Genomic DNA, 112,431 nt, shown 5'->3' with positions numbered 1-112,431 from the left:
TCGATATCGGTGCCGCGGATGGACTGCGCTCCCGAGAGCCACAGCAGGAGCGAGTAGAAGATCGACCAGGTGCCGAGCGTGGTGATGAAGGGCGGCAGCTTGATCTTGGTGATCAGCAGACCGTTGAACAGCCCCGCCGCAGCACCGCCGGCAAACCCGACGAGGATCGCGATCCCGCTCGGTACGCCCATGTAGACGGCGAGATTGCCCATGATCACGGACATCAGGACCATGATCGCGGCGACGCTGAGATCGATGCCCGCGGTGATGATGATCAGCGACTGCGCCGCGGCCAGCATCCCGATGATCGAGACCTGCTGAAGGATCAGGCTCAGGTTGAAGGCGGAGAAGAACTTGCCCCCGGCGATCAGCCCGAAGGCGATGAGGCTGATGATCAGCACGATCACGGGAACGAGGGTCGGGTTGTCGTGCAGCACGTGCTGCACCCTTTCGATCGGCGAATGCCGCCTGGCATCGAACTCGGCGACCCTCGAGTCGCTCCGGTCCAATGTCTGCTCGAAGTCCTGGCCCTTGCGGGCCGGTTCGCTTGTGTCTGACATGATATCCTCCCCCTGCCTCGCGGGGTGCGCAGGCAGATAGTCGCTTCAGAATCCGGAACCGGGAGTTGCGGGTGCGGCGGCGCGAGCGCGCCGCCGCCATTGAAATCCCGAAGGCGTCAGCCCCAGCACTTCTCCAGGCCCTCTGCGGAAGAGAGCGAGGGAAGGCCTTCGACCGGCTGGTCGGTGATGAGTTCGACCCCGGTGTTGAAGAAGTCGAGGCCTTCGGAGTTCTGCGGTTTTTCGCCGGTCTCCGCGAAGGTTTTGATCGCCTCGATGCCTTTGGAAGCCATCAGGAGCGGGAACTGCATCGACGTCGCGCCGATGATGCCGGCCTCCACGTCCTTCACGCCCGGGCAGCCGCCGTCGACGGAGACGATCAGCACACCCTCGTCCTTGCCGGCGGCCTTCAGCGCCTCGTAGGCGCCAGCCGCGGCGGGCTCGTTGATCGTGTAGACGACGTTGATCTCGGGATCGATCTGGAGAAGGTTCTCCATGGCGGTCCGGCCACCGTCGGGCGAGCCGTCGGTCACGTCGTTGCCGACGATGCGCGGGTCATCCTCGTCGCCGATGTCCTTTGGGTCCTTCACGTCGATGCCGAAGCCGGTCAGGAAGCCCTGGTCACGCTGGTAGTCCACCGAGACCTCCGAGGCGTTGAGATCCAGCAGGGCGATCTTGGCATTCGCGGCCTCGTCGCCGAGGGTCGCGGCCGCCCATTGGCCAATCAGCTCGCCAGCCTTGAAGTTGTCGGTGGCGAAGGTGGCGTCGGCGGCGTCTGCCGGCTCGAACTGGGTGTCGAGCGCGATGACCAGCGCACCGGCCTCGCGGGCCTGGGTGATGACAGGCACCAGGGCCCGGCTGTCGGTCGGCGTGATCAGGATGCCCTTGGCGCCGGCGGCGATGCAGGACTCAACGGCGGCGACCTGGGTCTCTACGTCGCCGTCATACTTGCCGGCGAAGGCGGAGAGCTCGATCCCGGCCTCCTCGGCGGCGGCGGTCGCGCCTTCCTTCATCTTCACGAAGAACGGGTTGGTGTCGGTCTTGGTGATGAGGCAGGCCGCTGTCTGGGCATAGGCGCCTCCGGCCATTGCGACCATCGCGAAGGCCGACGTGATCATAAGTTTTTTCATGGTTTCCTCCCTCGAAACTGACGTCGTGGTCTGGATCGGGCTCCTCCCTGATCCGGGCTCGCACCGGTCGGGCCGCTGCAAAGCTGATCCTAAAAAGGCCTGATTCTGAGGCGGCTGTCAATTAGTTTGTAAACTTTACTTACTAAGTATTGTTCGCTACCTTTCCAAGGGTAAGGGAGGGGCCTATGGTCGGCGCCATGGACGGAGCAGTATCCTCAGAGCGAAGTGCAGGGCGCGGCGCAGGCGTCAATCAAAGCGGGCTGCGCGACCATAACGAGCGCCTGATCCTGTCGTTGCTGCAGCGTCACGAAGCCTGCTCCGGCGCGGACCTGTCCAGGCGCACCGGCCTGTCCCGCCCGACGGTTTCGACCATCCTTAAGGGGCTCGAGGAAGATGGCCTCGTCCGGCGCGGCGCGCCTGTCCGCGGCAAGATCGGCAAGCCGTCCATCCCGATCGAGCTGGACCCGAATGGCGTGCTGTCCCTCGGCCTGAAGATCGGCAGACGGAGCGCCGATCTCGTTCTGATCGACTTCGTGGGAGAGGTGCGGCGCCAGCTCCACACGACTTACGACTACCCCTTGCCGGAGCCGGTCTTCCGGTTCCTGCAGGACGGGATCGAGACCCTTCTGGGCGATCTGACGGCGGATCTCCGGCACAGGGTCTGCGGCATCGGCATCGGCGCGCCTTTTGAACTCTGGAAATGGAACGACCTTGTCGAAGGTCCGACCGAGACCTTCCGGCAGTGGAAGGACGTGGATTTCGTCGCCATCGTCTCCCGGTTCACGGAATTGCCCGTCTATGTCGTGAACGACGCGACCGCGGCCTGCCATGCCGAGCATCTCTATGGCCGCGGCAAGGAGTTCCGCGACTACGCCTATTTCTTCATTGGTTCCTTCGTCGGCGGCGGCGTGGCGCTCAACGGCACCGTGTTCGAGGGCAACCAGGGCAACGCCGGCGCATTCGGCTCCATGCGCAGCACCGGTCCTCTCGGTGAAAGCAAACAGCTGATCGACGTCGCCTCCCTGCACCTGTTGGAGACCCGCCTGATCGAGGCCGGCCTCGATCCGAAGATCATGTGGCAGCTCCCGCAGGACTGGAGCGGTATCTCGCGCTACGTGAGCCCCTGGATCGGTGAAACCGCGCAGGAGCTTGCCAAGGCCTCGCTATCGATCTGTTCGGTGATCGACTTCGACGCCATCCTGATCGACGGGGCCTTCCCGAGCGATGTCCGCAAAGAACTCGTGCTCCGGGTGCGCCGCTACCTCGGAAACCAGGACAAGCGCGGCCTTATCGAACCGCGCATCGAGGCCGGAAGCGTCGGCGGCAACGCCCGCGGTATCGGCGCGGCCAGCAGCCCGATCTTTCGGCAATTCCTGCTGAACACAAACGCCGGCTTGTCTGCCGTTTGATCTGGTTCGGGCCGGGGTGGCGAGTCCCGGCAACGGGTGCCGTCCTCGGGTGAAGTGGCGCTTTCGGTGAATGTCGGGGTCCCCGCGAAAGTGGGGGCGATCCCGCAAACTTGGAAGCGTGTCCACGACCGGACGGATCGCAGCTTTACCTAAGGTCGATTTCAGCCGGCCCTGAGCATGGTTCGCACATGGCACGAAACATCCCGGCACCCCGGCCCGAGGCGAGATGCTGAGCGCCGTCACTTCGGACCTCATAGGTGCCGATAGGCCAGGCGGCTTCAGCTATTGGTGGCTGCGCGGCGGCCGCGATATCGAGGGAGCGACAAGCCGGACCCATAAATTGACGCCGGCCGACGCGGACAACGCCACCTCCGTCGAGGTCTCCTGTGCCGACGGCCATGGTAACGCGGAGAGCGTCACCAGCGCCGAAAGTGCGGCCGTGCGCGATGGCGGCGCTGTTCAGATCGGAACCGAAGAATGTGAGAGGCTTCGTGGCGTCTGCGGCACTGAATGCTTGGATGAAAATGACGGCGACGACGCCCTCGTCCGCTTCGGGGGAACGGAGATTCTCGTGCGGGACGTCACGGTCGAGACGCTCCAGGACGCCGACCTGTTCCAGCTCGGCTGGTGCCCAACCGCGCCCGGAGGGCAGACCGTTCCCCGGGCGCAAGGGCGCGCCAAGGGCCGTTTCGGGGTGAAGATGACCTGCCTGTCCAGCCTCGCTGCGGTCGCGGGCGTGCTTGTCGCTGCAGCAGATGTGCATTCCGCAGATCGTCAGTTGGTCAGCTGGACGCGGAGGCGATGGTTCGCCAGAGCATCGGATTCCCGGACATGCAATCAGAGCGCCTCGCTCTCGTCCGACGCCGGAGCGCCGCCGGCAAACACGGATCAAAGGCTGAGGATCCTGTATTTCTCCAGCAAACCGATGATCTCGTTCTTGGCGCGTTCCCTGTGCTCGCGATGGATCCGGCGCGCCTCCACCGCATCGCCGCCGCGAATGGCATTGAGAACGGCTCGGTGATCTTCGTTCGAACGAGAGGGCATCGCCCGCATGTGCAGGGTCGTCTGTCTCGCCCGGCGCACCTGGTCGGACATCATCGCGGCGATCGTGACGACCCGGGAGTTCTTTCCGAGGCGCACGAGTTCGCGGTGGAACATCTCGTCCGCCTTGGCCCAGGTTTCGAGGTCGTCCGCTTCGATGGATTCCTCCATCGCGGTGACGGCGGCATCGAGGCCCGAGAGGTCCGCGTCGCTGTAGCCGGCCGCCGCGGCATTTGCCGCCGCGAGGCTCTCCAGTTCGGTCAGAACCTCGTAGATCTCGCGCATGTCGTCCACGGAGACGGGCTGGATCCGCACGCCGCGGCGCGGCTGCAGTTCGAGCAGGCCCTGCGCCTCCAGCAGCACCGCGGCTTCACGCACGGGCGTTCGGGACATGCCCAGCATCTCGGCCAGTTCGGTCTCGAGGTGGTTCGATCCCCCGGCCAGGACGCCGGAGAAAATCAGGTCGCGCAGCTGCTCGACCGCCCTCTGGGTGTTGGACCCCTGTTTCTCGCGCGGTTCCGTCACGTCGTCTCCAGGTCGATCTTTCGCCGTTCCGCCGCCGAGCGGTAGACTGCCTCCTCGATCTCGATGACCGGCAGGTAGGCCTCGGCGGTGTTCTCGATAATGGTGCCGTCCAGAAGACCCGATACAACGTGCATCTGCAAGGCATGGACGCAATCGCCTCCAAATCCCTCCCAGGTATCGGGCGGAAGGATCTCCGTTTCCTCGACGGTGCCGAAGCGGCGGAGCCGTACCGATCCGTCCCCCGACAGCACCAGTGTTCCCTCGGTCCCTTCGAACAGGCCTTCGCCCATGGTCCGCCGCCGGTTCTCGGCGGAATGATCGAGGCACCGGTTGCCGTCGAACAGGGCCCGGACACCCGTCGCGTGGTCAAAGAGAACGTAGCCCGCGTCCTCTCCGGCGATGGCCGGGTTCACACGCCGCAGGTCGGCGTAGACAGACCGCGGTGCGCCCATGAGATAGCGGAAGGTGTCGATCCAGTGCACGGCGGTCTCGTGCACGAGGAAGCGCTCCATGGTGCGGAAATAGGGTTGGCGGTCCAGGTAGGCATCGGGGCCCCAGCCGTCGCCCGGGCGAAACCGGAACGTCGCCTGCTGCAGCATGCCGACCGCGCCGGCGTCGAGCGCCTGTTTGATCGCCCGATACCACGGCTGAAAGCGGAAGTTCTCGTGAATGACGATGCGGGTGCCTGCCGCAGCGGCGTCGCTGGTGATGCGTCGCGCCTCTTCGAGATCGGTGCCGAAGGGCTTCTGGCAGATCACCGTGGCGACACCGGCGGCGATCGCCGCGTCGATTGCGGCGGCCTGCGCTTCGGGCGGCAGGATGACATCCAGCACATCCGGCCGAACCTCTTGCAGCATCCGGGGCAGGTCATCATAGGCCGGAAGGCCGGTCGCCTGGGCTTTAGACAACGTCCGGTTGCAGGCCCCGACCAGCGCGACGCGCTCCATGCGCGCCCAGCTTTCGTACTGGAACCTGCTGAAGTACCCGGCGCCGACGCAGGCGACGCGAAGCTTTCCTGTCGTGGTCATTGCGTCTTGCCCGCGCACAGTTCCCGAACGACGGCGCGGCCCACCTCGTCGGTCGCGGCCTGACCGCCAAGGTCGCGCGTGCGGACAACTCCGGCAGCCAGCACCGCGTCGACCGCGTGCCGGAGCCGGGCGCCGTCGGCGACCAGGGCAGCATTGTCGTGCTTGCGGCCGAGCCATTCAAGCATCATCGCCGCCGAGAGGAACATCGCCATCGGGTTTGCCACGTTCTGCCCCGCGATATCGGGTGCGGAGCCGTGGCAGGGCTGGAAGACCGCATTGTGCAAGCCGATATCCGCGGAGGGAGCGAGGCCCAACCCGCCCATCAGGCCAGCGCCGAGGTCCGACAGGATGTCGCCGAACATGTTCTCCGTCACCAGCACGTCGAAATCCCAGGGTTTCTGCACCATCCAAAGGGCCGTTGCGTCGACATAGGCGTGATTGGCCTCAAGGTCCGGGTGCCGCGCGGCCTCCGCGTCGAAGATCTCGCGAAAGAAGGCGAAGGCGCGGAACACGTTTGCCTTGTCGACGCAGGTGACGCGCCCGGGGCCGCGGCCCTCGTCCTTGCGCTCCCGCGCCAGGGCGAAGGCGAACTCGAACAGCTTCTCGGAGACCTCGCGCGTGATCAGCAGCGTTTCCCTCGCCTCGGTCTCCGTCACCGTTCCCGCGCCCTGGGAATAAAAGAGCCCCTCGGTGCTTTCGCGGATCAGGACGAAATCGATCTCCCGTCCCTCGGGCAGGGTCAGCGGCGAAGCCTGACCGGCGGAGACCCGGACCGGACGGACCCCGGCAAACAGTTGCAGCTCCTTGCGCAGGTCGATCTGTGGCGAAATCTCGGTGCCATCCTTGTAGCGGACATCCGGCAGCCCCATCGCCGACAGGAGGATCGCGTCGGCGGCCCGCGCCTGCGACAGGGAGTCTGCAGGAAAGGCCTCGCCCGTGTCGCGATAAAGCGTCGCGCCCGCGGGCAGATCCTTGAACCGAAGGTCGTAGGCAGGGCTTTCCGCCGCCATCGCACGAAGGATCTCCAGTGTTGGGCGGGTGATCTCCGGTCCGATTCCGTCCCCCGCAAATACCGCGATATCAAATTCCGCTTGCGTCATTCCGTTTCCTCCCGCGGTCCGGTGGGTCCAATGGTCTCAGACCTCCGATGTTGACAATGCGAACTTTAACGCATACGCAAATGAGTGCAACAGTTTCCACATCGATTTGGGAGGAGCGATATGAAACGGAGCGCTGGACTGAGGATCTGCGCAGCTATTCTGGCACTCGGTGTCGGATCGGCCACGGCGCAGGACTACCCCTACCGGGACATCACGACGGCCGTGGTCTGGGGCGCCGGTGGCGGCACCGACACCATCAACCGCATGATCATGGCAGAGATGGAAAAGGAGCTTCCCGTCTCGATCAACGTCATCAACCAGACAGGTGGCGTCGCCGGCTCGAACGGCATGGTCTACGTGATGAACCAGCCCGATGACGGATACACGCTCGTCGGCCTCAGCGAGTCCAATGTCACCGCCGCCGTCCAGGGCGGATGGGACAAGAAGTTCGACTACTGGTATCCCTTCATCGTCGGCGGATCGCCGGACCTGATCTCGGTGCCGAAGGACTCGCCCTACAACACCATCGACGATCTCGTCGCCGCGGCGAAGGACGCCCCGGGCACCATCCCCGCCGCCGCTTCCGGCGCCGGCTCGATCCACCACCTGAACCTGCTCGCGCTCGAGAAGGGGGCCGACGTGACCTTCAAGTTCGTGCCCTACAAGGGCTCGGCGCCGGGTCAGGAAGCCGCGATGGCCGGCGAGGTCGCGCTCGTGGTCACCTCGCTCGCAGAGCAGGCGCCGCTGATCGCCGGTGGCGAGCTGAAGCCGCTTGCGACGCTGACCCCCGACGCGGCCGCGGTGGGTGATATCGCGATCCCGTCGGCCTTCGACAGCATCGGCGGGCTGGACCAGTACCTGCCGTTGAAGCAGGCGATCGGCTTTGCGGTGCACGCCTCCGCGTCCGACGACGTCAAGGCAAAGCTGGGCGCTGCCTTCGAGAAGGCGATGGCCGGCGATACCGTCGCCGAATGGGCCAAGACCAACTACTACGACATCGGCGGCCAGTATGGCGACGAGGCGACCGAGCTCTTCCGCAAGCTGGAGAGCAACTTCGCCTGGACGCTGTTCGACCTTGGCGCGACCGAGGTCGATCCGTCGACGCTCGGCATCGAGAAGCCGTAAGATCCCCTGACCTCAGGCGGGCCCGACCCTGGGCCCGCCAACCCATCACCTGGAGGGGGACATGGAAGACAAGACCGCCCTGCGGGCACGGGATTTCTGGACTTCGCTGGTTCTGATCGCCGTCTCCGCCTTTTTCCTCTGGCGCACCACCCACATCCCGTTCTTCGCGACACGCACGGCCGGGGTTTCGTCCGGCGACTGGTACAACTCGGCCGCGGTCGTGCCCTACGGGATATTCGGCCTGATGCTGCTGGTGTCGATCGGGTTGCTGACGATCTCGATCAGGGAGGGCGGCGCGGAACGCGCGCTGCGCGGCGCCGGGATCGGCTGGGAGCGCGACGAAGTCATCCGAATGGGATGCATCTCGGCCATTCTGTTCTTCTACATCTTCTCCCTGGTGCCGCGGGTCGATTTCATCATCGCCAGCGCACTTCTGATCACGACGCTGATCTTCGGTTTCCACGGCGGGCACACCGGCCGGATGAAGCTGAGCGCCGCCGTCTTCTCGGTGGCCGGCCTTTATGCGCTGATCGTGCATTTCCCGGAATCGCAATGGGCCAAGCCGCATGACGACGACTGGGTGACGCTGATCGTCTGGGTAGGGTTCACCGCCTGGACGTTGTGGCGGCACGGCTCGGAGCCGCAGGTCCGGGTCGCGCCCTACATCGCCGTGCTGGTGCCGCTGCTGCTTGTTCTCGCGATGGCCTTCGGCTTCCGGCAGAACGTGCCGAACCGCTCGGGGCTGATCTTCAGCCAGATCGAGTATCACTACTACGTCACCCTGAAACCCCTCTGGGCAAAGTGACATGGACTATTTCCTCACCCAAGTCGCAGGTTTCTGGTTCGAGCTGGTCTCGCTGGCCTCGGATCCGATCACCTATGTCTACCTCGTCTGCTCGGTCTTTCTCGGCATCGTATTCGGGGCGCTGCCGGGGCTGACCGCGACGCTCGCGGTCACCATCCTGACCGGCTTCTTCGGCAACAAGTTCCCGCTCGAGCAGTCGCTGATCGCGCTGATCGGCGCCTACGTCGGAGCGATCTACGGCGGGTCCTACCCGTCGATCCTTCTCAACATCCCGGGCACCGCCGCCAGTGCGGCCACCGCGATGGACGGCAACCCGCTGGCCAAGCAGGGGCGCGGCGGCGAGGCCCTGGGGATGACCACCACCGCGAGCTTCATCGGCACGCTGATCGGGACGGGCTTCCTGCTCGTCTTCGTCTGGCTGCTGCTGATGATCTCCAAGAACATCGCCAGCCCGGAAAAGGCCTTGCTGGCCCTCTTCGGTATCCTCCTTTCAGGCACCTTGATGAGCAAGGACCTGGTTCTCAAGGGCTGGATCAGCGGGTTGATCGGGCTGGCGATGGCCATGGTGGGGCTCGACCCGATCCTGTCGGAAACGCGCTACACCTTCGGCTGGTCCTACCTGATGTCGGGTTTCCAGGTGGTGCCGGTGCTGATGGGCGCCTTCGCGGTGCCGCAGATCATGGACGGCATGCGGGCCGACGGTTCGATCGGGCAGAAGGTGGACGTGGGGCGGATCGTGCCGCGCATCGGCACCGTCATGCGCCGTTTCCCGACCATCGCCCGTTCCGGCGTGATCGGCACCGGCATCGGCGCTCTGCCCGGCGTGGGCGAGGACGTGGCGGGCTGGGTGTCCTACGGCGTCGGCCGCACGGTCTGCAAGGACGGGGACAAGTTCGGTACCGGCTCGGTGAACGGGCTGCTGTCGGCCGAGGCGGCGAACAACGCGGCCATCGGCGGGGCGCTCATTCCGCTCCTCGTGCTCGGCATTCCGGGCTCGCCTCCTGCCGCCGCCCTGCTCGGCGCGCTCAAGATCAACAACGTGATCCCCGGGCCCACGATCGACCCGCAGCTGATCCTGCATGTCGTGGCGATCCTCGTCATGGCGTCCTTCACGATGGCGATCATGGGCCTGCTCACCGCGCGCGTCTTCATCATGGTGCTGCGCATTCCGCAGACCATCTTTCTGCCCGTAGTCATGGTGCTGACCACCATCGGCAGCTTCTCGGTCGGGGGCGGCATCAACGACCTCTACCTGATGCTTGCCGTCGGTTTCGTCGCCTTCGCGATGAACGCAATGCACTATCCCATCGCGCCGCTGGTGATCGGCGTGATCCTCGGGCCGCTCTTCGACGAGACCTTCCGGCGCTCGCTCCTGATCTCCGATGGCGACCTGAGCACGTTCTGGACGCGCCCGGGCGCGGCGATCCTTCTGGCTCTCAACGTCGCGCTCGTCGTCAGCCAGTTGCCAATCGTCAAGCGCCTGTTCACCGGACGCAAGAGGAGCCCCATCTGATGTTCGTCGTGACTGTCTCCATCGAGGTGAACGCCGGCCAGGTCGACGCCTTCCTGCCGCTCATGCTCCAGAACGCCCGGGCCTCGCTCTCGTCGGAGCCCGGATGCCGGCAGTTCGATGTCTACACCAATCCGGAGCGGCCGGAGGCTGTATTCCTCTTCGAGGTCTACGATTCCGCCGCGGCCTTCGACGCACATTTGTCGAGCGACCATTTCAAGCAGTTCGACCGGGTCACCGCCGAGATGATAGCCTCCAAACAGGTTGAGACCTTCACGGAGGTGCAAGGATGAGCGTTTGGGAAGTCCATGCGATCAAGTATGCCGACCGGAATGCGCGCATCCGGGGCGACAGCTTCATCTTCGACGACAACCATGACGCTCCCCATGCCATGGACTATTTCATGTGGGTGCTGCGGCGGGGCGAGGAGACCATCCTGGTCGATACCGGCTACGAGAGCGAGGAGGCCGCGGCGCGGGACCGCCCGATCCGGCTGGACCCGGTCGTCGCGCTCGCACCGCTCGGCATCTCGCCGGACGCTATCCGCAGGATCATCGTGACACATCTGCACTACGATCACGCGGGCGGGTTGCATCTCTTCCCCGATGCAACCCTGCACATGCAGGCCGCCGAAATGGCCTATGCCACCGGCCCCTGCATGTGCCACGACACCCTGCGCATGCCCTTCACCGCCGGACATGTCTGCGAAGCCATCCGGCGGCTCTACAGCGGCAAGGTGATCTTTCACGACGGCGATGCCGAGATCGCGGACGGCGTGACCGTGCACCGGATCGGCGGTCACAGCCGGGGTCTGCAGGCCGTGCGCGTGCGCACCGCCGCCGGATGGCTGGTGCTGGCCTCGGACGCCACGCATTTCTACGAGAACCTGTGGCTGCGCAAACCATTTCCGATCGTGGTCGATCTCGAGGACATGCTCGATGGCTTCACGCGGCTCGAAACGCTCGCCAGCCGCAAGGAACTGATCGTTCCCGGCCACGATCCGCTGGTGCGCAGCCTGTTTCCGGCAGAGGGGGCGGAACACGTCTTTCGCCTCGACCACGGCCCCACCAGGGAGAACCCGCTGTGAAGATCGGCGTTGTCGCAGACGATTTCACCGGGGCGTCCGACATCGGCCTGACCCTCGCCGAAGGCGGGTTCCGGGTGTCGCAGTTCATCGGTGTGCCCGACGTGCCGGCCGAGGCCGCTCTCGACGCGGGGGTGATCGCGCTCAAGTCGCGCACCGCGCCGGTCGCGGAGGCCGTGGCCCAGTCCGTCGCCGCCTGCGACTGGCTGCTGGCGCAAGGCGCGCAGCAGATCGTGCTCAAGGTCTGCTCGACCTTCGACAGCACCCCGCACGGCAACATCGGCCCCGTGCTCGAGGCGCTGGCGGAGCGGATCGGCGAGGACCAGGTGCTCGTCTGCCCGGCGTTCCCCGAAAACGGCCGCAGCGTCTACCAGGGGCACCTTTTCGTGGCGGACAGATTGCTCAGCGAGAGCGGCATGCAGAACCACCCGCTGACACCGATGACCGATCCCGACCTTCGCCGGGTGCTGGCGGCCCAGACAGGCTGGGACATTGCGCATGTCCCGGCATTGTCCGTCTGGCAAGGGGCGGCGGCGATCCAGGCGGCGATCCCCGAAGCGCGGGCAATGGTCATCGTGGATGCCGTGCGGGACGAAGACCTGCGTGTCATCGGGCAGGCGGCGCGGAACAGGCGGCTGCTCTGCGGCGGGTCGGGCATCGCGATCGGGCTGCCGTCGAACTTCGGCGCCCGCCCCGCTGCGCCGTCCTGGGAGCCGGTGGACGGCCCCGGCATCGTGCTGTCGGGCTCCTGCAGCATCGCCACCCGAGGGCAGGTGGAAACCTACGCGGCCCAGGCGCCGTCGCTGCAGATCGAGGCCGAGGCGGCCGTCGCGGGGGAAGTCGATATCGACGCGCTCGCGGATTGGGCGGTGGCACAGACCACGCCACCGCTGCTGTTCTCCTCGGCCGATCCGGACGAGGTGCGTGCCGCGCAGCGTGCGCTCGGGCAGGAGCGTGTCGCCGAGGCCATCGAAGCCGTCTTCGCCCGGCTGGCACAGGCGCTGGTGGCACGGGGGACGAGTCGGATCGTGGTGGCCGGCGGCGAGACCTCGGGCGCGGTGGTGGCTGCGCTCGGACCGCAAGTGCTGGAGATCGGGCCGCGGATCGCACCCGGCGTGCCGCTGATGCGGCTTCCCGGGCAACCGGCCCGGGCGCTGGCGCTCAAGTCGGGCAATTTCGGCGGCCCGGATTTCTTTTCCCGCGCGCTCGACCTCATGGCGGCCAGTTCATGACCGAGGCGACGCAACTGCGCGAGGACATCTGCCGGATCGCGAAATCGATCTTCGATCGCGGGCTGACGTCGGGGGCGTCGGGCAACATCTCGGCCCGGCTCTCGGACGGCACCGTGCTGGTCACGCCGACCGGCCATTCCATGGGGTTCCTGGACCCGGCCCGGATCAGCCACATCGCGCAGGACGGCCGGCTGCTGTCGGGCGACGCGCCCACCAAGGAGGTGCCGCTGCACGCGGCCTTCTACGACACCCGGGCCGGGACCGGCGCGGTGGTGCATCTGCATTCCACGCATTCGGTGGCCCTGTCGATGCTGCCTGACACCGACCCCGACAACGTCCTGCCCCCGCTGACCGCCTACGGCATCATGCGCCTCGGCAAGGTGCAACTCCTGCCGTTCTTCCTGCCCGGCGACCCGGCGATGGGCGATGCCGTACGCGGGCTCGCGGGGCGGCGATCAGCGGTGCTGCTGGCCAATCATGGCCCCGTCGTCGCGGGCAAGGATCTCTGGGCGGCGGCATACGCGATGGAGGAGTTGGAGGAGACGGCGAAGCTGGCGCTTCTGACCCGAGGCCTGCAGCCGAAGATGCTCAACCCGGAGCAGGTGCGCCAACTCGTCACGAAGTTCGACGTCGACTGGGACTGAGCGGACCCCGAATTCCATTTTCGAGTGCAGTACAGGCAAGAAGAAAGGCCGGGCGGTTCTCGCCACCCGGCCTTTCCACCTTGTCACCGCACTGTCAGACGGTCTCCGGCACGCGTTTTTCTTCCTTCGCATCCAGCCGTTCTAGTACGGCGGAGACGGCACGGTCTGCCGTGATGCCGAAATGCGCGAAGAGCTCGTCCTCGGGAGCCGAGGCGCCGAAGCTGCTCATGCCGATGAAGGCGCCATCTTCGCCGATGAAGCGTTCCCAGCCCAGGCTCGCAGCCGCCTCGATCGCCACCCGCACCGTGGCTCGGCCGATGATCTCGTCCCGGTAGCCCTTGTCCTGTGCCGCGAACAGCTCCCAGCAGGGGACGGAGACAACGGCGGTCGGGATGCCGCGGGCTTCGAGCGTCTTTCGTGCGTCGAGCGCGATCTGGACCTCGGAGCCGGTGGCGAAGAGCGTGGCCTGACGCGCGCCGCTGGCGGGCGCGATGACATAGGCCCCGCGAGCGGCGCGGTTCTCCGCCGTGCCGTCGCCGCGCACCGTCGGCACCGCCTGCCGCGTACAGATCACCGCGCTCGGGCCGTTGCGCCGTTCCAGCGCCAATTCCCAGCATTCGGCCAGTTCGACGCTGTCCGCCGGGCGGAACACGTTCAGGTTGGGCATGGCGCGCAGGCTGGCAAGATACTCCACCGGCTGGTGGGTCGGACCGTTCCGTCCGATGCCGATGGAATCGTGGCTGAAGCCGAAGATCACCGGCAGGCCCATCATCGCGGCCATGCGGATGGCATGGCGCTCGTAGTCGGAGAAGACAAGGAAGGTGATGCCGAAGGGCTGCACCCCGCGATGGGCGGCCATCCCGTTCATCATCGCGCCCATGGCGAATTCGCGGACGCCGTAGTGCAGATACCGCCCGGAGCGATCTTGGGCCGTGAACGGCGCCAGCCGCCGCTTGTGCTTGGTCGCCGCTTCCAGGTCCGGCGCGCCGCTCATGAGCTCGGGGATGGCGTCGCTGAGGACATCGAGGATCTCGCCGGAGCTCGCGACCGTCGGCTGGTTCGGGCGCTCGGCCGCGTACTGCGCCTTGCGGTGTATGAGCGGCGCGCGCCAGCCATCCGGCAGCTTGCTCGCGGTGAGGCGCTGGAACTCCGCCTTCACCTCGGCTTCCGAGGCGTCCAGCCGGTCCTGCCAGGCCAGCCGCTCGGCCCGTCCACGGGTGCCGCCTGCGCGCCAGGCGAGCAGGAGGTCGTCGGGAACGACATGCGGCTCATGGCTCCAGCCGAGCGCCTCGCGAGCGTCGATCGCGTCCTGCGGGACCAGCTTGCCGCCATGCGCGGCCCGGTCGCCGGCAATCCGCGGCACGCCCTTGCCGATCACCGTGTGGCAGGTCACGAAGGACGGCCGCGGGTCGGCCTTTGCCAGCAGGATCGCCGCGTCGATGGACGCGGGGTCGTGTCCGTCGCATTCCACCGTGTGCCAGCCGGCCACCCGGAAGCGGGCGGCCTGATCCTCGGTGATCGCCTGGCATGTCTCGCCGTCATCTGTGATGTGGTTGCTGTCGAACAGGAAGATCAGGTGCCCGAGCTTCAGGTGTCCGGCCAGTTCGATCACCTCCTGGCTGATGCCTTCCATCAGGCAGCCGTCGCCGGTCAGCGCATAGATGTAATGGTTGCAGAGGTCCGGCCCGAACCGGGCTCGCAGCTTTTCCTCCGCCACCGCCATGCCGACCGCATTGGCGATGCCCTGACCGAGCGGGCCGGTGGTGGTCTCGATCCCGGCCTCAGGGTCGTATTCCGGGTGCCCGGGGCAATGCGATCCGAGTTCGCGAAACCGCTTGATCTCCTCGATGGAGATCTTGTCGAATCCGGCCAGGTGGTTGGCCGCGTAGATCAGCATCGAGCCGTGCCCGTTCGACTGCACGAAGCGGTCGCGGTCGGGCCAGGTCGGGTCGGAGGCGTCGAACTTGAGGTGGCGGTTGTAGAGCGTGGTCACGATATCGGCGGCGCCGAGGGGCGTGCCGGGGTGGCCGTCGCCGATCTTGAGGAACGTGTCGATCGACAGGAACCGGATCGCATCGGCCATACGGGATAGATCAGCCATCGTGGTTCCTTTCAGAGCAGATCGTTGAGCATGCGCATTGTCGAGGTCGGGTGGCGGCGCTTGTAGCGGGCGGCCATGTCGTCCTTGTCTATGCGGGTGGAAAGCTCCTTGAGCTTGTTGGCGATCGCGGCGGCGTCGGTGAAGACGGGCGTCGCGTCGTGCTCCTTGCAGACGATGTCGAAGGCGATCCAGTCGTCGTAGCCGAGCCGCTCCAGCGTGTAGAAGAGTTCGACGAATTCCCAGGTGTGCCAGGTGCCCGGCAGAACGTCCCAGTCGCCGCGGGTGTCGTTGTCGTTGATATGGACGTAGAAGAGCCGGTTGCACTTGTGCAGCAACGCGGCCGTGGCGGCCGGGTTCTCGCCGGCGAGGAAGCAATGCCCGGCGTCCAGCGTCGCGCCGAGATTCCGCGCGCCGACGATGTCGGCAAAGGCGATCAGCTCGCCGGCACTGCCGATCTGGCAGCGCACGCGGGGTTCGTTGATCTTGTATTCGATGCAGACGTTGATGTCCCGGTTATGGGCGCAGATCTTCTCGAAACACTCGGCGGAGTAATCAAGCGCGGCGATCGGGTCGAGTTCGAACGGGTAGTCGAAGCCCTCGTTCAGCGGACAATTGTGCAGCCGCGAGGCCCCGAGTTCCGCGGCGAGATCCATCGCCCGCTTGGCGTCATCGACGGCAGCTTGCCGGTCGGCCGGGTCTTCTGCCGTCCACGCGCCACGCAACCAGCGGTCGTTGCGGACGGAGGCGAAGTTGATCGCGGACACCGCGAGGTTGTTGCGCTTCAGGGCTTCCTTGGTGGCCGGTATGTCCGCGGTGTCGGCCGGGTAGCGAAGTTCAACCGCACCGATGCCTTCCGCTGCACCTGCGCGATCCAGGTGGGTCGGCGTGTCCGCCGGGTCCTGATAGACGAGGAACCGGTTCTTCGTCTGTCCAAGAAAGAGCGTGATGATCGAGAGCTTGAGCATGGGGCTACCTCGTGTTCCCTGAAATCGTTCAGAATTCTCCGCTGACCACATTGCGTGGTGCGCCCGCCGCGTAGGCCTCGATGAGATCCACGAGCTGATCGGCGAGCGTTTGCTGCGCCTCGACGCTCGCCCAGGCGATATGCGGCGTGACGATGGTGTCGGGACGCCGCGCGAGCCGCATGAAGGCACTGTCCTTCGCCGGCGGTTCCGGCATGGTCACGTCGAGCCCCGCGCCGCCCACCAACCCCCGGTCGAGGGCGATTTCGAGATCTTCATCCCGAATGAGCGGTCCGCGGGCTGTGTTGATGATCAGCGGCCTGCGCCGCATCGCCTCGAACTCGACCAGGCCGAGGAGCCCCTCGGTCGCCGGGATCAGCGGGCAGTGCAGCGACAGCACGTCGGCCCCGGCCAGCACGTCATCCCAGGGCGTGTAGAGCGGCCCGAGCCCGTCGACACCCTTGTGCGCGGCGAACATGACCTGCATCCCGAAGGCCCGCGCCAAGGCGGCGACACCCTGGCCGAGCGCGCCTTCGCCGATGATCCCGATGGTCGAACCGGCAAGGTCCCTGATCGGGTGATCGTGGAAGCAGAATTGCCCCGCCTCCTGCCAACGCCCGGCGCGCACATCGTCTCGATAGGCCACCAGGTTTCGGCGCAACGCGAGAACGAGCGAGAAGACGTGCTCCGGAACGGTGATCCCGGCGTAGTCCCTGATGTTGACCACCGTGATCCCCAGCTCGGCGCAGGCGGCCTTGTCCACGCAATCGGTTCCGGTCGCCGCGACCGCGACCAGCCGCAATGCGGGCAGCTGATGAAGGTGTTGCCGGTCGAGCCTGACCTTGTTCGTGACCGCGATCTCGGCCCCGGCCAACCGCGAGACCACCTCGGCAGGCCGCGTTGCGGGGTGGTTCGTCCACTCGTGCGCGAAGTCCGGAGATCGCAGAACCACGTCCCTGGACAGAGTGTCCGCGTCGAGAAAGACGATCTTCTTGTCCGTCATTGCTCATTCCCTCCAAACGGGACGTCATTTGCGTATACTTTAACATATGCGCAACTGCACGCAATGCGACATCCCGCACCTGCTGCGCCCATGGGAGGGCGCTTACCGGCCGATCTCGATCCCGATCTTGCCCATGTGGGATTTTCTGAGGAACGCTTCCTGCGCTGCGCGCAATTCCAGAAGCGGGTACGTCTCCGCAAGGACGGGCCGGATTTCGCCCCGTTCGATGTAGCCCACGAGATCGGTGAAGACGCGGCTGTCCTGACGCGTGCTGCCGATCAGCATCAGGTCCTTGAGGTAGAGCGTGCGCAGGTCGAGCTCGACGATCGGACCGGCGATGGCGCCGGAGGTGACATAGCGGCCGTTGGGCCGAAGCGTGTCCAGCAGCGCCGGCCAGCGCGGCCCGCCCACGAGGTCGAGAACGACCTCGAAGGCGTCAAGGGGCAGGGTGGCGTCGCGGTCCAGCGTGGCGTCGGCGCCGAGCGCCGTCAGCGCCGCCGCCTTCGCCGGGCTGGTCAGGGCCGTGACATGCGCACCGCGCCTCTTCGCGAGTTGCACCGCCGCCGAACCGACCCCGCCGGAGGCGCCGGTGATCAGCACTCGCTCGGACCCGAGCGCGGCACGCTGGATCATCCCCTCGGCGTTCGAGAAGGCGCACGGGAAGGAGGCAAGCTCGAGATCCGATAGCGGGCTGTCGATCCGAACGGCATGTGTGTCGTCGATCGTGGTGAATTCCGCGAAACCGCCGTCGCGCTCCGAGCCGAAGGTCACGAGTGCATCCGGGGACTCCGCGCCACGGGGGTGGTGCATCGGCCGCACCAGCACCCGCTCACCGATCCGGGCGGAGTCCACGCCATCTCCGACCGCGACCACCTCGCCACAGCAATCGGCGCCCTGGATGCGCGGGAAACTCAGCGCACCGGACCAGGCGCCATCGGCGTCGGCGGCGGCGCCATAGCCCTCGGCCGCGGCCGAGCCGGTATCGCCGCGCACCGCCTTGGAATACCAGCCGGTACGGGTGTTCACGTCGGTATTGTTCACCGCCGAGGCGCCGACGCGGATCAGCACTTCGCCCGCCTCGGGGCGCGGCACCGGAACGTCTTCGCGCCATTCCAGCTTGTCGAGACCGCCATGGCCAGTCAGGACCATGGCCTTCATCGTGTCGGGAAGGGTCATACGGTGACCTCCTGTAGGTAGAATGATTCCTCTACTTGCGTAGGTAGAGGGATCGCTCTACTTCGTCAAACATGACCGAAACGATGACCAGGATCGCCGCCGGACTGGAGCGGGCCTTTGCCGAACGCGGCTTCGCCGAGCCGAGCGTCGAGGACCTGCGCGATGCCGCCGGTGTCAGCCTGCGCACGCTCTACAAGTACACGCCGTCCCGCGCGGACATGGTGCTGGCGGCGCTGGAGCACCGCCATACCCGCTACCTGACCCATCTGTTCGACGGCCTGCCGAACGCGCCGGATGCCGCGCTCGACGCGTTGCTCGACAGGATCGGGGCATGGATGGCGACCGAGACGGCCCATGGCTGCCTGTTTCACGGTGCGGTGGCTGCCGACCCCGGCAGCGCGCGGCTCCGGGACATGCTCGGGCGGCACAAGGCCGAGGTGGCTGGCCGCGCGGCCGAAGTCACCGGCCTGGCTGGGCGCGAGATCGAGCTTCTGGTGATCATGGAGGGGCTGACCCAGGCCTGGGCGCTGCACCGACACGAGGCCGTGCGCGGGGCCAAGGAGCTGGGCCGGGCTCTGCCGCGGCACTGAGACACTGACCCTCCCAAAGCGTGGGGAAGCCGCCTGCGGGTGGGCTTGCCTGTCCCCGCGCGTCACTCCACGAAGTCGACGAGGAAGCGCACGAAAAGGACCGTCAGGTTCTCGCGGCGGGAGCTGTCCGGCCAGACCGCGTAGTAGCCGAGCGGCTTCAGATGCCAGTCGGGGAAGAGCCGGACGAGCCGGCCCGATGCCTCGCCCCGTGCGGCGAGGTGTTCCGGCAATACCGTGGCCCCGAGGTTCTGCAGCGTTAAATGATAGAGCGCATCGACACTGTCGACCTCGAGCCGCGCCTGTCCCAGCACCTTCACCGTTTCGCCGTCGGGGCTGGTCAGCGTCGTGTAATCCGAACGGTGCTTGTACCGTAGCCAGTCCCAGTCCTCCATGTCCGAGGGATGCTTGGGGTGGGGACGGGTCCGGGCATAGTCCGCTCCAACCACCAGGGCCCGCGCGCATTCGCCCAGCTTGCGCGACATCATCGAACTGTCATCCAGCCAGCCCGCGCGGATGTTCACATCGAACCCGTCGCTCAGCAGATCCATCCGCTGGTCGGTGAAGGCGAGGGACAGGGCGACCTGCGGATGCCTGCGGGAAAACTCCGCGATGGCCGTCGACAGGGTGGACGAGGACAGGAAGGCCGGCATGGAAACCCGCAGCGCCCCGATCGGCTCCAGTGACAAGGCGTTCAACTCGTTCAGTCCGTTCTCGGCGCTACGCAACATCTCCGCCACGCGGGCATAGAACATGCGCCCTTCGTTGGTCAGCGAGATCCTTCGCGTCGTGCGGTAGAGCAGCGTGACGCCCAGATAGCCCTCGAGGTCCGAGACGGTTTCGCTGACGCGCGAAGGAGCAAGCCCCATCGCCTTGGCTGCGGCGCGAAAGGAGCCCTCGTCGACGACGCGGGCGAAGATGGCCATGTGCCGAAGGTAGTCGATCATTGTTCCGCCTTGCCGAACATTCACTTCTGCATTCAGGAAATAAACGGAACAATAGAGGGAGGGTAGATCTCTTTGGCAAGACAAGGAGCCACACGATGATCGCCACCACGACATTCTCCACAACGAACGCCAGCCGCTATCTCGGCACGCTGTGCAAGCACTTCGGCCACAAGGTCCCGGTGGAGTTCGACGCCTTGCAGGGCCGCATCGACCTTCCCTTCGGCCAGTGCAGGCTGAAGGCCGGCGACACCGCTCTGGACCTGACCGTGACCGCCGAGGACCGTCCGGCGCTGGATCGCCTCACCGAAGTGATCGGCAGCCACCTCGAACGGTTTGCCTTCCGCGAAAACCCGCAACTGGACTGGCAGATCCCGGCGGCCTGACCGCCCGATCCCGCCGACCCGACCCGATCCAACACGCACCTGCCGGGTGCGTGGCGGATGAACTCGTCCCTCCGACAGCATCACAAAGGAAACGACAATGACGTTGAAGACCCTCATCGCCTCGGCCGCCATCGCAACCCTCGCCACGGGTGCCCTCGCCACGGGTGCCCTCGCCGATGACACCGCCGCCGTGACCGCGTTTTACGACCTGCTCAGCAACCCCGGATCCGAGAGTCACGTTGCCGCCTTCGTCGACGCAACGGCCGAAAGCTGGACCAGCGTCGGCAACTACTCCGGCCAGGACAAGACCCGTGACGCCTTCCTCGGGCAGATGGGCGGCTTTGCCGAGCTGATCCCCGATCTGAACTGGGCCGTGCAGGACATTCATCAGGACGGCGAGTTCGTGACCGTGCGCAGCCGCGCCACCGGCACCCCCGTCGCCCCCTTCTTCGGCGTCGACGGCCAGGGCCGCAGCTTCGACATCATGACCATCGACATTCACGAGCTGGAGGACGGCCAGCTCGTCAAGTCGTGGCACGTCGAGGACTGGGCCGGCGCGCTCCAGCAGCTTTCGGGCAAGTGATCGTGGACGGGATTGGCCGGTGCCTGCGCGGTGCCGGCCGGCCCCGGGCCGGACCTTCCAGGGCGCCTGGAAACCGACGGTCTTCGGCCTTCGCAGCCCCCAATTCCAACACGCATGAGGACACCTTGAATGAACCGCAGAACCCTTTTGAAAACGTCGCTCGGCGCATCGCTGGCGATCATCCTTGGACAGCAAGCAGGAGCACAGGAAATGGACGAACAGACGCAAGCGAGCTTTGACACCGTGATGGCCTTCATGGGCGCGATGGGCTCGGGCGACATGGAAACCATGGGCACGCTGATGGCCGACGACATGGTCTGGCACAACGAGGGCGACGCGACCCTGCCGTGGATCGGCGGCGCCGAAGGCAAGGAGAACATCTTCAAGTTCCTCGGTGGCTTCTCCGAGAACGTCCAGACCACCGTCTGGGAAAACACCGACGCCTTCGCTTCGGGCGATACCGTCGCCGTCTTCGGAAAGATGAACGGGATCACCATTCAGTCCGGCAAGGAAATCGGCGCATTCACCTTTGCCCTGCGTGCCAAGGTCCGCGATGGCGAGGTCGTGCTGTGGCACTGGTTCGAGGACAGCTTCGCCGTGAGCCAGGCGTACCACGGCTGATCCGGACCCCGTCCGGAAGTGATGCCCGGGTGCGCGAGTTTGCGCCTCTGCACCCTCGCGGCAACCTGCACGCCTCCCAGCCATCGGGCCTGGGCGGCGATCAAGGCAGGCCCTGCCGTCAGGTGCCCGTGGGTGTCGCAACCCGATGGCAGCGAGGGGGCGTGATGATCTTCACGCCGCAACCGGCCGCGGAACTGGACGGATTCCATACCCTCGTGACGGCCTCCTGCGACCTCGTCACCGGGCGCGACGCAAGCACCAACTGACCCGCGCGAAGAGAAAGGAAACCGACATGACCATCGCAGTTACGGCCGTCTCCGGCCAACTGGGCGCAGAGATCGCCAGGACGCTCCTGGAGCGGGGCGAAGCCGTCATCGGGCTCGCACGAACGCCGGAAAAGGTCACCGGTCTCGGGATCGAGATCCGCCCGGGCGACTACGCCGACCGTGCCGGGCTTGAAGCCTCTCTGAAGGGCGTCGGTCGCCTGCTTCTGGTCTCCGGAAACGGCGATCCGGCAGCCCGCATCGACCAGCACCGCAACGTGATCGCGGCCGCGCGGGCAGCGGGCGCCGCGCGGATCGTCTATACCAGCGTGCAGGGTGCCGAGACGGGAATGGCGTTTTCCCCGGTCGTGGACAGCAACCGCAGGACCGAGGCCGACATCCGCGCCGGCGGCATGGACTGGGTGATCGGGCGCAACGGAATCTATATCGAGCCGGACGTCGATTACGTCGACCGCTACCGCGAGGCCGGCGAGATCGCCAACAGCGCGGGCGAGGGGCGCTGTGGCTACACCACGCGCGGTGAACTGGCCGCAGCCTATGCCCACATGCTGACCGAGCCGCAGCACGTCGGGCACACCTACAACCTGCGCGGTGCGCCGATCACGCAGGCGGAACTGGCCGGCTACATCAACCGCGCCTTCGGTACCGCTTTGACCTACCGGACCATGAGCGTCGAGGAGTACCGCGCAGACCGCGTGGCCGAACTCGGCGCGTTCATGGGAACGGTCATCGCCGGGATTTACGAAGGCATCCGCAATGGCGCCGTCGACAATCCCGGCCATTTCGAACAGGCAGCGGGTCGGGCGCACATCGGCTGGAGCGCTTTTTTCGACGGCCTGCAGCGGTAACCCCAGAGGCGACAAGGCAGGCCCGACCCGGAGAACGGAGCGAAACGGCAACCCGTTCACCGCCCGCCGCGATGCCCCGGATCCCGCAATTCCGAAAGCCGACAGAAAGGCGACAGACATGCGGTCACGACTTTTCCCCTACTGGTTCTGGGCGCTGCTGGCGCTCCCCGGCCTTGCCGTTCTGAACAGCCTGATCGGCGCGACGGACGCAGAGGCCGTTCACGCGGCGCTGCATCCCACCGGCGAGTTTGCCGCCCGTTTCCTGATCATCGCGATGATGGCCTCGCCGCTGGCGCTGATCTTCAAGGGGTGGCGCGGGCCGCGCTGGTTGCAGAAGAACCGTCGCCACCTGGGTGTCGCTGCCTTCTTCTACGCGCTGGCGCATACGGTGCTCTACCTGATCGATCTCGGCACCTTGCAGAAGGTCCTCGCCGATCTGCCGGAGTTCTACATCTGGACCGGGTGGATCGCCTTCCTGATCTTCGTTCCGCTGGCCGTCACCTCGTCGGACTACTTCGTCCGCAGGTTGGGGCGTAGCTGGAAGACCCTGCAGCGAACGACCTATGCGGCGGCGGTGCTGGCGCTGCTGCACTGGGCGACGCTGCACGACTGGGGCGGCCTGACCGGCGCTCTGGTGCATTTCGTTCCGCTGGGCCTGCTGGAAGCCTACCGCGTCTGGTACTGGTACCTGAGACCGCGCCCCGCACGGGCCGCGTGACGGTCAACGGCGGGGCGAACCCAGTGGCTCGAGGACGTGTGCGGGTGCAGCTCTGACGGGCCGCGCTCCCGCAAAGGTCAGGCCGCCACCGGGGCGGTCAGGGGCAGGGCGATCGTCAGGCTGGCGCCCTTGTGCGAGGGATTGATGCGCAGGGTGCCGCCGTGCTGCTCGGCGACAGACAGGGCGATTGCCAGTCCCAGCCCGCTGCCGTCCGACGGCTCCACCTGCGAGAAGCGGCTGAAGGCGAGCTCGGACATGTCCGGCGAAAGGCCGCGGCCGTCGTCCTTCACGGTCACCTCCGCCATCGCCCCGCGCAGCTCGGTTCCTACCGAGATGCGCGACAGATCACTGCCGCCGTGCTTCATCGCGTTGTCGACGAGGTTCTTGAGCGCCTCCGACATGAAGACGTGATCGCCGCGCACCGGCAGCGCGCTTTGGGCCAGATCGAGCTCGAAATCCTTTCCGGCGACAAGGACGGACGGGGCGAGATCGGCGCAGGTCTCTTCGACGAGCTGGTTGAGATCGAAGGGCACGAACCTGTCGTCGCCGCCGCCGTGCCGTAGCCGGTCGAGCGACAGGAGCTGTTCGGTCACGCGGGCGGCAGAGCGCGTGGCCGTGACCAGCTCGTCAAGCCGCCGGACCCGCTCCTCCTCGGTGGTGGCGTCGCGGGCGGCCTCGGCCATGGATTGCACCGCGGCTGCCGGGTTGCGCAGCTGGTGCGCGGCGTCCGAAATGAAAACCTGGTGGGCGGTGATGCTGGCCTCCACCTGCGCAAACAGCCGGTTGAGGGTCTCGACGATGCCACGCGTCTCCTCGGGGACGGCGCGCTTGATGATACTGAGATCGTTCGGGGAGCGCGCCTCGATGGCGTCTTCAAGGTCAATGAGGGGACGCAGCCCGCGCTCCACCCCGAACCAGACAACGAGGGCGAGCGTCGCCAGCAGCGCGAGCATCAGCACGGCGGCCCAGACCGCCAACTGGTTCGCGAAAGCCCGACGGTCGGCGATCCGCTGCCAGACGGTGACCGTGGCATCGCCCGTCAGGTTGTCGATCGTCCTGCGCTCGGTCATCCGAAGCACGCGCACCGGTTCCTGCCGGTAGTCGGACTCGAAGAACTGCGGGTGATAGGGGTCTTCGCTGCGCGTCCCGCCGGTGGGCGGGTAGGCGTAGCCGGTCACGTAGATGCCTCCGGGACCGGTCGCGTGGTAGAAGACCTCCCCGCCGCTCGCATCCCGGATCAGGTCGCGCGTCGAGGGGGACAGGGCGTCGCCTTCCGAGATCGCCACGTCGCGCGAGATCGCCAGCCCCGCGGCGAGCAGGGAGCGGTCGAACAGTTCCCAGGCCGTCTTCTGCGCCACGGTGAACCGCCAATACCCAAGGACGATCGCCATCAGGACGAGCGGCGTCAGGATCAGCACGAACAACCGCGTCCGAAGGGAGAAGGTGCGCGGCATCAGCTCTCGACTTCGAGCATGTAGCCGAGGCCCCGGGCGGCCTTGATCGTGACGCCATGCTCCGACAGCCGGCGGCGCAGGCGGGACACGTGGGGTTCGATCGCCTTGTCGTCGACATCGGCGCCGATCCCGTAGACGTGATCGGTCAGCATCGACCGGGAGACGAGACGGCCGCGGCGCTCCAGAAGGCATTCGAAGGTCGCCAGTTCCTTCCGCGGGATGTCGAGCACCTCGCCGCTGGCGGTGACCTGCCGCGTGGTGCGGTTGAATTCGAGCCCGCCGATCCGTTCGCGCGCGCCGTAGTCGATATTCTTGCGGCGCGACAAGGCCCGGATCCGGGCTTCAAGCTCATCCATGTCGAAGGGCTTCACAAGGTAGTCGTCCGCGCCGAGGTCGAGGCCCTCCACGCGGTCGCTCGTCTCGCTGCGCGCGGTCAGAAGGATCACCGGGACGCCGTCGCCCCGTGCCCGCAGCCCGCTCAGGACCTCGAGCCCGCTCATGCCGGGCAGGTTGATGTCCAGCACAACCAGATCCGCGCCCTCCTGCGACAGGTAGACGTCTCCCTCCTGGCCGTCGTGCAGCACGTCCACCGAGTGCCCGCGGTCGCGGAGCCGGTAGGCGATGGCGCTGGCCAATGCCTCGTTGTCTTCGACGAGCGCGATGCGCATGTCTCCTCCCGCAAGCTTCACGCAAGCTTGATCCCTGATCTTGGCCAGATCGAACGGGGAATCAATTCCCGAAATCGCAAATGGGCCCGGGAACGGAGGAGCGTTTCCGTGGTATTTGGTCAAGTGGGAGGAAACCAATGACCCAACTCAGTTTTACCCGCCGAGTCGTTGTCGGTATTGTCGCGGCTGCCGCCATGGCCGCTCCGGCCGCCGCCGAGGTGGACTTTTCCGGCAAGACGATCGAATGGGTGATCCCGTTCTCCGAGACCGGTGGTTCGGCCAAGTGGGCCAACTTCTTCGCGCCGCTGCTGTCCGAGGAGCTGCCCGGCAACCCGACCGTCGTCGTGAAGTTCATGCCGGGTGCGGGCTCGACCAAGGGCGCGAACTGGTTCCAGCAGCAGCAGCACAAGGACGGCACGTTGCTCTTCGGCTCGTCCGGCTCGACGCAGTTCCCCTATCTGCTCGGCGACCCGCGCGTGCGCTATGAATACGGCGACTGGATCCCGGTCATGGCGACCGGCACCGGCGGCGTGGCCTATCTGAACGCCGAGGACGGCGCCAAGTTCGACGGCTCGGCCAACGGCCTCAAGGACACGGACTTCATCTTCGGCTCGCAGGGCGCCACCGGCCTCGACCTGGTTCCGCTACTGGCCTGGCAGATGCTCGGCATGAACGTCGAGCCGGTCTTCGGCATCAAGGGCCGCGGTGACGGACGCCTGATGTTCGAGCGCGGCGAGGCGACGATCGACTACCAGACCTCCTCGGGCTACCTCGGCGGGTCCGCCGACCTGGTCGCCGCCGGCTCCGCCGTGCCGATGATGTCCTGGGGCGCGCTCGACGACAACGGCGTCATCGTGCGCGACCCGACCTTCCCCGACATGCCGAGCTTCAAGGAAGTCTGCGAGGCGACCGAAGGGTGCGAAACCTCCGGCGTGGCCTGGGACGCCTGGAAAGCCTTCTTCATCTCGGGCTACCCGTCGCAGAAGATCGCCTTCCTGCCGCAGGGGACTCCGCAGGACGTGGTGGACACATACGTCGCGGCCTTCGAGGCCGTCCGCAGCCGCCCCGACTTCGCCGAGCTCTCGGCCAACGAGGTCGGCAAGTACCCGATGTTCGTCGGCGCGGGCGCGGCCAACGCGACCAAGGAAGCCACCACGGTCAGCCCTGAGGCGCGGGAACAGGTCGTCAGCTGGCTGAAAGACGCTTACGGCGTTTCGCTGGAGTAACCTCCCGGCCCACGCACTCCCTCTTCGGGGGAGTGCGTCCTTCCCCAAGATAATTCAAACAATCGAAAGCGGCTCCAATGGAGATTCTCGCAACGGCCCTGCCTGCGCTTGGCGAAGCGTGGGGGCTGATCCTGCAACCCATCGTCCTGGGCTATCTCGCGCTCGGCGTCGTCATGGGGCTTGCCGTCGGCGTCTTTCCCGGCCTCGGCGGAATCGCCGGCCTCTCGCTCCTGCTCCCCTTCATGTTCGGCATGGATCCGATCCTCGGCCTGGCGCTGATGATCGGCATGGTGGCGGTCGTTCCGACCTCCGACACCTTCGCCTCGGTGCTCATGGGCATCCCCGGCTCCTCCGCCTCCCAGGCGACCGTGCTGGACGGCTTTCCCATGGCGAAGAAGGGGGAAGCGTCGCGCGCCCTCTCCGCCGCCTTTTCGGCCTCGCTCTTCGGCGGCCTCGTCGGTGCGACCTTCCTGACCCTCTTCATCCTCGTCGCGCGCCCGCTGGTGCTCGCCTTCGGCCTGCCCGAGATGCTGATGATGACGATCCTCGGTCTCTCTATGGTGGCCGTGCTCGCTGGCCGTTTTGCGCTCAAGGGCCTGGCCGCGGCCGGGCTCGGCCTGATGATCGGCACCATCGGTATCGCCGACGCCGGCGGTTCGCTGCGCATGACCACCTATGACATTCCCTACCTGACGGACGGGCTGCAGCTGGTGATCGTGGGCCTCGGGGTCTTCGCGGTGCCGGAGATCGTCTCGCTGCTGCGCCAGGACCGTTCCATCGCCCAAGGCGCGAGCCTCGGCGCCGGCTGGATGGACGGGGTGCGCGACTGGTTCGCCAACATCTTCCTCTCCATCCGCTGCTCGATCATCGGCGTGATCGTGGGCGTGATCCCCGGTCTCGGCGGTTCGGTCGTGGACTGGATCGCCTATGGCCACACCGTCCAGACCACCAAGGACAAGACCAACTTCGGCAAGGGCGAAGTGCGTGGCGTGATCGGTCCGGAGAGCTCGAACAACGCCAAGGAGGGCGGCGGGCTCGTGCCGACGCTGCTGTTCGGCATTCCCGGCTCCGGCTCCATGGCGATCTTCATCGGTGCGGTGGCCCTGCTTGGGTCGGGCGACATCGAAGTCGGCCCCGGCATGCTCAAGGACAACCTCGACATCACCTATTCGATCGTCTGGCTGCTGGCGCTCGCCAACGTGCTGGGCACGGTGCTCTGCATCGCGGCCTCCGGCGGCATCGCCAGGCTGACGACGATCCGCTTCACCTATCTCGCGCCGTTCCTGTTCATGCTGATCAGCTTCGCGGCCTTCCAGTCCGGGCAGAACTTCGAAGATCTGCTGGCGCTGTTCGCCATCGGCCTCATCGGCATCTTCCTGCGCCGCTTCGACTGGTCGCGCCCGGCCTTCCTGATCGGTTTCGTGCTGTCGAACCCGGTGGAGAAGTTCACCAATCAGGCGTTCCAGATCGCCTCCTTCCGCTTCCGCAAGAGCTTCGAGGAAGGGATCGACTACATCTTCTCGCCAATCGTGATCGTGCTGATCATCATCACCGTCGTCTCCGTGGTGCTCGGCCTGCGGCAGGCCAAGCTGATCATGGCCGAGGGCGATGTGCAGTCCGGCGGCAAGCGTGCGCCGCTGATCTTCCTGCTGGTGATCATGGGGTACCTGACCGTCGCTCTGATCAACGCCTCGCTGATCCCGAACTACAACATGACGGACAAGATCGTGCCGCTCGTCGTGGGCGGGCTGTCCATGGCCTGCTGCCTCGTCCTGCTGGTGCAGATGATCCGCCGTCCCGAGGGCGACGCCATCTTCGCCGACAAGGAGGTCGCCGGAGAAGACGCCGATGCGCCCTACGGTCTGTGGCAGACGCTGGCCTGGTTCGCCGGGCTGATCGCCGCAACCGCGCTGGTCGGGTTCATCCTCGCCCTGCTTGGCTTCCTGATCGCCTTCCTGCGGGTGCGGGCAGGGGCAAGCTGGCCGAAGACCCTCGTTCTCACCGCCTGTGGCATCGCCTTCATGTGCTTCATGGCGGGCATGCTGAACCGTGACTTTCCGCCGGGACTGCTGCAGTCGCTGGTGGACCTGCCGTGGCCGCTGACATGACCCAGAGAGGCATTCCCTTCATCTTCATGCGTGGCGGCACGTCGCGCGGGCCCTACTTCCGGCGCGAGGACCTGCCGGAGGATCGCGAGACGCTGGCGGACGTCCTGGTCGCCGCCGTCGGGTCCGGGCACCCGCTCAACATCGACGGGATCGGCGGCGGGGCCGCCGTGACCACCAAGGTCGCGATGCTATCGCGCTCCGACGACACCTGGGCGGACGTGGACTATTTCTTCGCGCAGGTCTCGGTCGAGGACCGGCTGGTCGACTTCAAGCCGACCTGCGGCAACATTCTCTCCGGCGTCGGCCCGGCGGCGATCGAGATGGGGCTGGTCGAGCCGCAGGGCGACGTGACCGAGATCCGCATCCGAGCCGTGAACACCGGGGCGCAGGTGCTGGCGCGGGTCCGCACACCGGGCGGGCAGCTCACCTACGCGGGCGATGCGGCCATCGCCGGCGTTCCGGGAACCGCGGCGCCGGTCGAGCTCTCCTTCATGGGGGTCGTCGGCTCCTCCACCGGGGCCTTCCTGCCCACCGGAAACCTGCGCGACGAGATCGACGGCATCGAGGTCACTTGCATGGATGTCGCCATGCCGGTCGTCATCGCCCGGGCCGGGGATTTCGGCCTTACCGGCCATGAAAGCGCGACGGAGCTGGACGAAAACCGTCCGTTCTTCGAGCGCATGGAGGCGATCCGCCGCGTGGCTGGCGAGAAGATGGGGATGGGCGACGTTTCCCAGTCGGTCACGCCCAAGTTCGCCATCCTCGCGCCTGCCAGGCAGGGCGGCACCATCGCCGCGCGCTACTTCATGCCCCGCAACACCCACCCGACCATGGCCGTGACCGGCGCCCAGTGCATCGCCTCCTGCGCCCTGACGCCTGGGTCGGTGGCCGACGGATTGCTGGAACGGCCGGCACACGGGCCGGCCGAGGTCGTGCTCGAACATCCCTCCGGCACGATCGACGTGCTGGTGGATTTCTCCCTCGACGGCGGCTTCACCCTGAACGCCGCGGGTCTGGTGCGCACGGCGCGCAAGCTGGCGGATGGCCAAATCTACGTTCCCGGTTCTGTCTGGGAAGACACGGAGTTCGACGCATGAAAATCCGGAACATCCTCGTTGCCTTCAACGGCTCGGCAAGTGCCGAGTCGGCACTCCGGTACGCCGCATCGCTCGCACGCGGCGGCGGCATCCGGGTTACCGCGCTGCTGGCGCATTCCGAGCACGAGACGGTCGACAGCCACGCAGCCTGGGTGCCCGCGCGGGCGCGCCAGATCATTGCCGAGGCCAATGCCGAGATCATCAATGCCGTGCGCTCGAAGTTCGATGCCCTCAAGGCCGAACTCGAACTGGGCGACAGGCTCCGCTTTGTCGAGGCGTCCGGGCGGGTCGACATGGTGATCGCCGAAACGGCCCGCGGCTTCGACATACTGATCCTCGGCCGCCCGAAGCCGGGCGATGCCGACTCGCATGTGACCCTGCATCCCGACCGCATCGCGCTGATGAGCGGGCGGCCCATTGTCGTGGTGCCGCAAGGCTACGATCGCGAGGCCAGCCATGCCGAGGCAGCCATCGCCTGGGACGGCAGCCGCGCTGCCGGGCGGGCGCTCTACGACAGCCTGCAACTGCTCGAGGACGAAGGGCGCGTGACCCTGCTGACCGTGGAAGGCACCCGGCTTCCGCGACCGGTGGAGGAGGTGCTCGACCACCTTGCCCTGCACGAGGTCGAAGCGCGGCACGAGGAACTCGCACTGCATCATGGCGTCGGCAGAACCCTTCTGGCGTTCACGCGGGAGCGCAATCCGGGCTTCCTGGTGATGGGCGCCTACGAGCATTCCAAGTTCCGGGAGGACTTCTTGGGCGGGGTCACCGCGCGCGTGCTGAACGAGATCGACATCCCCGTTCTGCTGTCCCATTGATGGCGCGGCAATCGAGGGTCTCCTTGAAATGCCGTGCTCTCCAATCCTTTGACATTTCGGGGAATGTTACACCGATGAAGGTCCATATTCTCGACGACTGGTTCGACACGCTGAGAGGGTTGCCGTGTTTCTCGCGTCTGGCCGCGCATGACGTGACAGTCTGGACCGATCACGTGGAAGACCCGGTCATTCTCGCGCAGCGGCTGGCGGAGGCGGAGGCGCTGGTGCTGTTCCGGGAACGCACGAAGATCACCCGAGACCTGCTCGAACGCCTGCCGAACCTCAAGCTGATCAGCCAGCGAAGCGTCTACCCCCATGTCGATGTCCCGGCCTGCACGGACACGGGCGTGCTGCTGTGCTCGAACATGCACGCCGGCACGCCCTCCTATGCTGCGGCCGAGCTTACCTGGGCGCTGGTTCTCGCCGCCATGCGGCAGTTGCCGGCGCAGATGGCGTCGCTCAAGGCCGGGCATTGGCAGATGGGTGTCGGGCGGACGTTGCGCGGGCGCAGGATCGGGCTCTACGGATATGGCCGCATCGCCCAAACGGTCGCGGACTATGCCCGTGCCTTCGGCATGGAGGTCGTCTGGTGGGGTTCGGAGGCGGGGCGCGAGAGGGCTCGCGCCGCCGGCGAGACCGTTGCGGAGAGCCGCGCCGAGTTCTTCTCGACCAGCGACGTCGTTTCGATCCATGTCCGCCTGAAGCCCGAGACGCGGGGCATCGTCACCTCCGGCGATCTCGCGGCGATGCGCCCCGACGCGGTCTTCGTCAACACCTCGCGTGCCGGGCTGGTCGAGCCGGGCGCGCTTCTGGCGGCGCTCGACGCCGGCCGCCCCGGAACGGCGGCTGTCGACGTCTTCGATACGGAACCCCTCACGGATCCCTCCGATCCGTTGCTCTCTCATCCCCGGCTGATCGCGACGCCGCACATCGGTTTCGTCACGGAGGATGAGTTCGACCTTCAGTTCGCGGACATCTTCGACCAGATCAACGCCTATGCGGCGGGCGAGCCCATCCACATGATCAACGCCGAGGTCTGGGCGGGGAGCGCGGACTGACCCACTCAGGTGGACGGACGCACCGCCGCCTTGAGCGCCGCGACAACCGGCGAGTCCTTCTGCCCGATGCGGGAAAGCAGGCCGATCGGACGCAGGATCGTCGGCGCGGGCATCGGTCGGACAACGATGCCCACCGAGAAGCCGGGCGTCACGGCGGAGCCGGGAACCAGCGCGATCCCGCTGCCGCCGCTCACCAGCTCCAGCGCCGTTGTCGACCGGTGCACCTCGTAGGTCCAGGCATGTGGCAGTCTCGCCCGCGCCATGGCGTCGTCGATCAGCAGGCGGTTGCCGGTGCCGCGACTGGGAAGGATCAGCGCCTCGGCGTCGAGATCTGCCCAGTCGATGCGCTCCCGACCCGCCAGCGGATGCCCGGAGGGCAGGGCAAGGACCATCGGGTCGTCGAACAGCGGCTCGAACTCCGTCCCGCTCTCCGACACCGGCACGGAGCAGATCCCGAAATCCGCATCGCCGTGCGATACGGCCTCGGCGACGGCATTGGCTGTCAGGTCGAGAAACCGGATGCGCGCCCGGTATCCTTCGCCGCGGAAATGACGGATCGCCGCCGGCAGCAGCGCGGTCACCACCGTCGGAATGACGGCGACGGTGACCACCGCGTTGCGCTGGTGGGCGAAGGCCACGCTTTCGTCGCGCATCGCCCGGGTGGTCTCCTGCGCATCCTCCAGGATCGCCTCGGCGCGGGCCCGGAGCCTCTTTGCCGCAAGCGTCGGCTTGACCGCGCGCGTCGTCCGCTCGAACAGCTCGGAATCGAGCGCGATTTCAAGCTTCTGGACCCTGCGCGTGATCGCCGATTGCGACAGGCTCAACGAGCTGGCGGCGGTGTGGAAGGAGCCGGTCTTCATCACCGCGAGAAAGGCTTCGAGATCGCTGAAATCGAAATTAATGCGCATATCGCATCAATCTCAGGAAAAGCGGCATTGGTCAAATCAAACCCGCGCCGATATCCCGGAGCCAGCAAGGGAAGAGCCATGACAAGCCAATTCGACATTGCGGTGATCGGCGGCGGCAACGCGGCGCTCTGTGCGGCCATGACGGCGGCGGAAGCGGGCGCGCGCGTGCTGATCCTGGAGACCGCCCCCAAGTCTTACCGGGGAGGGAATTCCCGGCACACCCGGAACTTTCGCTGCATGCATGGCGGCCCGCTGGGCCCGCTGGTCGACAGCTACGGCGAGGAGGAATACTTCGCCGATCTGCTCAAGGTCACCAGCGGCAAGACCGACGAGGGCCTCGCCCGGCTGGCGATCCGCACCAGCGAGGAATGCCTGCCCTGGATGGAGGCACATGGCGTGCGTTTCCAGCCGTCCCTGTCCGGCACGCTCTCGCTGGCGCGGACGAACGCGTTTTTCATGGGCGGGGGAAAGAGCCTGGTAAACGCCTATTACCGCACCGCCGAGAGCCTCGGGGTGGAGGTGCTCTACGAGGCTGCCGTCACGCACCTGGAGCTGGAGGGCGACCGCATCGCCTGGGTGGACTACACGCATGAAGGCGCCACGCACCGGATAGAACCGAAGGCGGTCATCGTGGCCTCGGGCGGTTTCCAGGCCGATACCGAGTGGCTTACGCGTGCCTGGGGCCCGGCGGCGGAGAATTTCCTGATCCGGGGCACGCCCTACAACCGCGGCGTCGTGCTGGCCGACCTGCTGGAGCAGGGCGTCTCGCAGGTGGGCGACCCGACCCAGTGCCATGCCGTCGCCATCGACGGTCGCGCGCCGAAGTTCGACGGCGGCATCGTCACCCGGCTCGACTGCGTGCCCTTCTCCATCGTCGTCAACAAGGACGCGGAACGTTTCTACGACGAGGGCGAGGATGTCTGGCCGAAGCGCTACGCGATCTGGGGCCGGCTCGTGGCCGCGCAGCCCGACCAGGTGGGCTACGTCATCATCGACGCCAAGTCGCTGGAGCTGTTCATGCCCTCGGTCTTCCCCCCGATCAAGGCAGACACGCTGGAGGAGCTGGCCGACAAGATGGGCCTGCCGCCGGCGAAACTGCGCGCCACCGTCGAGGCGTTCAACGCCGCCTGCGGCGATACCTCGGCCTTCCACCCGACGGAACTCGACGGCGTGGCGACAACCGGGCTCGAGCCGCCCAAGACCAACTGGGCCCGGCCGATCACCGAGCCGCCGTTCTACGGCTACTCGCTGCGCACCGGGGTCACGTTCACCTATCTCGGGCTCAAGGTCGACGAGACCGCGCAATGCAGCACCGAGAGCGGGCCGATCCGCAACCTCTGGGCCGCGGGCGAGACCATGGCAGGCTCGATCCTTGGGCAGGGCTATCTCGCCGGATTCGGCATGACCATCGGAACCGTCTTCGGACGCATTGCAGGACGGGAGGCCGCCGCCTATGCCGCTTGATCTTCTCCAGGAAGCCCGCCGTCAGGCCGAGATCTGCAATGCCTGCCGCTATTGCGAGGGCTATTGCTCGGTCTTCCCGGCGCTGCACCAGAAACGCGTCTTCACCGACGGCGACATCACCCAGCTCGCCAACCTCTGCCACAACTGCCGTGGCTGCTATTACGCGTGCCAGTACACCGCGCCGCACGAGTTCGACCTGAACCTTCCCAAGGCGCTTGCGGAAGTGCGGCGTGACAGCTGGGAACGTTTCGCCTGGCCCGCGCCGGCGGCCCGGGCGTTCCATACTCACGGCACCATGATCGCCGCGGCGAGCGTCCTCGGCTTCGCGCTCCTGTTCCTCGCGATCCGCGCCATCGGCTCGGCGGGCGGCGAGGGCTTCTACGCTGCGCTGTCCCACAATGCGATGGTGGCGATCTTCGCCCCTGCCTTCCTCTTCCCGCTGGCGAGCCTCGCCGTTGGGCTGCGCCGCTATTGGCGGAGCGTCGGCGGCGCGCGCATTCGGTGGGCGCACCTCGTGGGCGCCTTCGGTATGGTGGCGAAGATGAAGGACCTCGCCGCCGGACACGGCGACGGCTGCAACTTCGAGGAGGAAGACCGCTTCTCCCATGCCCGCCGCTATGCGCACCAGCTCGTGATGTACGGCTTCCTGCTGTGTTTTGCCGCGACCAGTGCCGGCACCGTGATGCATTATGGCTTCGGGCTGCACGCGCCCTACGGGCTGTTCTCGCTTCCCAAGCTGCTCGGCGTGCCGGGCGGGGTGATGCTTGCGGCCGGAACCGGCTGGATCGCATGGCTCAAGCTTTCGGCCGACCGGGAGGTGGGCGACGCGACCGCCTGGGGCGGAGAGATGGGCTTCGTCCTGTTGCTCGGCTTCGTCGCCGTCAGCGGTCTCGCGCTCTATGCTCTGGGAGGGACGGGCGCGATGCCCTTGATGCTGGCGCTGCACCTCGGCGCGGTGCTGAGCTTCTTCCTGCTGACGCCCTACACCAAGATGGCGCACGGCTTCTACCGGCTCGCGGCTCTGGTGCGGGATGCGCAGCGCAAGCAGGAGACCGCCCCGGGCACCGGGAACGAGGCCACGGCGTGACGAGGGCAGGGGCGCATCGCGCCGCTGTACCGGGCCGGGCAAGACCGGTCGGCAGATCATGACCGCAGCCCCCCGATACCGGAGCCCGCGGCTCTGGACCTTCGCGATCGCCGCGGGTGGCGTGCTGGCCTTCTACCTGGTCGGCCTGCCGCTGCCGTTTCTGCTCGGCCCGATGTTCGCCTGCCTCGGCGCAGCGCTGATCGGTGCAAGGCTCGAAGGGCCCGGAGCGCTAGGCGCGCTGTTCCGGACCGTTCTCGGCGTCGCGGCGGGCGCGGCGTTCACGCCCGATATCATCGGCCAGGTGCCGGACATGCTGCGTTCGCTCGCGCTGGTTCCTGTCTTCGTCGGCCTGATCGCGCTGACCGCCTATCCGCTGCTGCACAACGTTTTCGGCTATGACCACGTGACGAGCTACTACGGCGCGATGCCCGGCGGGTTGCAGGACATGGTCGTCTACGGCGAGGAGGCCGGGGCGGACATGCGCGTCCTCTCGCTTATCCACGCCACGCGCGTGCTGCTGCTCGTCAGCCTCGCGCCCTTTGCGCTCGCGCATATCTGGGGGGTGGATCTCACCGCCAGTCCCGGCGCGCCGGCCCGTGACATCCCGATCCACGAGATCGCCCTGATGATCGCAGCGGCGATTGGCGGATGGCAGATCGCGAAGCGCGTCGGCCTGTTCGGCGCCTCGATCATCGGTCCCCTGATCGCCACCGCCTGCCTGTCCCTTGCCGGGCTCATCACCCATCGTCCGCCGGCCGAGATGGTCTGGGCGGCGCAATTCTTCATCGGCGTCGGCGTCGGCGCGCGCTATGCGGGCGTGACCTTCGGGGAGTTGCGCCGCACCGTGCTCGCGGGCGCCACCAACGGCCTGCTGCTGGCCGCCGTCAGCAGCGTCTTCATCGCCGGTGTCGTCATGCTGGGCATCGCTCCGGGGCTCGACGCCTTCCTGGCCTTCCTTCCCGGCGGACAGGGCGAGATGGTGGTGCTTTCGATCGTCGCGGGGGCCGACCTGACCTACGTGGTGCTCCACCACGTCTTCCGGCTCGTCCTCGTCATCACGCTCGCGCCGCTGGCGATCCGGTGGATCCGGCGCCGATGACGCGGCAAACGGCGCTCGCTGCCGTTCGCTCGTCCAGCCGCTTCGCTCAGAGGCGGATGACGTATTCCTTGGTGGTCGTCTCAATCACTTCCCAGGTGCCGGAAAAGCCCGGACGAAGGACGAAGCTGTCGCCCGCGCGGACCTCGAACGCCTCGCCGCCGTCTTCGGCGATGATCGAATGCCCGTCGAGGATGCGGCAATACTCCCACTCGTCGTACCGGATCTTCCACTTGCCCGGGGTGGAGCGCCAGGTCCCGCAGTAGAGCCCGTCACGTTCCTCGAGATTCCACGTGGTGAACTGGGGAGATCCCGCGATGAGCCTGTCGGCCGGGGGATGATCGGCCTCGGCCGGTCCGTCAGTGGTGATGCGGAGAAAGGTTTCTGACACGGTGGCACCCAATCCTGATCTGCGATTGAGATGTCATATACCGACTTGGCGCGGCTTGGCAGGGGCGCAAGTTGTCGGGGCCGCGGGTTTTCGACGTAATGCCGGGGTCAGCCCCCTGCTTCGGGCGTAGGCTGCCCACGATAGGTCGATGGGCTGACGCCCAGGTGTCGCTTGAACATGCGGCTGAAGAAATACGGGTCCGTATAGCCGAGTTCCGCCGCCACGGCCTTTACCGTCAATCCCATGCCCAGCCGGTTCGCGGCGAACTCCATGCGTTTCAACTCGCGAAACTTCTGCGGCGTCTGGCCGATCCGCTCGCGGAAGGCCCGCCGGAAATAGTCGGGGTTGTAGGGCACCGTCCGGAGCGCTTCCTCGACTCCGGCGCCGAGGGGATCGGCCGAGAGCCTGGAGGCGACGAGCATGATCTGCATGGAGAGGTGATCGGCGCTCTCGGGAACGGACCGCTCCACCAGCCATTCCTGGAACGCCTCCTCGAGGTAGGCGAGGAGCAGCACCATGAACTGATGGTGCTGCGCCAGGGTCGTTCGGTCCGTGGGCGCGCTTTCCCGGAAATACCGGATCATGGGTTCCAGCACCTCCCAGTTCGGCATGCGGACAACCTGCTTCAACGCCATCTGCCGGATGAGGTCGCCGCGGCGAAAGAATTCCAGCGAGAAATGCTGCGCGATCCCCACGATCGGCGTGTCCCCCGCATTGGAGCCGCGAAACCGCGTGTGGGCGGGGATCAGCATGCCGTCCCCGGGGGTGAGAATGACCGGTTCCGGCGCATGTCCGACCTGGTAGCTGATCTGGCCCGACAGGCAGATGATCAGGTCGTGCACGGGGTTCAGCTTGTCGATCCGCCATCCCACGTCGTGCTGCATCTTGATGGTGGAGCGCGCCAGTCGGAGCGACAAGGAGCCAACGGGAATGTGGCTGAGTGGTGAATGTTCGGTTTTGTCCATCCTTTTCTAAGATTACCACCATTCACGCGCTGCTTCCAGCGCCGTAACCTCTCACACAAGATGCGAATTCGTGTTCGAAAGCGGATTTCGCAAGTAAACGGGAGGAAAAGATGGAGGTCCGGCCTTGGGTTGGAGCCCATCGCACGTTCGAAATGGACGATTCAGACCAGCATATACCTGTCAGCATCGCCTTCATCGGCGGGGGATCCCTCAACTGGGCCGCCGAGCTGATGGCTGACCTCGCCCGTGACACGCGCCTTCGGGCGAATGTCCGGCTGTTCGACATCGATCACGCGGCCGCACGCCGAAACGCCGAGATCGGGGCCCGCTTCGCCGGCGTCTCCCGGGGAGCGCCTGCCTCCTACACTGCCAGCGCCAGTCTGGCGGAGGCGCTGGACGGCGCCGATGTGGTCGTGATCTCGATCCTGCCGGGCAGTTTCGACGACATGGCCCAGGACATCGCGATCCCGGCCGCGTTCGGCATCCCGCAGGCGGTGGGCGACACGGTTGGCCCCGGCGGCTTCGTCCGCGCGCTGCGGGCGATCCCGATGCTCGCCGAGATCGCCCGCGCGATCCGCGACCATGCCCCACGCGCCCATGTCTGCAACCTGACCAATCCCATGAGCGTCCTGACCGGCACCCTGCACGCGGTCTTCCCGGGCATCCGTGCCTGGGGCGAGTGCCACGAGGTCACGAAGATCCGGCGGCAGGTTGCGCAGATCGCCAACGACCGCGCGGGCGAGGCGCATTATGGACATCGGGACGTTCAGGTGAACGTGCTCGGGATCAACCACTTCACGTTCGTCAACCGCATCTCTCTCGCGGGCCGTGACATGATGCCGGCCTACCTGGAGTTCGTCCGGGCGCATATGCAGGAAGGCTGGGTCCAGACCGAGCCGGGCAAGGATGAAGAGCACGCACGGTATTTCGGAACGAAGAACCTCGTGGCCTTCGACCTCTTTCGGCGCTTTGGCATCCCGGCCGCCGCCGGCGACCGGCACCTTGCCGAATTCCTGCCGGTGTCCGACTACCTGAACGCCCCCGAACGCTGGGGATTTGCCCTGACGCCGGTCGCCTACCGGGTGCGGGACAGGGAAGCAAAGCTGCAACGGGCGGAGGCCCTGCGCACCGGCGAGCGCGCACCGCGGGCCAGCCGGTCCGACGAGGCGCTGGTCGACCAGATCGTGGCGCTGATGGGGGGCGAGGCTCATGTCAGCAACGTCAACCTGCCCAACATCGGCCAGATGCCCGACCTGCCCGAGGGGTCCATCGTGGAGACCAATGCCGTCTTCACGCAGGGCGGCGTCGCGCCGGTCTGCGCGGGCCGCCTGCCGGCGGCGCTCGGCACACTGGTGCGGGACCACGCGCTGCGGCAGGCCGCCTTGCTCCGGGCGGTGCTCGATGCGGACAGCGCGGCGCTCTTCCCGCTGTTCCGCAGCGATCCGCTTGTCGCGCCGATGCCGGAGCAGGCCGCGCGCGAGATGTTCGCGCAGATGCTCGCGGCGACATCCCATGTTCTTCCCGATGACCTGAAAGGAGCGGCCTGATGGGTGGTGACAGCAAGTATCTCGGGCTATGGTACGTGGCCCCCTACGTGATCGGGCTGCTGCTCTTCACCGCGTTTCCCTTCGTGGCCTCGTTCTTCCTGAGCTTCACCGATTACGACCTGCTGTCGCGCCCGGAATGGGTCGGCACGAAGAACTACGAGAAGCTCTTCACCCGCGACCGCACCTTTGACAAGTCGCTGAAGGTCACCCTGATCTACGTCTTCACCACGGTGCCGCTGAAGCTGACCTTCGCGCTCTTCATCGCGGTGGTGCTGAACTACCGCCTCAAGGCGATCAACCTGTTCCGGACGGCCTATTACGTGCCCTCCATCCTCGGCGGCTCCATCGCGATCGCCGTGCTCTGGCGCTACATCTTCGCCGATACCGGGCTGGTCAACATGGTCATCACGGGGCTCGGCGGGGAGCCGGTCAACTGGTTCGGGGAGCCGTCCAACGCGCTCTTCACCATCACGCTCTTGCGCTGCTGGCAGTTCGGCTCGGCGATGGTGATCTTTCTCGCCGCGCTGCAATCGGTCGACAAGTCGCTCTACGAGGCGGCGGCCATCGACGGCGCGGGCCCCTGGCGCATCTTCCGCCACGTGACGCTGCCGCTGATCACGCCGGTGATCTTCTTCAACCTGATCATGCAGACCGTTCAGGCGTTCCAGGAGTTCAACGGTCCCTACATCATCACCCAGGGCGGTCCGCTCAAATCGACCTACCTGCTGCCGCTCTACATCTATGACGAGGCGTTCAAGAGCTTCGACATGGGCTACGCGTCGGCCATCGCCTGGGTGCTCTTTGCCATCATCATGGTGCTGACCCTGATCGCCTTCTGGTCGTCGAAGAAGTGGGTCTACTACGCCGGCGACAAGAGGAGCTGACCCCATGGCCAACATTTCCGAAGTCAACGTCCGGGCTGCCGCAATCCCGCCCACCGAGATCGAGGTCAAGCTGCGCCGCCAGCGCCGGATCTCCTCGACCCTGCGCTACAGCCTGCTGACCATCGTCGGGCTGATCATGATCTACCCGCTGATCTGGATGATCGGCGCCTCGTTCAAGACCAACGCGGAGATGTTCTCGTCCGCCGGGTTCTGGCCGAAGGAGCCGACACTGCAGGGCTATATCGACGGTTGGAAGACCTCCACGCCCTACACCTTCGGGCATTTCTTCCTCAACTCCCTCTGGATCGTCATCCCCAAGGTGATCGGCACGGCGATCTCCTGCACCCTCGTGGCCTATGGCTTCGCGCGCTTCGAGTTCCCGGGCAAGAAGATCCTGTTTGCCACCGTGATCGCGACGCTGCTGCTGCCGAACGTGGTCACCCGCATCCCGCAGTACCTGCTGTTCAGGGAACTCGGCTGGCTCGACAGCTTCCTGCCGCTCTGGGTGCCTTCGGCCTTCGCGGGCGACGCCTTCTTCGTCTTCATGGTGATCCAGTTCCTGCGCGCCATCCCGCGTGACATGGAAGAGGCCGCGCGGGTCGACGGGGCGACGACGATCCAGACGCTGCTCTACATCGTGGTGCCGATGCTGGCCCCGGCGATCATCTCGGTCTGCCTGTTCCAGTTCATGTGGACCATGAACGACTTCCTCGGGCCGCTGATCTACATCTCCTCGGTCGAGCATTACCCGGTGAGCCTGGCGCTCAAGCTCTCCATCGACACGACCGAGGCCTTCAACTGGAACCAGATCCTCGCGATGTCGGTGCTCACCCTCACGCCCTCGCTGATCGTGTTCTTCATGGCCCAGAAATATTTCATCGAGGGCATCTCGTCGGGAGGAGTCAAAGGCTGATGGCTGAACTGCAACTCAAATCGGTCGTGAAAACCTATGGCAACGGCTTCAAGGCGGTGCACGGGATCGACCTCGACGTTCACGAAGGCGAGTTCATGGTGCTCGTCGGCCCGTCGGGCTGCGCCAAGTCGACCACGCTTCGGATGATCGCCGGGCTGGAGACGATCACCGGCGGCGAGGTCCGCATCGGCAACCGCGTGGTCAACGATCTCGTTCCCGGCAAGCGCGGCATCGCGATGGTGTTCCAGAACTACGCGCTCTACCCGCACATGAAGGTGCGGCGGAACCTTGGCTTCGGTTTGCAATTGCGCGGGACGCCGAAGGACCAGATCAACGCGGCGACCAACGAGGTGTCCGGCGTGCTCGAGATCGAGGAGCTGCTCGACCGGCTGCCCAAGCAGCTTTCGGGCGGGCAGGCGCAGCGGGTGGCGCTCGGGCGGGCCCTTATCAAGCAGCCGGAGGTCTTTCTCTTCGACGAGCCGCTGTCGAACCTCGACGCCAAGCTGCGCGCCTCGATGCGGGTGCGGATCACCGACCTGCACAAGCGCCTGCGCGAGGAGGGGCGCCCCGCCACGGTCGTCTACGTCACACACGACCAGGTCGAGGCGATGACGATGGGCGACCGGATCTGCGTGATGAAGGACGGTTACATCATGCAGGTGGCCGATCCGGAGACGCTCTACGAGCGCCCCGCCAACGCCTTCGTCGCGGGCTTCATCGGCATGCCGGAGATGAACCTCTTTCCGGCCGTGCTGACCCGCGACGGCGACCTGCCGCAGCTGACGGCGGGCGGGCAGACCATCGCCATAGCCGAGGGGCTCGCCCACCGGATCCAGACCGGGAACGGCCCGGTGACCTTCGGCATCCGGCCGCAGCAGTTGCATGTGGTCGCGCCGGGCAGCGAGGGCGCTTTCACCGCCACGATCAGCCATGTCGAGTTCATGGGGCACGAGGTGAACCTGCACGCCAGGCTTGGCGACGCGCAGCTCGTCGCCGTCGTGCCTTCGGACCGTTTCGAGAAGCGTTTTGCGCGTGGCGAGAGCGTCGGCCTGCGGCCGGCCGGGTCCCATGTGCACCTGTTCGATGCCGATACCGGCGAGAACGTCTCGCTCGCCACCGCAGCACACTGAGTTCAAGGGAGGAAAACATGAAACTCAGCCTACTGAGCCTCGCGCTCGCCACGACAGCTCTCGCGACCAATGCCAGCGCAGCCGATCTTCGGATGAGCTGGTGGGGCGGCGACAGCCGCCACCTCGCCACGCAGGAAGCCCTGAAGGTCTGTGGCGAGAAGCATGGCCACACCATCAGCCCCGAGTTCACCGGCTGGTCCGGGCATTTCGAGAAGCTGACCACCCAGATCGCGGGCGGCACCGAGGCCGACATCATGCAGGTGAACTGGCCGTGGCTGTCGATCTATTCGGCGAATGGCGACGGGCTGGCCGATCTGAAGGAACTCTCCGGCATCATCGACCTGTCGAACTGGGACGAGGCCCAGATCGAGGCCGGTTCGATGGCCGGCAAGCTGAACGGCCTGCCCGTGTCGACCACCGGGCGCCTGTTCGTGTTCAACAAGACAACCTGGGAAAAGGCCGGGCTGGAGCTTCCGAAAACGTGGGAAGACCTGATCGCCGCCGGGCCGGTGTTCCAGGAGAAGCTCGGTGAGGATTACTACCCGTTCGAGGCCGCCGCGCTCGACGCCTCGCTCATCATGACGCTCTACGGCACCCAGAAGACCGGCAAGCCGCTGATCGATCCGGCGACCAACGAGATCGCCTGGACCAAGGAGGAGCTGACCGAGGCGATCGAGTTCTACCAGAAGCTGGTCGACAACCACGTCATCATCCCGTGGAAGCAGGTCGCCGCTGCCGGCAACGTGCCGCTGCAGGAGAACCCGAACTGGGCCGCCGGCAAGATCGCGGGCACTTACCAGTGGGATTCCACCTACTTCAAGATCTCCGATCCGCTCCAGGAGGGTCAGGAACTGGTCTACACCGACCTGCTGAGCCAGGACGGCGAGAAGACCCCGGGCATCTACCGCAAGGCCTCGATGGTGTTCTCCATCTCGAAGAACTCCGCGAACAAGGAAGCCGCGGCGCAGATCGTCAACTGCCTGCTGAACGAGCCCGAGGGCGTTTCGGCACTCGGGTCCACCCGCGGCGTGCCGGCCTCCACGACCGCCCGCCAGCAACTGATCGACGCCGGCGACATCGAGCCGATGCAGATCGAGGCGCAGGACCGGGTCATCAACGCCAAGGGGCCGGGCATCCACCCGATGATGGAGCACCCGGACGTGCGCTCGGCGCTGCAGGACAACCTGGAGCTCTTCGCCTATGGCGAAATCGACGCCGCGACCGCGGCCGACGAGATGATCTACGCGATCGAGGAAGCCCTCGAAGACGTCAGATCCTGACCTGACCACCACTCCGGAAGCCGGGCCCCCGTGGCCCGGCAGCCCACCACCTGAAACGGATACCCCCATGGCCGGCCTTCGCGTTCTTGCGACCACCGCGAGAACCCTTTCCCTCCTTTTGGCGCCCGACGGCGCGCGGTTCGCGCTGTCGGAGCCGATCTCCTGGACGCTCCGGGACGCGGAAGGCCGGCGCGTGGCGGCCGGTGAGGCGCGGGCGGCCGCGCTCTTCCTCGACGGGCTAACCCCGGACACGGGTTACAGGCTCGAGACCGACATCGGCACGCTGGAGTTTCGGACGCAGCCCTGTGCCGGGTTGGTCGAGGCGGCGGATTTCGGCATCGACTCGATGCACCCGGACAACACTGAAGCCTTTGCCCGAGCCATCGACGCGGTGCCCCCGAGCGGCACGCTCCGGCTCGGGCGCGGCCGCCATGTTACCGGTCCGTTGTTCCTGAAGCCGCGGATGACGCTGCATCTCGACGAGGGCGCCGAACTCGCCGCCCGATCCGACCGGGAAGGCTGGCCAATCCTGCCCGAACGTACCGCGGACGACCGCGTTCTGGGCACCTGGGAAGGCCTGCCGGAACCCTGTTACGCGGCGCTGCTCACGGCGATCGACTGCGATGGCCTTGCGATCACCGGGCGCGGCGTGATCGACGGCGGCGGAGATCGCGGCGACTGGTGGCACTGGCCGAAGGAGCGCCGCAACGGCGCCCGGCGGCCGCGCACGCTCCATCTCGTCCATGGGGCCGATATCAGCGTCACCGGCGTCACCTTCCGCAATTCGCCGTCCTGGACGGTGCATCCCTACCGGTGCCGCCGGTTGCATGTTTCCTCCGTGAGGATCGAGAACCCGCCCGACAGCCCGAACACCGACGGGCTGAACCCGGAGAGCTGCGAGGCGGTCGAGATCGCGGGCGTGGATTTCTCCGTCGGCGACGATTGCATTGCCATCAAGGCGGGCAAGCGCGGCCCCGGACAGACCGACCACCTGGCGCCCACGCGCGACGTCCGGATCTCGCATTGCCGGATGCAGCGCGGGCACGGAGCGGTCGTCCTCGGCTCGGAAATGTCGGGTGGCATCCACGGCGTCACGATCTCGGATTGCGAGTTCCACGCCACCGACCGCGGACTGCGGCTCAAGACGCGGCGGGGCAGGGGCGGCACCGTCGAGCGGGTGTCCATGCGCAATGTCGAGATGTGGGACGTGCCGACGCCGCTGGCAGTCAACGCTTTCTATTTCTGCGATCCCGACGGCAAGGACGACTGGGTCCAGAACCGCGCCCCGGCGCCGGTGGACGAGACCACGCCGAGGTTGCGCGGGATCAGCCTGACGAACGTTCGCGCGCATCGCGTCTCGCTTGCCGCGGCGGCCGTGCTCGGCCTGCCCGAAGCGCCGGTCGAGGGGATCGCTATTGCGGGCTTCGAGGTCTCCTACGATCCCGATGCGCGCGCCGCGGAACCACTGATGGCACTCGGCGTCGAGCCGGTGCGCCATGCCGGCGTGATTGCCCGGAACGCCGAGGTCACCGGCACCGTGACCTGTTTCACAGAGGACGAGGACATGACCCCATGCTGATGGAGTTTTTCGACACCTATGTCCGGGCCTACCACCCCTACAAGAACGGGGCATGGTGCTATGAGGATGGCTGCATCTATCGCGGACTCGAATGCCTTCACCGGGCCACCGGCGATCCGCTCTGGAGCGATCACCTCGCCCGCCTTGTCGACGCGCGGATGGAGGGCGGGCCCGTCCTCTCGGGCTACGATCCCAACGAGTACAACATCGACAACGTGCTGCCCGGGCGTGCGCTGCTCTACTTGCACGAGATTACCGGCAAGCCGGTCTATCTCGACGCGGCCGCCCTGCTGGCCCGCCAGCTCTCCACCCATCCGCGCACGCGTTCAGGCGTCTACTGGCACAAGCTCCGCTACCCGTGGCAGGTCTGGCTCGACGGGCTTTACATGGGTGCGCCTTTCCAGGTCGGCTATGGCCTGCGGACCGGCGACGAGGCCCTGGTCGCCGACGCGCTGGCCCAGGTCGGCACGGCGCTCGACATGACACATGTGCCCGAGACCGGGCTCTATGCCCACGCGGTCGACGAGGCGCGCAAGCAACCCTGGGCCGACCCGGAGACGGGCCATTCCCGCGCCCACTGGGCCCGTGCGCTCGGCTGGCTCGCCATGGCGCTTGTCGACATCGCCGAGCTTGTGGGGCCTCAGCGGTTTGCGCCGCTCTGTGGCCGCACCGTCAGCCTGCTCGAGCGGATCGACGCGCTGCGTCAGCCGGACGGCCTCTGGCTTCAGGTCATCGACCGCCCGGACCTTGCCGGGAACTACGAGGAGAGCTCGGCCTCGGCGATGTTCATCTACGCCCTGCTTCGGGCCAAGGCGCTCGGGCTCTGGAACGGCGCGCCGAATGGGCTGCTAGAGCGGCTCACGGCACAGGCGCTGCGCCCGACCCCGTCAGGCGGCGTGGAGTTCGCCGAGATCTGCGAGGTCGCCGGACTGGGCAGGTTCGGGGACCGGTTCCGGGACGGCTCCGCCGAGTACTACCTCTCCGAGCGGCGGGTGGCCGACGATGCCAAGGGGGTCGGACCGCTGATGATGGCTGTCGCGGCCGATCTCGAGCTGGTGCAGAGCCGGCCGGCGATGCGCGCCAGCCGTTGAGCCGCTTCCCGGACTGGCCGCCAGACGCCGCCCCGATCCCCCGGACGGCCTTGTCGCGCGGAGTGGTGCTGTCCGGCGCTGGCCTCAAGGGGCTCGCCCTTGCCTATCCTTGGGTTCCGGAGGTGCGGGACGGGGATACGTCGCCTGACGACTACATCGTCGACAGCGAAGCGCCCGCGGACCCGCCACGCCGCTTCCGGACCCTGCAGGCCGCAGTCGACCAGGCGATCCGGGATGGTGCGGGAGCGCGGGACGATGGGCGACGGGTGATCCGGATCGCGCCCGGTTTCTACCGGGGGCCCGTGTTCCTGCCGGCGGAAGCACCGCCGCTGTCTTTGCTGGGGGCCGGGTCAGAGAAGGTGACGCTGGCCGCCCGGATCGACGCGCAAATGCCGGGCCGGGAATACGAGGAGCGGTTCGACGCGGATTTCGCCGCCGCGCCGCCGCCGGTGCGTGCCCAATTCGCCCGTATCGCGGCGCGCGAACGGATCACCACAGGCAATACGGCGGTCCTGCGGATCGAACGTAGCGACACCTGCGTCGCGGGCCTGACGATCCGCAACGATTATGCCTGCGACCGCAGGGAGGCCGCGCCGCCTGGCGCGGTCCCCGATGTCAACGGCCGCTACGCGCATGGCCAGCACCAGGCCGTTGCCTGCCATGTCGCCGGTGCGGATCGGGTCCAACTGCTGGATCTGCATCTCGAGAGCTTCCAGGACACCCTCTACCTGCAGAGCCCTGTGGCGGGCATCGGGCGCAGCTACCTGTCCGGCTGCCGGATTTCCGGCGATGTGGACTTCATCTTCGGCGGGGCTACCGCCTTCTTCGACCGATGCGAGGTCGTCACGCGTGGCAGCCGCGGCGCCAGAAGCTGGGCGCTGGCGCCGAGCACCAACCTCTGGATGCCCCACGGGTTTGTCTTCGACCGCTGCCGTTTCTCGCATGACGGTTCCGAAGCGGGGCGAGACGGGACAAGTTTCCTCGGCAGGCAGTGGTTCGAGGGCGTGCGCGCCACGCCCTATTGCGTGCCGAACGGGGCGCAATACCGCTGTGTCCTTGGCGATGCGGATAACCTCGATGCGCATGTTGGGCAGATCAGCCGACGGTGCCTCGAAGCGGTCGGCAAATGCATCGTCCTGAACTCGCAGATTGGCGCCCACATCTCGAGGGCACCGCCCTGGGACGCGTGGTCCGCCGGCGACTGGTCGCCTCGATACCGTCCGGTCCAGGCATCGGGCAGAGAGTTTCTGCGCTACCTCGATGCCTGGCTCGCGGAGATGAAGCGGGACTACGCCTGCGTCTGCGCGCATCCGGCTTGGCTCCGGGTCGAAAACTGCACGACCTGCCAAGATCGCGTAAGGTCCTAAGACTGCTAGGGAAACCGGCTCTTTCGCAGGCGCGCCGCCGCCTTGTCGGTGATCAGCCATGGCGCAAGACGCGCGTCCAGCAGGGCAAACGCCGCCGTCCAGAAAGCGGATCATCAGGCAGGCGGCGCCCAGCATCGGGAGCGGATGTGATCTCCGGCTCGCCATGCCACGCCAGCGGGAAAGCCGCGCCAGCGGGAAAGCCGCGCCAGGTGGAGAGCCGCGCCAGGTGGAGAGCGGAAGGCAGTCGCTCCGGGAACCAGTTCGGCCAGCGTCATGTCGTCGAGAATGCCGGAGATCAGGGCGTCCGCATGCACCGCCGCGGCTCGTGCGGCGGTGCAGCCTTGAGAAGGAAACCTGCCGTGCATCGCCGCGCTCCATGACGGTTTCCGCAGTGTCCAGTTCGAACACATGGACGAGATCTTGCAGGAGATCGGCGCGGGATCAGATCTTGTCGAGGCCGAGTTGGGCCTTGAGGCCCCCAATAAATGTCGCGTCGTCGAGCGCCTTGCGGTTGTCCAGCAGCTCCACGGCGTCGGCACCGGCACGATACCGCAGCGTGTCGCTGCCGTCGGTGACGGCGTTCCAGATCACCTCGGCCACGACGATCGGTTCGGAGCCGGCCTGAGCGCCGGCCCAGGCGCCGAAAAGGGCCTGCACGACGGGCTGGTATTCGGCCATGCTCTCGTCGTTGACCATGTCGAAGGAGCGGCCGCCGAAATCGGTGTTGATCATGCCGGGTTCGACGATCTTGACCTTGATGCCCGCGGCTTCCAGTTCGAAGTGCAGAGCTTCGGAGATGCCTTCGACGGCGAACTTGGTGCCGTGGTAGAGCGTGCCGAGAGGGAACGTCATCTGGCCTCCGATGGAGGAGACGTTGACGATGGTGCCGAAGCCCTGCCTGCGCATGTGGGGCAGAACGGCCTTGGTGGTCTCCAGCAGGCCGATCACGTTGGTGTTGAACTGGCGGCGGATGCGATCCATCGGAAAGGCTTCCAGCGGGCCATAGGCGCCGTAGCCGGCGTTGTTGAGCAGCGTGTCGATCTGGCCGAAGCGCTCGATGCCGGCCGCCACGGCGGCCTCTATCGAGGCCGGGTCGGTCACGTCGAGTCGGGTGACGAGGACGTCCTCGAGCCGGTTCAGCTCCTCTTCGGCTTCGGGCGTGCGCATGGTGGCGACGACGTTCCAGCCGCGGGAGGCGAAGAGCTTCGCGGTTTCCCTGCCGATGCCGGAGGAGGCGCCGGTGATGAGGATGGTCTGGGTCATGGTCTGTGGTCCTTCACGTCTGTCGCTTCGTTGAAATCAACATAGGTCCGCGCGACTTTCGGCACATTGACCGATGGTGCCATTGTTATGGGGCATTGCGCCAATCTGGCTGGCGTTCAGGATCGAACGAGCGATGCCGATGGCCTCCTAGCGGCCACCGGGCCACTTCGGCACGCTGCCGGATCCCGCCAGAGGTCAGTTCGACAATTGCTTGCGCATGTCGGCCGGGGTCTGGCCCGTCCAGCTCTGAAAGGCGCGGTAGAATGAGCCGGGATCCCGGAAGCCGAGGAGATAGGAGATCTCCACCACGCTCAGGTCCCGCTGCTTCAGGTAGTGGAGCGACAGGTCGGAGCGGGTCTCGTCCAGCACGTTCTGAAACGTTCGACCTTCTTCCTTCAGCTTGCGCTGCAAGGTGCGTTTGGACAGGTGCAGCCGTTTGCAGATGTCGTCGATCGTGTTGTGACCGCTCGGCAAGGCCTCCAGCAGCGCATTGCGCACCCGTTCGGTCATTTCGACACTGGCATTGCGGTTGAGCATCTTCTTGCGAAGCTTGTCCTCGAACCCGGCCCACATCTCCTCGTTCCGGGTGATGAGCGGCAGGGTTGCATCGTGGAGCGAGAAGGTCAGGTGGAAGTGGTCGGAGGGTGTCGGCGTCACCCCCAGCATCGGCACCAGGGGTGCCCAGTCGTGGGGTTCGCCAATCATGCCGACTTCGAGCGGCACGATCTGTTCGCCGGTGAATATCCGGCAACATTCGACGAAATAGGCGGCCTCGAACCGTGCGCAGGCCGCCGGCATGGCCACGGTCGGATCGACCGACGTGTATGTGACGACCAGGGCATCCTCCTGCCGCTGTACGTCGAGGTGGATCGGTCCCATCAGCGGCTTGAAGAGCGCCAGGCGCGCCAGCCCCAGCTCGATGTTGGGAGAGCAGGAGAAGGCGAAGATCGGCGGCACGAAGGGGCCGCGGGCAAAGGCCTGGCCAAGGCGCAGGGCAATATCCTCCCGACCATATTCGGCCGCAACGGCCTCCCAGAGCGCGAACCAGTCCCGGGCTGACACGCCGCGTGTTTCCGCCGCGAGATGGTCCTCCGGAAGCCCCGCGCGACGCAGAACCCGCTCCGGCGAGATCTTGAGGAGTTGCGTCACCTGACGGATCGAGTCCGCAATGAGGTATCTCTCGCGTGTTCTCATCTGGGGGCCCTCGTCCGTTCGCTCTCCACTTCAATCGGTCGCGGCGGCGGGCAGATCCAGTGGCCGGCGGGCGTTTGGCGCCATTCGACATGATTTTGGCGCGATTGGCCATATCCGTGGGCGGGTCAGGCCCTCTTGACAGGAGACGCGTTGGCCAGTGGCCGATCGCAGGGCGTGGCATCGTCGAGGAGCCGCATCGGTCTTTACCAGGGCAACGCCGGTGGCCTGAGCTTGCGAAAGCCGCCCGGTCGGGTTTCATGTGGACGAGACGCTATTGCTGGACCGTGCTTGTGCCGAATTCGACCATCGATCTCAGACTGCTGAACTACTTCCTGCGCACGGCGGAGTTGAGGAACATCTCCAAGGCCGCCGAAGCGCTGAACGTGGCCCAGCCCACGTTGTCCAAGGCGATCCAGCAGCTCGAGCACCAGCTCCAGGCCCGGGTCTTTCTGCGCACGGCGCATGGCGTCGAGGTGACGCCAATCGGTGAGCGCCTGCTGCGCCATGCGAAGCTCGTCTCGGCGCAGGTGTCCGACGCCGTCGAGGAGGTCGAGGCGATGCGCGACGGCTCGGCCGGCCAGGTGCGCGTCGGCGCGGGCCCTTCCTGGGTGCGCCGGAAACTGCCGGAAGCCGTCGCGGTCGCCCTCGCGGAACGGCCGGGCCTGCAGGTTTCGGTGTCAGGCGGTTTCGACGAAAGGCTGCTTCAGGGGCTCGAGGACGGGGCTCTGGATTTCGTCGTCGCCGAGAAGCCGCTTTCCGGCGGCGGGCAGATCTACGACTACGACCCGCTGACGGACGACGCGCTGATCGTCATCGGTCGCCCGCAACACCCGCTGGCAGGGCGCAAGGGCATTCCGCCGGAGGAGGCTCTGGCAGCGGACTGGGCGCTGCCGCCGCAACACACGCTGGCACGGCGCAAGCTGGACGGGCGGGTCATCAGTCTTGGCGAGGCCCCGCCCACGCCGCTGATCACCTCCAATTCGCAGACCTTCCTGCTGACCTTTGCGCATTTTCACGACGTACTTCTCTACACCACGCGGTCCGTACTGCAGATCCCGGAAGCCTGCGAGCTTGTCGAGGTCGATGTGCCCGAACTCGCCTCCTCACGCGCGGCCGGACTGATCTACCGCCGTCCGAAGCTGTTGACGCCGGCTGCAGCTTTCGTGGCGGAGACCCTGAAGGCTGTCTGTGCTGCCGAGCCGGTCAACTGAGGCATAGCCAATGGCTATGGAGTTCCAAAGTATTATCATTTCACGAATGGCTTCGGCCATGACAGTCTGAGATCACGTTCAAGGCGCGGAGGAGCGCCACACCGGCACTCTGTGGGAGGAAATCCATGATCAAGACACACCTTCTGGGTGAACGGCTTCGTTTTGCCGGCCTGCTGGCCGGGACGGCAATGGCGGCGGCGCTTGCGGCCCCGGCCCTGGCCGAAGAAGCTCCCATCACCATTGTCATCAACCAGTCGCCCTGGTTCCCCGGCTTCCAGGCCGTGGTGGAGCTATACGAGGAGACGACGGGAAACGCGGTCGAGCTTGACGTAAACCCCTTTGCCGGCTCGCTCGAGAAACAGCGCACCGCCGTGCGGACCGACGAGAGCCCCTTCGACCTGCTGATCATGAATGCCGGCTTCTACGTGGAGTTCTACAAGGGCGGCTTCATGCAGCCGCTGCAGGAAATCGATCCCGCGTTCGAGCTGTCCGAAGACATCTACGATTTCGACGAATCCGTCTGCTATGACGCGACCGCCGGAACCGTCACCTGCGAAGGCGATGGCAAGCTGATGGCCGTTCCGGTCAACCCCAACATCCTGATCCTGCACTACCGCGCCGATCTCTACGAGGAGAAGGGGCTGGAGGTGCCGAAGACCTGGGACGAGCTGTTTGCCAATGCCCAGATGTTCAACGACCCGCCGAAGATGTACGGCATCTCGCAGCGCGGTCATCGCGGGGCGTTCGACGTCACCTATGACGTCTTTCCCTATATCTGGAGCCATGGCGGGGGGATCTTCGCCGATCAGAAGGCCGGCGACTACACCATCACGATCAACAGCCCCGAGACGCTCGCGGGTATGGAGACCTATCTGAAGCTCGCCAACGAGGTCGGCCATCCCTCGACCGCCGGCCAGACCCAGACCAACGTGATTCAGAACATGGCCACCGGCAAGGCGGTGCACATCCAGTCGGTGCTGGCGCCGGGGCTCTTCGACGATCCGAACCAGTCCGCGGTGGTGAACAAGGTCAACTATGCCGCGACGCCCGCCTCCAAGGACTTTCCCGGCGCGACCCCGCTCGGCCATTGGCTCGCGGGCGTTCCCAGGAACGTGCCCGACGACCGAAAGGCGGCTGCGCTGGCCTTCCTGACCTGGTTCCAGACCGAGGAAGCACAGGAGGCCTATGCCCGCGCCGGTTCCGCCCCGGTCAGCCGCGCCGTGCTCGAAGGGCCGATGTCGGAGACGCAGGAATTCCGCTGGATGAAGGCGATGGCCGACGCCATCCCGACCGCCCGCGCGACCTTCCTGATCCCGGAGGCTTCCCAGGTCCTCGCCGTCACCGAACTGCGCTTCAACGAAGCCATCGGCGGCCAGATGGAATTGAAGGACGCGCTCAACACCGCGGCAAAGGAAATCGCCAGGATCATGGCCGACGCAGGCTATGATGCACCGATGCTCGAAGAGCTGAAGTGATCCTCCCCCGACCGCCTCGCGCGCCTTGCGCGGGGCGGTCACCCAGCCGCAGGAACCCTTCCCATGAAATCGGATACCTTCTGGCGTTATGCCACCCTGGCACCCGCCGTGATCCTCTTCGTCCTGCTGACGATACTGCCGCTGTTCAACCTGCTCGCTCTCAGCTTCCACGATGTCGAATGGCTGAACCGGGAGGCCGTCTGGGAATGGGTGGGGGGCCGCAACTACGCGAAACTGCCCGAGGATACGCTCTTCAACGCCGGCATCCTGAACACCATCATCTTCGCCGTGCTCGCGGTGGCCTTCCAGATGGTGCTCGGCTTCTGGCTGGCGCTGATGACCACCCGTGTCACCCGCCTGCGCGTTTTCTACCGAGCCGTCTTCATCCTGCCGATCCTTGTGCCGGGCATCATCATCGGCGCGATCTGGAAGCTGATGTATTCCTATGATTTCGGCGTCATCAACCAGGCTGTGGTGCTCTTCGGCGGCAATCCGGTCGATTGGCTCGGAAACCCCAGGCTCGCGCTGATGAGCGTCATCATCGTCGATGTCTGGCACTGGACGCCGTTCTGCTTCCTGCTGATGCTCGCCTCGCTCGAGAGCCTGCCGCAGGACATTTTCGAGGCCGCGGAGATCGACGGCGCCTCCAAGGGGCAGGTGCTGCGCTACATCATCCTGCCGCTGATGATGCCCGCGATCATCGTGACGTTCATCTTCCGCATGATCCTCGCCTTCAAGGTCTTCGACGAGATCTACCTGCTGACAGGCGGCGGACCGGGCACCTCGACCGAGGTGATCTCCTTCACCATCTACCGGCGTTTCTTCACCGAGGACCAGTCCGGCTACGGCTCCGCCATGTCGCTCGCCACCATCGCGGTGATCGCCACGATGATCATCCTCGCCTCGCGCTTTGCCACGAAGAAAGGACCGGACGCATGATCGAACATTCCCGCACCGGCCCCGTCCTGCGCCATGCCGTGCTGATCGGTTTCGCGCTGATCGTGCTCTTCCCCTTCGTCTGGATCGTCATGGCGAGCTTCAAGACGCAGATCGCGCTGCTCATGGGGCAGTGGCGCTTTGCCCCGACGCTCTTCAGCTACGACTCCGTGATCAACGGCAAGACCTCGGACTTCGTCACCAATTTCAAGAACTCCAGCATCATCGCGATCGCCTCGACCACCATCGTGCTCTCCGTCGCCACGCTCGCGGCCTTCTCGCTCTATCGGTTGCAATGGGCGGACTGGGTGCTGCGGGTGCTGCTCGCCTGGTCGGTGATCTTTCACATGGTGCCGCCGATCACGCTCGCGGGGGCATGGTACACGATGTTCCGCTCCGTCGGGCTCGACAACACCTATGCCGGTATCATCCTCGCCCATACGACCATCAACCTGCCGATGGCTCTGTGGATGATGGGGGTCTTCATCCGCGACGTGCCCAAGGAACTGGTCGAGGCTGCCCAGATCGATGGCGCGCGGACGCCCAAGGTGCTGCGCTACGTGGTCATTCCCATCGTCCGCCCCGGCCTCGCCGCCACCGGCATCCTCTGCTTCATCTTTTCTTGGAACGAGTTCCCCGTGGCCCTCACGCTGAGCCAGCGCGCCACTGCCACCGTACCGCTCGGCATCGGCAAATACGCCCAGGAAAACACCATCGCCTATACCGAGATGGCCGCCGCCTCGACCCTCTCGATCATCCCCGCCTTTATCCTCCTGATCGTCGCCCAACGCTTCATCGTCCGCGGGCTGACCTCGGGTGCGGTCAAGTAGGAGCCGTTCATGCGTACCGTCTTTCTCCTGTTCGACAGCCTCAACCGTCACATGCTCTCGCCCTATGGCGGTAGCGCACTCCCGACGCCGAATTTCGAGCGGCTGGCCGCCCGCAGCGCGACCTTCGAAAAGCACTACGTCGGTTCCATGCCCTGCATGCCGGCGCGGCGGGACATCCTGACCGGACGGCTCGGTTTCCTGCATCGGAGCTGGGGGCCGGTGGAGCCCTTCGACACCTGTTTCACCGAGGAACTGCTGGAGCAGAAAGGCACCTACAGCCACCTGGCCACCGACCATTTCCACTACTGGGAAGACGGCGGAGCGACCTATCACACCCGGTACGACAGCTGCGACCTGATCCGTGGGCAGGAGGGTGATGGCTGGGTGGGCGTGGCCAATCCGGACTGGGCGGGGCTGCGGGCCGCCTTCCACGAAAAGCAGTATTCGGAGCGCCCACGCTCCTATGCGCGCATGAACATGATGAACCGCACGCGTATCCGCGCGGAGGAGGATTTCCCCTCGCACAGGACAGTGCAGGCCGGGCTTGAATTCATCGAACGCAACAAGGGGGGCGACAACTGGTTCCTGCAGATCGAGTGCTTCGATCCGCACGAGCCGTTCCAGGCGCCCGACCGTTTCAAGGAGCCATTCCGCACCGGCTGGAACGGACCCGTCCGCGACTGGCCGCCCTACGACCGGTTGGGCGCGACGGACCCGGAAGAGGCCGCGGAGCTGCGGGCGAACTACGTCGCGAGCCTCGCGCATTGCGACGCCCTGCTCGGGCAGGTGCTCGACGCCTTCGACGCCGACGACCTCTGGGCCGACACGGCGCTGGTCGTCACCACCGATCACGGCTTCCTTCTGGGCGAGCATGACTGGTGGGCAAAGAACCGGATGAACCTCTACGAGGAACTCGCGCATATCCCGCTCTTCCTGCACGACCCGCGCAATCCGCGCCCCGGCGCGCGCATCGACGCGCTGACCCAGACGCCGGATCTCTGCCGCACCTTCATGGACCTGTTCGACGCGGAGCCGGCGGCGCAGATGCAAGGCCTGTCGCTACTCCCGATGCTCAGCGGCGCGCCGGGCCACGAGGCCGTGCTCTTCGGCTTCTACGGCGGCGCAGCCAACGTGACGGACGGGCGCTACACCTATTTCCGCTACCCGGAGGACCTGCGGACACAGGAACTCTACCAGTACACGCTGATGCCCACCCACATCTTCGATTTCTTTGCCGATGCGGAACTGGAGCAGGCCGAGCTGTCGCCGCCGCTGTCGTTTACCCGCAACATGCCCGTCCTTCGCGTGCCGGTGCATGAAAGCGCGGTGATGCATGGCGCCTACGGGCCGGGCAGCATGCAGGAGACGCGGACGGTTCTTTATGATCTCGCCACCGATCCGGACCAGGCGACGCCGCTCGCCGATCCGGAGGCGGAACGGCGGTTGAGCGGGTTGCTTGCCGGGTTGATGGCCGAAGTCGACGCCCCGCCCGAAGCCTTCCGGCGGCTGCGGCTGGCGCGCCCGGAGCACGCGGCATGATCCCGGGTCCTGCGCCCAATGTACGCGCGCGCCTGGCCGAGCTGACCGGGGACCGCCGGCAACTCGCCGCCGTGCGCCGCATGACGCTCGATGACGGCCCGGCGCGCGGACAGCGCGTGCTGGCCTTCTCAACCGGCGGCGGGCTGGATTTCTGGGTGCTGGCAGACCGGACGATGGATATCGGCCCGCTCTGGTTCCACGGGATGCCGGTGGCCTGGCAGCACCCTGCGGGAACTCTCGCGCCGCAGTTCCACGACTCGCGCCGCGATGGCGGAACCGGCGTCGAACGCGCCCTGACCGGCTTCCTGCTGACCGGCGGTCTGGACAACGTCCGCCAGCCGCGGGACGGGATGCCGCTGCATGGCACCCTGCCGCTGACGCCGGCCCGCGTCACCTGTCATGGCGAGGACTGGAACGCCCCCTCGCCGCTGCTCTTTGCCGAAGGCGAGGCGGTCACCGCGCATCTGAGCGGGCCGTCTTTTTCGCTCACCCGCAGGATCGAGGCGCCGATCGGTGGAACGTCCCTGCGTCTGACCGATTGCGTGGAGAACATCGGCCCGGAACCCGCGGCCTTCCGCATCCTCTACCATACCAATTTCGGCTTCCCTGCCGTCGGCGCCGGCACGAAACTCACGCTGGACGGGGAGGACGTGCTGTTGCACGAGCCCCCGTGCGAAGGGCGCCACGCAGGGCTGGCTCCGGCGCGGAGCTTTCCCGCGCGACACGACCGGTTTCGCGCCACGCTCGAACGCCCGGCTGCCGGCCAGTGGTCCGGCCTCACGATCTCCGTCGAAGGTGACAGCACAGCGCTGCCTTTTGTCCAGTTCTGGTCCGACCCTCGTCCTCGCCGCAACATCGTCGCCATCGAGCCGGTGAATTGCGACCGCAACCCCGATGGGACAAGCGCCCCCGGCATGACGCTCGAACCGGGCGAGAGCTGGACCTCCACCCTCAGCTACGGCTTCGCGTCGCCAGACGCGGGCAGAAAAGGAGCCACACATGGCAACGGTTGAACTGAAAGGCGTTTCCAAGCGGTTTGGCGCAGTCGAGGTCATCCATTCGGTCGACCTGTCGATCCGCGAAGGCGAGTTCCTGGTGCTCGTCGGCCCCTCGGGCTGTGGCAAGTCAACCTTGCTGCGGATGATTTCCGGCCTGGAGACGATCTCTTCCGGGGACCTCTTCATCGGCGGGAAGCGGGTGAACGACGTGCCCGCGCGGGATCGCGGCATCTCGATGGTGTTCCAGTCCTACGCGCTCTACCCGCACATGACCTCCGCGCAGAACATGAGCTTTGCCCTGAAGCTCGCCGGAAAGAGCCCGGATGAGCAGGCCGAGCGCATCAAGCCGGCCGCGGGCGTGCTGGGGCTGGGCGATTATCTGGACCGGTTCCCGCGGGAACTCTCGGGCGGTCAGCGGCAGCGGGTCGCCATGGGACGGGCCATCGTGCGCGAGCCGGAAGTGTTCCTGTTCGACGAACCGCTCTCCAATCTCGACGCCAAGCTGCGCGTGCGCATGAGGGCCGAGCTGAAGGAACTGCACCAGAAGCTCAAGACCACCACGGTCTACGTCACCCACGACCAGATCGAGGCGATGACGCTGGCCGACCGGATCGTCGTTCTGCGCGACGGCGTGATCGAGCAGGTCGGCGCGCCGCTGGAGCTCTACGACAACCCGGCGAACCGGTTTGTCGGCTCCTTCCTCGGCTCCCCGGCGATGAATTTCTTCGAGCTGTCCATTCCGGACGGAACGCCCGACCGGGCGAGGTTCGCGGATGGCGACTCGTTGCAGCTCCCGCGGGAGCTCGGGGGAAGATCGTCGGTGACGGTCGGGGTTCGGCCGGAATCTCTGGAGCTGGTCTCGGAGGCCGGCGACGGGACGATCTCGGCGGAGGTTGCGGTGATCGAGCCGACCGGGTCGGAGACGGAGCTGTTCCTCCGCAAGGGCAAGGACCAGATCATCGCCAGTTTCCGCGACCGGATCGATGTCCGCCCGGGCGAGATCGTCCACCTCGAGGCAAACCCGGCGAAGTACCACCTCTTCGACACCACGACAGAACTCGCAATCTGACCGGGGCAAATGACCACTGCGGAGCGCGGGGTGGGGGATTGGAAGAGTGCCCGTCTCGCATCGAAGTGCCGCCTGCCGAAGGCAGCACATCGTTGAGCTACTCCCTCGTCCTTGGGCGGATGGTGCGAAGGATTGGTCTGTCCTTTCCGGTCGGCCGAGATCTGGGTGGGGTAGCCAACGGCGGGCGGCCGTCCGCCATAGCAGCGCCACACCCGTTCAGTTCTGCTGTGAGTAGCAACAAGGTCCGGTGTCTCTCGGCAGTTGGCATTCCGCAGAACGCTGCGGCTTGCCGGGACGCAGAGAGGTCGTGGGTCATGTTTGCGCGTTGATCTGGCGGTGCTGGTCTTCGGCGAGGCGCTTGCGCAAGGCGGCGTGGTCCGGAACCGCAACCCCGGTGAAGATCTCGAAGGCATCCACGCCCTGGTAGTAGTAGAGTTCGTAGCCAGAGAGGAACGCGGCGCCGGCCGCTTCGGCCTGTGCCTTGAACGGCGTATCGACCGGCGTGTAGACGGCGTCGAACGCCCATCGCGCGGCAGGAAAAGCACCTTCGGGAACGGGCGTGCCGCCATAGCCGACCATTCCGAGCGGCGTCGAGTTGACGACGCCATCGACCCCCGCAAGGTCTGCGAGCGCCCCGGCCCGCGCCACAGCTTCGCCGCCCGAATTGACGTTCCGGGCCAGCGTTTCCGCCTTCTGCCGGTCAGTTTCGATCAGGATGATCTCGCGTGCACCGAGCCGCTTGAGCGCGAAGGCGATCGCCTTGCCGACGCCGCCAGCCCCGAACATCGCGACCCTTCCCGGCTCTGCCGTGTCGAAGCTGTTACGCCAGGCGCTCATGAATCCGGTGAAATCGGTGTTCTGGCCCTTGGCACCCTCCTGCGTGAAGAGGACGGTGTTGACCGAGCCGATGCGCGCGATGTCCGGATCCTCGATGCTCACCTTGGCTACGACGCGCTCCTTGTAGGGCAGGGTGACGTTGATGCCATCGAGCCCGTTCCGGCGGAGGTGATCGAACACCTCGTCGAACTCCATCCCCATCTCCTTCGGGATGAACAGGTCGTAGCTGACGTCCAGCCCCGTCATCTCTCCGCAGTGGCGGTGGAGGGCGGGCGCGCGCGAGGCCTTGATGTTGTCGCCGATCAGTCCGAGGCGGATGCGTTTCATGATCTCTGGTCCGGCTAGCCCTGGTATCCGAGTTGTCGCGGCAGGAAGAGCACCACTTCCGGCACCAGGATGAGGATCAGCAGGGCAACGATCAGCAACAGGAGGAAGGGAATGACCTCGCGAATGATCTCGCCCAGCGGGATGTGGGTGACCGCGTTGATCACGAACAGAAGGATGCCGTAGGGCGGCGTGATCAGGCCAATCATGCAGTTGACGACCGCCACCACGCCGAAGTGCACAAGGTCGATCCCGAGCTCCCGGCAGGTGGGCAGAAACAGCGGGATGATGACAAGGATGATCGTGGTGGCGTCGAGGACGCAGCCGAGGAGCAGGATCAGGATGTTGACGCCGATGAGGAACACGATCGGCGAAACGTCGAGATCCAGCAGCGCACCGGCCATCATGTTGGGGATGTTTTCCGAGGCGACGATAAAGTTCAGGATCAGCGCGCCGCCGATCACCAGGCCGACCGCGGCCGAGGAGCGGGCGCTTTCGACAAGGATCCGGTAGAAGGCCTTGAGCGACAGGGCGCGGTAGAAGAAGGCCGCCAGCAGGAGAGCATAGAAGGCCGCGACGGCCGCGGCTTCCGTCGGCGTGGTGACGCCGCCATAGATCCCGTAGAGCAAGATCGCAGGCATAAGCAGCGCCGGGAAGGCGTTGACCGTGAGTGCGGGCAGATCCTTCAGCGGAACGGGGTCCTCCATTCCGAACTGCCGCCGGCTGGCGATGAAGTAGTTCATCCCCATGAGCACCACGCCCATCAGCAGACCGGGAAGGATGCCGCCGAGGAACAGGTAGCCGATCGACGTGTTGGAAACGAGCGCGTAGAGCACCATCGGGATGGACGGCGGGATGATCGGACCGATCGTCGCGGAGGCCGCGGTGATCGCGGCGGCGTAGCCGCGCGTGTAGTGGCCGGACTTGGTCATCATATCGATGATGATCTTTCCGATGCCCGCGGCGTCGGCCACCGCGGATCCGGACATGCCGGAGAAGATCAGCGAGGCGACGACGTTCACATGCCCGAGCCCGCCCCGGAAGCGCCCCACGAGGCCGATGCAGAACCGCAGCAGGCGGTCGCTGATCGTGCCCGCGTTCATGATGTTGGCGGCAACGATGAAGAGCGGCACCGCGAGCAGGATGAAGCTCTGGTAGAGGCCGTCCATCAGCTGTTTGCCGGCGATCCCGATGCTCTGGCCCGAGGCGAACAGGTAGACGATGGACGCCACGAGGATCGAGTAGGCAACGGGCGTTCCGATCCCCGCGAGGAAGAAGAGCGTGAGAATGCAGGCGGCGAATTCGAAGCTCATTTGGGATCCGCCGTCTGGAATTCTTCGTCGGTTTCCTCAGCAATCTCGGCGTAGTGATGCAGGTCCGCCTCGGCGCCGTTTCGGTACGCGTTGATCGCGCGCCAGCCATACCGAAGCGCCACGATCACGAGGAAGGCGATGTAGATCGAGTAGATGCCGCGCATCTTCAGGTCAGGGCCGAAGAGCTGGTCGAGCGTGGCCGTGCTCTTCAGTCTCAGGATTGCGAAGCGGCTCCACGTCGGCTCGATCGACGCGAGCAACGCCACGCAGACGGCCACGCCCGAGATGATGGCGAACCACTTCCGCACATTCGGCGCGACGTGGGTGTAGAGGATATCGAAGGTCACGTGATCCCGCTGGCGAACGATGAAGGCATTGCCCCAGAACACGATCCAGACCCACATCAGCAGGCAGAATTCCAGCGTCCAGCCATACCGGTCCGGAGCGAGGAAGGGCACGGCTTCACCGATCCACGAGAGGCGTGCGGTGTAACGGATGGTGATCTGGATGATGAAAGTGGCGAACATAGCGGCCATCAGGATGGCCGCCACGAATTCGGTCGCACGGGAGAACCAACGGGTTATGGTGCCCATGTCTCTCTCCTCCCGTGCAGATGTCTGGCGTCAGTTGCCGAGCGCGTTGATCTTGTCCAGAACGCCTTCCGGCCAGGTCGCGGCATAATCGCTCTCGAGGTACATCTTCTGCACCTGCTCGCGGAAAGCGGCTACGTCGGGCTCGTAGACTTCAAGGCCCTGCTCTTCGAGGAAGGCGACGAGTTCCTCTTCCTTCTTGAGCTGGTTCTCGCGGCCGAAATCGGCGGCTGCGTCAGCGGCGGCCTGCACCTTTTCCTGCTGCTCGGGCGTCATGGCGTCCCAGGCGGCCTTGGAGAGCGCGATGTAGTTGAGGTCGACAAGGTGCGACGTCAGCACGATCTGCTTGGTCACCTCATAGAACTTCGCGTCGACGACCGTCGGCAGCGGGTTGTCCTGGCCATCGACCGAGCCGGTCGAGAGCGCGGTATAGACCTCGGTGAACGCCATCGGTGTCGGGTTGGCGCCGAGCGCCTTGCCGAGGAATTGCCAGGCGTCCGTACCGGGCATCCGCAGGTTCACACCGGCGAGATCGGCCGGGGTCATGACGGTCCGCTCTTCCTTGGGCTGCCGCAGGTTTACCTGCCGGCGGCCGAGGTACATCACGGACAGCAGCTTGACGCCCAACTCGTCCTCGACCTTCTTCTTGAACGGGTCCATCAGCGGATCGTTGAACACGGCGACCTGGTGCGCGGCGTCCTGGTGCACGTACCCGGCGGTGAAGATGGAAAACTCCGGGAAGAACGTCGCCAGTTCCTGCGCCGAGGTGATCGACATCTCGAGATCGCCGGACGCGATCGCCTCGAGCTCGGTTCCCTGGGCATAGAGGGTTCCGTTCCAATGCGGTTCGAACTCGGCGAAGTCGGCGACCATCGGGCCGAACTTCTCGAGCATGGCGACCGAGCGCTGGTCGGTCTCCGACTGGACCGCCGAAAGGCGCAGCTTGACCTTGTCCTGGGCAAGAGCTCCGGTTCCGAACGACGTTGCGACGGCGACGGCAGCAGCAGTCGCCAGGAATCCGCGGCGTGCAAGTTTCATGGGCATTGTTCTCCTCCAAATCCTCCCTGGGCCCCTCGTTGAGAGGTGACACATCGTCAACCCTTGCACATGCGCCGAAAAAATCAACCGACTCATCCCGCATTTGTGAGAAATTCATCGAATTGCGAACTGATGGAGGATAATCGATTTTGATGCGCGGGCGTGGCGGGGGCGCAGAGTTCTTCGCGGGAAGCTGCTTCGCGGCGGTCAAAGACGCATAAGCGAGAGTGCGTGTTCGACGCCGCCGCTGATGTGAGCCCTGAGCATTTTCTGGGCTGCTGCGGCGTCGTGCGCCAGGGCGGCGTCGAGCAGCCCCCGATGCTCGCTCGCCGCGACTTCTCCTCGGTAGCTGAGGAACTGCATCTGGTAGCGGAGGTACTTGTCGAAGACCGTTCCGTGCAGGGCACGCAGCTCTGCCGACCCGCAGGCTGCGATCAGGGACTGGTGGAATTCCCAGTCATAGCGCTTCCAGGCCTCGATGACGGAGGCATCCCCCTCCGCACGGCGTTTTTCCATGCGCTCCAGCTTGTGATATGCCGATATGACACCGGCTTCCCAGTTGGTGTCGCCCGCTGCGAGGGATTGCTCGAGGGCATGATTTTCCAGAAGGATCCGCAGATCGGCGATCTCGCGCAGCCCGGCTTCCGACATCGGCGCCACGAAGAAGCCCCGCTGCTCGCGGGCTTCCACGAAGCCCTCGGAGGCCAGGCGATTAAGCACCTCGCGCAGGGTCGAGACCGAGGTGCCATAGCGGCTCCGCAGGTCCGTGGTCTTCAGTTTCTCGCCGGGCTCCAGGCGACCGAACACGATATCGCTTCGGATTTCGCCGTAGAGGGACTGGCCGGATGCGCGTTGCTGTTCCATGGGGGCGGGTCGATTGTCCTTTGTGCGCAGGTTGACGGCTTTGCAGCGGTGCCACAACCCAAAAGGAGACCGAAGCCTTGATCGAAATCGATTTTTGCCGCAGTAGTTGACGTAACAGGCAAAGGTGGAAGCGCAAGCATGAATTCCGAGGTTTCCCGGTCGGGCTCCAAACCGACACGCGCCAGCAACGTCTCGACCGCGCTGAAGCGGGCGATTCTCGAGGGGCGCCTGGAGCCGGGAGAGAAGGTGAACCTCGACCGGCTGCGCTCGGAACATGGCGTTTCGCTCTCACCCATGCGCGAGGCGATCTCCCGCCTTGTCGCCGACTGGCTCGTGGTTTTCGAGGACCAGCGCGGATACCGCATCGCCCCGATCTCGGCCGAGAACCTCGCGGAGGTGACGCGGATGCGCGCGGACATGGAGGCGCTCGCACTGGGCCGGGCCATCGCTGTCGCGGATCTGGAATGGGAAAGCCGGGTCATGGCCGACCAGCACCGCCTGTCCCGCGCATCGGATGACGACAGCGCGCAGGCCGCCATGCGTCTGCATTCCACGCTGATCGAGGGCTGCGGCATGCCGATGTTGCAGGAGGTCAGCGCGCGGCTCGCCGATCTGCATCGCCGCTACGGCGCGATCCTCGGTCATGTGCCGGCTGACGCCGAACGGGAGGCCCTTGGAGCGGTTGCGACCTCGGCGGTTGCGCGCGATGCCGAGCTGGCGCCCGCAATGTTGCGCCGGCACATCGAGCGGCACGGCGCCGCTCTGGCTGCGCGGCTGCCTGCGACGTCGAAGAGGCAAGGTGCGGAGGGGGGCCGCACGAGGGGAGAGGACTGACGAAACGAATGAGCACGTTGAAAGGCAGTTTCCCGCGGATCGAGGGGCTTGCGCCATGAGCGGCGGCGTCCGGATAGCGGTGATCGGCGCCGGGCTGATCGGGCATCGGCATATTGCTGCGGTTCGCCATGCGAAGGGGGTGGAGCTTGCGGGCTTCGTCGAGCCGGATGAGGCGACCCGGTCGCGGGGCGAGGCAACGGGCGCGCCGGGGTTCGAGACGTTGGGGGGGCTGCTTGCATCCGGTGGAGCGGACGGTGTGATCGTGGCCGTGCCCAACCAGCTCCACGAGGTCGTCGCCTCGGAATGCGTCGATGCCGGGCTTCCGGTGCTGGTCGAGAAGCCGCTCACGGACGATATCGCGTCCGGCGAAAGGCTTCTGCGCAAGGCGCGCGTGGCAGGCATTCCGGTCCTGACCGGGCATCATCGGCGGCACAATCCCCTGATCCGCAAGGCGCTGGAGATCGTGCAAGGCGGCGAGCTCGGTGAGCTGTCGACGGTGCAGGCACAGACCTGGTTTCTGAAGCCGGATCGGTACTTCGATGTCGGCTGGCGTCGGAAGAAGGGGGCGGGGCCGGTCTATCTGAACCTGATCCACGATATAGACCTGCTGCAGGCCTTTTGCGGTCCGGTTGCAACCGTCCACGCGATGGAGTCGAACGCCGTTCGCGGCTATGAGGTCGAGGAGACCGCCGTCATCCTGCTGCGCTTCGCGAGTGGACTGCTTGGCACGGTCAACGTGTCGGATGCCGCGGCCGCGCCTTGGAGCTGGGAACTGACTGCGCGGGAGAACGCCCATTACCCGGCGACGGCCGAGAATTGCTATTGGCTCGGCGGAACGCGCGGCTCGCTCGCGCTCCCGAACCTCGCCGTCTGGCGGCATCAGGACGACAACGGATGGTGGGGGCCGATCGGCTTCACCAAGCCGATCTTCTCGTTCGAGGATCCGCTCGTGCTCCAGGTGGAGCAGTTCGCGGCCGTAATCCGCGGCGACGAGGCGCCGCTGGTCAGCGGTGAGGACGGGCTTTCCGCTTTGCGGGTCATCGAAGCGGTCAAGCTCTCGGCGGCAAGCGGCCAGAGCGTCGACGTGGCACGCCCCCATAGCTGACGGCCATCTGGGGGCCGTTCGGGGAGGGGCGCGTCGTCGCTCTCCTGTGGCTATCCGGCTCGGCGCTAGGTCGCGGGCGGTTTGAGCGCGGCGATCTTGTTGCGATAGAGCGAGATACCTTCCTCGATGCGTTCGAGGTTCGCCTCGAGCGCCCAGAACCGTTCGCGGATGTCATAGGTTACGGCACGGGAATGGGTGCTCGCGAAGGTGCCGAGCCGCTGGTGATAGAGCTTGGTGATCTTCGGGTGTCCCATTGGTTCGGTGAGCGCGGCCAGCGCCAGGAACACGCTCAACTCCTCGGCCAACGCCGGATGCGCGGCGCCGTGGTCCTGTAGCCACCTGTAGAGGTCGGGGTGGAAGTTGTTGAACACGCCACAAAACCCACCGCCGCCGGCCTGCATCGCAGGCCAGGCGATCGCGGCATTGGCGTTGTTGATCCGAAGCGGCGTTCCCTTCGTGAGCGACACACGGCGTTTGATCACGTCGAGATCGCAGGAGACGTCCTTGAGAATGCCGAAACGTCCGGTATCGGCGCAATACTTGATCTCGTCGTCGGTGAGCAGGCGGCGGTAGGGGGCGGGGCATTCGTAGAGGCCGAGGGTCAGATCGCCCGGCAGGTGGCCGAGCAGCGCGTCGAGGTGGCTGCGCAGCGCGGCGGCGTCCTCGTCCTGTGCCGCGAGCCGGTTGGTCACAAGCACCAGCCCGTCGATGCCGGTGGCAGCGATCGCCGACAGCTCCTCCTTCTGGCCGTCAAGGTCCCCGGCGATGTGGCCGGAGGCAATCACCGGAACGCGGCCATCGACCAGCTCGACGGTAAAACGCGCCAGCTCCACCCGCTCCTCGAGCGACAGGAAATACATTTCCGAGGACTGGCAGACAGCGAAGAGCGCCTCCGAACCATGCGCGAGATACCATTCGACGAGCGCGGCGTATCCGTCCCAGTCGATCCGGTCGTCATCCGTCATCGGGGTGATCATGACCGGAACGATTCCATCAAGAGTGGCAGTCATTCCCGCTGTGTCCTTCCTGAAAATGCCGCAGCATGGCCCTCCGACCGGCAGGTGGGACTCATGTGCGATGGAAGGCGATCATATCCGGCTTTCGGTGACTTTGAACAAGGGCGTTCGAACTTTTGACCGTCCGGGTCGATCCGGGTAGCGGTGACCATGCCATGGGAGCGCCGGGACCATGTCTTCGTTTCGGGAGATCAGGCAGCCAGTTGCCGGCCTGCGGCTGGAGGAGGGGCTGGCGCACGAGGGTCACGCGATTGCCTTGCGCGGGTCAGGTGGGGTCCCGCCGGGACGCGACGAGGCTCATCTCCAGTCGCAGGAACTCGATCAGCGCGTCGGCAAAGATCGAGCGCGGTTCGTCGGCGTTGAGCGCGGCGTAGGCCCGGTAGGCCGTCGGCTCCGCGACGGGGCGGATCTCGATACCGGGGTGGCGTGACGGTCCTGCGAGTGACAGCTCGTCCAGCAGAGCAACGCCCAACCCTTGCGCAACCAGCGTGGCGATCATCTGGCCGGTGCGCGCCATCACCGTGTATTCGACGTCGAGGCCATTCTGACGGAACGGCTCGTAGAGGATGCGGCCATAGGGGTCCTCGGGGTCGACGCCGAGCAGCGGCTCCGACACCATCGACTGCAGCGACACGACGCGCTGCTCGGCCAGCCGGTGCCCCTTGGGAACGATCGCCATGAGCCGGCCACTGTAGAGCGGCTGCATGAGCAGGCCCGGGTGGTCGAGCTTGTAGCTCAGCGCCGCCACCTCGCCGCGGCGCAGGAGCAGGTAGTCGATCGCCTCCTCGATCTTGATGGTGTTGAGGCTCAGCCGAAGGTCCGGGAAGCGTCGCCGCAGCCGGCCGACCGCCGCCGGAAAGGCGTGATGCGCGATCGAGGGGACGGCCGCGAAGGCAGCGACACGCCCGGCTCCGGCCTTCAGCGATTCAATGGAGTATTGCAGGTTCTCGACCGAATGGAACACCGCCGAGACCTGCGCGAAGATATCCCGCGCCTCGTCGGTCGGCACGTAGCGGCCGTGGGTCCGCGAGAATAGGCGGAGGCCGAGCTGGCTTTCTGTGTGTTTCATGATCCGGCTGATGCCGGGGGCCGACACGCCGAGAAGTTCGGCCGCACCCTTCACCGTTCCCGCCACGGTGATCGCACGGATCACTTCGATCTGCCTGAGTGTGAGCATGGGCCCTCGCTTCGATAAAATTAACATCATGTTTGCCGAAGCGCAAATATCGGTATTCGGTATTCCGTTCTGCCGCCCTTAACCTCGTGTCGGGAGCAGGCACGGCGTGCTGCGCGCCGAGGGAGGATGACGTGTACGGCTTTTCCGGAGATGTGCTGATCGAGGACGAGTTCCTGCGCGACGGGCTGCAGAACGAGAAACGCGTCTTCTCGATCGAGGAAAAGCTGCGGTTCCTTGCCATGCTGGAGGCCGCGGGCGTGCGGCGGATCCAGGTCGGCTCCTTCGTGCACCCCAAGTGGGTGCCGCAGATGGCCGACACCGACGAACTGTTCGGGCGGATCGTGCCGAAGCCGGGCGTCGTCTACACCGCGCTGGTGCTCAACAAGGCGGGGCTGGATCGGGCGCTGGCGGTGGGGGTGCGGCACCTTTCGATCTCCGTCTCCGCCTCCGAGACCCATTCGCGGAAGAACACCAACCGCGGGGTCGACGAAGCGCGCGCGGCGATCGTCCCGACGATCGAGAAGGCGCTGGCCGAAGGCGTCGCGGTCCGCGCGGGCATCCAGTCGGCACTCGGCTGCGGCTTCGAGGGCAGGGTTGACCCGGCCCGGGTGCTCGAAATCGCCTGCGATTTCGCGGCGCTCGGCGTACAGGAGATCAATATCGCGGACACTGCGGGCCTCGCCAACCCGCGGCAGGTGTTCGGACTTTGCACCCGCCTGCAGGACGAGATCGGCCCGGATATCCGGCTGTCGCTGCACCTGCACGACACCCGCGGCCTCGGCATCGCCAACATGGTGGCCGGACTGCAGGCGGGGGTGCGGATTTTCGATGCTGCGCTCGGCGGGCTGGGCGGTTGCCCCTTCATCCCCAAGGCGACCGGCAACATCGCAACCGAGGACGCCGCCTTTGCCTGCGAACAGATGGGACTTGCGACCGGGATCGACTGGACGGCGCTGTGCGCGCCGGTGGCGAAGGCGGAGGCGCTGCTCGAGCGCGCCCTGCCGGCCCGCATCAGCCACGTGCCGCCGCCGCCCTGGGAGCGGACGGAAAAGGAAATGTCATGAGCCACGAATATTCCCTCTCCTACCTGACGGTGCCCGGCGTGACCCCGCCGGAGCAGACCTACATCGCCGCGAGGGCAGGCTACGATTGCGTGAGTTACCGCCTCTTCCATCTCGGCGTGGCCGGCGAACCGGACATCGACCCGACCTCGCCGCAGATCCTGCGCGAGACGAAACGGGCGCTGGCGGAGACGGGGCTCCGGTGCTTCGACATCGAGCTGATGAAGATCGTGCGCGGGCTCGACCCGAAGCAGTTCCTGCCGGCCTTCGAGGCGGGCGGCGAGCTTGGCGCACGCCACGTGATCTGTTCGGCCTGGACCGACGTGCGCAACGACCAGCGCTACATCGTCGATACCTTCGCGGAGATCTGCGACCTCGCCGCGCCCTTCGGCCTGACGGTCAACCTCGAATTCCCGGCCTTCTCCCGGCTGACGACGCTGGAGGAGGTGGTCGAGATCCTCGAGCGGACCGGGCGGCGCAACCAGGGCGTGCTGGTCGACACGCTCTACATGCATTTCAACAAGGCGCCGCTGCTCGCCCTCGAGCGGGTGCCGTCGGAATGGATCAACTTCCTGCACATCTGCGATGCCGAGGACCTCGCCTTCACCAAGGAGGAGATGATCCACATCGCCCGCGACGCCCGGCTCTACCCGGGCGAGGGGGCCATCGACTTCTGGTCGGTCAACTACCTCTTCCCCGACCTGCCGCTCTCCATCGAGTTGCCGCATGCGGCGCGGATGGCGGAATTCGGCCCCGAACAACACGCCCGCAACTGCCTCGAGGCGGCGCATGCCGTCTTCGAGGCCGGGCAGCGGCGCAGCAAGCGTCAGCCGGCCTGAGGCCGTCACACAGGACACCAGGAGGAAACGACATGGCACGAGACATCACCCCCGAGGAAATCGCGACGGTCGACGCGATGCTGGCCCGCGCCCGAAAGGCGATGGAGGAGATGAAGGACTACGACCAGGAGCAGGTGGACCGGCTCGCCCGGGCGCTCGGCTGGAACTGCGGCAACGAGACGACCTTCGTGCGCATCGCCCAGATGGGGGTGGACGAGAGCGGCATCGGAGACCGCGCCGGGCGGGCCGGCAAGCGCTTCAAGGTGCTCGGCGTGCTGCGCGACGCGCTTCGGCAGAAATCGGTCGGGGTGATCGAGGAGGACCCGGAGAAGGGCCTGACCAAGATCGCCAAGCCCGCCGGCGTCATCGCCTCGCTGATCCCGACGACCAACCCCGAGCTCACGCCGCCGGTGACCGGGATCTTAGCGATAAAGTGCAAGGACGCGGTGATCTTCTCGCCGCACCCGCGCGCCAAGGCGACCACCTTCGAGATGGTGCGGGTGATGCGCGAGACGCTGAAGAAGCTTGGCGCGCCCGCGGACATGTTCCAATGCGTCGAGAAGCCCTCGATCCCGATGACGCAATATCTGATGGAGCAGTGCGACCTGACGTTGGCCACCGGCGGCAAGCCGATGGTCAGGGCCGCCTACAGCTCCGGCAAGCCCGCCTACGGCGTCGGCGCGGGCAACTCGACCATGGTGATTGACGAGACCGCCGACATCGCCGAGGCGGCGATGAACTCGCGGATCTCCAAGACCTCGGATTTCGGCTCCGGCTGCTCGGCCGACGGCAACCTGCTGATCGCCGACCAGGTCTACGACCAGATGCGCGACGCGCTGGTGGCCGAGGGCGGCTACCTCTGCGACGCGGGGGAAAAGGCGCTGCTCGAGAAGGCGCTCTGGGACGACGAAGGCCGGCGGACGATCAACACCGTTGCCGTCTCCGCCCAGACCATCGCCGCGATCGCCGGCTTCGAGATCCCGCAAGACCGCAAGTTCATCATGGTCGAGCAGGACGAGATCGGCCCGGAGCACCGGTTCTCCTCCGAGAAGCTCTGCGTGGTCATGGCGCTCTACCGGTTCAGGGACTTCGACGAGGCGCTCGCCAAGGTGCGGGCGATCTTCGACGTCGGCGGCAAGGGCCATTCCTGCGGCATCTATTCCTTCGACGAGGATCGCATCCTGCGCCATGCCGCCAACGCGCCGGTCTCCCGCGTGATGGTTCGCCAGCCGCAGTCCAAGGCCAATGCCGGCAGCTTCGAAAACGGTATGCCGATGACCTCGTCGCTCGGCTGCGGCATCTGGGGCGGCAACATCACCAACGAGAACGTGTCGCTCAAGCACTACATGAACGTCACATGGGTGGCGCGTCCGATCCCGATGGATCGCCCTTCGGACGAGGAACTCTTCGGCGAGTTCTACAACACGGAGGTCATGTGATGGCGAAGGACAACATCGCCCCCGGCAAGGACCTGATGTCCAACCAGATCGTGCGCTACCTCGAGCGGCGCGGCGTCGAGCATATCTTCGGCCTCTGCGGGCACACCAACATCGCGGTGCTCTCGTCGCTGGCCAATTCGAAGATCCGCTTCATCAACGTCCGCCACGAGCAGATCGCGGCCCACGCCGCCGACGGCTACGCGCGGGTGACGGGCAAGGCCTCGGTGCTGCTCTCGCACCTCTCGCCCGGCCTGACGAATGCCGCGACCGGCGTGGCCAACGCCGCGCTCGACTGCATCCCGATGGTGGTGATCGCAGGCGACATCCCGAGCTACTACTACGGCAAGCACCCCCACCAGGAGGTGAACCTGCATGCCGATGCCAGCCAGTACGAGATCTACCGGCCGTTCGTGAAGCGGGCGTGGCGGGTCGATACGCCGGAATTGCTGCCTGAGATCCTCGAAAAGGCGTTCCTGCTGGCCGAGAGCGGTCAGCCCGGCCCGGTGCTGGTGAACGTGCCGATGGACATCTTTTCAGCCGAGATCGACGTGGCGCTCTGGGACAGGCTGAACGGAAACACCAAGGCGCTTGCCAAGCCGTCGATCGACGACGAGACCGCGCGCGAGATCGTCGCCCGGCTGGCCGCCGCCACGTCGCCGCTGCTCTACGTCGGCGGAGGCGTGGCCCTCGCGCGGGCCTACGGCGAGCTGCGGGACTTTGTCGACCACATGCAGATCCCGGTGGCCCATTCGCTCATGGGCAAGGGCGTCCTGCCGGACGATCACCCGCTGGTTCTCGGCATGACAGGTTTCTGGGGCATGAAGTTCACCAACGCGCAGACGCTGGCCGCTGACTGGATCCTTGGCCTCGGCACCCGCTTCAAGGAGGCCGACTGCTCGTCGTGGTATCCCGAGTACACCTTCAACATAGGCGAGGACGGCTCGAAGCTCATCCACATCGACATCGAGCCGCAGGAGATCGGCCGCAACTACCCGACCGAGATCGGCGTGGTGGCGGATCTGAAAGCCGCGCTCAAGGTCCTGAACCGGGTGGCGCGCGAGATGCTGCCCGAAGGCCGCAAGGTACCGGGGCTGGCGGAGCGGATCGCAGCAGAGCGTACGGCTTTCGCCGAGACGAACGCCGAGATGCAACGCTCCGACGCTTTCCCGATGATGCCGGAGCGCATCCTGGCCGACCTGCGGGCGGCGATGCCGCGCGACGCGATCCTCACCTCGGATGTGGGCTGGAACAAGAACGGCGTCGCGCAGCAGTTCGACATCTACGAGCCCGGCACGATCCTGATCCCCGGCGGCTTCGCCACCATGGGCTTCGGCCCGCCGGCGGCCATCGGCGCCAAGATCGCGGCGCCCGAGCGGGTGGTGATCAGCCTCGTCGGCGACGGCGGCTTCGGGCAGAATCCGGCGATGCTGGCCACGGCGGCGGCGGAAAACGCGCCGGTTGTCTGGATCATCATGAACAACAATGCCTACGGCACCATCGCCGGGCTGCAGAAGGCGAACTACGGCCTCACCCACGGCACGACCTTCCCACGGGCTGCGGAACCCGAGGAGCAGACGCCGGACTATGCGATGATCGCCCGGGCCTACGGCTGCGACGGCGTGCGCGTGACCTCGGCGGCGGGCTTCAGGCCGGCCTTGGAGGCGGCGATCGCCAGCGGCCGGCCAACGGTGATCGACGTCGCGATGATCAACAACCCGACACCCACGTCTGGCCACTGGAACATCCTCGACATCTACTCACCGGACGGCAATGCTGGCCACGTGTCGACCGATTGACACATGACGGGCGGCGCGGGTGTCCGCCGCCGCCCGCGCTCTGAAAGGGAGAAGCGATGAAGACCTCCATTGCCACCGTTTCGATTGCCGGCGACCTGCGCGACAAGCTGACTGCCATCGCGGGGGCCGGTTTCGACGGCATCGAGATTTTCGAGCAGGATTTCATCGCCTACAGCGGCTCGCCCACCGAGATCGGCGAGATGGTCCGCGACCACGGGTTGAAGATCGACCTGTTCCAGCCGGTGCGCGATTTCGAGGGCCTGCCTGAGCCGCTTCGCGCCAAGGCCTTCGACCGGATCGAGCGCCGTTTCGACTTGATGGAAGAGCTGGGCACCGACCTGCTGCTGGTCAGCTCCACCACCCATTCCGAAAGCCTGGGCGGTGTCGACCGCTTCGCGGCGGATTTTGGCGAGCTTGGCGAGCGTGCCGCGGCGCGCGGCATGCGGATCGGCTACGAGGCGCGCTCCTGGGGGCGTTTCGTCTCCGACTACCGCGATGCCTGGGAGGTGGTGCGCCGGGCGGACCATCCCGCGGTCGGGCTGATCCTCGATTCCTTCCACACGCTGGCCAAGAAGGTCGATCCGGGCGGCATCCGCGCGATCCCGGGCGACCGCATCTTCCACGTCCAGCTCTCCGACGCACCGATGATCGCGATGGACCTGGAATATATGTCCCGGCACTTCCGCGTGATGCCGGGCGAGGGCGATCTGCCGTTGCTCGATTTCCTCCGCGCCGTCTCCGTGACCGGCTACGACGGACCGTTCAGCCTCGAGATCCTCAACGACCAGCTACGCGGCAGCAGTGCCCGGATCGCGGCGCTCGACGGACACCGCTCGCTGATCTACCTCGCCGACCAGCTGAAGCGCGCCGAGCCGGCGAGGCAGATCACGCTGCCGGACATGCCGCCGAAAGGGCGGGTCAATGGCGTCGAGTTCGTCGAGTTTTCCGCCAGCGACGCGGAGGCCGAGACGCTGGGGCAGATGCTGCACACCCTCGGCTTCGAGCGCGTCGCCCGGCATATCGCGAAATCCGTGTCGCTCTGGCGGCAGGGCAGCATCAACATCGTGATCAACACCGAGCAGGAGGGCTTTGCCCATTCCTCCTATGTCATGCATGGCACCAGCGTCTGTGATATCGGCCTTATGGTCGAGGACGCCGGCGCCACGGTAGAGCGTGCCCGCGCCCTTGGCGCAAACCTCTTCGCCCAGCCGCTCGGCGCCGGGGAACTGGATATTCCGGCGGTGCGCGGCGTCGGCGGCTCGGTCCTGCATTTCCTCGACACGTCCTCGGAACTCGGCCGTGTCTGGGAGGCGGAATTCAAGCCGGTGGACGCGGATGTCGCCGCCAGCCCGACCGGATTGACCCGTATCGACCACGTGGCGCAGGTGATGAAGCACGAGGAAATGCTGACCTGGGCGCTGTTCTACACCTCGATCTTCGAGATCGAGAAGGCGCCCGAGGTGGACGTGGCCGACCCGGGCGGGATCGTGCATTCGCGGGCGCTGCAAAGCGCCGACGGGGCGATCCGCATCACACTGAACGGGGTAGACACCCACCGCACCTTCGCCGGACGGTTCGTGTCCGACAGCTTCGGATCCTCGGTGCAGCACCTTGCCTTCGCGACCTCGGACATCTTCGCGACCGCCGAAAAGCTTGCCGCGAACGGCTTCGAGAGCCTGCCGATTCCGACCAACTACTATGGAGAGATCGAGTCGCGGTTCGGGCTGACGAGCGATTTCGTGGCTGCGCTCAGGGCCGCCAACATCCTCTACGACGAGGACGGCGCTGGCGGGTCGTATTTCCAACTCTACTCGCGCCCTTACGGCGACGGGTTCTTCTTCGAGATCATCGAGCGACGAGGCGGCTATGACGGCTACGGCGCGCCGAACGCGCCCTATCGCACAGCGGCGCTGAAGCGGCTTTCCAGGCCAGCGGGTATGCCCCGCCGCTAGGCAGCTGCGAAAGGGCGGCCACTCCGTCGGCCGGTCAACGATCCCAATGCGGCCGGCCTGGATCATCATGAACGTCGCAGACATTGTTGATGTAAGTGGTGAGGGGGGGCGGAGTCGAACCACCGGCACGAGGATTTTCAATCCATCTTAGGCCGGGATGCGGGAGGCGTTTCGCCTGCTGGTGATCACCCTTGAGTTAGGACTGTCGTTTATGTTGCGACAACGTAAACGCGCGCATTGTGGCCGTTTGCACACTACACAGGGGGACGCTGGCACATTCGCTATCCCGCAAATTGTCCGCGGCCTTTCCAGTCGGTTTCGAGGCAAGCTCCTGGTGTTTAACGGGAGTTCTGGCAACTGAGGGGACGACGTCCTCAATCGGTGCCGATGGACAACCCGGGTGCATACTTCTTCCAAAGCGTGCATCCGTCGTAGCCGCGGCAAGGTACAAATTGGCTGGTGAACAGCCGTTCGTTTCAATCGCGTCCAACGCCTTCTTCGCCATGCGGAGATGCCATTGTCCTTTGGGTGAGTTCCGATCGTATGACGGTTCATTGGTCACTTCGATCGCGCTGTGTCATGGCCAGGCCGCATATGACAACTCACCCTTCTCCCGGCGTGCCTTTGCTGTGCGGCGGAACCGGGCGGGGCTCTCGCCTCGGTGTCGGGTGAAGAACCGGGTGAAATAGGCGGGATCCGAGAAACCAAGCCGAAATGCGATCTGGCCGACTGGCATGCCGGTATTGGTCAGAAGTTCCGATGCCTCCCGGATCAGAAGCAGATGCAAGTAGGATTGCGGCGAATGCCCGGTAGCTCGACGCACCGCCGTCCCCAAGCGGTCTCGGCTTACTCCCAGTGCCTGCGCATAGTCGCCAACCGCCATATGTTCGCGCAGCCTCTGGCCGGCCAGCAGGACGAACCGCTCCGCGAGGCCCTGCGGTGCCCGCCCATGCGCGGCAAGATCGGCCCGCGCCAATCGCCATAGCTGAACCAGCAACAGCGACAGGTAGTGCCCGGCGGCCACATACGCCGCGGGTTCGGCCTCGGCGCGTTCCATCTCCAATCCCTGGATCAGGGTATCGATCTGCCCTCCGGCAGCGTAGGGAAATGACTGATCCTGCCCAAGCGTCCGGCGGATTTGCTCGCCAAGCGGTGTCGTCGGAAGCGCCGCGGCGAGCGCGAGGGCAGGCATCGCAACGATACTCGCCCGCGTGCCGCCTTCGGCGACCAGTTCCCGGTCCGCTGCCTCAGGGCGCAATATGAGGCGCGGGCCGTCGAAGGTGCCACGATCCCCTCCGGCCGTGTCTCGCAGGTGAACCTGCCCGGCGGCGATCCGTAGCAGGTAAGCCGAGCCTTCCGGCAGGGACAGTCCTACACGGGTCAGCGGGCTCCGTATGTGATGTATGCGCGCTGTCGACTGTCGAGACGATGCGCCTGTCAGGGATTGGGGCATGTCCGATTTCCACGCGACAGAAGAGAGGTCCGGCACAGCATAGGTGCAATTCTTGGCCGCATGAGTGCATTTCTGCAAGTCTCGCTTCAGTCTACGCTATTACAGCGGTCGGCTTCGCGGGGAGGAAAGCGGGGACGGCGCGAAAGAACAGGCCCGCGGGATGGGCCGCAAGGGAGGACACCATGACCGATATTTCGCGGCGCGTGACGCTGCGCGCCATTGCCATTTGTTCGACGGCTGCGGCCGCCCTTCTGGCTGGCCCCTCGGGAGCTCAGGACGACAAGGTCACGATCGGCTATGCAGTGGCCCGGACCGGGCCAAACGCGACCGGCGCGGGCATCACTACGATCCCGAATTACGAGCTTTGGGTGAAGACCGTCAACGAAGCCGGTGGTCTGGCGATGCCCGACGGATCGAGAAAGATGATCGAGGTCGTCGAATACGACAATCGCTCCTCCAACGAGGATCTTGTGCGTGCCATCGAACGGTTGGCGAGCCAGGACGAGGTTGACCTTATCCTGCCACCCTGGGGCACAGGCTCTAACCTCGCGGTCGCCCCGCTCTTCGCACGGTTCGGCTATCCGCAGCTTGCGGTGACGGCCGTGACCGACAAGGCGCCCGAGTTCGTGAAACGCTGGGACAGGAGTTTCTGGCTCCTTGGCGGTGGGCACGACTATGCCAAGGGCCTTGTCGATGTCCTTGCCGCGGCGCGGGACGCTGGAACGATCAATGACAAGATCGCGGCTGTCTCGGTCGCGGACGGTTTCGGGATCGACCTGATCAACGGGGCGCGGCCAGCCTTCGAGGAAGCCGGGTTCGAGCTCGTCTACGACGAGAGCTACCCGCTCGGCACTTCGGACTTCGCCGCGATCCTGAGCGAGGCGCAGGCCTCGGGTGCCGACAGTTTCGTTGCCTTTTCCTACCCGCCGGGCAGCTTCGGCATGACCAAGACGGCGCAGTCGATGGGCTACAACCCAAAAGTATTCTACATCTCCGTAGGTGGGGCCTTCCCGATCTATCCCGGCATCGCCGACGGAAAGGCCGAAGGCGTGATGGCAATTGGTGGCGTCGACGCCGACAGCCTTGCGGTTCAGGACTATTTCGCGCGCCATACCGAGATTGTCGGCAACCCGCCCGACAGCTGGGCCAGCGCGATCACCTATGCGTCACTTCAGATACTCGAACAGGCTGTCGCGCGCGTTGGCCTGGATCACGAGGCGCTCGCCGCGGAAATCTCGACCGGCAGTTTCGACACGGTCGTCGGCGAGGTCAAGCTAGAGGACAACCAGTTGCGCGACCTGTGGTGGGTTGGCCAGTGGCAGGGTGGCTCTTTCCGCGCAATCAACCCGGCCGATCGGGCAGGGGCCTCCGAACCGATGATCCCGAAACCCGACTGGTAGGACCGGCGATCCATTCCGATGCGGGCCGGAGCCGGCCCGCATCATGTTCCGGCGACAGGAAAAAACACTTGTGACGATACTTATTCTCGGCCTGGTGCTGGGCGGCACCTATGCGCTCCTGGCCCTGGGCCTGACCCTTCAGTACGGCATCAGCCGGATCATGAATCTTGCCTATGGCGAGTTGACCTTGGCGGCTGCTTTCGTCCTCGTCGCGCTGTTCCGTGCAACCGGCCTGTCGCCCATCGCCGCGATCGTGATGATCGCTCCGGCGGGTTACGTGGTGGGCTGGTTTCTTTACGCAGTAATGATGCGCCCGCTCGTCGCGCGCTCTGGCGCAGGCGGGAGGCTGGAAGTCGATTCTATCCTCGCCACTTTCGGCCTCCTGTTCCTGATCCAGGGTGTCCTGCTCGTAGCCTTCGGCTCGAACTTCACATCGATCTCCTACCTCGACCGCGGCGTGTCTGTCTTCGGCGTGCCGGTCGCCCTCAATCGCCTCATCGCCTTCGCAATCTGCGTGACCGCGGGTGGCGCGCTTGTAGTCGCGCTGGCGCGAACACGCTGGGGGCTTACCCTGCGTGCGGTCGCGCAGACGCCAGGCTCTGCTCCGCTCGTCGGCATCGACGTGAACCGGGTGGCCCGGCAGGGCTTTGCGCTGGGCACCGCGCTGGCCGCAACGGGTGGCGCCACCATCGCCATGTACCAGACCTTCTCCGCCAATGACGGCGTCATCTTCACAATGAAGGCGCTGGTGATCGTCATCATGGGCGGTGTTGGCAATGTCGCGGGTGCGCTTGCGGCCGGTTTCGCGCTTGGCCTCGTGGAGACGTTCGTCGCCACCGCGATAGATCCCGGACTGACACTCGCCGCGACATTCGCGATCTTCCTCGCTGTTCTTCTGTGGCGGCCGCAGGGTCTGTTCGGGAGGGGGTGAGATGAAGCTGATCTTGCCCGTTCTCGCCCTCGCGCTGCTCGCTGCTGCTCCGTTCGCCCTGTCCGACTACGGGTTGGGTTTGCTGATCGGCGCTGTGACCTACACCACTTTGGCCAGCAGCTGGGCGCTGTTTTCCGGGCATACGGGCTACATTTCGCTCGCAACCGTCGCCTTTTACGGAACCGGGGCCTACACGGTTGCAGTGCTGAATGAGGCGTTGCCCTATCCGCTCGTTCTGCTCGCCGCAGCGCTGGTCGGCGCCACGATGGCACTGGTTGTCGGGCTTTCGACGCTTCGCCTCGCGGGGGTCTACTTTGTGATCTTCACCTTCGGGCTGGCCGAACTCGTCCGCCAGCTTATCACCTGGTACGAGGTCAACGTCACCGGCACGCTCGGGCGCTATATCTTCCTCGATGTGACCGCGCGTGGGATCTACTGGCAGATGCTGGCGCTCGGTGCCGTAACCATCGGCCTGACGGCGCTCATCCACCGTTCCCGGCTCGGCCTCGCGCTTCGCGTGATCGGCGATGACGAGGTGGTGGCGGCGCATTCCGGCATCCCCCTCGCGCGCACGAAGCTTGTAGCTTTCGTGCTCTCGGCCACGATCCTGACGCTTGCAGGCGCAATCGCGAGTCCGCGTTGGGTCTATGTGGAGCCCGCGATCGTCTTCAATCCAACGGTGAGTTTCCTGACCGTCATTATGGCGCTCCTGGGCGGGGCCAACCGGCTCTGGGGACCGGCGCTTGGCGCGGTGCCGCTGTTCCTGGCTTTCGAATGGCTGTCGGTGAAGCTTCCCGACACCTACCCGATCTTCCTTGGCTTTCTGTTCATCGGCGTTGTCTTCGCGCTGCCAGATGGCGTGCTGGCCGGGATCGAGCGGCTGCGCCAGCGCAGAGAGGGAGCAGGATGACGTTGCTTTCCATCGACAATGTTACCAAGCGTTTCGGTGGCTTGACCGCTGTGGACGCGGTCTCTTTTGACATCGCCGAAGGCGAGATCATGGGGCTGCTCGGCCCGAACGGCTCGGGAAAGACGACGCTGGTGAATCTGGTCTCAGGCGACCTTTCTGCAGATGGCGGAAGGATTACGCTTGCCGGCACGACCCTGACCGGCCGGAGGCCGGATCAGATAGCCCGCGTCGGCGTGGCACGCACCTTCCAGCTGGTGCGAATCCTGCCCTCGCTGACGCTGACCGAGAACGTGATGGTCCCCGCCGTCTTCGGCGCCAAGTCCCATTGGGGAGCGGCAGCGCACGAGGTCGCGCAGGCCGCTCTGGAACAGGTTGGCCTCGCCAGGCGTGCCTCCTCTAACGCCGGAGAACTGACCTATATCGACCAGAAGCGGTTGGAACTCGCCCGCGCGCTCGCCGCCGAGCCGAAGCTGCTCTTGCTGGACGAATGGCTCGCCGGGCTGAACCCGACCGAACTTGGCGAAGGGGTTGCTCTGATCCGCTCGCTTGCCGATAGCGGGATAACGATCCTGATGGTCGAACATATCATGGAGGCGGTGCGCGCGCTCTGCCCGCGGGTGGCGGTCATGAATTCCGGCAGGCTCATCGCCGATGAGGCGACGGAAGTTGCGCTGACCGACCCGCATGTCATCGCGGCCTATCTCGGGGAGGGCGAAGATGCTTGAGGTCGAGGCCCTGACCGTCGCCTTCGGCAAGCACGTCGCGCTCGATGGCGTTTCGATCCGGGTGGAACCCGGCGAGATGGTCGCCATCCTCGGCGCCAACGGGGCGGGCAAATCCTCGCTCCTCGGCGCCGTCGGCGGTCGGGTGCGGCCGTCTGCGGGGGCGATCAGGTACCGAGGTGCCGACCTTCTCGCCCTGCCGCAACATGCGCTTGTAGAGGAAGGTATCGCGCTTGTGCCCGAGGGGCGGGGCATCTTCCCCGGCCTGAGCGTGGCGGAGAACCTCGCGCTCGGTGCCCGACCGTCACGCGCGCGTGACAAGGCGGCCGCCACCCGCGAGCAGATCTTCGCACTCTTCCCCAAGCTTGCCGAGCGGCTCGGACAGGTCGCCGGCACGATGTCTGGCGGCGAACAGCAGATGGTAGCCATCGGCCGAGCCCTCATGTCGGCACCCGACCTGCTGCTTCTCGACGAGCCATCGCTCGGACTCGCGCCTATCGTGGTCCAGGAGGTCTTCGCCGCGTTGGCGCGGATCCGGGAAACCGGCCTCACCATCGTGATCGTCGAGCAGAATGCCCGCGCGACCCTCGCGCTTGCCGACCGCGCCTACCTGATCGAAGCCGGGCGGATCACCGGCTCCGGCCCCGCTGAGACCCTTCGAACCGACCCTGCAGTCGTGCGCGCCTTCCTCGGCGGCACGGCGGAGCCTGAAGAAAGGACCCGTCCCGTGGAAAGCCTGAACCTCTATATCAACGGACAACACCAGCCAGCCGAAGGGGATCGGCGGTTCACCCGGAGCAACCCTGTCAGTGGTGAAACCGTGACCGAAGCCGCTGCAGCGAGTCTGGCCGATGCGGAGCGGGCGGTGGACGCCGCCGCGCGCGCCTTTCCAGCCTGGGCGGCAACCGGGCCAGGGGATCGCAGGGCCCTGTTGCTTGCCGCTGCGGAGAACCTCAAGGCGCGCGCCGACGACATCGTGGCCGCGATGAAAGACGAGGTTGGTGCGACCGAAGGCTGGGCGCGGTTCAACGTGATGCTCGCCGCCGACATGTTGGTCGAGGCCGCGAGCCTGACGACCCGGATCACCGGCGAGATTCTTCCCTCGAACCGCCCCGGTTCCACGGCCTTCGCGATCCGGCAACCTGCGGGCGTGGTGTTGGCAATGGCGCCCTGGAACGCGCCGGTGATCCTTGGCGTTCGCGCCATCGCCACGCCGCTGGCCTGCGGCAATACGGTTGTAATGAAATCCTCCGAACTTTGCCCGCGCGTGCATGCGCTGGTGGTCCAGTCCGTGGCGGAGGCCGGCTTTCCCGAGGGTGTGCTCAACGCCATTTCCAACGACCCAAACGATGCGCCGGAGATCGTCGAGGCGCTGATCGCCAATCCGGCGGTGCGGCGAGTCAACTTCACCGGCTCGACGCGTGTTGGCAAGGTGATCGGGGAATTGGCCGGGCGTCATCTGAAGCCGGCGCTATTGGAGCTCGGTGGCAAAGCGCCGATGATTGTTCTCGAAGATGCCGATATCAAGGCCGCGGTCGCCGCCGCGGGTTTCGGCGCCTACATGAACCAGGGCCAGATCTGCATGTCGACCGAACGGATCATCGCGGTGGGCGCCGCCGGCGACGCATTTGTCGAGGCCTTTCAGGCCAAAGTGGCAGACCTGACCGCCGGCGATCCGCGCGAGGGCGACCAGCCGCTTGGCTCGCTTGTGTCAGCCGGGGCCGCGAACCGGGTGCGCGGCCTCATCCAGGACGCCGTGGACAAGGGGGCCACGCTGATCGCGGGCGGCGGCGACGGCACGATCCTGAATGCCGCCGCGCTCGACAACGTGACACCCGAGATGCGCATATATTCCGAGGAAAGCTTCGGCCCGGTTGTCGCGATCATCCGCGCCGCCTCGGTGGACGAAGCCGTTCGGATCGCCAATGAAAGCGAGTTCGGCCTGTCCTCGGCTGTCTTTGGCCGTGACATCATGCGGGCGCTCGAGGTGGCACGGCGGATCGAAAGCGGCATTTGCCATGTCAACGGCCCGACCGTCCATGACGAGGCGCAAATGCCCTTCGGCGGGGTCAAGGCTTCAGGCTATGGCCGGTTCGGCGGCACCTGGGGGATCGCCGAGTTCACCGAATTGCGGTGGATTACGCTGCAGGATGGCGAACTCCATTACCCGATTTGACCGGCGGTTACTCGTAAGGGCAATTTCGGAAACGCCAACCAGGCGGGCTCAAGGCGAAAGGCCGCCGATTGAACGGTATGGCGTAAATGAGCTGCTTCAGGCCGGCCACGCTGGCCTGCCCCCATCGGTGGTCCGGTTTCAGTCATAGTGCATGATGGGCTGCAGCTGCCCTGAACGTTGGACCACCCGAAGCTGGAAATTCCGGCGCTTGCAGCCGGCGAAGTCGTGGCCAGCGTGGACGCTTGGAATGCGAACTCGGCCTCGACGCACGTCGTGTCTCGTCGAAGGCCACGATCATCGTGTAGCGGCTGACTTCAACCCGCTGAAAAGCGCGAACGCCGGCAATTCCGCCGAGCTTCGTGAATCCAAAACTACATAGAACGCGTTGGCTGAGGTTGCGCTCGGAGTGGCGACATCAATTCCAAGGAGAAATCAGGGTTCATTCGGCGAGATCCGATGTTGAAGTTTTCCGAACCGTCGCCAACAGCGCTTCAACCACGCGACCGGCCCCGAGCAAACCCCTTTGAATTGACCGCGCCGCTTTGGGGCATCACCAGACCCGCCATTCATCTAAGATGCAGCATTCCGTTGGCAGCTTTGCGATAGTTTTAAGATTGTCGGCAACGGGCTCTGTTGCACAAATCGGCTGATGTCCGTGGCTCCCCCTTCTTCGAACAGACATATCCCACCGCCTCCGTGATCGAGTTGCCAGGCGCGGTGTAGCCGTTCGGGATGACGGCATGGGCGCTGCGGTCAGCGATGAAATGGTGGCATTTGTGGGTATCGCAGGCGCAATCTGCCGTAACGGCCGATCTACCGGTCGTTCGGGATCTCGCCGAGCGGGTCTGGTAACACCGGTGCGTCGCCGATGTGGCTCCCGGTGATCTCCACCGTCCGAACCTCCAGCGTTTCCTCTTCGATCCCAAGGTGGATCCTGCGCCAGACGCGTCGTTTGGGGCCACCATGCTTGCGGGCGTGCCGCGCGCCTTCGCCCTCGACCTTGATGGCGGTGCTGTCAATCAGCAGGGGCATCGTCCACTTGCCGGTCTTCACCGACCTCCACCGCCTACTCTCGCCGCCAAACGTTACGGGTCAGTTGCACGAGTGCGGCAGGGAGATCAACGCCACGAGGGTCCGTGTCCGGAGGTGCCGGGTCGCGCCCACGTTCACCGCCGACCTTCGCATATGCTTGCTGCCACGGGACCGATCAAACACCTCCGGAATGAACTGTTTCGTAGTAGATCTTTTCCAGTTCCGCCTTGTGCTTGGTTTCCTCGTTCGCGAGGAAGACGAATGCATCCTTCAGCGGACCGGCAGGGGTGCTTTGGGCCAGTTCGGTGTACTGGTCCATCGCGGCGCTTTCGCGCATGAGTGCATATTGCAGGACCGCCTGGTCATCGGGATTGGGTCCAAGATCCGGCGTGTGCACGCAATCGGAGAACTTGCCATCGGCCACCGGGCGGGCGATCTCCGCCGCCATGATGGCGTCAACTTCCGGGTTCTTCGACAGGTTGGTGAACAGCTCCACATGCTCCAACTCTTCCTCGGCCAGTTCTTCGACCAGCCAGCGGATGTCCTTGGAAACGTTCGGGATCAACTCGGTATAGAAGCGATGTGCGACCTTCTCGAATTCCGTCGCCGTTTCGAATATCTCTCGAACTGTCGCCTTTCCAGTCAGTTTCGCCTTGTTCGTCTCGCTCATTGTGCAACCTCCCGTGCTGCGAGTTTCTCCATCACCGTCCGCGCCACCCGGTGACCGTCGGCAACGGCACTGATGACATCCGGGCCCTTGACCGCATCGCCTGCAGCGAAGAGCCACGGCTCCGAGGTCCGGAATGCTGTGTCGATCTTGATCCGTCCACGGTTCCACTCCAGCGCCTCGGTCAACGCTGCGCCGAGCAGCGACGTGTCCGCCGCCTGACCGATCGCCTCGATCACCATGCTGCCCGCGTGGACGCGCTCGTCGCTCTGGTCGTAGGCGGGGGCGAAGCGGCCCTCGGCGTCGAAGATCGACTTGACCCGCCAGGTGCGCAGCCCGGTGACCTTGCCCTCGGCATCGCGCATCACTTCCTGTGGCCCGCGGGCGTCGAAGATCTTCACACCCTCCTCGCGGCTTTCCACGACCTCCTCGGGGTCGGCGAGGAAATGGTCGATGTCTTCGAGGGCGGTCAGGGTGATGCCGACCTTGCCGAATTCCGCCTTCTGCAGCCGCGCCATCGAGCGGGCGATGTCCATCGCCACGTTGCCGCCGCCGATCACCACGATCTGCTCGGCCAGCGGCACTTTCTCGCCGTCGGTGATCCGCCGCAGCAGGTCCACCGCCTTTTCGACGCCGGCACCCTCGGTTCCGGGCACGCGGGTCGAGCGGCCCATGTGCAGGCCGATGGTGAGGACGACGGCGTCGTGGTCGCGGCGAAGCTCGTCCATCGTCACGTCGCGCCCGACACGGCAATTGGTGCGGATCTCCACGCCCATCGCCTCGATCACGCCGATGTCGCGGTCGAGCGCGTCGTATGGCAGACGGTATTCGGGGATGCCGTAACGCATCATCCCGCCGGCGTGCGCGAGCGCCTCGTAGACCACCACGCCGTGGCCGGCGCGGGCCAGGTCGAAGGCCGCCGTCAGCCCGGCTGGACCGGCGCCGATGATCGCGACCTTGCGGCCGGTCGGCTCTGCCGGTTGGCCGATCAGCTCGATGCGCCGGTCGAACGGCACCTCGTCGATGATGTGGCGCTTGAGCCAGCGGATGGCGATCGGGTCGCCCTCGTGCAGCGCGGCGCAGGACCCTTCGCATTTGTGGGTGCAGACGCGGCCGCAGACCTCCGAGAACGGGTTGGTCTCGTAGAGCAGCTGCAGCCCGCGGTCGTAGTCCTGGTCCCGCACTGCAGCGATGTAGTCGGGGATCGACATGTGAGCCGGGCAAGTTGCGACGCAGAGGCCGCATTCGACGCAGCGATCCGCCTCGAGGATCGCCTCGGCGCGGCTGTAGCCCGCGACGATCTCGTCGAAATTGCCGATGCGCGCTTCGGGCTCCATCTCTTCCATGTGAATCCGCTCGATGCCCGAGAGCACCCGCTTGCCCTCGCGCTCGTAGCCTTCCTCGTCGTCTTTCCATGGCTCCTCGAGGCCCGGCACGAAGCGGAAGGCGTCGGGGTCGGTGTCCACCCAGGTGTACTCGTTGGACATGGTGAGCGAGCCGGTCATGCAGACGTCGACGCAGAGCGCGCACCAGCAGCAGCGGCCGTAGTCGATCTGTGGCTTCAACCCGGAGTTGCCCTTCTCGGGGTCGTATCCGGCGACCGCCACCATGTCGATCGCGCCGTTCTGGCAGATCGCCTCGCAGGTGCCGCAACCGATGCAGGTGTCGAGATCGTTCTGGTGGAAGCCGCGGTAGCGTTCCGCGGCGGGGCGGCCGATTGGCTGCTTGATGGTGACCGGATCGTCGAAGACATGCTTCCACACGGTGAAGGGGGTGAGAACCTCGCGCAGGCCCATGGCTTACCTCTCGATCTCGGGGGGATAGGTGTGCAGCGACACCATCAGTGCCGCAACGTCTGAGATGTTCGTGCCCGGAATCAGGTGTTCCAGCAGCGCCATCGCGTGGGTGTAGCTCGGCCCGCGCACGTTGATCCGGCGCGGGTAGCCGGTGCCGTCGGTGACGAGGTAGTAGCCATATTCGCCGCGCGAGCACTCGCCCTTGATGTAGGTCTCGCCGCGCGGGATCTTCCAGTGAAGTACATTGGGGATCTTGGCCATCGCCGGGCCGGTCTTCGGCATCTTCTTCAGGATCTGGCGGATCAGGTCGATCGAGGTCTGAACATCTGCGCGGCGCACTGTGGCGCGGGCGAATATGTCGCTGTCGGTCGCGGTGGCCACTTCGAAATCGAGCTGGTCGTAGACGAGGTAGGGGCTGTCCTTGCGGAGGTCCTTTGCCACGCCGCCGGCGCGCGCGTTCGGGCCGGTCACGCCATAGGGCTCGAAGAGGGCAGGGTCGATCACGCCGACCCCCTTGGTGCGGGTCTTGAAGACCGAGTTGGAGAACATCACCCTGTCGATATCGGCAAGGTAACGCTCGGCGGTGTCGAGCACCTCCTCCATGCGCCCTTCGAAGCCCTCGGGCAGATGCCCGCGCACGCCGCCGGGCAGGATGAACATGTGGTAGATGCGGGCGCCGGTCAGCTCCTCGAACCGGTCGAGCATGAGGTCACGCACGTAGGTCATCCACTGGCCGGTGATCCCGAGGCCGAGCGCTCCGCCGATGCCGCCGAGGAACATCATGTAGCTGTTGAAACGGCCCATCTCGAGGATAAGCGTCCGCATCCACTGGGCGTATTCCGGCGCCTCGATGCCGGCGAGATCCTCGACCGCGGCGGCATAGCAATATTCGTTGAAGTCGGGCTCGGGCACGCAGACCCGGCAGACGATGGGGAACACCTGGATGAAGGTTCGCCGCTCCATCAGCTTTTCGAAGCCGCGGTGCAGGTAGCCGACGTGGGTCTTTCCCTCGACCACCTCGTCGCCGCAGACCGTCAACTCAACCGACATGTTGCCGGTGATTCCGGGGTGGTTCGGGCCTTGCCAGAGCTTGAGATACTTGCCGGTCTCGAGGTCGATCTGCAGTTTCCCGTCGGGGCCGGGCGCCGGATACTGGCTGCGGTCGGGCTTGAAGCTGAACATGTTACACCCCGTCCGGATAAAGTTTCGATTTCATGTATTCGCGCGGGTCGTGGGTGACCCGGCCCGGGCGCTCGGCATAGGTCTGCTGCGAGTAGGCGAGGCTGTCGAAGTCGCGCCGGTAGGGCGGAAGGTCGGTCCAGCCCTCGAGGATGAACTCCTCGTCGAGCCGCGGCGACCCTGGGAAGTCGATGCCGAACATTTCCTTCAGTTCGCGCTGGTAGGTGGCGGCGGTCGGCCACATGTCGTGGATGGTGTCGCCCTGCGCCTCTTCCCTGTCGATCATCACGCGGATGCCGAGGGTCAGGTCCCTGCCGCGGTTGTTGAGCATGTAGGTGAGCTGGAAGAGGCCGTCCTCCATCCAGTCCACCGCCGTCAGCAGCACGAGGTGGGTGAAGCCATGCGTGTCGCGAAGTTCCAGCAGCAGCCCGCGCAGGTTCTCGCGGGGCACGGTGACGAAGGCCAGGCCACCCTTGCGGGGCTCGAGGGGCCCGAGGCGATGGCGTTGCTTGAGAAGGGCATGAATGTCGCGCATGTCGCTCACCAGTTGTAATCCGGCATGTCCCAGTCCTTGATCACGGACTTCTGGTTTGCCTTGTAGGTCGCGAAGTTCTCCGCATATTTGTTGGCGCCTTCGCACTTGCCTGCCTTGATCAGCTTCTTCAGTTCCATGAAGCCCGCGAGCAGCGCCTCGGGGCGGGGCATGCAGCCGGCGATGTAGAGGTCCACCGGCAGGTACTGGTCGAGCCGCTTGATGGTGTTGTAGCTGTCCCAGTACATTCCGCCGTTGATCGTGCAGGAGCCGAGGCCGACGACGTATTTGGGGCCCTGCATCTGCTCATAGGCGCGGATCGCGCGCTTCAGCGTCTTTACCGAGAGATAGCCCGAGATCATCAGCAGGTTCGACTGCCGCGGGGTGGGCCGCCACTGAATGCCGTAGCGGTAGGCATCGAAGCGCGGCGTCATCAGCGGGCGCATCTCGATGGCGCCGCAGCCGGTGCCGAAGCCGAGAATCCAGAGCGAGTTGGCGCGCGCCCAGTTGTAGAAATCCTCGACGATCGGGAAGTAGGACTTCGCGTGCACCTTGGGCGCCGCCTCGCAGAAGTAGTCCTTCAGCGGCTCGATCTCGATCTCCTGCCCGTCGGGCGTGGTGACCTTGCGGGGGCGGAGCTCTTCCCGCAGCGGAACCGTCCTGTCCAGGTTCTTGAGGAACTTGTCGTCAACGTCTTTCATGGTTCACACCGTCAGGATGGCGAGGATGCCCACGGGCAGCCCCCATTTCAGGAAAAAGCGGATGGATTGTTCGACCCGGAAGCGCGGGTGGACCACGCCGATCACGGCCGGGATCATGTAGAGCAGGAAGACCTTGATCGCGAATTCCGCCCAGTTGGCCGCTCCGCCGAAGAAGAGGTTCATGTAGATGATCGTCTTGGCGATCGGGAAAATCGCGCGGTTGGTCTGCATCAGCGCCAGGTAGGCCGAGTGATATTCCGTCGGCGGGCCGATCGGGATCTCCTGCGGCGCGAGAACCACGTCGAATGGCGAGCGCATCATGGTACCGACGAAGGCAAACATCGCGGCCACCACGGCGAGCGGGTTGGTGAAGAGCGTCCAGTTGAACAGTCCCCCTTGCTGCGCCGCGACGATCTCGGTGATCGAAAGCGTCTGGTACTGGATGGCGAGGGAATAGACCGCGAGCGCCATCGGCAGTTCTGCCGTCGTCACCTGCGCGAGCCCGCGCGAAACACCGATGGCCGAGTGCGGATGCCCGCTCTCGCCTGCGCCAAGTGCCATCCCCAGCGTGCCGAAGAAAATGAAATACAGTGCAAGCACGAGATCCCCGGCGAAGGAGAAGTTCTGCGCCCAGGAGCTGCCATAGATCGTCGGAACGAAGAGGATGAGGCCGATGCCGCCCGACAGCCGAAAGACCGGGCCGAGATAGTACATGACGCCATGATTGATCTTTGACCGCAGGGCAAAGTTCTTCACCAGGTCGATGTAGTTCTGCCAGACCGGGATGCCCGGCCGACCGCCGACCCTTGCGGCGAGCTTTCGCACCACCGCCGTCATCAGCAGCCCGTAGTTCAGGATGATGAAAAGCGTGGCGAGCGCGTAGGGAACTTGGATCCACTCGAAGGTCATGCGACGCCTCCCATTGCGATCAGATAGACGGCGACCACGAAGAGCAGCACATGCGCTGCATAGGATTGTCCATTGCCGTTGTAGAAGCGGCGGGTGAACTCCGCGGTGCCGTTCAAGCCGTCGGTAACGCCGCCCCAGAAAGAGGTGACCACCGGCGCTTCAAGGAAGCCCAGCGCCTTCCGGTAGGGGGCGAAGAAGTTCCATGCGAAATGCGTCGTCTCGGGGCGATAGGGGCGCTCGGCGGAGAAGACGATGTTGAACTGCTTCACCTTCTGGGCGTCGTGGTTCTTGGCGATCAGGATCAGGAAGACAGATACGAAGATCACTGCGATCACCACCATGATCGCAACCGGGTTCCAATAGCCGAACTCGGAAGCGATGGCACGGCCGGACCAGACCAGAGGCTGATCGCCGAAGATCGAGCCGATGTAACCGTCGACCTTCTGAAGCGCCATGCCTGGAAGAACCGCGAAGCCGATGAGGAAGGCCACGAAGATCATCTGCGGCACCAGCAGCCAGACGGGCGCCTCCTTCAACTGCCTGTGCGGATCCTTCAGTTGGCCGAGGAAGATCGTGTGGATCAGCCGGAAGAGGTAGAGGAAGCCAACGGGGCCGGCCATGAAGATCAGGATCAGCGGCAAGCGCAACCCCGCATCCATGATCGCGTTGTAGAAGATCCAGCGCCCGCCAAAGCCCGAAAGCGGCGGCACGCCCGACATCGCGATGATCCCCACCAGCACCGAGACGAAGGTGAACGGCATCAGCGTGATCAGCCCGCCCATCTGGTACATGAGCTTGGTGTGGGTGCGCTTGTAGACGCCGCCCACGGCCAGGAAGAGCATCGACTTGTAGACGTAGTGGTTGATGACGAACATCATCGCCAGCAGCCAGCCGAGGTGGTTCATCAGCGCGATACCGAAGAGCGCATAACCCATCTGGCTGATCGAACTGTAAGCCAGCAGCCGCTTTGCGTCCTCCTGGAAGATCGAGAGCACCGCGCCCAGGAAGGCGGAGATCGCGCCGATCCAGGCGAGCACGACCGTCAGGTCGACACCCCAGAGGCTCTGTCGCCCGAGTTCCATCAGCATCAGGAAAAGACCGAAGAGCCCGGCCTTGAGCAGGATGCCCGAGACCATGGGCGAGACATCCGTCTCGGCTTCGGCATGTGCGCCGGGCAGCCAGATATGGAGCCCCATGGCCGCTGTTTTCGTCATGAAGCCGATGGACAGAAGGACGAAGACCCACGGTGCCAGTTCGGCCCCTACCGTTCCAAGCTGGTTGAGCGCGAAGGGCTGGATACCACCCGAAGCAAGCGCGAAACCCGCGAGCAGCGCAAAGGCGCCACCGAGCGAGAAGAGCATGTAACTCAGCGCATGCGGTTCCGACATCTTGCCGCGCAGGATCAGGAAGTAGGAACCGATGGTCATGATTTCCCACGCAGCGAAGAACTCGAAGAAAGTGGTCGCTTCGAGCAGCAGCGCAAGGCCGGCATACATCGCCATGGCCGAAGGGTAGAAACCGATCCGCCGTCCTGTTTCCGTGAAGGACGCGAGCAGGATGACGGCCCCGCCGGGGATCATCACGACAGCGAAGATCAGGCGCATCGGATCATAGTCGCCAAAGACCAGCGTGAACCAGCCTAGCAGCGCCCCGATTGCGGCCACGTTCTTGATTTTCGCGGGGAGCGGTTCGAGGGCGAAGAAGGCCAGAACCGCCAGCATCGGCAATGTGGCCAGAACGTTGTGCTGTCCGGGGATCGCGCCCCAGATCCAGCCAAGCGCCCAACCGGCGATCACGGCTGCGAAGGTGATGCCGCAATCCACCATGTTGGCGGAAAGGCCTTTCTCCGGCGCCTCACGCTTGATGGCGAAGCCGAACCAGCGGAAGAGATAGGCCGCTTCGATCAGCACGCCGAGCAGGATCAGCGCCAGTACCGGCAGCCGTCCCGCGGCGACCAGCGCCTGCGCGAGGTCCCACTTGGCATAGAAACCGGGGAAGGGAGGCAGGCCGACGAGCATGGCGATGAAGGTCGCGAAGGCCAGAACCATCGGCGCTCGCGCGCGGATGGCGGCCCAGTCGTCGAGATTGCGGCCACGCACCATGGCGGACATCCAGAACAGGCCCGCCTTGGCCACAGCATGGGACAGGATCAGACCACCCGCGACGTACAGATAGGCCTCGCCCAGCACGTCGCGCTGGCCGATCACGGCAAGCACGAGGCCGAGTTGGCCAACCGAGGAATAGCCGAGCAGGCGGCGGTCATTGTCCTGGCGCAGCGCCACGACGTTGGAGGCAACAAAGCTGAGCACTCCGATGCCTGTCAGAAGCGGAAGCCATTCGGCACCGGCAGGCGCCACGACCTTGTCGACGATGAACAGCGCCGCGCTGCCGGTTGCCGCCGAAAAGACCGCCGAGAAGCCCGGATGCGCGCTGGTGTAGATATCAAGCGCCCAGCCGTTTGCCGGGAAGGTCTTGAGTTCGATGACCAGCGCAATCAACAGCAGGAACATCGCCAGGGCAGCGCCTTGAACACCAACCGGCGTGGCCGCGATATCGTCGATATTGAGCGAGCCATTCGCGTGATAGGTGAAGATGATGCCAACCAGCAGCAGGATCGCAATGATCTGGCCAACCACAAGGAATTTGAAACCGGCACACACGGCGCGCGGGTCTTCGGAAAGAAGCACGAGACCGGCGGTCGCGATGGCGATCAACTCGATGAACACGAAGACGTTGAACAGGTCCCGCGTCATCACGAGGCCGGAGATGGCCATGATCAGCACGAGCAGCACGGCCATGCCGCCGCGCCCGAGCTTGAGAAGCTGAGCGCGCAGCGACAGCGCCGCGAACAGGCCGGTGAGGGTGACGGTCGCGAGCAGAGCCGCTTCGGCGATGCCCACCCGCAAGTTGATCGCGAAGGGCGGCACCGCGCCGGCGGTATGGATTTCGGCCGTCTGTGCGGCACCAGTGACGAGGGCCACGAGCCAGATGACACTGATTGCGGACATTGCGGCCAGCGCCGTGAGCGTTGCGCCAAATTGAAGGGTCTTGCGGGAGGATCCCAGCAGTCCCAGTGCGAATGCCGTGCCGAGGCCGATGGCAATGATGAGGACAGGGCTTACCATTTCAGCTCCGTGAAGTTCGAGATATCAAGGCTGTGACGCAGCCGGAACAGACGGTAGGCGTAGGCGAGCATCAACGCGGTGATGCCCAGGCCGATGACAATGGCAGTGAGAACCAGCGCCTGTGGCACCGGGTCGATGATACGCTGGGCGGCCTCTGCCACCGGGACGGCGGAATCCAGGATCGGCGCGGTTCGGCCGGGCAAGTAGCCTACCGCGACGAGGACGATGTTGACGCCCGTGTTTGCCACGGTGAAGGCAACGATCATCCGCAGGATGTCACGGTTCGTCAGTGCGCCGTACAGTCCCGCTAGGATGAGTATGAAGCCGCATGTGAGGGCAATCTGGGACATCACGCGTCCTCCGTTTCATGCAGGCTTTGGAGGATCGAAGAGAATTCAGCGCCGACCTTCAGCCCGATCAAGACCGAAATGAGCGGGATCGCTCCGGCAGAGAGCATGGTGCCAAACTGCCCCAGTGGAAGAATTCCGTTGTCCAGAAAGCCTCCCGCGATCGCCATTCCAGCGAGTCCGATCAGCACGTAGAAGCTCCCCGAGAGGCTCTCGATGCGCAAGATGGCCGTGTGACCGAAACGGCGCGTCGGCTCGGCGAGCAGAGCCATCAGCACGCCCGAGGCGAGTATCGCGCCGCCCTGGAAACCGCCTCCCGGTGTCAAATGCCCGTTCATGATGACATAGGCGCCGAACAGGACGATCAGAGGCACCAACATCCGTGCGCCGGTGGTCAACAGTTCGCCGGAGGGCAGGAAGTCCGCGCCGGAGACGCCCGAAGGCCCCCCGGACTGCGAGAGCACAAGCGCAATGATCGCGGAGGTCAGGAAGAGCACCGTAACTTCGCCCAGCGTATCGAGACCACGCCAGGTGACAATGATACCGGTGACGATGTTCGGTGCGCCGACCTCGCTCTCTGCGTTTGCCGCGTAGTAGGCTGCCGTGCGGTTGAGTTCCGTATCCGGAGCATAACCGACAGACAGGGTCCAGAACGCATAGCCCAATAGCAGCAACAAAACGGAAATCAGGACTTTGGGGATCATTTTTCACTCTCCCGACGGATCCGGCCCATCACAAAGAAGAAGAGGAAGGTGGTCAGGCCGGAGCCGATAGCCGCCTCGGTCATCGCCACGTCGGGCGCGGCGAGAACCACGAAGAGAACCGAGGCGAGAAGGCTCACGAGGCCAGCCGCAAGCACCGCTGTCACGGTCGATCTCGTGAGAATTGCCAAGGTTGCGGCACCGATTGTGGCAAGGGCGATCACGAGCCCGAGACCCTGCATCAGCGTGCTCATGCCAGTTCCTCCCGATCTTCGGCCAGCGCATCTGCCTTGGATTCTTTCGTTGCGGGAACGCCGGCGCGATGCGCGGCCCGTGCCAGCACCTGTGACGAAAGTGGGTTGGTGAACATCAGGAAGAGAGCGATCAGAAGCAGTTTGACACCCCAGTCAGGCATGATCAGCGCAGCGCCCACCAAGGTGAGGATCGTGCCGAGAGTGGTCGCCTTGGTCCCTGCCTGAATGCGCGTGTAGGTGTCGGGCATGCGATAGAGCCCCAGGCCCGCGAATGCGAGAAACACGGCGCCCGCGGTCATCACCATGACACCGAGAATGGCCAAGGCGTTCATTGCTCGCCTCCTTCAAGGTAGCGGGCCGCGACGATGACACCCAGGAAGGACAGCAGAGCGTAGACCAAGGCCACGTCGAGATAGATGCTTCGCCCCGAGGCAAGCGCTGACAGGACAAGCCCGGTTATGGCGATGATGGTGAGCCCGTCGAAGGCGACGACGCGGTCGACCGGGCGCGGCCCGACGAGGAACCGCCAGAAGGCAGCTGCAAGCGCGAGCGCCGCGATGGCGGCGGGAAGCAGGAGGGTGTCAGTCATACATCTTCTCCAGGAATTTCTCGAAGTCCGCGACGATTTCGGCCGTTGCGACATTGGGATCTGTTGTTTTGGCGAAGACCCAATGGACATAGAGCCACTCGCCTTTCATCTCGACCGTGAGAGTCCCGGGGGTCAGGGTGATCGAATTGGCGAGCAGCAGCCGCGCAACAGGGTTCTTGAGTCGCGTGCGCACCTTGACGATTGCTGGCTCCACCGGCAGCGCCGGGTCCATTACGACCCGCGCGAGCGAAAGGTTCGCCTTCAGAAGTTCTCGCAGGAAATATCCTAGATACCCGAGGGTCGCCCGGGCAGATTCCCAGGTGAGCCGATATCCTGAGAGGAATGAAAGGCTGCCGGCGAGGAGGAAGGTGATCGCACCGGCAACGACCGCCCCGACCAGAAGCACATCGACCTCAAGAGCGCCGTTGAGCAGAATCCAGAACAATAGAGTTACGGAGAAGATCTTAACGGGCGCGAACGTGTCGCTCATGTGTGCCTCCGCGGCCTGGTGATAACCGGAACGGCTCTGCCCTCGCTGCGGACGCTCGATTTTTCATGCGGATGCAGTAAGCGAACGATAGGGGCGCGAGTCATCATGGTCGCTTTCAATCACACATTCAAAAATTTCGATTTGATCTCAGACAAACCCGGACATTTTTTTTGCTGCTGCGTCCGGGGCGTCCATCAGACGGGCACCGGGTTTCCTGGGAGCTGTTCAAAGGGAGACGGGAACCGCAGGGCCGAAGGGGCGGGCAACTCAAAAACTCTGTCTGGGGGCTTCTTTTTGGCTTTGGCCTTCGGGTGCCAGGCGGCGTGCAGGGATGGTTCCTGAGGAACCCTTCCGACATGATGATGTCTGCCGCGGATCGATGACACTGCCGGATCTCGGGGCTACGAGTGCGCTGACCGGTCGCGATGCCATGGATGATCCCACCCGCATTTATGCTTCGACCTTCGTCGGTGCCTGCGTCAGCCTCACTCCTCGATGGTCTCTCCCAAACCTAACTGACCGCATCATGTGAATGCCACGCGCGAGTCACGGACATCAGCAAACACCTCCAAGCACCGATTTCCTTTCGTCGATATGTCCGACTACAGAGGCGTCCGGTTCATCGAAGTCATCAGCGAATGGAGATGAGAGGGAGTCCCGAAACAGGGAAGGAGGCCGCTTGCAGCTTGCTCAGGTCACTTAAGAAGTGAGTGCCGTTGTTTCGTCGGCGCACCGGACGAGAGTGGAGCAAATCGGACCCAATCTGGAATCAATTTCGCCGCCGGATCACATTTCCTGTGACGCGCAACCAAGAACATGCTGACATTCGAATATCTATAGCGGGTGAGTCCGACAATGGCCACGCGTCTGCATCAGCGAGATCGGGCATCACCGTGTCATGATGTGCGAGGAGACCAATCATGAGGACCTCAATTCGAACACACCGCGTCTTCGCAGGCACGGCCATTCTTGCCATGGTGGGGGCCGCGGCGGACCCGGCGCTGGCAACCAACGGCTACTTCGCCAACGGTTATGGAGCTGGTTCGAAAGGGATGGCTGGTGCCGGCGTCGCCGTACCATCCGGCGTTCTCAGCCTGGCGCAGAACCCTGCCTTCGGGAACAAGGTCGGCAACTCGGCCGGGTTTTGCGTGACCGTCTTTTCTCCGGATCGTGGGTTCGACATCGAGCCAGGAGGCCCTCTCGTCGCGGGCAAAGAGACGAGTTCCAACGACTACTTCTACATCCCGTGTGGCGGCGCCAACTGGAGCCTGAACGACCGAAGTTCTCTTGGCTTCGTTATCTACGGCAACGGTGGCATGAACACCGAGTATGACACCAACATCTTCTCGAATTTCGCCCCTCCGGGAGTCGCGACAACGCCGCTCGGCGTAAACCTCGAACAGGTCTTCATCGGGCTGAACTACTCATACGAGTTGAATGACCAAATCACGCTCGGCTTTGCGCCGATCTATGCCCTCCAGCGTTTCTCCGCTACCGGTCTCGAACCATTCGACAATGCCATGTTTTCCACCAACCCGGGCAATGTGACCAACAATGGCGATTCCTGGTCGCGCGGGTGGGGCTACCATCTTGGACTGCTCTACGAGCCGAACGCAGAGTGGGATATCGGGATATCCTATCGCTCGCGGATCTGGATGAGCGAGTTCGATCGCTATTCGGGGCTTTTCGCCGAGCAGGGCGATTTTGACGTACCCCCGACATTCTCGATTGGCGCCGGATACACTCCCGCAGCCGATCCGCGCTTCACGATCACCGCGGAGTATCAGCGGATCTACTACAGTCAGATTCCCGCTATCGCAAACAGCAGTGCTGTCATTGACACTCAGTTCGGAGCCAGCGACGGACCCGGCTTCGGGTGGGAGGACATGGACGTCTTTCGCGTCGGCGCAGTCTACCGCCAAAACGATCAATGGACGTTCCGTGGCGGCGTCAGCTATGCCACGCAATTCATAGACAACGACGAGGTTCTTCTGAACACACTGGCACCGGGTACGATCCAATGGCACGCGTCGGTCGGCGCTACCTACAAGCTGAACGAGAACTGGAGCCTTCACGGAGCCTATACCCACGCCTTTGAAAGCAAGGTCTCTGGCAGGAACGAGACCTCTGCATTCGGCCTCGACCTCCAGGATATCGATCTTCGCATGTCCCAGAACGAGATCGTCTTCGGCGCAAGCTACGATTGGTAATGTTTGGCGTTGCGCCGCCTTTTTGACGGCGCAACACCCCCAGTGTTCCGTCATCGGCGTATGGAAAGCCTCTCCGAGACGGCGTGTTGGAGCATCCTGGCTATTGGCCGGATGTCTTGTCCTCACAAACCGGCCGCCAATCTGTCGGGAACAGGCGGCCGCGGCCTCACTCCATTTGCGGTCCGGCGGTCATGCGCCCTTTCGGGGCGGTTGAGGTTGAGCCGATCACGCTGATCGGTGGTTGAGGCGCCGCGCCCTCGGAGCTTTGGAGCGGAGACAATCAGGGAGCGCGGTTTGCCGACCCCGTCCATTACCGTAAGAGCGCAGCATGTGGGCCGAAGAATGAGTTGCTGCTCGAATTTGAGCGGCACGCTTACTCCTCAATCCCGGTTAGGCGTAGTGAAAGCCGGACGCCGCCGCCACCTGGTGCAGGAAAGGCAGGCCGACGTCGATCACGTCGCCCGGGTTCGCCGCCACTGGGTGCCAGATCGCCAGAGCGGAGGCGATGGCGGGATGAACGTGATTCATGCTCTCCAGCGTAGTGATGCCGTCGAAATCGACCTCGACAAGAGCCCCGTAGACCTGCTCCCAGTCGATTGTCCCGGCTCCCGGCGCGCCACGGTTGCTCTCCGACAGATGAACGTAGCCGAGGAACGGGCCGCAATCGCGGAAACCCTGGGCATAGGACACCTCCTCGATGTTCATGTGGTAGGTGTCGATGTGGATGAAGACATTGTCGGCCCCCACCGCCTCGCAGAAAGCGCGGCCATCGGCGCCGGTGTTCATGATATGGGTCTCGTAGCGGTTGCAGGGCTCCAGCCCGAGCTTCAGCCCATGCGACCTCGCCGCTCTCGCCGCGCGTTCGATGAACCTCGCGGTGCCATCGAATTCCTCGGTGGAGCGGGGCGCGCCGGATATCTTGCCGATTGTGCCGTAGGTGACGCCGGCGAGCGCGAAGGCACCGACGCCGCTTGCCACTTGGAACGCCGGTTCGAGGAAGGCGAGGCCAGAGTCCGGATCTGAGATCACGTCGATTTCCGGCGGCAGGCCCAGGGAGCACACCGGCGAGATTCCGGTCTCTTCGCAAAAAGCGCGCGTCTCGGCCACGTCGATTTCGGCCGGGTTGAGCAACGGAATCTCAAGCACCCGGATCTTGTGCTGTTGGAACTTGCCCAGAAGGGCGCGCATTTCTGCCAGGTCCCATTTGGGTGCGGCGGCGAAAGTGTGAAGGCCAAGCTGAGCCATGTCTATCCTCTTGCTTCATGCGCGGCCGCGTGGTCCATGTCGGCGCCGCCGACGATGGCGGAGACGACCTCGGTCATGTTGGTCTCTGCGGTGGTGAGGTTGGCGGCGGCGCGGCCGTGGTTCAGCACCACGATCCGGTCCGTCACCGAAAGCACATCGTTCAGCCGGTGCGAGATCAGGATGACGCCGATTCCTTCCGACTTGAGCTGGCGGATCAGGTCCAGCACGCCCTGCACCTCCCGAACGGCGAGGGCCGCCGTTGGTTCGTCCATGATGACGAGCTTCGGATCGAAGGTGAGCGCTCGAGCGATGGCGACGGATTGCTGCTGGCCGCCGGAAAACGAGCCCACCGGCCGGTTGATCGCGGGGAGCCGCGCGCCCAGCCGGTCGATCATCGCCTGAGCCTCGCGCCTCATGGTGGCCTTGTCCACGAAATTCATCCCGAGCACTTTCTTTTGCGGCTCGCGGCCAAGGAAGATGTTGGCGGAGACATCCTGCTGCCGGGCGAGGGCGAGATCCTGGTAGATCATCTCAATCCCCATCCGGCGCCGTTCGCCGGGGGTGTTGCCGAGAATGTCCTGGCCGTCGAGCGTGATCTCGCCCGCGTCGGCCGTGTACATGCCGGTGACGATCTTCATCAGCGTCGATTTGCCGGCGCCGTTGTCGCCCACGAGGCCGACGACTTCGCCGCGGTCGACGCTCATGTCGACGCCGTGCAGCACGCTGACCGGACCGAAGGCCTTGGAGACTTTGGTGATGTTGAGAAGGGTCATACCCGGCTCTCCTTCCGGACCTGCCACTGGTCGATGAAAACCGCCAGGATTAGCACCGCGCCGATGGCCATCTGCTGGTAGTAGCTCTGCACCGCGAGCAGGTTGAGGCCGTTCTGCAGCACGCCCATGATGAGCGCGCCGATCATCGTGCCGAGGATCGAGGCGCGCCCGCCGAAGAGATTGGTGCCGCCGATGATGGCCGCCGTGATGGCGGTGAGTTCGTAGGTCAGCCCGGCGGTCGGATCGCCCGCATTCACGCGGGTCGCAAAAATCAGCCCGGCGAGGCCGGCGAGCGCGCCCGAGAGCGTATAGAGCGACAGCCGCAGGCGCGAGACGTTGATGCCCGCCGTGCGCGCCGCGTTCTCGCTGTCGCCGATGGCGAGCGTGTGGCGGCCGTAGCGGGTATAGGCGAGAAGGATATGCATCACGATGGCGGTGCCGATGAAGATGATCACCGGCATCGGGATGCCCATGGGGCGGCCCTGGCCGAGATAGACCATCGCAGGCGGCAGACCGTAGATCGCCGCGCCGTTGTTGATCACCAGCGCCAGACCGCGGGCGATGCCGAGCATTCCCAACGTGACGATGAACGCTGGCACGAAGGCGCGGGTGATGATGATGCCGTTGACGAAACCGGCGAGAGCGCCGGCCCCGATGGTCGCAATGACCGCGATCCCTGTTGGAAGGCCCGCGGTCACGGCCACCCAGGCGCCGACGACACCGGCGAAACCCATGACCGATCCCAGCGACAGGTCGAGCCCGCCCGAGCCCAGAATGAAGGTCGCGGCGATGGCGAGCACCCCGATCGTGGCGGTCGCCAGGAAGATGTTCATGAAATTGCTGACCGACAGGAAGTAGGGACTCAGCACCGACATGATGGCGCCGAGCACGAGCAGCACGATCAGGCTTTCAAGGCGGATGTGAAGTTGCTCGATGGCGCTCGATTGTACCCTTGCCCAGAGGCTCGGGCCGGGTTTGGCGGGTCCGGAATCGGATTGCGTCATTGGGAGGTCGTCTCCGGGATTGCTGGCAGGGGCCGCGGCGCGCGTCGGGCCGCCTGAAGTGCCGGAAGGGCCCGAAGGCCCCACCGGCGGGAGGATCACTTGACGTATTCGAGAAGCGGCTCGGTACCGGCGTCCATCACCTCCTTGGTGAGCACCAGGGTCGGCACGATGATCTCGCCCTCGACAGACCCGCCTTCGACGGCGACCTTGACGTTCTCGACCGCCTGCTTGCCGACGAGGTAGGGCAGCTGCGCCACAGATGCCGTAAGCCGGCCCTCGTTGATCGACTTCACGGCGTCCGAGTTGCCGTCGACGCCGACGATGACGACGTCACCGCCTTTCCCGGCGGCAAAGACGCTCTCGACCGCGCCAAGGGCCATGCCGTCGTTCGCGGCGAAGATCGCGACGAGGTCCGGGTTGCGGGTCAGAATGTCGTTGGTGATGTTGGCGGCCTTGCCGCGGTCCCAGTCGCCCGGCAGCGAGGCGACGATCTCAAGGCCCGGCGCGAGCTCCGCGAGTTTGTCGGCGAAACCCTGGGCGCGTTTCTGGCCCGTGATGTTCCCCGAGAGCCCCTCGATCACCAGCACCGGGCCAGTGGCATCGGCGCCAAGCTGGCCGACCACGTATTCGGCGCCCTGAGCCCCGGCCAGCACGTTGTCGGACCCGATCCGGAACGTGATCTCGATCCCTTCCGAATCCAGAATCGCCTGATCGAGGTTGCCGTCCAGGTCGACGACCTTGATGCCCGCTTCCTGCGCGGCCTTCAGGCAGGGCAGCAGGTTGGTCGAGTTGATCGCGGCGGTGATCATCGCCACCGGCTGGCGTTCCAACATTGTATTGCAGACGTTGAGCTGGCTTTCGGCCGCCTGGTCGCTCTCGACCGCCTGCATGTAATATTCGACGCCCGCCTCCGTTGCGCCGTCCTCGACCCCCTGGCCCATCGCGCCCCAGAACGGGTTGGCGAGGGTTTTCATCAAGACGCCGTATTCCCCCTCGGCCATTGCCGGAGTGACGGCGAGCAATGCCGAGAGCGCGGCGCCGAGTTTCAGGGTGGTTTTCAGTTTCGACATGGTTTCCTCCTCCTCTTGGACCATTTCGCTGGGCTATCCGCTCCGGCCTGACCGGCGCGGTCGTTCCGTCTCCGACTGTCCGGCCGATTGGCGGACGAGCAAGGTGCAGGGTTCCAAGTACTGAACGGGGAACCCGGTGTGCTCTCCCTCGACGCGTGCAAGCAACGCCGTCATCGCGCGCTTGGCAATGGCCGATACGGGCTGCGCGACGGCGGTAATCGAGGGCCAGGTTGTCTGCATCCAGTCCGCATCGTCGAAGCCGACGAGCGCCACATCCTCAGGAATCCTCAGGCCCATCCTGCGGATCTCGGAGAGAACGAGCAGGGTCGAATGTTGCGACAGGGAAAAGATGGCCGTCGGCCGATGGCCGTTCACCTTGCCATCGAAATAGGACCGGATCGCGGCACGCTGGGTCTCCAGCGGCTCGTCGGACAGAAGCTCGTCGATCACGACGCCCGGATCGAGTGCCCGGGCCCTTTCCCCGAACCCGGCGAGCCGGTTTCGAATGGCTTTGGAGATCCGTGTCGCGCCGTGCAGCAGGATGTGTTTGTGGCCCTGCCGACCGATCAACAAATCCGCCACGGACGCCGACGCTTCATGATTGTCGGCGGACACCGTGTCGAAGCGCTCGTCGGCCGAGACCCGGTCGACGAGCACCGCAGTCATGCCGAAGTCTAGCAGTTTCTCCGCCCCGGGGCCGCGTTCGGACCGGACCGGCACCAGTATGCAGCCGGCGACGCGCCAATCGTTCATCCGTGCGGCAAGGTCGGCCTCACGCGCCTCGCTCTCGCGCGACGAAGCGACGATCATGTGATAGCCTGCCGCCTCGGCGAGACTTTCCAGCTCCGTCACGAGCTTGCCGAAGAAGGGGCTTTCCAGATCCGGGACCACGGCGCCGATGATCCGCCGATGTTCGCCGCGCAGGCCCGAGGCGAGGGGGTCCATCCGGTAGCCCAGCTCGCTCACCGCCTTGTGCACCCGCTCGGCGTTGTCCGCCCGAACGGTCTTCACGCCGCGCAGCACCTTCGACACCGTTGCCGCCGAGACTCCGGCGGCCCGGGCGACGTCGTGTATCGTCGCGCGTCTGTGCTTGTCGTCTGACTGCATCTTCCTCCCCGGAGTCCCGTTTTCGGGTCTCGAATCCAAAGATAAATCGGTTTATTCTACAAGTAAATCGATTCATTTTCGATTGGAGGAGTCGAAATGCCCGCAACATCCAAGCCGCTCGTGATCTGCGCCCCGGAGCCGCGCAGCCTCGATCTGATCTTCACGCCGGACAAACTGGCAGTCTTGCGGGACCGGTACGAACTATTCGAGACCGACGCCGAAGCCGTCGCCGGGCTCGACGATGTCATTCTCGCAAAGGCGCGCTACGTGCTTGGCCAGCCTCCGATCCCGTCGGAAACGCTCGCCAACATGACGTCGCTTCGGGCTGTGCTGAACGTCGAATCGAACCTTCTGGACAACATGCCGTACGACGAGGTGTTTGCCCGCGGCATCCACGTCGTCACCACTGGTGCCGTCTTCGCAGTGCCGGTGGCCGAGATCGGCCTCGGGTTCGCGCTCGACCTCGCCCGGCAGATCAGCGCGTCGGATGCCGACTTTCGGGCCGGGCGCGAACTCTGGGGGGGCGACGGCAACCTGTCGGCACGCCTGCTGACCGGCGCCGACGTCGGCATCATCGGTTTTGGCGATCTGGGGCGGACGTTAAACAGGTTGCTGATCGGCTTTCGCTGCAACGTGAAGGTACACGACCCCTGGCTGCCGCCGTCGATCCTTCAGGACCACCAAGTCGCGCCAGCGAGCCTTGACGAGGTGCTCACGGACTCCGACTTCGTCTTCGTCATGGCCGCCGTCACAACTGAGAACCGCCGGTTTCTCGGGGCTGAGGAGTTCGCCAGGATGCGTCCCGGCGCCGCCTTCATTCTGCTAAGCCGCGCAGATGTGGTCGATTTCGACGCCCTGCTCGATGCGGTGGAGCGGGGCCGTATCGTTGCCGCGTCCGATGTCTGGCCCGAGGAGCCGCTGCCGCCCGACCACCGGGCCCGCAGGCTTCCCGGTCTTGTCCACTCGGCACATCGCGCGGGTGCGATGGACGTGGCCTTCAAGCAGATGGGCGACATGGTCCTGGAAGATATGGCGCTGATGGACAAGGGGCTGCCGCCCATGCGCTGCAAGCGCGCCGAACGGGAAACCGCGAGTCGTATGCGGTCGAAACCGGTGGTTGCGAACTGAGCCAAAAATTGGAGAAAGTGCTCGCCCAGCGGGCCGGAAAGAAGAATCCTCCCATCAGGGCACCGCGAAAGCATTTCAGTACGGTTTTGCCTACCCTGGCATAAGCTTAGCCGTCGGCGAACGGCAGGTTTGGGCCGTTCACGTCGTGTGGGTTTGTGCGAGACTTGACTGACGACACAACGTTGCCAACGACGCAACCGGCCCTTAGCGGACTCTTGGGTCACACGCCGGGAACGGAGGCTTTCGGGAACACAGCAAGCCGGCAAGTTGAGCTACATACGCTGAACACGCAGGTTTCTGTTCATCAAGCCGTAGACTTCTGTAACCAGGCAGACCAAATCACTGCCTGACCAGGCACCGCTTCGACAACAGGCACGGACACCGGGCATCGGGAATGCGCGTCGGAAGTCATTGCCGGTCAAAGATTGATCCGCAGCCTCAGTCCAAACACGGTTGGGTCCTGATCGTTGAACCCCGGATTGATCACGTGCTGCACATCCGCTGTCAGGGCGACATTGTCCGACAGGTCCAACCGGTAGAAGGCTTCCATCGTGGTCTGGGTGTCGAGTGTGTCATCAACCGGGTCCGCGACCGTTGCACCGAAGCCAAAGAGGTCGTCATAGAGGCCCGGCCGCCACATAAGCCCGGCATTGGCCGCGCGCCGGGCAATCGGTGCCTCACCGTCGGACCAGCCGAGGCGTCCATAGATCATGAATTCCTCGTTGATCGTGTGGTTGGCTGACAGGATCGCCCCGTAGCTTTCCGGCACGCCTGCCTCCGTGCGCTCGTCGACGTGAAACACGCCGAGGTGAACGTTGGTTAGAAAGCGCTTCGAGCGTTCGGGTGTCCATCCGATTTCGGCGTATTTGTAAAACTCGGGTCCGCCGGGGAACCACTCGACATCGGTCATCGAGCCGTTTGCGTCCGACAAGACCCCTAGGGCATAGATCTGATCGGTCAGGAAACCGCCCCCCGCGAATCCGAAGCCGGGATCGGGGAGCGGCAGGACCGGGCTGAACAGGATCGAGAAGTTGGAGAAGGTCGTGCGTGGGTTCACGTAGCCAAGAATGTCCGAATAGTCTCCCGGATCGATCCGTCCCGCCACGAAACCGGCCCGCCCGCCGGCGAGCGTCTGGGACCAGTAGGCGACGGAGAGGGTCGTGTCGGTGTCGCTGAAGGTCGTTGCGGTGACACCCGCATAGCCGATCTGCCCAGCGAGCCCGCCTGGCGCGATCTCCGTGCCAAGCAGGTGGCGGTTCTCCAATGTGAAGACAAGTTGCCCGGGGTTCTCACCACCGCGGTTGAGCAGCGTCCACTGGCCGAGAATACGGGCTTGGCCCAAAGCGGCCTCGTCGATATCGGTCAGGCTCTCGGTCGCGGACTGATAATAGGCCTGGTAATCGAAGGAAAGGTTCAGGCCGGTGCGTTCGGCAAAGCTTTGTCGCGATGCCTCCAAGGGGTCCAATGCGGCATCCAGCCCCGGCCAGCGAGAGTCCTGCAACCGTCGGATCCGGTCCTGCTCCAGTTGGGCCTGCGTGGAGGCCGGGCCACCCAGCGAGACTGCGGCGGCGGCCTCCAGGGCAGAGGATGGTCGGCTCTCCTGCGCGATGGCTCCAGTTGAGACCGAGAAACCGGCAACGATGACTGTGCCGAGAAGCCTTGCATGTGCCATATGAGGTCTCTCGTTTTGCGTTTGGTTTTTCTTCGGCCTGCTCATGCAAAAGTCGCCAGAACCACATCCCGACCTGACCAGAGAACCAAGGCCGACAAGGTGGCGGTAATGATGGCGGGCACGCCATCTTTCCATGTGTCCCAGATCAGGTGGCAGCCGATTGCACCAAGCGATGTGCCCAGAAGGGCTGCCGCGCCGAGAGGTCCGAGCAGGCTGCCCTGAAACCAGATCGCCACCGCCCCAAACAGCTCGACGACCCCGACAAGCGCCATGATCTGACGATTCAGCCCGTATTTGACGAACATCGCCAGTTGCGTTTCGAAGATGAGTTTCTGCCAGCCAAGGATCTTGATCGAACTGGCGAACAAGAAGAACGCGGACAGCAGGCCAATTGCGATCATCAACATGAGTGTCGCCGGCCCCTGCGGACATGGTTGAATATCATCTGGTGTTCCATTCCCTGTTCGTCCCCTGCTCGGGCGATCAATTGACCGCCCAACGCAACACTTTCGCAGCCTTGGAGAAGACCTACCCGCCCCAGTTGGCCTCGTAGACGCGCATGAGGTTTTCGCCCATCAACGCGCGGATCTCGGCCTCGCTCCAACCATGCTCGTCTTCCAGAACCTGCGCGACAGCCCAGGCATCGGCGGGCGGCGCCATTTGCGTCGGCAGGCCATAGCCCTGCGCCGGCGGGTATTTCTCCGGGTTGCTGATGATCGGACCGAGGGCGACACCGTAGTTCTCAACGTAGTCAACACCGAAACATGTCGCCTGCTTGCCGACCATCTGGCCGATATAGTCGATATGCTTGGCTATCGCCTTGGGGGTGGCGTCCCCTTGCGGATTCAGGAAGCCGCCAAGGAAATTGACACACACCACGCCGCCGGTTGCCGCAACCGCGCGGATGGCCGCGTCCGTGACGTTTCGGAAATTGCCAAAGAGCGCATCAGAGTTGCTGTGAGAGATCATCATCGGCTTCGCGGTGATCTCGGCGGCGTCAAGGCAGGTCTGCCAGGAGGAATGCGAGCAATCGACGATCATGCCAACACGGTTCATCTCGGCGACGACCTTGTAGCCCAACTCGGTCACGCCGTTATCGGGAATAGCCGGATCGTTGGCGACCATGCCGGCGGAATAGGCGCCGGTCTGGTTGTAGCTGAAGTTCATCTGCCGGATGCCGAGATCCCAGTATCTTTGGACGTTTTCGAGGTTCTCATCCAGCATGTCCATGCTCTGGGAATTGAGCATGATCGCGACCTTTCCGGCAGCCTTGGCATCCCGCAGATCCTGAACGGTCGTGGCAATCACGAAGCGCTCAGCGTTCTCCTCGACCCATTTCTGCATCACGTCGATACGTTCCAGCACCGCGAGCGCGCCTTCCGAGCCGTTCGAAATTGTCGTGCTGAAGGCCGCGAACCCGGACCCCTCGTAATGATCCGCAAGGCTCTCCCAATCCTCCAGCAGGAAAGCAATACTCTCGAACCCCGGCGATCCGACCGCCAACGCGTCGATCATGAAGGCGTCGGCATAGCGCTCCCGATATGCCAGATCGCCCCTACGCGCCTCATCGCCGCGCGGGTCGGCCATCTCGACCAGTTTTTCGATGCGGGCGGCGATCTCCTCGTCGCTTGGCGCGGATTGAGCAATTGCCGGGCCACCCAGAACCACCACTGCAAGAGCAAGCCCTGTTGTTCGTTTCATTGTGTCGTCCTCTCCGTCGTCTTTCGGTTACTTGAGATCGTCCTGCGCCTTGATCTCCGGCACCCGCTCGAGGGCTTCGGCCATGTCGGCGCTGCTCATCAACTCGATCATCTGGTAATCCTCCAGCAGCCCATCGCCGAGGCGGCTGACATAGAAGGCCTGGATGAAGGTGGGGTCGTCCGGCAGGGCGACGGTGATGTAGTTTTTCCCGCTCCCAAGCCCCCAGTAGTAGCTCAGAAGCTCGCCACCGAGCGCCTCGATCCCACCTTTCACCGAAGCAGCGCGGTCCCCGGGATTGGCGATCTGCATCTCCCAGGCGGCGCTGTTGGAAGTGCCGATGAACAGAAAGGTGCGCATGTTTGCAGCGTCTTCGGCGGTGGCCATCGAGCCGCAGAGGGCCATGAGAGTACCAAAGGCGAGATGTTTCACGGTCTGTCCTTTCCCGGATACTTGTGTCGGATGAAAACGCGGGGCGGACGAGGGAGACCGCCCCGCGCGCTCATCAGTCCAGCGTGTTCTTGTAGATCACGCCGTCCTTCATGATCAGATCGAAGTTGTTCTCGTAGTCGGTCATGATCATCGCATCCTCGACCGGGTTGCCATCGACCAGCAGAATGTCGGCATAGGCACCTTCCGCGATCACGCCGAGCGGTCCTTCGGGATAGGGGTTCAGCTTGCCCGACAGGGCGAGCAACTCGCCGGCCTTGGAGGTCGCCTGCAAGAGCACTTCATAGGAGGACCATTCCTCCAGGCGATACTTGAACTCGTCGTTCTGCTTCGTAAGCGCCGCAGGATCACCGATGATGTCGGTTGAAAAGACGACCTTTTCGATCCCGAACTCTTTCAGGAGCTTCATCTGGTTTCTGGCGCCGGCCTGCACCTCAAGAAACTTCGGGGCGGAGAGCGGGCCGAGAACCTTGATGACGGTCTCCTCGTCCAGACCCAGAAGAGAGTAGTATGGCACGACCCAGACATCCGCGTCTTTGATCGCCTGCGCGGACACCTCGGTCATCAATTGCGCATGGTCGATGCTCAGGACGCCGGCTTCGATGGACCGCAGGATACTCTCGTCATTGTAGACATGGACCAGGACGTAGGTGCCATAATCCGCCGCCGCCTTAACCGCCGCTTCCAGCTCTTCGGGCAGGTATTGAACGGTGTGGAGCGGATCCACGCTTGAAGACACGCCACCGCCGGCCATCACCTTGATCTGCGACGCGCCCAGACGTAGCGCTTCGCGTGTCGCGCGCAGGACCTCCGGAACCCCATCGGCCAGGAACTCGAGGTGCTGGTTGAAGAAGGAGGGCGAGGACCCTTCGAAATTCGGGTGCGGTTCCGTGTAGTGCCTGTGCTCGCCATGGCCCGAGGTCTGCGAGATCACGGGGCCGGATGGATATATACGCGGACCCACGGCCTTGCCCCGGTCGATGGCTTTCTGAAGCCCCATCGCCGGGCCACCCGCATCGCGCACGCTGGTAAAGCCGCGCAACAGCATCTTTTCCGCCTCGACCGTGGAGGTTGCGCCCCAGTACATCCAGTCGAAATTGTCCCTGAGGTCCGCAATCGGCTCGGTGATCGCCATGTGAACATGGGCGTCGATCAGCCCGGGCATGAGCGTGCGCCCGCCGCCGTCGATGATCCGGGCATTGGCCACCGCGAGGGGCTCGGCTGAGACCTCGACGATCAGGTTGTCCTGAACCAGGACATTCGCGTTTTCGATGCGCTGCTCGTTCACGCCGTCGAAGATATGCACATTGGTAAAGAGGATCGGGAAGCTCTCGTCCTGGGCAAGCGCGAGAGAGCTGCCGGCCAGCCACAAGGCGGCTGCGAGTGCGTGTTTCATTTTGGCTCCATTCGTGAGTGTGGTGGACCAGGTCGGAACGCGGGGCGGACGAGGGAGACCGCCCCGCGCTCCCTTCAGTCCAGCGTGTTCTTGTAGATCACGCCGTCCTTCATGATGACCATCAGATTTGCATCTGGCTCCGCCAGAAGCAGGATGTCTTCGAGCGGGTTGCCATCGACCAGCAGGAGATCCGCGTAAGCGCCTTCCTCGACCACGCCGAGCGGGCCATCCTGGTACGGGTTGTTCAGGCCCGTAAGCCGGTTCATGCGGGCGCCGTTCGATGTGGCCATCCGCAGAATGTCAAAGGGTTTGAACTTGGCCTCGTGCAGGTATTTGAACTCGTCGTTCATTTTCTTGTCCTGCTCAAGTGTCTGGTCCCAGTTGTTGATGAGATCGGTGCCTAGCGTGTAGAGGTCGATCATGCCCGGTGTCGTCTGGATCACCTCGATCATGTTGGCGGCGGCGTCACGGACGCTCTTCCATTTGGCGAACGAGGCTGGCGTATAAAACGCCTCTGCCTGCTCGGTTGAAACCGAGTAGACCGGTGCTACCGCAGTTGCGAACATGACTTGTTTGTCGACCATCTCTTCGGCCACTTCGGCAGTCAGAAACGGGATGTGCTCGACGGTTTTTGCCCCGTTGTCGATACAGTTGCGGATCGCCTGTTCGGTGAACACGTGGCAGGTCACGTAGGTGCCCCATTGCTCGGCCGTTTTCACCGCCATCTGGATTTCGTCGTCTTGATATTGCAGTGAATGCAGAGGGTCGAATTCCGAGGTCACACCACCGCTGACCATGATCTTGATCTGGGTTGCGCCGCGGCGCAGGTTCTCGCGCACGGCCATGCGGATCTGCTCCGGGCCATCCGCGATGAAGCTCATATCCGTGTCGACCCAATGCGATGGACCTTGCCCCGACAGGGTAGGATGCCGGTCGTTCAGCTTACGGAAATCGGCATGGCCCGATGTCTGCGTGATGAAAGCCTCGGAAGAATAGATCCTCGGGCCGGGGAACATGCCGGTATCGATGATCCGCGCGATGGACTTTGCCGGTCCGCCCAGATCGCGAACCGTCGTGAACCCGTTCATCAGGATGCGTTCGGACCGGATCGTTGCGACACCGCCAAGATGGAAGGGCGTGATGTTCTGGCGCAACCCGTCGCTGAGCGGGTTGAAAACCGTAAGGTGCACATGCTGGTCGTGCATCCCCGGCATGAGCGTGCGCCCGCCGCCGTCAATCATGGTTGCGTTGGGCGCTTCGATCCCGTCCGTCGAAATCTCCTTGATCAGGTTGCCTTCGACCAGAACGCTGGCGTTTTCGATCCGCGCCTCGTTCACGCCGTCAAAAACATGGACATTGGTGAACAGGGTCTGCGGCAGCGCTTCGTCCTGCGCAAAGGACATGCCTGCGGCGAGCGTCACCACTCCCGCCAGCAATGTGGACTTGAAAATATGCTTCATGAGTTTGCCCCTCCGGAAGGTTGACGGCGGGGCCAGCGCCCCGCCGAAACGTTCAGTTCAACGTGTTCTTGTAGAACTTGCCGTCCTTCATGATCACGCGAATGCTCGGCACGTCCTGCCCGCGCGGTTCGGCATCAAACCATGTATCGACAGCGCCGATGGCCGTGATGTCTTCGAGCGGGTTTCCGTCAACGATGAGGATATCGGCATAGGCGCCTTCTTCGATTACGCCGAGCTTGCCTTCGGGATAGGGGTTTCCGCGTCCCGTCAGCGCGGCCAGCTCGCCGCCATTCGAGGTCATCATCTGCAAGGCCCAGAGGTTGCCGAACTCACGCGCCATGAAAGCCTTGGTGAAGTCCATCGACTGCCGGTACGGCACACCGGTCAGCAGCACATAGTCGGAATCGAACACCATCTTCGGCTTGTACTTCCGCACCAGATCAAACAACTGCTCGCTGTTTTTCCGCAACCACAGGAACTTCGCCGTCGGCGGGAAGGTCGGGTCCTGATGCATCGGATGCTCCAGCGCCTCGGGCGCCAGCGCGGTCAAGTTGGGCGAGAAGAATGCCCCCTTTTCCACCAGCTTCTGCATGGTCGGCTCCGTGATGGTCAGGCCGTGATCCACCACCTTGACCCCGAGATCGAGCGCGCGCGACAGGTCGCTGTCCATGAAGACATGCATGGCGACATAGGAGTCCATGTCCCCGGCCACCTCGACGGCTGCGGCGATCTCCGCGTCAGTAAAGGCGGACTGGTAGATCGGGTCCTTGATAGAGGTCACACCGCCGCTGACCATGATCTTGAGGTAGTTGGCCCCAAGCGCAAAGTTCCGCCGCGCGCCGTGGAGCACTTCGGCAGGGCCGTCGACAAGCCGCGTGATCTCCAGACGTTCAAGATTGCTTTCGTTCTTGCGCTGCCCGGCGATCCCCCAGTCGCCGTGACCACCGGTCTGGCTGAGGCAGGCACCGGACGAGTAGATCCGTGGTCCAGGAAGCGAGCCCTCGTCGATTACCGCACGAAGTCCACCATGTGCACCGCACATGTCGCGCACGGTTGTGAAGCCCATCGCCAGCATTTCCTGCGCAAAGGCCGCAGAACGTGCGCCGATCTCTTCCCAAGTCGTGTCCTGAAGGCCCGGGATCGTGCCATCCTTGTACATATTCACATGCACATGGCTGTCGATCAGTCCCGGCATCAAGGTGCGTCCGCCGCCGTCGATCACATTGACCTCGACCTCTTTGGTCTCGATGCCGCGTTCGGTCTGGATGGTGAAAGAATAGCCGTCGATACCGCCAACAGGATCGGGCAGGCGCTTGCTTCCGCCTGTCTGTACCTGGACCTCCCATGTCCCGGATTCGGGAATGCCCTCTGCAATCTTGTGAATCTTGTTCTTGACGACGAGCACGTCGACATCATTCAAGCCGTCATTCACCCCGTCGAAGACCATCACGTTCTTGAACAGCGTGACCTCTGATGGAATGTTGGGGATATCCTGCGCGATAGCGGTGGTCGTCAGCACAACTGCCATGGACATGGCCGGCAGCAACGCCTTCAGGTTGAGTGTTGTCATTCGGTGTCCTCCCAAGGGTCGGTCTTCCTGCGGACCGGTCCTCCCACTATGCACATGTGCCCCGAGATTCTTTTGACCCGCTGATCCCGTGGTGCGTTTTTCTGACCCGATCCGGTCAATTTCAGCCAATTTCTGCTTGGCCGTCAGGCGCGCGCGCCCGTAGCGTGGTGGAGAGCGAAAGGGTGATGTGGATGCCGCAAGGAGAACAAAAGGACGGATTGTCCCTCGTGCGTGCTACGGTTCTCGGTCCGGTCGTGGCGATGATGCGGCGGCTCGATGTGGACCCCGCCTTCGCGCTTGGGTTGCATGGTCTGAGCGAGGAACAGGTCCTGAACCCGGCCGCCTTCATCCCGCATGACACGGTCTATGCAGCGCTGACCACTATCGCCGATGTGACATGGCCAGATATCTGCGCATTGGCTGGGCAACAGACAGACCTGTTGAACTTCCTGCCGCGTGGCGCGCTCCTCGGCCAGTCGGTGACCCTTGGCGATTTCTTCACCCGGTTCACCCAGATCGTCTCGAAGGAAAGCAACGCGGTGTCCTTCCGGCTCGTGATCGAGGAGGAACACGCCTACTTCACCACCAGCCGCAACTTCGAACCCGAGGCGTCGCCCGGCCATTCGGACGCCTTTCTCGTCGGGATCTGGATCTCCCTGCTCCACCGTGTTCTCGATTTCAGATGGGATCCCGCCCAGATTGTTCTGCGCCTGTGTGACCCGACGCTGCTGCCGGAGCAGTTTCATGGCGTGCGAGGAATCAAATGCAACAACAGGGGATTCTCGATCCGTTTTCCGGCGGCCTGGCTGTCGCTTCCAATCAACCCCGAGGTCCTCGCGAACCACGACAATGGTATCGAAGAACCGGTTCAGGTAGATGTGCCCCTGGACTACCTCGAAGGCTTCGAAATCCTCGTGCGGTCAAGGCTGTCCGATCCGGCGCTGACGGTGAGCGAGGCCGCCCGAATGTGCAGCATCACCACCAAGGTGCTCAACAAGCGCTTGTCCTCCTACGGGACAACGGCGTCGAAAGTGATCAACCGGCTCCGGATGGAACGGGCCTCGGAGTTGCTCACTGGGTCTGATCACTCGATCAAGGAGATTGCCCAATTGGTCGGCCTGTCCGAAACATCGGCCCTGACCCGTGCCTTCACACGGAACTTCGGCATGTCCCCGAAAGACTGGCGCAAGAAGGAGGCACAAGAGGCCCAAATTGCCGGTGCGCCTACAGATTAGCCTGACCCCGCTGCGACTTTTCAACTACCGAAATCCCTTGGGACCTCGGTCGCCCAAGGTAATGCCGAAGAGATGCATGAACCGGCGAGCACTTCGCCGGGAGCAGTCGATGGGAAAGGAGACCTCCATGCTATCCGCAGCGAACTTCCGTTTGCCGCCCTCCTTGAAAAATGCCGCGGCTGCGAGCGGCGCTGGTGGACAACAATCGCGAACGTCTGCAGCGCGCGGAAAGCTGCCGCACGCATCGGTTTCCCGTTCGTTTCCA

General features: G+C 64.9%; 102 protein-coding genes and 1 pseudogene (1 of these 103 only partly in view). 52 read left to right on the top strand and 51 right to left on the bottom strand.

Annotated elements, in window-relative coordinates:
- Positions 1-560: the 5' portion of an ABC transporter permease gene (locus CHB86_RS20805; protein ID WP_089235041.1), read on the bottom strand. It extends 523 nt beyond the left edge of the window; the window shows 560 of its 1,083 coding nt (coding positions 1-560); its start codon is at positions 558-560; its stop codon lies beyond the left edge, outside the window.
- A gap of 116 nt (positions 561-676) precedes the next feature.
- Positions 677-1,687, bottom strand: a complete 1,011-nt coding sequence (locus CHB86_RS20800; RefSeq protein WP_089235040.1) for a substrate-binding domain-containing protein — start codon at positions 1,685-1,687, stop codon at positions 677-679.
- 197 nt (positions 1,688-1,884) lie between these two features.
- Here CHB86_RS20800 and CHB86_RS20795 point away from each other — a divergent pair, with 197 nt between their 5' ends.
- Entirely contained in the window at positions 1,885-3,096 is a 1,212-nt protein-coding gene (locus CHB86_RS20795) for an ROK family transcriptional regulator (RefSeq protein ID WP_089235106.1), read from the top strand.
- A gap of 888 nt (positions 3,097-3,984) precedes the next feature.
- On the opposite strand, the gene CHB86_RS20785 is transcribed toward CHB86_RS20795, so the two are convergent.
- Genes CHB86_RS20785 through CHB86_RS20775 form a run of 3 tightly spaced genes read right to left on the bottom strand, consistent with a single transcriptional unit; the run spans position 3,985 to position 6,790 of the window.
- Positions 3,985-4,662 carry a GntR family transcriptional regulator gene (locus tag CHB86_RS20785; protein WP_089235038.1) on the bottom strand — a complete coding sequence of 226 codons (678 nt, stop codon included), beginning with the start codon at positions 4,660-4,662 and terminating at the stop codon, positions 3,985-3,987.
- Positions 4,659-5,690 (bottom strand): Gfo/Idh/MocA family protein, encoded by a 1,032-nt coding sequence (locus tag CHB86_RS20780; RefSeq protein ID WP_089235037.1) that lies wholly within the window; start codon positions 5,688-5,690, stop codon positions 4,659-4,661. Before CHB86_RS20780 ends, CHB86_RS20785 begins: the two co-directional genes overlap by 4 nt.
- Positions 5,687-6,790: an isocitrate/isopropylmalate dehydrogenase family protein gene (locus CHB86_RS20775; protein ID WP_089235036.1), complete on the bottom strand. Its 1,104-nt coding sequence runs from the start codon at positions 6,788-6,790 to the stop codon at positions 5,687-5,689. Before CHB86_RS20775 ends, CHB86_RS20780 begins: the two co-directional genes overlap by 4 nt.
- 120 nt (positions 6,791-6,910) lie before the next feature.
- Here CHB86_RS20775 and CHB86_RS20770 point away from each other — a divergent pair, with 120 nt between their 5' ends.
- The 7 genes from CHB86_RS20770 (at position 6,911) to otnC (ending at position 13,190) form a co-directional block, all read left to right on the top strand.
- Entirely contained in the window at positions 6,911-7,915 is a 1,005-nt protein-coding gene (locus CHB86_RS20770; protein WP_089235035.1) for a Bug family tripartite tricarboxylate transporter substrate binding protein, read from the top strand.
- 61 nt (positions 7,916-7,976) lie between these two features.
- A complete protein-coding gene (locus tag CHB86_RS20765) occupies positions 7,977-8,720 on the top strand; it encodes a tripartite tricarboxylate transporter TctB family protein (protein WP_089235034.1) in 744 nt (247 codons plus the stop codon).
- A gap of 1 nt (position 8,721) precedes the next feature.
- On the top strand, positions 8,722-10,233 hold the full coding sequence (locus CHB86_RS20760) for a tripartite tricarboxylate transporter permease (protein ID WP_089235033.1): 1,512 nt from the start codon (positions 8,722-8,724) through the stop codon (positions 10,231-10,233).
- The gene (locus CHB86_RS20755) at positions 10,233-10,523 is read left to right on the top strand and encodes a putative quinol monooxygenase (protein ID WP_089235032.1); all 291 of its coding nucleotides are present in this window, start codon (positions 10,233-10,235) and stop codon (positions 10,521-10,523) included. The genes CHB86_RS20760 and CHB86_RS20755 overlap by 1 nt, the downstream gene beginning before the upstream one ends.
- Positions 10,520-11,317 (top strand): N-acyl homoserine lactonase family protein, encoded by a 798-nt coding sequence (locus tag CHB86_RS20750; protein ID WP_089235031.1) that lies wholly within the window; start codon positions 10,520-10,522, stop codon positions 11,315-11,317. Before CHB86_RS20755 ends, CHB86_RS20750 begins: the two co-directional genes overlap by 4 nt.
- Positions 11,314-12,546, top strand: coding sequence for a 3-oxo-tetronate kinase (gene otnK, locus CHB86_RS20745; RefSeq protein ID WP_089235030.1), 1,233 nt, complete (start codon positions 11,314-11,316; stop codon positions 12,544-12,546). Before CHB86_RS20750 ends, otnK begins: the two co-directional genes overlap by 4 nt.
- Complete coding sequence (gene otnC / locus CHB86_RS20740) at positions 12,543-13,190, top strand: 3-oxo-tetronate 4-phosphate decarboxylase (RefSeq protein WP_089235029.1); 648 nt, start codon at positions 12,543-12,545, stop codon at positions 13,188-13,190. Before otnK ends, otnC begins: the two co-directional genes overlap by 4 nt.
- A 94-nt stretch (positions 13,191-13,284) precedes the next feature.
- Here the strand turns inward: otnC and tkt are convergent, their stop codons facing one another.
- The 4 genes from tkt to CHB86_RS20720 form a co-directional block, all read right to left on the bottom strand.
- The gene (gene tkt / locus CHB86_RS20735; protein ID WP_089235028.1) at positions 13,285-15,291 is read right to left on the bottom strand and encodes a transketolase; all 2,007 of its coding nucleotides are present in this window, start codon (positions 15,289-15,291) and stop codon (positions 13,285-13,287) included.
- 11 nt (positions 15,292-15,302) lie between these two features.
- Positions 15,303-16,256: a sugar phosphate isomerase/epimerase family protein gene (locus CHB86_RS20730; RefSeq protein ID WP_176442961.1), complete on the bottom strand. Its 954-nt coding sequence runs from the start codon at positions 16,254-16,256 to the stop codon at positions 15,303-15,305.
- Positions 16,257-16,284: 28 nt separating this feature from the next.
- Positions 16,285-17,256: a D-2-hydroxyacid dehydrogenase gene (locus CHB86_RS20725; protein ID WP_089235026.1), complete on the bottom strand. Its 972-nt coding sequence runs from the start codon at positions 17,254-17,256 to the stop codon at positions 16,285-16,287.
- A 102-nt stretch (positions 17,257-17,358) separates the two neighbouring features.
- On the bottom strand, positions 17,359-18,432 hold the full coding sequence (locus CHB86_RS20720; RefSeq protein ID WP_089235025.1) for an alcohol dehydrogenase family protein: 1,074 nt from the start codon (positions 18,430-18,432) through the stop codon (positions 17,359-17,361).
- An 83-nt stretch (positions 18,433-18,515) separates the two neighbouring features.
- Here CHB86_RS20720 and CHB86_RS20715 point away from each other — a divergent pair, with 83 nt between their 5' ends.
- A complete protein-coding gene (locus CHB86_RS20715; protein WP_245838236.1) occupies positions 18,516-19,022 on the top strand; it encodes a TetR/AcrR family transcriptional regulator in 507 nt (168 codons plus the stop codon).
- Positions 19,023-19,084: 62 nt separating this feature from the next.
- Here CHB86_RS20715 and CHB86_RS20710 read toward each other — a convergent pair whose 3' ends face one another.
- A complete protein-coding gene (locus tag CHB86_RS20710; RefSeq protein WP_089235023.1) occupies positions 19,085-19,966 on the bottom strand; it encodes a LysR family transcriptional regulator in 882 nt (293 codons plus the stop codon).
- A 95-nt stretch (positions 19,967-20,061) separates the two neighbouring features.
- Here CHB86_RS20710 and CHB86_RS20705 point away from each other — a divergent pair, with 95 nt between their 5' ends.
- The 5 genes from CHB86_RS20705 to CHB86_RS20685 all read left to right on the top strand — a co-directional run bounded on the left by CHB86_RS20705 (position 20,062) and on the right by CHB86_RS20685 (position 23,403).
- Positions 20,062-20,349 (top strand): DUF2218 domain-containing protein, encoded by a 288-nt coding sequence (locus tag CHB86_RS20705; RefSeq protein WP_089235022.1) that lies wholly within the window; start codon positions 20,062-20,064, stop codon positions 20,347-20,349.
- A gap of 97 nt (positions 20,350-20,446) precedes the next feature.
- Positions 20,447-20,932, top strand: coding sequence for an ester cyclase (locus tag CHB86_RS20700; protein WP_089235021.1), 486 nt, complete (start codon positions 20,447-20,449; stop codon positions 20,930-20,932).
- 129 nt (positions 20,933-21,061) lie between these two features.
- The gene (locus CHB86_RS20695) at positions 21,062-21,553 is read left to right on the top strand and encodes a nuclear transport factor 2 family protein (protein WP_245838234.1); all 492 of its coding nucleotides are present in this window, start codon (positions 21,062-21,064) and stop codon (positions 21,551-21,553) included.
- 292 nt (positions 21,554-21,845) lie between these two features.
- On the top strand, positions 21,846-22,685 hold the full coding sequence (locus tag CHB86_RS20690; RefSeq protein WP_089235020.1) for an NAD(P)H-binding protein: 840 nt from the start codon (positions 21,846-21,848) through the stop codon (positions 22,683-22,685).
- A 118-nt stretch (positions 22,686-22,803) separates the two neighbouring features.
- A complete protein-coding gene (locus tag CHB86_RS20685; RefSeq protein ID WP_089235019.1) occupies positions 22,804-23,403 on the top strand; it encodes a protein-methionine-sulfoxide reductase heme-binding subunit MsrQ in 600 nt (199 codons plus the stop codon).
- A gap of 77 nt (positions 23,404-23,480) precedes the next feature.
- Here the strand turns inward: CHB86_RS20685 and CHB86_RS20680 are convergent, their stop codons facing one another.
- Together CHB86_RS20680 and CHB86_RS20675 are read right to left on the bottom strand one after the other, a co-directional pair.
- On the bottom strand, positions 23,481-24,857 hold the full coding sequence (locus tag CHB86_RS20680; RefSeq protein WP_089235018.1) for a sensor histidine kinase: 1,377 nt from the start codon (positions 24,855-24,857) through the stop codon (positions 23,481-23,483).
- Entirely contained in the window at positions 24,857-25,525 is a 669-nt protein-coding gene (locus tag CHB86_RS20675; RefSeq protein ID WP_089235017.1) for a response regulator transcription factor, read from the bottom strand. The genes CHB86_RS20680 and CHB86_RS20675 overlap by 1 nt, the downstream gene beginning before the upstream one ends.
- A 137-nt stretch (positions 25,526-25,662) precedes the next feature.
- Here CHB86_RS20675 and CHB86_RS20670 point away from each other — a divergent pair, with 137 nt between their 5' ends.
- The 5 genes from CHB86_RS20670 to CHB86_RS20650 all read left to right on the top strand — a co-directional run bounded on the left by CHB86_RS20670 (position 25,663) and on the right by CHB86_RS20650 (position 31,832).
- Complete coding sequence (locus CHB86_RS20670; RefSeq protein WP_089235016.1) at positions 25,663-26,751, top strand: type 2 periplasmic-binding domain-containing protein; 1,089 nt, start codon at positions 25,663-25,665, stop codon at positions 26,749-26,751.
- Between the two features lie 77 nt (positions 26,752-26,828).
- Positions 26,829-28,859: a tripartite tricarboxylate transporter permease gene (locus CHB86_RS20665; RefSeq protein ID WP_089235015.1), complete on the top strand. Its 2,031-nt coding sequence runs from the start codon at positions 26,829-26,831 to the stop codon at positions 28,857-28,859.
- Complete coding sequence (locus CHB86_RS20660) at positions 28,856-29,956, top strand: 4-oxalomesaconate tautomerase (RefSeq protein ID WP_089235014.1); 1,101 nt, start codon at positions 28,856-28,858, stop codon at positions 29,954-29,956. Before CHB86_RS20665 ends, CHB86_RS20660 begins: the two co-directional genes overlap by 4 nt.
- Positions 29,953-30,774 (top strand): universal stress protein, encoded by an 822-nt coding sequence (locus CHB86_RS20655; protein ID WP_089235013.1) that lies wholly within the window; start codon positions 29,953-29,955, stop codon positions 30,772-30,774. Before CHB86_RS20660 ends, CHB86_RS20655 begins: the two co-directional genes overlap by 4 nt.
- A gap of 74 nt (positions 30,775-30,848) precedes the next feature.
- Entirely contained in the window at positions 30,849-31,832 is a 984-nt protein-coding gene (locus tag CHB86_RS20650; protein WP_089235012.1) for a D-2-hydroxyacid dehydrogenase family protein, read from the top strand.
- A 5-nt stretch (positions 31,833-31,837) separates the two neighbouring features.
- On the opposite strand, the gene CHB86_RS20645 is transcribed toward CHB86_RS20650, so the two are convergent.
- On the bottom strand, positions 31,838-32,740 hold the full coding sequence (locus tag CHB86_RS20645) for a LysR family transcriptional regulator (protein WP_089235011.1): 903 nt from the start codon (positions 32,738-32,740) through the stop codon (positions 31,838-31,840).
- A gap of 78 nt (positions 32,741-32,818) precedes the next feature.
- Here CHB86_RS20645 and tcuA point away from each other — a divergent pair, with 78 nt between their 5' ends.
- The 3 genes from tcuA to CHB86_RS20630 are packed head-to-tail and all read left to right on the top strand — an operon-like array spanning position 32,819 to position 36,390.
- Entirely contained in the window at positions 32,819-34,204 is a 1,386-nt protein-coding gene (gene tcuA, locus CHB86_RS20640; protein ID WP_089235010.1) for an FAD-dependent tricarballylate dehydrogenase TcuA, read from the top strand.
- The gene (gene tcuB / locus CHB86_RS20635; protein WP_089235009.1) at positions 34,194-35,291 is read left to right on the top strand and encodes a tricarballylate utilization 4Fe-4S protein TcuB; all 1,098 of its coding nucleotides are present in this window, start codon (positions 34,194-34,196) and stop codon (positions 35,289-35,291) included. The genes tcuA and tcuB overlap by 11 nt, the downstream gene beginning before the upstream one ends.
- Positions 35,292-35,349: 58 nt before the next feature.
- Positions 35,350-36,390: an AbrB family transcriptional regulator gene (locus CHB86_RS20630; protein WP_089235008.1), complete on the top strand. Its 1,041-nt coding sequence runs from the start codon at positions 35,350-35,352 to the stop codon at positions 36,388-36,390.
- A gap of 46 nt (positions 36,391-36,436) precedes the next feature.
- Here the strand turns inward: CHB86_RS20630 and CHB86_RS20625 are convergent, their stop codons facing one another.
- Both CHB86_RS20625 and CHB86_RS20620 read right to left on the bottom strand, forming a co-directional pair.
- Positions 36,437-36,778 carry a cupin domain-containing protein gene (locus tag CHB86_RS20625; protein ID WP_089235104.1) on the bottom strand — a complete coding sequence of 114 codons (342 nt, stop codon included), beginning with the start codon at positions 36,776-36,778 and terminating at the stop codon, positions 36,437-36,439.
- A gap of 107 nt (positions 36,779-36,885) precedes the next feature.
- The gene (locus tag CHB86_RS20620; protein WP_089235007.1) at positions 36,886-37,743 is read right to left on the bottom strand and encodes a helix-turn-helix domain-containing protein; all 858 of its coding nucleotides are present in this window, start codon (positions 37,741-37,743) and stop codon (positions 36,886-36,888) included.
- 152 nt (positions 37,744-37,895) lie between these two features.
- Between CHB86_RS20620 and CHB86_RS20615 the strand changes: the two genes are divergently transcribed.
- The 8 genes from CHB86_RS20615 to CHB86_RS20580 all read left to right on the top strand — a co-directional run bounded on the left by CHB86_RS20615 (position 37,896) and on the right by CHB86_RS20580 (position 47,534).
- The gene (locus tag CHB86_RS20615) at positions 37,896-39,290 is read left to right on the top strand and encodes a family 4 glycosyl hydrolase (RefSeq protein ID WP_089235103.1); all 1,395 of its coding nucleotides are present in this window, start codon (positions 37,896-37,898) and stop codon (positions 39,288-39,290) included.
- On the top strand, positions 39,290-40,174 hold the full coding sequence (locus CHB86_RS20610) for a carbohydrate ABC transporter permease (RefSeq protein ID WP_089235006.1): 885 nt from the start codon (positions 39,290-39,292) through the stop codon (positions 40,172-40,174). The genes CHB86_RS20615 and CHB86_RS20610 overlap by 1 nt, the downstream gene beginning before the upstream one ends.
- A gap of 4 nt (positions 40,175-40,178) precedes the next feature.
- Positions 40,179-41,087 carry a carbohydrate ABC transporter permease gene (locus CHB86_RS20605; protein WP_089235005.1) on the top strand — a complete coding sequence of 303 codons (909 nt, stop codon included), beginning with the start codon at positions 40,179-40,181 and terminating at the stop codon, positions 41,085-41,087.
- The gene (locus CHB86_RS20600; protein ID WP_089235004.1) at positions 41,087-42,217 is read left to right on the top strand and encodes an ABC transporter ATP-binding protein; all 1,131 of its coding nucleotides are present in this window, start codon (positions 41,087-41,089) and stop codon (positions 42,215-42,217) included. The genes CHB86_RS20605 and CHB86_RS20600 overlap by 1 nt, the downstream gene beginning before the upstream one ends.
- A gap of 17 nt (positions 42,218-42,234) precedes the next feature.
- Complete coding sequence (locus tag CHB86_RS20595) at positions 42,235-43,497, top strand: ABC transporter substrate-binding protein (protein WP_089235003.1); 1,263 nt, start codon at positions 42,235-42,237, stop codon at positions 43,495-43,497.
- A gap of 67 nt (positions 43,498-43,564) precedes the next feature.
- The gene (gene pglA, locus CHB86_RS20590; RefSeq protein ID WP_089235002.1) at positions 43,565-45,076 is read left to right on the top strand and encodes a polygalacturonase PglA; all 1,512 of its coding nucleotides are present in this window, start codon (positions 43,565-43,567) and stop codon (positions 45,074-45,076) included.
- A complete protein-coding gene (locus CHB86_RS20585) occupies positions 45,070-46,167 on the top strand; it encodes a glycoside hydrolase family 88/105 protein (RefSeq protein WP_089235001.1) in 1,098 nt (365 codons plus the stop codon). The genes pglA and CHB86_RS20585 overlap by 7 nt, the downstream gene beginning before the upstream one ends.
- Complete coding sequence (locus tag CHB86_RS20580; protein ID WP_217898352.1) at positions 46,164-47,534, top strand: pectinesterase family protein; 1,371 nt, start codon at positions 46,164-46,166, stop codon at positions 47,532-47,534. The genes CHB86_RS20585 and CHB86_RS20580 overlap by 4 nt, the downstream gene beginning before the upstream one ends.
- Before the next feature lie 441 nt (positions 47,535-47,975).
- Here the strand turns inward: CHB86_RS20580 and CHB86_RS20575 are convergent, their stop codons facing one another.
- Together CHB86_RS20575 and CHB86_RS20570 are read right to left on the bottom strand one after the other, a co-directional pair.
- On the bottom strand, positions 47,976-48,797 hold the full coding sequence (locus CHB86_RS20575; protein WP_089234999.1) for an SDR family oxidoreductase: 822 nt from the start codon (positions 48,795-48,797) through the stop codon (positions 47,976-47,978).
- Positions 48,798-48,992: 195 nt separating this feature from the next.
- Entirely contained in the window at positions 48,993-49,991 is a 999-nt protein-coding gene (locus CHB86_RS20570; RefSeq protein ID WP_089234998.1) for an AraC family transcriptional regulator, read from the bottom strand.
- Positions 49,992-50,248: 257 nt separating this feature from the next.
- Between CHB86_RS20570 and CHB86_RS20565 the strand changes: the two genes are divergently transcribed.
- The 7 genes from CHB86_RS20565 to CHB86_RS20535 all read left to right on the top strand — a co-directional run bounded on the left by CHB86_RS20565 (position 50,249) and on the right by CHB86_RS20535 (position 58,049).
- Positions 50,249-51,202: a LysR family transcriptional regulator gene (locus CHB86_RS20565; RefSeq protein WP_176442960.1), complete on the top strand. Its 954-nt coding sequence runs from the start codon at positions 50,249-50,251 to the stop codon at positions 51,200-51,202.
- A 125-nt stretch (positions 51,203-51,327) separates the two neighbouring features.
- Positions 51,328-52,677 (top strand): extracellular solute-binding protein, encoded by a 1,350-nt coding sequence (locus CHB86_RS20560; protein ID WP_089234996.1) that lies wholly within the window; start codon positions 51,328-51,330, stop codon positions 52,675-52,677.
- Positions 52,678-52,740: 63 nt separating this feature from the next.
- Positions 52,741-53,616, top strand: coding sequence for a carbohydrate ABC transporter permease (locus tag CHB86_RS20555; protein WP_089234995.1), 876 nt, complete (start codon positions 52,741-52,743; stop codon positions 53,614-53,616).
- Positions 53,613-54,443, top strand: a complete 831-nt coding sequence (locus CHB86_RS20550; RefSeq protein ID WP_089234994.1) for a carbohydrate ABC transporter permease — start codon at positions 53,613-53,615, stop codon at positions 54,441-54,443. Before CHB86_RS20555 ends, CHB86_RS20550 begins: the two co-directional genes overlap by 4 nt.
- 9 nt (positions 54,444-54,452) lie before the next feature.
- Positions 54,453-55,982, top strand: a complete 1,530-nt coding sequence (locus CHB86_RS20545) for a sulfatase (RefSeq protein ID WP_089234993.1) — start codon at positions 54,453-54,455, stop codon at positions 55,980-55,982.
- Positions 55,979-56,995, top strand: coding sequence for a DUF4432 family protein (locus CHB86_RS20540; RefSeq protein WP_089234992.1), 1,017 nt, complete (start codon positions 55,979-55,981; stop codon positions 56,993-56,995). The genes CHB86_RS20545 and CHB86_RS20540 overlap by 4 nt, the downstream gene beginning before the upstream one ends.
- Positions 56,982-58,049, top strand: coding sequence for an ABC transporter ATP-binding protein (locus tag CHB86_RS20535; protein ID WP_089234991.1), 1,068 nt, complete (start codon positions 56,982-56,984; stop codon positions 58,047-58,049). The genes CHB86_RS20540 and CHB86_RS20535 overlap by 14 nt, the downstream gene beginning before the upstream one ends.
- A gap of 312 nt (positions 58,050-58,361) precedes the next feature.
- Here the strand turns inward: CHB86_RS20535 and CHB86_RS20530 are convergent, their stop codons facing one another.
- From CHB86_RS20530 to CHB86_RS20510, 5 genes are all read right to left on the bottom strand, one after another.
- Positions 58,362-59,213: a shikimate dehydrogenase family protein gene (locus CHB86_RS20530; protein WP_089234990.1), complete on the bottom strand. Its 852-nt coding sequence runs from the start codon at positions 59,211-59,213 to the stop codon at positions 58,362-58,364.
- A 14-nt stretch (positions 59,214-59,227) separates the two neighbouring features.
- The gene (locus CHB86_RS20525) at positions 59,228-60,523 is read right to left on the bottom strand and encodes a TRAP transporter large permease (RefSeq protein WP_089234989.1); all 1,296 of its coding nucleotides are present in this window, start codon (positions 60,521-60,523) and stop codon (positions 59,228-59,230) included.
- The gene (locus CHB86_RS20520; protein WP_089234988.1) at positions 60,520-61,116 is read right to left on the bottom strand and encodes a TRAP transporter small permease; all 597 of its coding nucleotides are present in this window, start codon (positions 61,114-61,116) and stop codon (positions 60,520-60,522) included. The genes CHB86_RS20525 and CHB86_RS20520 overlap by 4 nt, the downstream gene beginning before the upstream one ends.
- Positions 61,117-61,146: 30 nt before the next feature.
- Positions 61,147-62,157 (bottom strand): TRAP transporter substrate-binding protein DctP, encoded by a 1,011-nt coding sequence (gene dctP / locus CHB86_RS20515; RefSeq protein WP_089234987.1) that lies wholly within the window; start codon positions 62,155-62,157, stop codon positions 61,147-61,149.
- 201 nt (positions 62,158-62,358) lie between these two features.
- Positions 62,359-63,015, bottom strand: a complete 657-nt coding sequence (locus tag CHB86_RS20510; RefSeq protein ID WP_089234986.1) for a GntR family transcriptional regulator — start codon at positions 63,013-63,015, stop codon at positions 62,359-62,361.
- Between the two features lie 138 nt (positions 63,016-63,153).
- Between CHB86_RS20510 and CHB86_RS20505 the strand changes: the two genes are divergently transcribed.
- Together CHB86_RS20505 and CHB86_RS20500 are read left to right on the top strand one after the other, a co-directional pair.
- A complete protein-coding gene (locus tag CHB86_RS20505) occupies positions 63,154-63,849 on the top strand; it encodes a GntR family transcriptional regulator (RefSeq protein WP_089234985.1) in 696 nt (231 codons plus the stop codon).
- A 55-nt stretch (positions 63,850-63,904) separates the two neighbouring features.
- A complete protein-coding gene (locus CHB86_RS20500) occupies positions 63,905-64,954 on the top strand; it encodes a Gfo/Idh/MocA family protein (protein WP_089234984.1) in 1,050 nt (349 codons plus the stop codon).
- A 65-nt stretch (positions 64,955-65,019) separates the two neighbouring features.
- Here the strand turns inward: CHB86_RS20500 and CHB86_RS20495 are convergent, their stop codons facing one another.
- Together CHB86_RS20495 and CHB86_RS20490 are read right to left on the bottom strand one after the other, a co-directional pair.
- On the bottom strand, positions 65,020-65,964 hold the full coding sequence (locus tag CHB86_RS20495) for a dihydrodipicolinate synthase family protein (protein ID WP_089234983.1): 945 nt from the start codon (positions 65,962-65,964) through the stop codon (positions 65,020-65,022).
- Positions 65,965-66,235: 271 nt separating this feature from the next.
- On the bottom strand, positions 66,236-67,147 hold the full coding sequence (locus CHB86_RS20490; protein WP_176442959.1) for a LysR family transcriptional regulator: 912 nt from the start codon (positions 67,145-67,147) through the stop codon (positions 66,236-66,238).
- A 131-nt stretch (positions 67,148-67,278) separates the two neighbouring features.
- Between CHB86_RS20490 and CHB86_RS20485 the strand changes: the two genes are divergently transcribed.
- Genes CHB86_RS20485 through CHB86_RS20465 form a run of 5 tightly spaced genes read left to right on the top strand, consistent with a single transcriptional unit; the run spans position 67,279 to position 74,234 of the window.
- Positions 67,279-68,211, top strand: coding sequence for a hydroxymethylglutaryl-CoA lyase (locus CHB86_RS20485; protein ID WP_176442958.1), 933 nt, complete (start codon positions 67,279-67,281; stop codon positions 68,209-68,211).
- Positions 68,208-69,047, top strand: coding sequence for a sugar phosphate isomerase/epimerase family protein (locus CHB86_RS20480; protein ID WP_089234980.1), 840 nt, complete (start codon positions 68,208-68,210; stop codon positions 69,045-69,047). The genes CHB86_RS20485 and CHB86_RS20480 overlap by 4 nt, the downstream gene beginning before the upstream one ends.
- Before the next feature lie 32 nt (positions 69,048-69,079).
- On the top strand, positions 69,080-70,486 hold the full coding sequence (locus tag CHB86_RS20475; RefSeq protein ID WP_089234979.1) for an aldehyde dehydrogenase family protein: 1,407 nt from the start codon (positions 69,080-69,082) through the stop codon (positions 70,484-70,486).
- Complete coding sequence (locus CHB86_RS20470; RefSeq protein ID WP_089234978.1) at positions 70,486-72,282, top strand: thiamine pyrophosphate-binding protein; 1,797 nt, start codon at positions 70,486-70,488, stop codon at positions 72,280-72,282. Before CHB86_RS20475 ends, CHB86_RS20470 begins: the two co-directional genes overlap by 1 nt.
- 56 nt (positions 72,283-72,338) lie before the next feature.
- Positions 72,339-74,234 (top strand): bifunctional sugar phosphate isomerase/epimerase/4-hydroxyphenylpyruvate dioxygenase family protein, encoded by a 1,896-nt coding sequence (locus tag CHB86_RS20465; protein WP_089234977.1) that lies wholly within the window; start codon positions 72,339-72,341, stop codon positions 74,232-74,234.
- A gap of 577 nt (positions 74,235-74,811) precedes the next feature.
- Here CHB86_RS20465 and CHB86_RS20460 read toward each other — a convergent pair.
- Complete coding sequence (locus tag CHB86_RS20460) at positions 74,812-75,687, bottom strand: helix-turn-helix domain-containing protein (protein WP_089234976.1); 876 nt, start codon at positions 75,685-75,687, stop codon at positions 74,812-74,814.
- Between the two features lie 182 nt (positions 75,688-75,869).
- Between CHB86_RS20460 and CHB86_RS20455 the strand changes: the two genes are divergently transcribed.
- The 5 genes from CHB86_RS20455 (at position 75,870) to CHB86_RS20435 (ending at position 81,826) form a co-directional block, all read left to right on the top strand.
- Positions 75,870-77,087: an amino acid ABC transporter substrate-binding protein gene (locus CHB86_RS20455; RefSeq protein ID WP_089234975.1), complete on the top strand. Its 1,218-nt coding sequence runs from the start codon at positions 75,870-75,872 to the stop codon at positions 77,085-77,087.
- 70 nt (positions 77,088-77,157) lie between these two features.
- On the top strand, positions 77,158-78,018 hold the full coding sequence (locus CHB86_RS20450; RefSeq protein WP_245838224.1) for a branched-chain amino acid ABC transporter permease: 861 nt from the start codon (positions 77,158-77,160) through the stop codon (positions 78,016-78,018).
- A 1-nt stretch (position 78,019) separates the two neighbouring features.
- Positions 78,020-78,928, top strand: a complete 909-nt coding sequence (locus tag CHB86_RS20445) for a branched-chain amino acid ABC transporter permease (protein WP_089234973.1) — start codon at positions 78,020-78,022, stop codon at positions 78,926-78,928.
- Positions 78,925-79,653, top strand: coding sequence for an ABC transporter ATP-binding protein (locus CHB86_RS20440; RefSeq protein WP_089234972.1), 729 nt, complete (start codon positions 78,925-78,927; stop codon positions 79,651-79,653). Before CHB86_RS20445 ends, CHB86_RS20440 begins: the two co-directional genes overlap by 4 nt.
- Positions 79,646-81,826, top strand: coding sequence for an aldehyde dehydrogenase family protein (locus CHB86_RS20435; protein WP_089234971.1), 2,181 nt, complete (start codon positions 79,646-79,648; stop codon positions 81,824-81,826). The genes CHB86_RS20440 and CHB86_RS20435 overlap by 8 nt, the downstream gene beginning before the upstream one ends.
- 728 nt (positions 81,827-82,554) lie before the next feature.
- Here CHB86_RS20435 and CHB86_RS20430 read toward each other — a convergent pair.
- The 14 genes and pseudogenes from CHB86_RS20430 to CHB86_RS20365 all read right to left on the bottom strand — a co-directional run.
- Positions 82,555-82,867, bottom strand: a pseudogene (locus CHB86_RS20430) (transposase); the annotation flags it as partial.
- Between the two features lie 166 nt (positions 82,868-83,033).
- Entirely contained in the window at positions 83,034-83,528 is a 495-nt protein-coding gene (locus CHB86_RS20425) for a ferritin family protein (protein WP_089234970.1), read from the bottom strand.
- Positions 83,525-85,321, bottom strand: a complete 1,797-nt coding sequence (locus tag CHB86_RS20420) for an FAD-dependent oxidoreductase (RefSeq protein WP_089234969.1) — start codon at positions 85,319-85,321, stop codon at positions 83,525-83,527. Before CHB86_RS20420 ends, CHB86_RS20425 begins: the two co-directional genes overlap by 4 nt.
- Before the next feature lie 3 nt (positions 85,322-85,324).
- Positions 85,325-86,503, bottom strand: a complete 1,179-nt coding sequence (locus CHB86_RS20415; protein WP_089234968.1) for an NADH-quinone oxidoreductase subunit D — start codon at positions 86,501-86,503, stop codon at positions 85,325-85,327.
- A gap of 1 nt (position 86,504) precedes the next feature.
- Positions 86,505-87,035, bottom strand: a complete 531-nt coding sequence (locus CHB86_RS20410) for an NADH-quinone oxidoreductase subunit C (protein ID WP_089235102.1) — start codon at positions 87,033-87,035, stop codon at positions 86,505-86,507.
- Positions 87,036-87,040: 5 nt separating this feature from the next.
- On the bottom strand, positions 87,041-87,733 hold the full coding sequence (locus CHB86_RS20405; RefSeq protein WP_217898351.1) for an NADH-quinone oxidoreductase subunit B: 693 nt from the start codon (positions 87,731-87,733) through the stop codon (positions 87,041-87,043).
- A gap of 3 nt (positions 87,734-87,736) precedes the next feature.
- The gene (locus CHB86_RS20400) at positions 87,737-88,642 is read right to left on the bottom strand and encodes a respiratory chain complex I subunit 1 family protein (RefSeq protein ID WP_089234967.1); all 906 of its coding nucleotides are present in this window, start codon (positions 88,640-88,642) and stop codon (positions 87,737-87,739) included.
- Positions 88,639-91,767 (bottom strand): proton-conducting transporter transmembrane domain-containing protein, encoded by a 3,129-nt coding sequence (locus CHB86_RS20395; RefSeq protein WP_089234966.1) that lies wholly within the window; start codon positions 91,765-91,767, stop codon positions 88,639-88,641. Before CHB86_RS20395 ends, CHB86_RS20400 begins: the two co-directional genes overlap by 4 nt.
- A complete protein-coding gene (locus CHB86_RS20390) occupies positions 91,761-92,117 on the bottom strand; it encodes a sodium:proton antiporter (protein WP_089234965.1) in 357 nt (118 codons plus the stop codon). Before CHB86_RS20390 ends, CHB86_RS20395 begins: the two co-directional genes overlap by 7 nt.
- Positions 92,117-92,818 (bottom strand): hydrogen gas-evolving membrane-bound hydrogenase subunit E, encoded by a 702-nt coding sequence (gene mbhE / locus CHB86_RS20385; protein WP_089234964.1) that lies wholly within the window; start codon positions 92,816-92,818, stop codon positions 92,117-92,119. Before mbhE ends, CHB86_RS20390 begins: the two co-directional genes overlap by 1 nt.
- A complete protein-coding gene (locus CHB86_RS20380; RefSeq protein WP_089234963.1) occupies positions 92,815-93,069 on the bottom strand; it encodes a hydrogenase subunit MbhD domain-containing protein in 255 nt (84 codons plus the stop codon). The genes mbhE and CHB86_RS20380 overlap by 4 nt, the downstream gene beginning before the upstream one ends.
- Positions 93,066-93,401, bottom strand: a complete 336-nt coding sequence (gene mnhG / locus CHB86_RS20375; protein ID WP_089234962.1) for a monovalent cation/H(+) antiporter subunit G — start codon at positions 93,399-93,401, stop codon at positions 93,066-93,068. The genes CHB86_RS20380 and mnhG overlap by 4 nt, the downstream gene beginning before the upstream one ends.
- On the bottom strand, positions 93,398-93,658 hold the full coding sequence (locus CHB86_RS20370) for an MrpF/PhaF family protein (protein WP_089234961.1): 261 nt from the start codon (positions 93,656-93,658) through the stop codon (positions 93,398-93,400). Before CHB86_RS20370 ends, mnhG begins: the two co-directional genes overlap by 4 nt.
- On the bottom strand, positions 93,651-94,148 hold the full coding sequence (locus CHB86_RS20365; protein ID WP_089234960.1) for a Na+/H+ antiporter subunit E: 498 nt from the start codon (positions 94,146-94,148) through the stop codon (positions 93,651-93,653). The genes CHB86_RS20370 and CHB86_RS20365 overlap by 8 nt, the downstream gene beginning before the upstream one ends.
- Positions 94,149-95,068: 920 nt before the next feature.
- On the opposite strand from CHB86_RS20365, the gene CHB86_RS20360 reads away from it, so the two are divergent.
- Positions 95,069-96,358: an OmpP1/FadL family transporter gene (locus tag CHB86_RS20360; RefSeq protein ID WP_089234959.1), complete on the top strand. Its 1,290-nt coding sequence runs from the start codon at positions 95,069-95,071 to the stop codon at positions 96,356-96,358.
- 390 nt (positions 96,359-96,748) lie between these two features.
- On the opposite strand, the gene CHB86_RS20355 is transcribed toward CHB86_RS20360, so the two are convergent.
- The 5 genes from CHB86_RS20355 to CHB86_RS20335 all read right to left on the bottom strand — a co-directional run bounded on the left by CHB86_RS20355 (position 96,749) and on the right by CHB86_RS20335 (position 101,557).
- The gene (locus tag CHB86_RS20355; RefSeq protein ID WP_089234958.1) at positions 96,749-97,603 is read right to left on the bottom strand and encodes a sugar phosphate isomerase/epimerase family protein; all 855 of its coding nucleotides are present in this window, start codon (positions 97,601-97,603) and stop codon (positions 96,749-96,751) included.
- Between the two features lie 2 nt (positions 97,604-97,605).
- Positions 97,606-98,376 (bottom strand): ATP-binding cassette domain-containing protein, encoded by a 771-nt coding sequence (locus CHB86_RS20350; protein ID WP_089234957.1) that lies wholly within the window; start codon positions 98,374-98,376, stop codon positions 97,606-97,608.
- The gene (locus CHB86_RS20345; protein WP_089234956.1) at positions 98,373-99,380 is read right to left on the bottom strand and encodes an ABC transporter permease; all 1,008 of its coding nucleotides are present in this window, start codon (positions 99,378-99,380) and stop codon (positions 98,373-98,375) included. The genes CHB86_RS20350 and CHB86_RS20345 overlap by 4 nt, the downstream gene beginning before the upstream one ends.
- 95 nt (positions 99,381-99,475) lie before the next feature.
- Positions 99,476-100,450 carry a sugar ABC transporter substrate-binding protein gene (locus CHB86_RS20340; RefSeq protein ID WP_089235100.1) on the bottom strand — a complete coding sequence of 325 codons (975 nt, stop codon included), beginning with the start codon at positions 100,448-100,450 and terminating at the stop codon, positions 99,476-99,478.
- Positions 100,451-100,483: 33 nt separating this feature from the next.
- The gene (locus CHB86_RS20335) at positions 100,484-101,557 is read right to left on the bottom strand and encodes a LacI family DNA-binding transcriptional regulator (protein WP_089234955.1); all 1,074 of its coding nucleotides are present in this window, start codon (positions 101,555-101,557) and stop codon (positions 100,484-100,486) included.
- Between the two features lie 96 nt (positions 101,558-101,653).
- On the opposite strand from CHB86_RS20335, the gene CHB86_RS20330 reads away from it, so the two are divergent.
- Positions 101,654-102,685 (top strand): hydroxyacid dehydrogenase, encoded by a 1,032-nt coding sequence (locus CHB86_RS20330; RefSeq protein ID WP_089234954.1) that lies wholly within the window; start codon positions 101,654-101,656, stop codon positions 102,683-102,685.
- Between the two features lie 418 nt (positions 102,686-103,103).
- Here CHB86_RS20330 and CHB86_RS20325 read toward each other — a convergent pair whose 3' ends face one another.
- The 7 genes from CHB86_RS20325 to CHB86_RS20295 form a co-directional block, all read right to left on the bottom strand.
- Positions 103,104-104,402, bottom strand: coding sequence for a carbohydrate porin (locus tag CHB86_RS20325; RefSeq protein ID WP_176442957.1), 1,299 nt, complete (start codon positions 104,400-104,402; stop codon positions 103,104-103,106).
- Positions 104,399-104,764, bottom strand: coding sequence for a DoxX family protein (locus tag CHB86_RS20320; RefSeq protein WP_089234952.1), 366 nt, complete (start codon positions 104,762-104,764; stop codon positions 104,399-104,401). The genes CHB86_RS20325 and CHB86_RS20320 overlap by 4 nt, the downstream gene beginning before the upstream one ends.
- A 121-nt stretch (positions 104,765-104,885) precedes the next feature.
- Positions 104,886-106,058, bottom strand: coding sequence for a dipeptidase (locus CHB86_RS20315; RefSeq protein ID WP_089234951.1), 1,173 nt, complete (start codon positions 106,056-106,058; stop codon positions 104,886-104,888).
- A 27-nt stretch (positions 106,059-106,085) separates the two neighbouring features.
- On the bottom strand, positions 106,086-106,487 hold the full coding sequence (locus CHB86_RS20310; RefSeq protein WP_141134944.1) for a hypothetical protein: 402 nt from the start codon (positions 106,485-106,487) through the stop codon (positions 106,086-106,088).
- A 73-nt stretch (positions 106,488-106,560) separates the two neighbouring features.
- Positions 106,561-107,901: a metal-dependent hydrolase family protein gene (locus CHB86_RS20305; RefSeq protein WP_089234949.1), complete on the bottom strand. Its 1,341-nt coding sequence runs from the start codon at positions 107,899-107,901 to the stop codon at positions 106,561-106,563.
- Positions 107,902-107,975: 74 nt separating this feature from the next.
- The gene (locus CHB86_RS20300) at positions 107,976-109,361 is read right to left on the bottom strand and encodes a metal-dependent hydrolase family protein (RefSeq protein WP_089234948.1); all 1,386 of its coding nucleotides are present in this window, start codon (positions 109,359-109,361) and stop codon (positions 107,976-107,978) included.
- Positions 109,362-109,413: 52 nt separating this feature from the next.
- Positions 109,414-110,931, bottom strand: a complete 1,518-nt coding sequence (locus CHB86_RS20295) for an amidohydrolase family protein (protein ID WP_089234947.1) — start codon at positions 110,929-110,931, stop codon at positions 109,414-109,416.
- Between the two features lie 185 nt (positions 110,932-111,116).
- Between CHB86_RS20295 and CHB86_RS20290 the strand changes: the two genes are divergently transcribed.
- On the top strand, positions 111,117-112,166 hold the full coding sequence (locus tag CHB86_RS20290; protein WP_089234946.1) for a helix-turn-helix domain-containing protein: 1,050 nt from the start codon (positions 111,117-111,119) through the stop codon (positions 112,164-112,166).
- The last annotated feature ends 265 nt before the right edge of the window (positions 112,167-112,431 follow it).

This window comes from Tropicimonas sediminicola, assembly GCF_900188335.1.
GTDB lineage: Bacteria > Pseudomonadota > Alphaproteobacteria > Rhodobacterales > Rhodobacteraceae > Tropicimonas > Tropicimonas sediminicola.
Note: the sequence above shows the minus strand (reverse complement) of the source record. Positions and strands in the feature narration are given on the sequence as shown.

Excerpts from the sequence above, each read along its gene's own strand:
- CHB86_RS20730 (WP_176442961.1), bottom strand. The coding sequence starts at position 16,256 with ATGCTCAAGCTCTCGATCATCACGCTCTTTCTTGGACAGACGAAGAAC.
- CHB86_RS20780 (WP_089235037.1), bottom strand. The coding sequence starts at position 5,690 with ATGACCACGACAGGAAAGCTTCGCGTCGCCTGCGTCGGCGCCGGGTAC.
- CHB86_RS20770 (WP_089235035.1), top strand. The coding sequence starts at position 6,911 with ATGAAACGGAGCGCTGGACTGAGGATCTGCGCAGCTATTCTGGCACTC.
- CHB86_RS20605 (WP_089235005.1), top strand. The coding sequence starts at position 40,179 with ATGGCCAACATTTCCGAAGTCAACGTCCGGGCTGCCGCAATCCCGCCC.
- CHB86_RS20320 (WP_089234952.1), bottom strand. The coding sequence starts at position 104,764 with ATGTTGATGATCGCAATTGGCCTGCTGTCCGCGTTCTTCTTGTTCGCC.
- CHB86_RS20680 (WP_089235018.1), bottom strand. The coding sequence starts at position 24,857 with ATGCCGCGCACCTTCTCCCTTCGGACGCGGTTGTTCGTGCTGATCCTG.
- CHB86_RS20475 (WP_089234979.1), top strand. The coding sequence starts at position 69,080 with ATGGCACGAGACATCACCCCCGAGGAAATCGCGACGGTCGACGCGATG.
- CHB86_RS20725 (WP_089235026.1), bottom strand. The coding sequence starts at position 17,256 with ATGACGGACAAGAAGATCGTCTTTCTCGACGCGGACACTCTGTCCAGG.
- CHB86_RS20575 (WP_089234999.1), bottom strand. The coding sequence starts at position 48,797 with ATGACCCAGACCATCCTCATCACCGGCGCCTCCTCCGGCATCGGCAGG.
- CHB86_RS20315 (WP_089234951.1), bottom strand. The coding sequence starts at position 106,058 with ATGAAACGAACAACAGGGCTTGCTCTTGCAGTGGTGGTTCTGGGTGGC.
- CHB86_RS20545 (WP_089234993.1), top strand. The coding sequence starts at position 54,453 with ATGCGTACCGTCTTTCTCCTGTTCGACAGCCTCAACCGTCACATGCTC.
- CHB86_RS20290 (WP_089234946.1), top strand. The coding sequence starts at position 111,117 with ATGTGGATGCCGCAAGGAGAACAAAAGGACGGATTGTCCCTCGTGCGT.
- CHB86_RS20800 (WP_089235040.1), bottom strand. The coding sequence starts at position 1,687 with ATGAAAAAACTTATGATCACGTCGGCCTTCGCGATGGTCGCAATGGCC.
- CHB86_RS20675 (WP_089235017.1), bottom strand. The coding sequence starts at position 25,525 with ATGCGCATCGCGCTCGTCGAAGACAACGAGGCATTGGCCAGCGCCATC.
- CHB86_RS20525 (WP_089234989.1), bottom strand. The coding sequence starts at position 60,523 with ATGAGCTTCGAATTCGCCGCCTGCATTCTCACGCTCTTCTTCCTCGCG.
- pglA (WP_089235002.1), top strand. The coding sequence starts at position 43,565 with ATGGCCGGCCTTCGCGTTCTTGCGACCACCGCGAGAACCCTTTCCCTC.
- CHB86_RS20470 (WP_089234978.1), top strand. The coding sequence starts at position 70,486 with ATGGCGAAGGACAACATCGCCCCCGGCAAGGACCTGATGTCCAACCAG.
- CHB86_RS20655 (WP_089235013.1), top strand. The coding sequence starts at position 29,953 with ATGAAAATCCGGAACATCCTCGTTGCCTTCAACGGCTCGGCAAGTGCC.
- CHB86_RS20390 (WP_089234965.1), bottom strand. The coding sequence starts at position 92,117 with ATGTCCCAGATTGCCCTCACATGCGGCTTCATACTCATCCTAGCGGGA.
- CHB86_RS20645 (WP_089235011.1), bottom strand. The coding sequence starts at position 32,740 with ATGCGCATTAATTTCGATTTCAGCGATCTCGAAGCCTTTCTCGCGGTG.
- CHB86_RS20710 (WP_089235023.1), bottom strand. The coding sequence starts at position 19,966 with ATGATCGACTACCTTCGGCACATGGCCATCTTCGCCCGCGTCGTCGAC.
- CHB86_RS20565 (WP_176442960.1), top strand. The coding sequence starts at position 50,249 with ATGTGGACGAGACGCTATTGCTGGACCGTGCTTGTGCCGAATTCGACC.
- CHB86_RS20360 (WP_089234959.1), top strand. The coding sequence starts at position 95,069 with ATGAGGACCTCAATTCGAACACACCGCGTCTTCGCAGGCACGGCCATT.
- CHB86_RS20765 (WP_089235034.1), top strand. The coding sequence starts at position 7,977 with ATGGAAGACAAGACCGCCCTGCGGGCACGGGATTTCTGGACTTCGCTG.
- CHB86_RS20365 (WP_089234960.1), bottom strand. The coding sequence starts at position 94,148 with ATGAGCGACACGTTCGCGCCCGTTAAGATCTTCTCCGTAACTCTATTG.
- CHB86_RS20720 (WP_089235025.1), bottom strand. The coding sequence starts at position 18,432 with ATGACCCTTCCCGACACGATGAAGGCCATGGTCCTGACTGGCCATGGC.
- CHB86_RS20295 (WP_089234947.1), bottom strand. The coding sequence starts at position 110,931 with ATGACAACACTCAACCTGAAGGCGTTGCTGCCGGCCATGTCCATGGCA.
- CHB86_RS20435 (WP_089234971.1), top strand. The coding sequence starts at position 79,646 with ATGCTTGAGGTCGAGGCCCTGACCGTCGCCTTCGGCAAGCACGTCGCG.
- CHB86_RS20595 (WP_089235003.1), top strand. The coding sequence starts at position 42,235 with ATGAAACTCAGCCTACTGAGCCTCGCGCTCGCCACGACAGCTCTCGCG.
- CHB86_RS20395 (WP_089234966.1), bottom strand. The coding sequence starts at position 91,767 with ATGGTAAGCCCTGTCCTCATCATTGCCATCGGCCTCGGCACGGCATTC.
- CHB86_RS20750 (WP_089235031.1), top strand. The coding sequence starts at position 10,520 with ATGAGCGTTTGGGAAGTCCATGCGATCAAGTATGCCGACCGGAATGCG.
- CHB86_RS20695 (WP_245838234.1), top strand. The coding sequence starts at position 21,062 with ATGAACCGCAGAACCCTTTTGAAAACGTCGCTCGGCGCATCGCTGGCG.
- CHB86_RS20300 (WP_089234948.1), bottom strand. The coding sequence starts at position 109,361 with ATGAAGCATATTTTCAAGTCCACATTGCTGGCGGGAGTGGTGACGCTC.
- CHB86_RS20340 (WP_089235100.1), bottom strand. The coding sequence starts at position 100,450 with ATGTCGAAACTGAAAACCACCCTGAAACTCGGCGCCGCGCTCTCGGCA.
- CHB86_RS20530 (WP_089234990.1), bottom strand. The coding sequence starts at position 59,213 with ATGAAACGCATCCGCCTCGGACTGATCGGCGACAACATCAAGGCCTCG.
- CHB86_RS20795 (WP_089235106.1), top strand. The coding sequence starts at position 1,885 with ATGGACGGAGCAGTATCCTCAGAGCGAAGTGCAGGGCGCGGCGCAGGC.
- dctP (WP_089234987.1), bottom strand. The coding sequence starts at position 62,157 with ATGCCCATGAAACTTGCACGCCGCGGATTCCTGGCGACTGCTGCTGCC.
- CHB86_RS20500 (WP_089234984.1), top strand. The coding sequence starts at position 63,905 with ATGAGCGGCGGCGTCCGGATAGCGGTGATCGGCGCCGGGCTGATCGGG.
- CHB86_RS20660 (WP_089235014.1), top strand. The coding sequence starts at position 28,856 with ATGACCCAGAGAGGCATTCCCTTCATCTTCATGCGTGGCGGCACGTCG.
- CHB86_RS20585 (WP_089235001.1), top strand. The coding sequence starts at position 45,070 with ATGCTGATGGAGTTTTTCGACACCTATGTCCGGGCCTACCACCCCTAC.
- CHB86_RS20460 (WP_089234976.1), bottom strand. The coding sequence starts at position 75,687 with ATGCCCCAATCCCTGACAGGCGCATCGTCTCGACAGTCGACAGCGCGC.
- CHB86_RS20555 (WP_089234995.1), top strand. The coding sequence starts at position 52,741 with ATGAAATCGGATACCTTCTGGCGTTATGCCACCCTGGCACCCGCCGTG.
- mbhE (WP_089234964.1), bottom strand. The coding sequence starts at position 92,818 with ATGATCCCCAAAGTCCTGATTTCCGTTTTGTTGCTGCTATTGGGCTAT.
- CHB86_RS20690 (WP_089235020.1), top strand. The coding sequence starts at position 21,846 with ATGACCATCGCAGTTACGGCCGTCTCCGGCCAACTGGGCGCAGAGATC.
- CHB86_RS20420 (WP_089234969.1), bottom strand. The coding sequence starts at position 85,321 with ATGGGCCTGCGCGAGGTTCTCACCCCCTTCACCGTGTGGAAGCATGTC.
- CHB86_RS20705 (WP_089235022.1), top strand. The coding sequence starts at position 20,062 with ATGATCGCCACCACGACATTCTCCACAACGAACGCCAGCCGCTATCTC.
- CHB86_RS20570 (WP_089234998.1), bottom strand. The coding sequence starts at position 49,991 with ATGAGAACACGCGAGAGATACCTCATTGCGGACTCGATCCGTCAGGTG.
- CHB86_RS20350 (WP_089234957.1), bottom strand. The coding sequence starts at position 98,376 with ATGACCCTTCTCAACATCACCAAAGTCTCCAAGGCCTTCGGTCCGGTC.
- tcuA (WP_089235010.1), top strand. The coding sequence starts at position 32,819 with ATGACAAGCCAATTCGACATTGCGGTGATCGGCGGCGGCAACGCGGCG.
- CHB86_RS20440 (WP_089234972.1), top strand. The coding sequence starts at position 78,925 with ATGACGTTGCTTTCCATCGACAATGTTACCAAGCGTTTCGGTGGCTTG.
- mnhG (WP_089234962.1), bottom strand. The coding sequence starts at position 93,401 with ATGAACGCCTTGGCCATTCTCGGTGTCATGGTGATGACCGCGGGCGCC.
- CHB86_RS20700 (WP_089235021.1), top strand. The coding sequence starts at position 20,447 with ATGACGTTGAAGACCCTCATCGCCTCGGCCGCCATCGCAACCCTCGCC.
- CHB86_RS20480 (WP_089234980.1), top strand. The coding sequence starts at position 68,208 with ATGAGCCACGAATATTCCCTCTCCTACCTGACGGTGCCCGGCGTGACC.
- CHB86_RS20465 (WP_089234977.1), top strand. The coding sequence starts at position 72,339 with ATGAAGACCTCCATTGCCACCGTTTCGATTGCCGGCGACCTGCGCGAC.
- CHB86_RS20345 (WP_089234956.1), bottom strand. The coding sequence starts at position 99,380 with ATGACGCAATCCGATTCCGGACCCGCCAAACCCGGCCCGAGCCTCTGG.
- CHB86_RS20630 (WP_089235008.1), top strand. The coding sequence starts at position 35,350 with ATGACCGCAGCCCCCCGATACCGGAGCCCGCGGCTCTGGACCTTCGCG.
- CHB86_RS20670 (WP_089235016.1), top strand. The coding sequence starts at position 25,663 with ATGACCCAACTCAGTTTTACCCGCCGAGTCGTTGTCGGTATTGTCGCG.
- CHB86_RS20455 (WP_089234975.1), top strand. The coding sequence starts at position 75,870 with ATGACCGATATTTCGCGGCGCGTGACGCTGCGCGCCATTGCCATTTGT.
- CHB86_RS20495 (WP_089234983.1), bottom strand. The coding sequence starts at position 65,964 with ATGACTGCCACTCTTGATGGAATCGTTCCGGTCATGATCACCCCGATG.
- CHB86_RS20425 (WP_089234970.1), bottom strand. The coding sequence starts at position 83,528 with ATGAGCGAGACGAACAAGGCGAAACTGACTGGAAAGGCGACAGTTCGA.
- CHB86_RS20370 (WP_089234961.1), bottom strand. The coding sequence starts at position 93,658 with ATGACTGACACCCTCCTGCTTCCCGCCGCCATCGCGGCGCTCGCGCTT.
- CHB86_RS20650 (WP_089235012.1), top strand. The coding sequence starts at position 30,849 with ATGAAGGTCCATATTCTCGACGACTGGTTCGACACGCTGAGAGGGTTG.
- tcuB (WP_089235009.1), top strand. The coding sequence starts at position 34,194 with ATGCCGCTTGATCTTCTCCAGGAAGCCCGCCGTCAGGCCGAGATCTGC.
- CHB86_RS20615 (WP_089235103.1), top strand. The coding sequence starts at position 37,896 with ATGGACGATTCAGACCAGCATATACCTGTCAGCATCGCCTTCATCGGC.
- CHB86_RS20665 (WP_089235015.1), top strand. The coding sequence starts at position 26,829 with ATGGAGATTCTCGCAACGGCCCTGCCTGCGCTTGGCGAAGCGTGGGGG.
- CHB86_RS20550 (WP_089234994.1), top strand. The coding sequence starts at position 53,613 with ATGATCGAACATTCCCGCACCGGCCCCGTCCTGCGCCATGCCGTGCTG.
- CHB86_RS20335 (WP_089234955.1), bottom strand. The coding sequence starts at position 101,557 with ATGCAGTCAGACGACAAGCACAGACGCGCGACGATACACGACGTCGCC.
- CHB86_RS20410 (WP_089235102.1), bottom strand. The coding sequence starts at position 87,035 with ATGCGCGACATTCATGCCCTTCTCAAGCAACGCCATCGCCTCGGGCCC.
- CHB86_RS20400 (WP_089234967.1), bottom strand. The coding sequence starts at position 88,642 with ATGACCTTCGAGTGGATCCAAGTTCCCTACGCGCTCGCCACGCTTTTC.
- CHB86_RS20760 (WP_089235033.1), top strand. The coding sequence starts at position 8,722 with ATGGACTATTTCCTCACCCAAGTCGCAGGTTTCTGGTTCGAGCTGGTC.
- CHB86_RS20305 (WP_089234949.1), bottom strand. The coding sequence starts at position 107,901 with ATGAAACACGCACTCGCAGCCGCCTTGTGGCTGGCCGGCAGCTCTCTC.
- CHB86_RS20610 (WP_089235006.1), top strand. The coding sequence starts at position 39,290 with ATGGGTGGTGACAGCAAGTATCTCGGGCTATGGTACGTGGCCCCCTAC.
- CHB86_RS20600 (WP_089235004.1), top strand. The coding sequence starts at position 41,087 with ATGGCTGAACTGCAACTCAAATCGGTCGTGAAAACCTATGGCAACGGC.
- CHB86_RS20505 (WP_089234985.1), top strand. The coding sequence starts at position 63,154 with ATGAATTCCGAGGTTTCCCGGTCGGGCTCCAAACCGACACGCGCCAGC.
- tkt (WP_089235028.1), bottom strand. The coding sequence starts at position 15,291 with ATGGCTGATCTATCCCGTATGGCCGATGCGATCCGGTTCCTGTCGATC.
- otnC (WP_089235029.1), top strand. The coding sequence starts at position 12,543 with ATGACCGAGGCGACGCAACTGCGCGAGGACATCTGCCGGATCGCGAAA.
- CHB86_RS20755 (WP_089235032.1), top strand. The coding sequence starts at position 10,233 with ATGTTCGTCGTGACTGTCTCCATCGAGGTGAACGCCGGCCAGGTCGAC.
- CHB86_RS20380 (WP_089234963.1), bottom strand. The coding sequence starts at position 93,069 with ATGAGCACGCTGATGCAGGGTCTCGGGCTCGTGATCGCCCTTGCCACA.
- CHB86_RS20445 (WP_089234973.1), top strand. The coding sequence starts at position 78,020 with ATGAAGCTGATCTTGCCCGTTCTCGCCCTCGCGCTGCTCGCTGCTGCT.
- CHB86_RS20535 (WP_089234991.1), top strand. The coding sequence starts at position 56,982 with ATGGCAACGGTTGAACTGAAAGGCGTTTCCAAGCGGTTTGGCGCAGTC.
- CHB86_RS20405 (WP_217898351.1), bottom strand. The coding sequence starts at position 87,733 with ATGAAAGACGTTGACGACAAGTTCCTCAAGAACCTGGACAGGACGGTT.
- CHB86_RS20715 (WP_245838236.1), top strand. The coding sequence starts at position 18,516 with ATGACCAGGATCGCCGCCGGACTGGAGCGGGCCTTTGCCGAACGCGGC.
- CHB86_RS20540 (WP_089234992.1), top strand. The coding sequence starts at position 55,979 with ATGATCCCGGGTCCTGCGCCCAATGTACGCGCGCGCCTGGCCGAGCTG.
- CHB86_RS20330 (WP_089234954.1), top strand. The coding sequence starts at position 101,654 with ATGCCCGCAACATCCAAGCCGCTCGTGATCTGCGCCCCGGAGCCGCGC.
- CHB86_RS20620 (WP_089235007.1), bottom strand. The coding sequence starts at position 37,743 with ATGGACAAAACCGAACATTCACCACTCAGCCACATTCCCGTTGGCTCC.
- CHB86_RS20325 (WP_176442957.1), bottom strand. The coding sequence starts at position 104,402 with ATGAGCAGGCCGAAGAAAAACCAAACGCAAAACGAGAGACCTCATATG.
- CHB86_RS20355 (WP_089234958.1), bottom strand. The coding sequence starts at position 97,603 with ATGGCTCAGCTTGGCCTTCACACTTTCGCCGCCGCACCCAAATGGGAC.
- CHB86_RS20685 (WP_089235019.1), top strand. The coding sequence starts at position 22,804 with ATGCGGTCACGACTTTTCCCCTACTGGTTCTGGGCGCTGCTGGCGCTC.
- CHB86_RS20415 (WP_089234968.1), bottom strand. The coding sequence starts at position 86,503 with ATGTTCAGCTTCAAGCCCGACCGCAGCCAGTATCCGGCGCCCGGCCCC.
- CHB86_RS20490 (WP_176442959.1), bottom strand. The coding sequence starts at position 67,147 with ATGCTCACACTCAGGCAGATCGAAGTGATCCGTGCGATCACCGTGGCG.
- CHB86_RS20510 (WP_089234986.1), bottom strand. The coding sequence starts at position 63,015 with ATGGAACAGCAACGCGCATCCGGCCAGTCCCTCTACGGCGAAATCCGA.
- CHB86_RS20775 (WP_089235036.1), bottom strand. The coding sequence starts at position 6,790 with ATGACGCAAGCGGAATTTGATATCGCGGTATTTGCGGGGGACGGAATC.
- CHB86_RS20520 (WP_089234988.1), bottom strand. The coding sequence starts at position 61,116 with ATGGGCACCATAACCCGTTGGTTCTCCCGTGCGACCGAATTCGTGGCG.
- CHB86_RS20560 (WP_089234996.1), top strand. The coding sequence starts at position 51,328 with ATGATCAAGACACACCTTCTGGGTGAACGGCTTCGTTTTGCCGGCCTG.